The sequence below is a fragment of the Streptomyces cyanogenus genome (assembly GCF_017526105.1).
GTDB lineage: Bacteria > Actinomycetota > Actinomycetes > Streptomycetales > Streptomycetaceae > Streptomyces > Streptomyces cyanogenus.
Genome location: NZ_CP071839.1, coordinates 8,081,290 through 8,196,632, shown reverse-complemented (window position 1 = coordinate 8,196,632; position 115,343 = coordinate 8,081,290). Strand labels below are relative to the sequence as shown.

Below are 115,343 nucleotides of genomic sequence, written 5' to 3'. Positions count from 1 at the left end.
CAGGTCCCCGGTGGCGGCGGTGCCGTCGGCGAAGCGGGCGGTGACGGCGTCCGGTCCGTCCGTCACGGACACCAGGCGGGCGCCGTGGCGCAGCCGGATGCCGCGCCGGGCCGCCTCGCCCTGGAGGGCCGCGTTCAGTTCGCCGCGGCGCAGACAGCGGTAGCGCAGGGCGGGGTGGTCGGCCTCGCCCAGCGGCTGGTGTGCGACCTCGGCGCCCTGACTGTCCAGGAGCCGTAGCGAAGTCAGCGGAAAACCGACGGCCGTGACCGCGTGCGTGGCGCCCAACTCGGCCAGCGCGCGCATGCCGTTGCTCGCCAGGGTGAGGAAGGCGCCGATGTCCTCGGCCGTGTCCGGGTGTGCCTCGAACACGGTGACGTCGACACCGGCCTTGTGCAGGCCCAGGGCGGTCGCGGTCCCCGCTACGCCACCGCCGATCACCAGTACCCTCATCGCATCCGCTCCGGTCACCCGCCAGTCTCCGCACCGAGATTGCTCATGACCATCCAAGAGCAGCGACGGGCCCACCGGGGCGGCGTGGGGTGGGATTCGGACAAGCCGGCGTGGGGGTCGGATTGGGAGAGGGCCGGCATGGGGCAGGCCGGATCTTGCGTGTGCGGCACGGGTGCCGGGGAGCGTGCGTGGGACGCCGTACGGGCCCCGCGGGCCGTAGCCGGACTGCACGCCTGGTGGAGCGCACGGCTGCGGGCCGCCCTCCCGGTACCGGAGGTCGAAGGCGCCTGGTCTGGGCGGTCGTCCGGGTGGTGACGCGGCTGCGTGCGACGGGTCAGGGGCGGACGTGGTGTGCGGGTGGTGCGTACGCATGCTGCCGCGCGGGCCTGCGCTGAGGCACGCGGACGGACGGCGTGCACCGGCACGCCCCTCTGTGTCACGGATCGCCGCCGGTGAAATGGGTACTCCCCGACTCATGCGGGTGAGCGTGGTGGATGCGGGTTCGAACACGGTTCGGTTGGTCATCGCGGACGTGGAGGGGGGTGTTCCGCTGCCGGTGCACACCGTCAAGTGGAAGCTCCGCCTGTCCGAACGGGTCGGTCCGGACGGCACCATCGCCGACGAGGCGGTGGAGCAACTGGTGAAGGCGGTGGCCGCGGCGGGCGCCACGGCCCGGCAGTGGCATGCGGCGGGCCCGCTGGCCTTCGCGACCGCTGTGGTCCGCAGCGCCCCGAACCGTTACGAGGTACTGCAACAGGTTGCGTCCGGCACCGGGATCCGCATGTGCACCCTGCCCGGTGAGACGGAGGCCGAGCTGACCTTCCTGGCGGCCCGCCGCTGGCTCGGCTGGAAGGCGGGCCCGCTCGCCCTGCTCGACATCGGCGGCGGCTCGCTGGAGGTGGCCTTCGGCCGGGGCCGGCTGCCCGACTTCGCCGCGTCCCTGCCGCTGGGGGCGAACCGCCTGACCCGGGAGCACCTGGGCGTCCAGGACCCGCCCGGGCCCGGTGAGTTGAAGGAGCTGCGCCGCCGTATCCGCCACGAACTGCGGGACGTGGCCTCGCGGATCCGCTGGGAGGGTCCGCGCACCGCCGCCGTCACCTCCCGGACGTTCCAGCAGCTGGCCCGGTTGTGCGGAGCCGCGCCGGGGCGGTACGGCCCGTTCGTGGAGCGGGAGCTGGCCTGCCGTGACCTGCGCGATGCGGTGCGCTCCCTCGCCGGGCTGCCCGCCGCCGAACGCGCCCAGTTGCCCGGCATCTCCGCCCCGCGCGCCGCCCAGAGCCTGGCCGGAGCGGTCGTGGGACACACGGCGCTGAAGCTGATGGGCCTGCGCCGGGCCGTCGTCTGCCCCTGGGCGATCCGCGAGGGTGTGCTCCTGCGCTACGCCGAGGACGGCAGCGACTGGTGGACGGAAGCCACGGGCGAGACCGGCACCCCCGCGCCGCCCCCGACGGCCACCCTGCGCATCGCCGGTCCACCCGCGTGACCGGGAGGACAACAGGGTGACGGCAAGGGGGGCGGCCCCGCATTCACCCCGCATTCACCCCGCGTGACCGCGACAGCAAGGGGCTGCCTCGTTTTCCGCCCGCGTGACCGCGAGGACCAGGGGGCGGCCGCACTGTCGGCCCGCCTGACCGGAACGGCCAGGACCAGGCCCCTGTCTCAGCCCGCCTCATCGCGACACCGAAGCCACGGCCGCACGTCCGGCCCGCGTGACGGGACACCCAGCGGACGGCCCCGCTGTCAGTCCGCCGTACCTCCCCGATGGCCGCGCCCCGGCGGAGGCCCTAGCGTCGGACCATGCAGTCACCCCGCGGCGAGCCGGCCGTGGACACGGTGCCCGGACTGTCCGCCGGGCCGGTCGTGCTGGCCTGGCTGACGCAGTTCCTGGTGGGAACCGATCTCTTCGTGGTGGCGCCGCTGCTCCCGCACATCGCGGCGTCGTTCGCCGTCTCCGTGGCCGGTACCGGCCTGCTGGTCACGGCCTTCTCGGTCGCGTACGTGGTGGCGTCGCCGTTCGCCGGCTGGATCTCGGACCGATGGGACCGCGCCTGGGTCCTGGTGGTGGCGCTGGTGCTGTTCTCCGCGGCCAACGTCGGCACCGCCCTCGCGCCGGGTTTCGGTGTGCTGCTGGTGGCCCGCGTGGTGGCCGGTCTCGCGGCCGCCGGAACCGGTCCCACTGTCTACGCCCTGGTCAGCACCCGTGCGCGGCCCCAAGTACGAGCGCAGGTGCTGGCCGTGGTGGGATCGGGCCTGCTGACGGCCCTGTGGGTGGGCGCGCCGGCCGGATCGCTGCTGGGGCGGTACGTGGGGTGGCGGGCCGCCTTCGTCATCCTGGCTGCCGGCACGTTCCTGCTGGCGTTCCCCCACGCGTTCGTCTGGCGGGCCCGTCCGGCCCCGGCGGCCGCCGCGGCGCCGGAGCGGTCCAGGCGTCCCGGCACGGGCGTCGCGGTGTTTGCCGTCGCGGTGACGACGTTGTGGGCCTTCTCCGTGTACAGCCTCTACACGTTCCTGGCCCTCGCGCTGCACTCCGGCGGCAGGGCCACCACCGTGCCGTGGCTGCTGGTCGCCTACGGCATCGGCGCCGTCGTCGGCGGGCAGGTCGGCGGCCGGTGCGCGGACCGGGCCGATCCCGTGCGGGTCACCAGGTCGGCACTGGCGCTGACGGCAGCGCTGGAAGCCGTCGTGGCCCTGGTGTTCCCCCTCACCGGAGCGCTGGCCGCGGCCCTGGCCCTGTTCGCGCTGGCCGCCTACGCCTTCTTCCCCGCCCAGCAGCGCCACCTGGTCGACATGTTCCCCGAGCGGGCGACCGCCCTGCTGTCGTGGAACAACAGCGCCCTGTTCGTGGGCCTGTCCCTGGCCGGGGCCGTCGGCGGGCAGATCGTGCACGTCCTGGGCTATCCAGCGCTGCTCTACATCGGCGCCGCCGTGGCGGTACCGGCCTGCCTGGTCGCCCGTGGCCGCCCGGCCCGGCCCCGGGGGGAGGCGGAAAGGCCATGAGGGAGGCGTCGGTGCGGGCACGGGCGTACAGCTGCGCCTCCAGGGCTTCCGGTTCTGCTCTGCTCCCGGCAGCCGGCACCTCGTCGCGCTCCGCGCCCCGGCGCGAGCGGCGGAAGCGGACGAAATCCGTCACGTCCTCGACCCGGTGGATGATCCAGGCGACGGTCCGTCGGCGGCGACGACCGGCGTGTTGATCGGGGACCACCAGCGCTCCTCGAACTCCCCCGGCGTGCTCCCGACCGGGATGTCGTACTTCTGCAGCGCCATGGTGTCGCGTTCCCGGGTGGCCAGGCCCCGGGAGACGCTCAGGTTTCTCACGCCGTCCGCGTCGGGGTCCACCGGGTTGTCGGGGAAGGCTTCGAAGAGGTACGTCCCGACCACCTCCCGGGTACGCCGGGCCGCCCACAGGTAGGCGTCGTTGACATCGACGATCACCAGGTCCGATCCGCGCTGCGGTTCCCGATGTGTGCATGGCTCGGGTCGGCGCAGGCTGCGCACCCGGGCACAGCCGCCGTGGCAGGGAGACGGCCGGGGCGACCGGGGCCGCCGTGGGCGCGTCCGCCGTGCCGGCGTGTCACCGCGCCCTCACTCCGTTGATCGACTTCGAACACGCTCGGCCGCAGGCCGGCGGCAGTTCGCCGGTCCCGGCCGCGCGGGACGCCGGTGACGAGCCGGCGCGGACGGCCCCCCGCTGTCAGCCGGGCCGCTGTCCCAGCCGGTCCGTCCCCGGCGCCAGTTCCTGGGTGCCGATCACCGACAGCAGTTCCAGCTGGGCGGCTCCTTCGGTGCCCGGCGGGGCGCTGAACCACAGCAGGCGCTGCCGGCCGTCCTCGCTGAACAGGTTGTGGCAGTCCAGTTCGATGACGCCGAGCGAGGGGTGGACGATGCGCTTGTGGTCGGTACGGCGCAGGGCCACGTCCCGCTGCTCCCACAGGGCGGCGAACTCCTCGCTGCGCCGCCGCAGCGTGGTCACCAGCCGGGTGACGTCGGGATCCTTGGCGCGCCGGGCGGCGACGGCCCGGAGGTCGGCGGTGAACACCCGGGAGTGGTGCGGGTGGTCCTCGGCCGGGTGCAGCGCGCGGGTGGCGGGGTCGGTGAACCAGCGGTAGGCGAAGCTCGCTTCGAGTCCGCGACCGATCGGCGCCGGGCCGAGGAGCGCGACGGCGAGGGGGTTCTGCGCGAGGGGTTCGTGCAGGTCGGTGATGATCTGGGCCGGGGTGGTGACGAGCCGGTCCAGCAGGCCGAGCAGGGCGGGCTGGGCGTGCGCGGTGGGGCCGTGCGCGACGGCCGGGAGCGGGCGCTCGGCGAGGTGGAAGAGGTGGTCGCGTTCGTCGCCGCTCAGCCGGAGCGCGCGGGCCAGGGCGGCCAGGACCTGCCCGGAAGGCTGCGCACCCCGGCCGCGTTCGAGTTCCGTGTAGTAGTCGGCGGACAGCCCGGCCAGCTGGGCGACCTCCTCGCGTCTGAGGCCCGGCACACGGCGGCGGGGGCCCACGGTCAGGCCGACGTCGGCGGGGCGGACCCGGTCGCGCCGGGACTTCAGGAATGCGGCCAGCTCCGAGTGGTTCACGCCCTCCATGGTCACGCCTGCGGCCGGGCGGAGCCAGGGGTTGCCGACCCCAGGGTGCGGACAGCCCTGGTAGGGGCCCGGACCGGGGCCGAGGCTGGAGGCACCACTTCCCGCTGCCTCTCGTCACAGGAGCTCCCATGTCCGCTGGAACGAACCCCGTACAGCCCCGCGTCGCCGTCGTCACCGGCGGTTCCCGCGGTATCGGCCGCGAGACGGTGACGCGGCTGGCCGCCGACGGTTACGCCGTGGTCGTCGGCTACGCCGGTAACCGCGACCGGGCCGAGGCCGCCGTCGAGGAGGTCACAGCGGCGGGCGGCAGCGCGCTCGCCGTCCGCGCCGACGTGGCCGAGGAGCAGCAGGTCGCCGCGTTGTTCGAGGCCGCGACGGCCGAGTTCGGCGGTGTCGACGTCGTCGTGCACACGGCGGGCCGGATGTATCTGGCGCCGGTCGCCGAGCTGGACCTGGCGGAACTGGACGCGCTGCACCGCACCAACGTCCGCGGCACCTTCGTGGTGGCCCGGGAGGCCGCCCGGAGGCTGCGCCGGGGCGGAGCGCTCGTCACCTTCTCCACGTCCGTGGTGGGCCTGGCCTTCCCGGGCTACGGCGCCTACAGCGCGAGCAAGGGTGCGGTCGAGGCGCTGACCCTGGTGCTGGCGCGTGAGCTGCGCGGCCGGGACGTCACCGTGAACGCCGTGGCCCCGGGTCCCACGGCCACCGACATGTTCCTGGACGGCAAGGACGAGGAGACCGTCGCCCGCCTGGCCGCCCAGCCGCCGCTGGAGCGCCTCGGCACGCCGGCCGACATCGCCGAGGTGGTGGCCTTCCTCGCCTCCCCGGCCGGTCACTGGGTCAACGGCCAGGTGGTCCGCGCCAACGGCGGCATCGTCTGACCCCCGCCCGCGAGGAATCTTCCGCCCGCTCCCCTTCTGCGACGACGCTCCCCGGACCGTCCTGGTCACCGGCGCCTCCAGCGGTTTCGGCGCGCTGACCGTGCGCGCGCTCGCCGACGCCGGTCACACCGTCTACGCCGGCATCCGGCAGCCGGCCACCCGCAACGCGCCCGCCGTGGCCGGTCTCGACCGGTACGCGGTCGAGACCGGCGTGCCGCTGCACGCGGTGGAGCTGGACGTGCAGAGCCAGGACTGCGCGGACGCGGCCGTCGCACGGGTGCCGGCCGCCGAGGGCCGCCTGGACGTGGTGGTGCTCAACGCCGGCCACATGGTCACCGGCCCCGCCGAGGCGTTCGCCTCCGAGCAGCTGGCCGAGCTGTACGACGTCAACGTGCTCGGCGCCCAGCGGGTCAGCCGGGCCGCACTGCCCCGCCTGCGGGAGCGGGGCGAGGGGCTGCTGGTGTGGATCGGCAGCTCCGGCACCCGGGGCGGCTGCCTACGACGAGCGTTACGGTGCCCTGCTCGCGGGGCTCGAACAGCGGCCGGCGGCGCTGATGCCGCCGGAGGCGGACGTGGCCGAGGTCGCCGAGGCCGTCGTACGCCTGGCCGGCCTGCCCGCCGTTGCCCCGCCCGCTGCTCACGGCGGGCAGTTGGCTGTGAGCCGGGGCCGGTGACGGCGAGCACGGTATTGACATGAACCTGCGTCAACCCCGAGGCTTCGTGCGTGAAGTTGCTCGATCGGCGCTCTTTTCAAGCGTTTCCGAGCAGTACAGCCGTAAGAACAGTCAGTCCGCGAAGGTGCGAGGGGAGCTGTTCCGCCGTGCGAAGACTCCGTCACCGTGTGCCGTGGAAGGCCTGGACGACGCTGGCGCTGGCGAGCGCCCTGGCCGGGACCGCGCTCGCCGCCCCGGCCCGGGCCGCCGACCCGGCGGCCGGCGCCGTGCTGGACCCGGCGCACAGCAGCGTCAGCTGGCACAGCCCGGTCTACGCCAAGGGCACCGGCGGCGGCCCGGAGAAGTGCCCCGACGCCGCCACCGACCCCGGCGGCATGGTCTGCGCCCGCTTCGACCTGACGGTCTCGGTGCCGGACGGTTACTGGGACGACAACCCGGAGGGCGGCATCCCGTTGTCCATCACCTGGGAGCGCCCCTCGGACGACTTCGACCTGTACGTCTACGACGACCACGGCAAGCAGGTGGCCTCCAGCGCGGGCACCGCCGATCCCGAGGCCACGGTGATCCCGCGGGCTTCGGGCACCTACCACGTGCTCGTGGTGCCGTACGACGTGCACGACAACTCCTTCACCGGCACCGCCTATCTGCCCGCGACCACGGACGCCGGGGACCTCACGTCGTTCTCCGGCGGCGACGGCAGCTACACCGTCGCGGCCGGGCGACTGACCGCCCGCGCCGACTTCCTGAAGGGCGGTCGGCTCCGGCTCCAGGCCGACCCCTCCGGTGCGCTGAGCGATCCGGCCGGCACGGCCATCGTGCGCGAGCAGCCCGCGCTCCAGCGCCACACCTCGTCCTTCGACGCCGGGGACTACTACGGCATCCGGTCCCCCGACGCCGTGCTGCGGGTGTACAAGAAGCCGCTGCGGTTCGGCCTGTACCGGCCCGACAACCGCACCCGGATCTGGCAGGAGGACAAGCCGCTGCGCTGGTCGACCGGCGGCATGCGGCAGAGCCTCACGCGGGGCGCGGACGAGCAGTTCTTCGGCGGCGGCGAGCAGAACGGCAGCTTCTCGCACCGCGGCCGGACGATGTACGTGGCCAACAGCTTCGACTGGAACGAGGGCGGCTACAACAACTCGCAGCCGTTCTACCTCTCCAGCGCGGGCTACGGCGTCTTCCGCAACACGTTTGCACCGGGCGTGTACACCTTCGGCTCGCCGGTGACGACCGGGCAGCAGGAACGGCGCCTGGACGCCTACTACTTCCTCGGCGACGCCAAGCAAGTGATCGGCAAGTACACGGCGTTGGTCGGCCGGCCCTTCATGCCGCCGGTGTACGGGCTCGAACCGGGCGACTCCGACTGCTACCTGCACAACGCCAACCGGGGCGAGCGGCACACCCTGGACGCGCTGAAGATCGCCGACGGCTACACCGAGCACCGGATGCCGCTCGGCTGGATGCTGGTCAACGACGGGTACGGCTGCGGGTACGAGGATCTGGAGCGGACCGCCGAGGGCCTGCGGGACCACCACGCCCAGCTCGGCCTGTGGACCCAGGACGGCATCGACAAGCTCGCCGACCAGGTCAAGGCGGGTCAGCGGGTGGCCAAGCTGGACGTGGCCTGGGTCGGCAACGGCTACAAGTTCGCGCTGGACGCCTGTGACGCCGCCAAGAAGGGGATCGAGGACAACAGCGACGCGCGCGGTTTCGTGTGGCTCCCGGTGTCCTGGGCGGGCGCCCAGCGCTGCGGGGTGCTGTGGAGCGGCGACCAGAAGCTGTCCTGGGACTACATCCGCTGGCAGATCCCGACGTACGCCGGGGCGACGATGTCCGGTATCGCCTACAACACCGGTGACATCGGCAGCATCTACCGCCACGACGCCGAGATGTACACCCGCGACCTCCAGTGGAAGGCGTTCCTGCCGGCCGTCATGACGATGGACGGCTGGGCCAGCGACCTCACCACCGGCAAGCCCGCCGACCAGCAGCCCTGGCGGGACGGCGAGCCGTACACCTCGATCAACCGCACGTACCTCCAGCTGAAGGAACGGCTGCTGCCGTACATGTACACGCTGTCCGCCCAGGCGGCGAAGACGGGCGTGGGTGCCGTGCGACCGCTGTGGCTGGAGTATCCCGACGACCCGAACACCCTGGATGCGCAGGCGAAGTACGAGTTCCTCTCCGGTCCGGACTTCCTCGTCGCGCCGGTGTACCAGGACTCCGACACCCGCGACGGCATCTACCTGCCCAAGGGCACCTGGACCGACTACTGGTCGGGCCGCACCTACCACGGCCCGACCACGCTGAACGGTTACCACGCCCCGCTGGACACCCTGCCGCTGTTCGTGCGCGAGGGCGCGATCGTGCCCATGTGGCCGAAGGGAACGACGAGTTGGCAGACCCGCGACCGGCACGAGCTGGACTGGGACCTGTACCCGGCCGCGCACGGCACCGGTCACTACACGCTCTACGAGGACGACGGCGTGACCCGTGACTTCGCCAAGGGCGCCGCGGCCACCCAGCGGGTGTCCATGCGCGCCGACGGGCGCGGTACGACCGTGACGGTCGGCGCGAGCCGGGGCGACTACGCGGGCAGGCCCGACGCCCGGGCGTACCGGTTCACCGTGCACGGCGGCACCGCTCCCGCGCGGGTCCTGCTCGACGGGCACCAACTGCCGGACGACGCATGGTCGTACGACGCCGGCACGCACGTCACCACCGTCAGCACGCCGAGTCTGCCGCTCGACCGCCGGTTCACCGTGCGGCTGGTCGACCCGAGGTAAAGGGATCGCATGGTCTAGTCCAAAGTGCGCTTTGGTCTAGTCCAAGTTATTGACGTGATCGCAACAGCTCCCGGAGGGTGGGGCTCCCCGCACCGGGGTCCCCACCCTCTGGAGGCACACGTGAGACGTCCTCGGGCATGTCTGGGCGCGGCGGCGGCCGTCACCCTCGCCGCGGCCGGCAGCACCGCGCTGGTCGCGGGCAACGCCTCGGGCGCGACCACCGCGCTGAGCAACCGCTGGTATGCCGCCGCCCCCTATCTGATGCCGCTGGACAACGACCCGCCGGACCCGGGCGCCATCATGGACGCCACCGGCCTGAAGGCGTTCCAGCTGGCGTTCGTCCTGGCCCCCGACGGCGGCGGCTGCACGCCGACGTGGGGCGGCACGGCGCCGGTCGCCTCGGACACCGCCGTGCAGTCGGCGATCGCCACCATCCGCGCCAAGGGCGGCGACGTCTCCGTCTCCATCGGCGGCTACGGCGGCACCAAGCTCGGCCAGGCCTGCGCCGACCCGGCCTCCACGGCGGCGGCCTACCAGCAGGTCATCACCAAGTACGGGCTGCACGCCATCGACTTCGACCTGGAGGAACCGGAATACGAGAACAGCGCGGCGATCCGGAACGAGATCGGCGCCGCGAAGATCCTCCAGCAGAACAACCCGGGACTGTACGTCTCCGTGACCACGGCCGGCACGGCGGACGGCACCGGCTGGTTCGGCAAGCAGATGCTGCTGGAGGCAAAGTCGCAGGGCTTCATCCCGAACAACTTCTCCATCATGCCGTTCGACGGCGGCTTCAACGGCGCGGCGAGCCAGACCGGCGCGCTCACCAACTTCAACTCCGTCCTCCAGTCCACGTTCGGCTGGGACCAGGCGACCGCCTACGCCCACGAGGGCTTCTCCGGAATGAACGGCCGCAGTGACACCGGCGAGTACTTCACCCAGGCCGACTTCCGGACCGTGCTCGACTACGCCACGAGCCACCACATGGACCGGTTCACCTTCTGGTCGCTGAACCGCGACCGGCAGTGCACGCCGGCCGACAACGGCGGCCGTACCTCCGGCACCTGTTCGAGCGTGACCCAGAACGCGTGGGACTTCGCCAAGTACTCGGTGGAGTTCGCCGGGGCCACCCCGCCGAGCACGACACCCACCCCCACGCCGACACCGGCCTCCTGCAAGCCGGCCTGGAGTGCGACGGCCGTGTACACCCAGGGCACCGAGGTCTCGTACGGCAAGCACAACTGGAAGGCGAAGTGGTGGACCCAGAACGAGGTGCCCGGCGCCTCGCAGTGGGGCCCCTGGCAGGACGAGGGCGCCTGCTGACGCAGCCGCCACTCTTGACGTGTCTGGTTCATACCTTTAGCTTCTCGGGTCACCGGAGACCAAGGATGCGTTCAGCGTTCACAGGGCTGAACGCATCCTGATCCGACGAAGGGACCCCCACATGACCCGATCACGGCTTCTCGCGGCGACGGCCACGACGGCCCTCGCCCTCGCCCTCACCGCGCTCGGCACCGGCGGCGCGGACGCGGCCGACCCGCGCGTCGCGCCCGGCGGCAACTTCGACCTGTCCGTCTGGCAGCTCCAGGAGCCCGTCGGCTCCCCCGGCAAGCCCACCACCATCCCCTCGTCCCGGCTCCAGGGACCGAACGGCTACCAGGACGCGTACTTCTACACCGACACCCGCGACGGCGCGATGACCTTCTGGGCGCCCGAGAAGGGCGTCACCACGCCGAACTCCAGGTACGCCCGCTCCGAGCTGCGCGAGATGAACCGCGACGGCTCCCCCGCCGACTGGGCGCTCGCCGGCAGCCACCGGATGAGCGCGACCCTGCGGGTCGTGTCCGTGACCAAGAACGTGTGCGTCGGCCAGATCCACCTCGGCTCCGGCGGCTCCTCCACCAAGCCGCTGGTGGAGCTGTACTACCACGCGAACGGGGACATCGTCCTCGGCACCGAGGACTCGCCGTCCGGTGGCCAGACCCAGCACCCCGTCGGGCACGTCTCCGTCGGCAAGACCTGGAACTACACCATCGCCGTCTCCGGCGGGAACACCGTCGAACTGACCGTGAACGGCACCACCAGCCGCTACGCCATCCCGTCCGCCTTCAAGCCGTACAAGCAGTACTTCAAGGCCGGCTCCTACAACCAGTCCTCCTCGGACAGCACCACCGCCGGCGCCCGTGTGGCGTTCTACGGGCTGACCGTCTCCCACGGCTGACACGCGGCCCGACCTGCGCGACTGGTGCAAACGGCGGGACGGTCGTAGCGTCGGGTGCACGCGGTCGGACACAGTACGACGGGTGGGAGCGACCATGCGCGGATCAGTGGTGGGAACGGCGGTCACCCTCGCGGCGGGAGCCCTGCTCACAGCGGCCATGACCACGGCCACGGCCAGTCCCCCGGCCACCGCCACCACGCCCCCCGCCCCCGCCGGTGCGAGGCAGCCCGTGCTGGTCGACTGCCTGTGGCACCGCACGGTGCGTCCCGGCGACTTCATCCTGGCCTGCGGCGACGGCAACAGCCGGCTGACCGGACTCCACTGGTCGCAGTGGGGTCCGCACGGCGCGACCGCGGTAGGCGTGAACATGGTCAACGACTGCAAGCCGTACTGCGCGGCCGGCAGCTTCCACGCGTACCCGGTGACCGTCCGGCTCGACGTCGCCAAGCCCTGGAAGAAGCACCCGGGCGTCCAGCACTACACCCGGATGAGCCTCACCTACCAGAAGGACCGTCCTGAGGGCTTCCAGCAGGTCATGACGTATCCCCTCTGGGACTGACGGCGGGGACGGACGGCTCGTACGGACCAGGGCCGGCGGCTGGACCGACGGCGGGCACTGTCGGCTGGGACCGACGGCGGGGATCGACGGCCGGCATTGACAGCCAGGATCGACGGCGGGGGGCCGACGGCCGGCACCGACGGTTGGGACTCACGGCCGGAACTCACGGCGGGCGCAGGCGGCCCGGGCCGGGGTGTCACCCGGGCGCGGCCAGTGGGCGTGCGGCGGTGGGCCGCGTGGGCGATCTGGCGGCCCGGCTCCCGCCACCGGCGGCCCGTCCCCCGTCATGTTGGTGTGGCCCCGCACGCCGGCGCCGCGCGCGCCGACCGAAAAGAGGTCACATGCCCCGACCATCCCGCCTGACCGGCGCCGCCACCACCGTCGCGCTGGCCTTCGGCCTCGTCGCCGCCGCGCCCGCCACCGGCCGCGAGCCGATCGTCACGGACACGCGCGTACTCGCCCACTTCGACCTGGCCGCCGGGCAGACCCCCGAGAACATCGCGCTCGACCGCGACGGCTCCGCCGACCTCACCTTCGCCCTCGCCCGCCAGGTCGCCCATGTCACCCCCGACGGCTACACGCAGGTCCGCGCGACCCTGCCCGCCGTGGCGCACCCGGCCACCCCACTCCTCCACAGCGCCGCCGTCACCGGCATCGCCCGCGCCCACGACGGCACGCTCTACGTCACCTACGCCACCGGCACCGACGCGACCGGTATCTGGCGCCTCTCCCCCGACGGCGGCGCACCGCAGCAGATCGCCGCGCTGCCGGCCGACGGGCTGCCCAACGGGCTGGCCCTCGACGAGCAGCGAGGCCTGCTCTACGCGGCCGACTCGGTGCGCGGCACGATCTGGCGCGTCCCGCAGGCGGGTGGCACGGCCACGGCGTGGGCGACGGGCCGGGCACTCGCTCCGCTCCCGGCGTCGCCCGCCCACGGCTTCGGCGCCAACGGCATCAAGGTCCGCCGCGACTCCGTGTGGGTGTCGAACAGCGACCGGGGCACCCTGCTGCGCATCCCCGTCGGCGCGGACGGCTCCGCCGGCCCCGTCGAGACCCGGGCCGACGCGCTCACCGGCATCGACGACTTCACCTTCCCCGGGCACGGCAGGAGCGTGCTGGCCGCGCTCAACTCCGGGAGCAGGGTGGTCCTGATCCATACGGACGGCACCGTCACGGACGTGCTCACCGCGCGGGACGGCCTGTCCAACCCGACCTCCGTGGCCGTCCTCGGCAGGAGCGTGTACGTGCCGAGCGCCGCCCTCACCACCCGGCGCGATCCCAACCTCCTCGTCTCCCGCCTGCGGCACCTCATCGGCCGCGGGTAGGCGCCGTACCCCGTCGCCGTCGGCCGGAGGGTCCGGCCGGCGGCGCGTGTCCGGTGCGTCTGTCTGGTGACGCCGACGGGCAGGCAGCTGACCGCATGTACCGGTCCCTGATCGTGTGCGACTCACGGTTCCCGGGAAATCCGGGCGCGAAGGCCGACGGGCGGGTCTCTTTGGCCCGACGACACGCTGTTGTTCCACTACAGCGGGCACGCCCGCAGCCGTAACCGGCAGCTCTTCCTGTGCACGGGCAACACCAGAGTCGACCGGCTGCACTCGACCGCCGTCCCGGCGGCGACGCTGTCGGAGGTCGGACGCGTCCTCGTCCTCACGCGAGTGGAGGGGGAGGCGGCCGAGCCGCGGTACCGCTTCGCGCACGAGGAGTTGCGTGCGACGGCGGTGCAGCAGCTCGGCCGCCTCCTGATGGCGACCTACGAGGAGCGCCTGGCCCGGTCGTCAGACCAGTTCGGCCAGTAGGTCGCCGCCCTCCACCTGCTGGATGCGGGTGATGGCCAGCCGGGAGACACGGCCCGCCTTCGGGGCGGTGATCGTGGCCTCCATCTTCATCGCCTCGATGGTGGCGATCGTGGCGCCGGCCGCCACCTCGTCGCCCTCGGCGACGGCCAGCGTCACCACACCGGCGAAGGGCGCCGCGACATGGCCGGGGTTGGACCGGTCGGCCTTCTCCGTCACCGGAACGTCGGAGGCCGCCGCACGGTCACGGACCTGGATGGGGCGGAGCTGGCCGTTGAGCGTGGACATCACGGTGCGCAGGCCGCGCTCGTCGGCCTCGCCGATCGCCTGCAGCTCGATCAGCAGCCGGACGCCGGGCTCCAGGTCGACGGCGTACTCCTTGCCCGGGCGCAGGCCGTAGAAGAAGGCCTTGCTGTCCAGCACGCTGGTGTCGCCGAAGTTCTGCCGGTGCGTGTCGAACTCGCGGGTCGGGCCGGGGAACAGCAGCCGGTTGAGGGTGGCCCGCCGGTCCTTGGCCAGTCCCTCACGGTCCTCGGCGGACAGCTCGGGCGCGGGCTTGGGCGCGGCGCGGCCCTGGAGCGCCTTGGTGCGGAACGGCTCCGGCCAGCCGCCGGGCGGGGTGCCCAGCTCGCCCCGCAGGAAGCCGATCACCGAGTCCGGGATGTCGAACTTGTCGGGGGTCGACTCGAAGGCCTCCGGGGAGACACCGGCGCCGACGAGGTGCAGGGCCAGGTCGCCGACCACCTTGGAGGACGGGGTGACCTTCACCAGGCGGCCGAGGATGCGGTCGGCGGCGGCGTACATCGCCTCGATGTCCTCGAAGCGGTCGCCGAGACCGAGGGCGACGGCCTGGGTGCGCAGGTTGGAGAGCTGGCCGCCGGGGATCTCGTGGTGGTAGACCCGGCCGGTCGGCGAGGCGAGGCCCGCCTCGAACGGGGCATAGATCTTGCGGACGCCCTCCCAGTACGGCTCCAGGTCACCGACCGCCTGGAGGTCCAGGCCGGTGGGCCGGTCGGAGTGGTCGGTGGCGGCGACGATCGCGGACAGCGACGGCTGGGAGGTCGTACCGGCCATGGAGGCCACCGCGCCGTCGACCGCGTCGGCGCCGGCCTGGATCGCGGCGAGGTAGGTGGCGAGCTGGCCGCCCGCGGTGTCGTGCGTGTGCAGGTGCACGGGCAGGTCGAACTCGCGGCGCAGCGCGGAGACCAGCTTGGCGGCGGCCGGGGCGCGCAGCAGGCCCGCCATGTCCTTGATGGCGAGGACGTGGGCGCCGGCCTCCACGATCTGCTCGGCGAGGCGCAGGTAGTAGTCGAGGGTGTACAGCCGCTCGCCCGGGTCGTTCAGGTCGGCGGTGTAACAGAGGGCGACCTCGGCGACGGCGGTGCCGGTCTCGCGTACGGCCTCGATGGCGGGCCGCATCTGGCCGACGTCGTTGAGGGCGTCGAAGATGCGGAAGATGTCGATGCCGGTGGCGGCGGCCTCCTGCACGAAGGCGTCGGTCACCTCGGTCGGGTACGGGGTGTAGCCGACGGTGTTGCGGCCGCGCAGCAGCATCTGCAGGCAGATGTTGGGGACGGCCTCGCGCAGGGCGGCCAGCCGCTCCCAGGGGTCCTCGGCGAGGAAGCGCAGGGCGACGTCGTAGGTCGCGCCGCCCCAGCACTCCAGGGACAGCAGCTGCGGGAGGGTGCGGGCGACGACGGGGGCGACGGCGAGCAGGTCCTTGGTGCGCACCCGGGTCGCGAGCAGGGACTGGTGGGCGTCGCGGAAGGTGGTGTCGGTGACGCCGATGGTCGGCGATTCGCGCAGGTGCCGGGCGAAGCCCTCCGGGCCGAGGTCCACGAGGAGCTGCCGGGAGCCGGCGGGCGGCTCGCCTGCGGGCAGCGGCGGCAGCTTGGTCAGCGGGTCGAGCAGGTCGGGCCGCTGACCGTGCGGCTTGTTGACGGTGACGTCGGCGAGGTAGGTGAGCAGCTTGGTGCCGCGGTCGGCGGAGGAGCGGGCGGTGAGCAGGTGCGGGCGCTGCTCGATGAAGGAGGTCGTGACGCGCCCGGCCTGGAAGTCGGGGTCGTCCAGGACCGCCTGGAGGAACGGGATGTTCGTGGCGACACCGCGGATGCGGAACTCGGCGACCGCGCGCCGGGCCCGGCCGATGGCGGCGTGGAAGTCGCGTCCCCGGCAGGTGAGCTTGACCAGCATCGAGTCGAAGTGCGCGCTGATCTCCGTCCCGGCGTGGGTGGTACCGCCGTCGAGCCGGATGCCGGAGCCGCCCGGGGAGCGGTAGGCGCTGATCCGGCCGGTGTCGGGGCGGAAGCCGTTGGCGGGGTCCTCGGTGGTGATCCGGCACTGGAGGGCGGCGCCGCGCAGGGTGATCCTGTCCTGGGAGAGGCCGAGGTCGGCGAGGGTCTCGCCGGAGGCGATCCGCATCTGGGCCTGGACCAGGTCGACGTCGGTGACCTCCTCGGTCACCGTGTGCTCGACCTGGATGCGCGGGTTCATCTCGATGAACACGTGGTTGCCGTCGCGGTCGAGCAGGAACTCCACGGTGCCGGCGTTGCGGTAACCGATCTCGCGGGCGAAGCGGACGGCGTCGGCGCAGATCCGGTCGCGCAGCTCCGGGTCCAGGTTGGGCGCGGGGGCCAGCTCGATGACCTTCTGGTGGCGGCGCTGCACCGAGCAGTCGCGTTCGAAGAGGTGGATGACGTTGCCCGCGCCGTCGGCGAGGATCTGCACCTCGATGTGGCGGGGCTCGACGACGGCCTTCTCCAGGAAGACGGTGGGGTCGCCGAACGCGGACGCGGCCTCGCGGGAGGCGGCCTCGATGGACTCGCGCAGCTGGGCCGGGTCCTCGACACGGCGCATGCCGCGCCCGCCGCCGCCGGCGACCGCCTTGACGAAGACGGGAAAGCCGATCTCCTCGGCGGCGCGCACCAGTTCGTCCACGTCGGTGGAGGGCTGGGAGGAGCCGAGCACGGGTACGCCGGCCGCGCGGGCGGCGGCGACCGCGCGGGCCTTGTTGCCGGTCAGCTCCAGCGTCGCCGCGCTGGGACCGACAAAGGTGATGCCCGCCTCCTCGCAGGCGCGGGCCAGCTCCGGGTTCTCCGACAGGAAGCCGTAGCCCGGGTAGACGGCGTCGGCGCCCGCCCGGCGGGCGGCCCCCACGATCTCCTCGACGGAGAGGTAGGCCCGCACCGGGTGTCCCGGCTCCCCGATCTCGTAGGCCTCGTCGGCCTTCAGCCGGTGCAACGAGTTGCGGTCCTCGTGCGGGAACACGGCGACGGTGCGCGCGCCGAGTTCGTAGCCCGCCCGGAACGCGCGGATCGCGATCTCGCCACGGTTGGCGACCAGCACCTTGCGGAACATTTGGATCCCCTTCAGCTGCCTGCCGGCGACGAACACCCTGGTGTCAGCCACGCCCTGCCGTACTCGCGGCCACCTTAGGGGGTGGCCGCACGGGTCGAGATGCGAAAACCATCACATTGACGGGGTGGGCAGCGCCACAGGGCCACGCCGACCCGGGCCGACCGGATCGGACCGGAGGCGGCGGCGCGGGGCGGCAAGGCCGTCCTCGTCCACCACCCGTGGCCGTGGCCCCGGCACGCCTTGACTTGGAGAGCGCTCCAACTCGTAGCGTCACGGACGGTGCGCGCCGCCCTCCCCACGGGATGCCGGGAGCCGGAATCCGTCGCTAGATGGAGAGGGGCCGCGTGACGCGCCGCAACGACGATCGAGTACGCAGGAAGGAATTCTCCATGCAGAAGCGCAGGCTGCGGGACCTCCACGTATCGGCCATCGGGCTGGGATGCATGGGGATGTCCGCCTTCTACGGCACCGCCGACCAGGCAGAGGGCATCGCGACCATCCGGCGCGCCCTGGAGCTCGGCATCGACTTCCTCGACACGGCCCAGATCTACGGGCCGCTCACCAACGAGTCGCTCGTGGGCGAGGCGATCAAGGGGCATCGCGACGAGTACGTGATCGCCACGAAGTTCAACTACCGGATGGACGACGCCGTACCCGGCGACATGAGCACGGTCGGCCGGCAGGACGGCTCGGCCGAGCATGTACGGGCCTCGGTGCACGGTTCGCTCCAGCGGCTCGGCACCGACCACATCGACCTGTACTACCAGCACCGGGTGGACCCGAACGTCCCCATCGAGGAGACGGTCGGCGCGCTGGGCGAGCTGGTCGCCGAGGGCAAGGTGCGGTACATCGGGCTGAGCGAGGCGAGCGCGGAGACCATCCGGCGGGCCCACGCCGTGCACCCGGTGACCGCGGTGCAGAGCGAGTACTCGCTGTGGTCGCGGGACGTGGAGGCCGAGGTGCTGCCCACCTGCCGGGAGCTGGGGATCGGCTTCGTGCCGTACTCGCCGCTCGGCCGCGGCTTCCTGGCCGGCCGCTTCAGCTCCCCGGACGAGCTGGACGCGAACGACTGGCGCCGCGAGAACCCCCGCTTCACGGAGGCCAATCTGCAGGCCAACCAGCGGCTGGCGGAGAAGGTGAAGGAGATCGCGGCCGAGAAGGACGTGACCCCGGCCCAGCTGGCGATCGCCTGGGTGCTGGCGCAGGGCGAGGACCTGGTGCCGATCCCCGGCACCAAGCGCCGCACCTACCTGGAGCAGAACGCCGCCGCGGCCGCCGTCGAGCTGACCGCGGACGACCTGGCCCGCATCGACGCCGAGCTGCCGCAGGCGGCGGGTGAGCGGTACGACGAGGCGGGTATGCGGACGGTGAACCGCTGACCGGTGCGCGCGAGGGGTGCGGGGCCCGCCGTCGGCGTCCCCCGGTGCGGTGGTGGCCGATCGCACCGTCGCACGGGTCGTGAAGGGGCGGTCGGCGCGCCTGTGAGAAACCCCACGCGGAGTGCAAGTCCCCGACGGCCCGGGGTGGTTGGGGAAGTTCGGCCGAGGCCGGCGGACGCGGTGGCGTCGACCGTGGTGTCCCGTCTGCCACCATGGTCGGCGCCCTGACCAGGCGGCCCGGCCGTGCAACGCCGCCGGACCGACGGGATCCGCCGGTCTGTCCCACCGCCTGGTTGTCGAGTACCCCGCCGTGCCCTCTGCGTCTGCCCTGCCCACCTCGCTGTCCGCGTCCACCACCGCCCCGGCCTCCCGTTCGCCGTGGCGTTCCCTGCGGTACCGGAGCATGCGCTGGTGGTCGGCCGCGAACTTCGTCTCCAACGCCGGTACGTGGATGCAGCTCACGGTGCAGAACCTGCTGGTGCTGCACATCACGGGCTCGGCGGCGGCGACCGGTCTGTCCATGTCGGTCCAGGCGGCGCCGGCGCTGTTCGTGAGCCTGCTGGGCGGCGCGGCCGTGGACCGCTGGCCCCGGAAGCTGACGGTCACCGTGAGCCAGGCCCTGCTCGGCGCGGTCGCCTTCACGACGGCGCTGCTGGTGGCGCTGGACCGGATCGACATGCCGGCCCTGCTGGTGCTGGCCGCGGTGACCGGTGTCATCGCCACCGTGGACGGGCCCGCCTGCGCGCTGCTCGGCAACGATCTCGTGCCGGTGGCCGACGTGCCGTCCGCGATCGGCGTGGGCGCGCTGGTGCACAGCGCCGGCCGGCTCGCGGGCACCGCCCTGGCCGGGGTGACCGTCGGCTTCCTGGGCACGGGTGCCGCGTACGCCGCCAACGGGCTGTCGTTCCTGTTCGTGGCCGCGGTGGTGCCGTTCCTGCGGCCGGTTCCCGAAGCCGCCACGCAGTCTCCGGCCGGGCCGCGAGCGGTTCCGTCCCCGGCGCCGATGACCGTACGGGAAGGTCTGTCCTTCTTCGCGCGCCGGCCCCGCCTTGTCGCCCTCGCGGGCGTCACCGGGCTCAGCTCCGTCTTCGGCCGCAACTACGGCCTGACACTCGCGGTCCTCGTCACCGGGCCGCTGGCGGGTGGCGCCAGGGCGTTCGGCACGGTCTCCACGGTGCTGGCCGTCGGCGGCATCGTCGGCGCGGTCCTGGGCGCCCGGCTGCGCAGGCCGTCCGTGCGGACCGTGGGCCTGCTGGCGGCGGCGGGCGCGCTGCTCCAGGTGGTGGCGGGTCTGTCGCCGTCGCTGGCCGTGCTGCTGGTGCTGGTCCTGCCGATGGCGATCGTGGAGTCCGTCTCCGACACCGCCGGTACGGCCGTGCTGCAGACCGACCCGCCGCCGCATCTGCGGGGCCGGGTGCTCGGGGTGTGGACCAGCATCGGCACGGTGTGGAGCCTCGGCGGGCCGCCGCTGCTCGGCCTGCTGATGGAGTGGGCCGGGGCGCGCGGCGCCCTGGTGGCCGGCGGGCTGCTCATCGCCGGGTCGGTCGGTGCGGGCCTGCTGGTGCGCCGCCGCGGCGAGCCGGTGACGGTGACGGTGCGCGCGAAGGACGGCGACGTGACCGGCCGCGCGGCCCTGGAGACGGCGGCCTGACGTCCCCGGCTCGACAGCCGGCCGGCGTTCAGTCGTGCCGGCCGGGCAGGTGGTACACGTGGAAGGCCTGCCCGATCACCGGCTGGGCGACGTTGCGCACGCGGACACCCCCGCTGGTCATCCCGTGCTCGGTGCCGGCGTGGGCGTGGCCGTGCACCGCGAGGTCGGCGCCGCCGGTGTCGATGGCCTCCGCGAGCAGGTAGCTGCCGAGGAACGGATAGATCTCCAGGGGCTCCCCGGCCAGGGTGTCCGGCACCGGTGAGAAGTGGGTCAGCGCGATCCGCACGTCGCAGTCCCGCTCGTCCAGATCCTTCAGGGCACCGTGCAGGCCGTCGGCACACCGGCGGGTGTAGCGGACGAACTCCTTCATGAGCGGTTCGCCGAACTCCCCGGCGCAGCGGCCGACGAAGCCGCCGCCGAAGCCCTTGGTCCCGGCGACCCCGATCCGGGCGCCGTCGGCGCTGACGACGGCGGCCTGTCCTTCGAGGACGTGCGCGCCCGCGTCCCGGAGGATCGCGGCGACCTCCTCGGGCCGCTCGTCGTGGTGGTCATGGTTGCCGAGTACGGCGACGACGGGCACCCCGATGTCCTTGATCTCCCGGGCGACGATCGCGGCCTCCTCCGGTGTGCCGTGCCGGGTGAGGTCGCCGGCGAGCAGCAGGACGTCGGCACACCCGGGCAGGGTCTCGAAGGACGGCCTCAGGGTGCCCTGGCTCTCGGGGCCCATGTGAATGTCCCCGACGGCCGCGACGCGGATCATGTCAGGTCCTCTCCGTGGTCGGGCGAGGAGGTCCCGGCCACGAGCAGGTCGCTGTGGACCGGGTGCCCCGCCAGTTCCTCGCGGGCCATGCGCAGGATGTCGTCCCGGCACTGGGTGGACGGCACGGTGCCGGTGAGCAGGACGGCGTCTCCGCGCAGTTCGAGCCGTACGCCGAGTTCCGCGAGGTCTCCGCCGGCCAGGTGCTCGGCGAGGTGGGCGACGCGGTAGTCCAGACTCCCTTCCGCCGACGGGGGCGGCGGGCTGGTGTCGGTCATGGTGTCCCTTCCTGGGGGTCGATCACGTTCAGCCGTTCGAGGAGGAAGAGGAACGCGGCCGGCATGGGCTGGTCGCCGCAGGACGCGCGGACCGTGTCCCAGTCGACCTTCTCGCGGACCGCGCGGGCGACCGGCAGCACCGACCCGAAGTCGCAGTAGTGCTCGGAGAAGGCGCTGATCAGGCTGCGGATCAGGTCGGTCGGGGAGAGTACGGGCATCAGCACCGAGTCGACCGGCAGGACGTGCGCCCGGTCGAGCATGTCCCGGGTGACGGGCTGGTGTGCCAGCGCGAAGATGATGTCGACGTTCTGCCCGTGGCAGGTGGTCTTCAGCAGCCAGTCCTCCGGCGGGGTCCGTACGCCGAGACCTGCCTCGCGCAGCGTGGCGGCCACCGCTTCGGCGTCGTCGGGCAGGATGGCGAAGTCGGCGTCGTGCTGGAGGTAGCGGCTGCCGCCGTGGGCGTAGACGGCCACGCTGCCGGCCAGCGCGAAGGGGTGGCCGGCGCGTTTGAGGAGCGCGCCGATCGCCTTGGTGGCCTCCAGGATCGCCTGACTGCGGTCCTGCGGCAGTTCCGACGGCTCCGGCATGGGCGTGAGCGGGTCCGGCCCCGAGGCGAGACGGAGTTCGGTGACCTCCGGTCGCGTCAGGGGCGCGGTGTCCTCCCCGTTGTGCGTCATGACCTCTCCATTCGGCACCCTGCACCCCCGGGTGGCGGGTCGGCCCCGGGGGTCGTACGGGTACCCGGCGCGCCGCCCGCGACACGGCGTCGCCGGAAAGGTTCGGCCCACCCACCGCCGGCGGAGGGCCGGGCCGGTGTGCCCGTATCACCGGCCTGGTGTGAGGTGCGCGGCACGCGCCCCGGGCGCAAGCTGAGAGGCATGGCACCCCCGCTCGGGCGCGTGGGCCCGCGGCAGCCGTGGCGGTCGGCGCACGCGCTGCTGGTGCTCCCGGTCGTGCTCATCCTGGTGATCACGGTGGTGGACCTGCGGTCCCCCACCGACGTCCATCTCGGGCCGGCCCTGGTGATCGCGCCCGCGCTCACCCCCTCCTTCGCCGGACCCCGGACCACGGCCGCCATCGGGGCGCTCGCACTGGCCGCCCAGATCCTCATCGGCATCCACCGCGGCGGGGGGATCGGCAGCACCAACCACATCGTGCAGATCATCACCTTGACCGTCCTCGTGGTGCTCACCGTCATCTACAGCGCCCTGCGCCAGCGCCGGCAGGCCCAGCTGGCCCAGGTCCGCACCGTCGCCGAGGCCGCGCAGCACGTCCTGATGTGGCCGCTGCCCGAGCAGATCGGCCCGCTGCGGATCGCCTCGCTGTACCTGGCCGCGGAGGACGAGGCGCAGATCGGCGGCGACCTGTACGCGGCGACCGCGAGCGACGGCGCGATCCGCCTGCTGATCGGTGACGTGCGCGGCAAGGGGCTGCCCGCAATCGGCGAGGCGGCGCTGCTGCTCGGCGCCTTCCGGGAGAGCGCCCACCGGCACATCCCGCTGGCCGAGCTGGCGACCCGGCTGAACCAGAGCGTCACCCGCTACGCGGCCGATCTGGAGACCCCGGAGGAGGAGGGCGAGCGGTTCGCCACCGCCCTCCTCGTGGAGATCCCGGACCGCGACCCGGTCACCCGGATGACCAGCTGCGGCCATCCGCCGCCGCTGCTGCTGAGTCCCGGGCACGTCGTGACGGTCCCGAGCCTGCATCCCTCGCCGCCGCTCGGGGTGCACGAGCACAGCGAGCACACGCTGGACGTGTTCTCCTTCGAGCCGGGTGACACGCTGCTGCTCTACACGGACGGGGTCGTGGAGGCCCGCGACGAGCGCGGCCGGTTCTATCCGCTGCCCGACCGGGTCCTGCGGTGGGCCGAGGACAGCCCCGAGGCGCTGATGCACCACCTGCGGCGCGATCTGCTCGCCCACGTCGGCGGCCGGCTCGGCGACGACGCCGCGCTCATCGCGGTGCACCGCACCCACGTCGAACGCCGCCGGCACCTCGGCCGCGGGGACCCGGGCCGGCACGGGTGAGCACCCCGAGCGGCTGAGCGGGCGGCCGGCGGCGCCCACCCGCCGGCTCCGCCTTCCGCGTTCAACTGCCTTTGCGGCAATGTTCAGTTCAGGGGGTGGCCCCTCCCGCCGGGGCGTTGCGAGAATCTGCGGCGCCTCGACAACAGGGAGCCCCCGTGCGTCAGCCGACCTCCGCGCTCGCCGCCGCCCTCGGCGCGCTCGCCCTCGTCCTCACCGCGCCCGGCACCGCCGACGCGAGCGTTCTGCGGCTGCTGCCACAGAACGCCGACGGCCTGGAGCAGACCTTCTCACCCGCCTACGACTACGACGGCGACGGCTGCTACGCCACGGCCGCCATCGGCAGCGACGGCACGATCAACCCCGGTCTCAGGCCGGGCGGCGACGTCAACGGCCACTGCCACGACTCCGCGCAGCTCGCCAACGCCAACACCTACTCGCGTGAGAAGTGCAACAACGGCTGGTGCGCGGTGATGTACGCCAGCTACTTCGAGAAGGACCAGGCGACCCTCGGGCCCGCGGCGATCGGGCACACCCACGACTGGGAGCACGTCGTCGTGTGGATCACGGACGACACGGTCCGGTACGTCTCGGTGTCCCAGCACTCCGGTTACCAGGTGGCGGCCCGCTCCGCGGTGCGCTTCGACGGCACCCACCCGAAGGTCGTCTATCACAAGGACGGCGTGTCCACCCACTGCTTCCGGTTCGCCGACGCCCACGACGAGCCGCCGGAGAACGCGACCGGCGGCTGGTTCCTTCCGCGCCTGGTCGGCTGGAACGGCTATCCGGCGGGCTACCGCGACAAGCTGCTCGGCGCCGACTTCGGGGCGGCCACCATCAAGATCAGGGACGGCGACTTCGCATACGCCCTGACGCGCTCCATGCCGTCGGGCATCCCCTTCGACCCCGGCGCCTGACGGCACGCGTGCGTCCGCACCGGCCCGAGAGGCTCTACCCGAGAGGTTCCCGATGTCCGTACGCCACCCGAACGCACGACGGCTGCTCGCCGTTCTCGCTCTGCTGCCGGCGCTGTCGTCCCCCGTGGCCGCGCAGGCGGCGCCCGGCGGCCCCGTGCGGGCCCGCTTCGACCTCCAGGCGCACCGCGGCGGCCTCGGCCTGACGACCGAGGAGTCCCTGGAGGGCTTCGGCAAGGCGCTGCGGCTCGGGGTGTCCACGCTGGAGCTGGACACCCAGGTCACCAAGGACCTGCGGGTGGTGGTCAACCACGACCGGCAGGTCAGCGGCGTCAAGTGCCGGGACACCGGCCCGGTCACGCCCGGCGACCCGATGTACCCGTACGTCGGCAAGTACGTCAAGGACCTGACGCTCGACCGGATCAAGACGCTCGACTGTGGCTACCAGCAGCTGCCCGGCTTCCCCGAGCAGGAGGTCGTCAAGGGCTTCCGGATGGTGGAGCTGAAGGACGTCCTGAACCTGGTCAAGAGCTACCGGGCCCGGGGCGTACGGCTGAACATCGAGACCAAGGTGGAGGCGGGCGCGCCCGAACAGACCGCGCCGCGGGAGGTGTTCGTCCGCCGCGTGTACGAGGAGATCCACCACTCGGGCATCGAGCGGCAGGTCACCATCCAGTCCTTCGACTGGGGGGCGCTCGGGGTGATGCACCGGCTGGCGCCGAGGTGGCCGCTGGTGGCGCTGACGAACTACGACTTCCTGCAGGTCGGCAAGCCCGGAGCGTCCCCGTGGCTGGGCGGGATCGACGCCGACGACTACGACGGGGACTTCGTCCGGGCGGCCGCGACCCTGCCCGGGGTCACCACCCTCTCCCCGAACTACGGCTTCCCGCAGAGCGGCAAGGTCGGCGACCCCGGGTTCCGGTTCTACTCCGACGCGGCGATGGTCGCGGAGGCGCACGCCCGGGGTCTGAAGGTGGTGCCGTGGACCTGTGACGACCCGGCGACCGTGGAGGCGCTGATGGACCTGGGTGTCGACGGGATCATCACCGACTATCCCGACCGCGTCCGGAGGATCATGGCCGACCGCGGCATGCCGCTGCCGCGGCCCTACCGCCCGCACGGCCGCGGCTGACCGGTGCGGCGGGCGTGAGCCCCGCTCCGAGTGGGGCGGGGCGGGACCCACGTCCGGGCCCCTCCTCAGCCGGCCGGCTTCAGGCCGGTGATCTTCAGGGTCTTCAGGTCGGACTGGACGTCGATCCGGCTGACCTGCGGGTGCGGGCCGTCGCCCCAGGTGAGCGTCACCCGGCTGGTGGCGTGCCCCATGCCGGAGCCGGTGTAGGTCACCTTCCACTTCACCGGCACGTTCTGCGCGAACAGGATGCCGTCGGCGTGTTCCTTCTTCTCGTAGGCGGCGACCTGCTTCCGGGCGGCGGCCGAGAGGTAGAAGCCGCGCAGCGCCTTGGCGGCGGGCGCGGCCGTGGCGTCGTCGGTGGCCCAGGTGGCGTCGATGTAGGCGCCGTAGAAGTCGGCCACGTGCTGGGTGGCGTTGCGCGGGTCGCCCTGGGCGGACGACACGGCGGCGGCGCGGGTGGTGTGGCTCGCGGAGGCACCCGCCAGGGCGGGTGTCACGGCGGCCAGGGTGAGGCCGGCGGTGAGGGCCGCGGCGGTGAGCAGGGTCTTGCGACTGCGGACGGACATGTGAGCCATTCCCCCGGTTTCTTCGCGACCGGTCCGATCCCGGCCGTCGACGGACCCTAAGACCCCATTCGGTGCGCCCCGGTTCCGCGTGGGGCGGATGTGTTTCGGTCATTCCGGCCGCGACCGCCTCCGGGCCGGTCGGTGCCCGTGGACGGCGTACGGGGGTGCCGCCACGGCCTGGTGCGCGGGTGGTGTGCGGGGGGCTCACGGTGGCGCCCGGGCGCCCGCCCGGCCGTCGTGCGGCCAAGGCGGGGCCGGGGTCCGGGAGGTGGGTCGGACCCCGGCCCCGGGTCTGTCACGGCTTGCGGGCGACCGCGCCGTACATCGCGATGTCCTCGTCCCGGATGCCCTGCTCGCCGCTGCCGTCGGGGCGCCACTTGTGCACCTGGACGATGCCGGGCTCGACCAGGTCCAGGCCCGTGAAGAACGCGCGGGCCTCGTCCAGGGTGCGCAGCCGCATCGGCATGTTGCGGGCCGCGTACTCACGGGCGACCCGGCCGACCTCCTCCGGCGCGAAATCCGCGGTACCGATGGACATCGCCAGGCAGCTGCCGGAGGGCAGCGGCTCCAGCAGCCGCCGTACGACGCCGACCGCGTCGTCCGCGTCCAGCATGAAGTGCACGATCGCGATGACGGTCAGCGCGACGGGCCGGCTCAGGTCCAGGGTGTCGCGCAGCTCGGGCGCGCCCAGGATCGCCGCGGGGTCACGGAAGTCGGCTTCCAGGTAGGCGGTGCGGCCCTCGGGGGCGCTGGCCAGCAGGCCCTGGGAGAGGGTGAGCACGATCGGGTCGTTGTCGACGTAGACGACGCGGGACTCGGGGGCCACGGCCTGGGCGATCTCGTGCAGGTTGGGCGAGGTCGGGATGCCGGTGCCGACGTCCAGGAACTGGCGCATGCCCGCCTCCTCGGCGAGCCAGCGCACGGCACGGTTCATGAAGTCGCGGTTGGCGCGCATGTGGACCGGGAGCGCGGGCCACTCCCGGGCCATCGCGTCGCCCGCCTCCTTGTCGGCGGGGTAGTAGTCCTTGCCGCCGAGTATGTAGTCGTAGATGCGGGCGGAGTGGGCGTTCTCGGTGTCGATCCGGTCGGCCGGCCATCCGTTGTCGGGCACGCCGTGTCTCCCATTCGGTCGAGGGGTCGGGGGCTTCGCGTCAGGGGGAGCGGGTCACAACTCCTTGCGCAGCGCGCCGAGCAGGGTCTCGGTTCTTCCGGGGGAGGCGGCCTGGGCGCTCAGCCGGTCAAGGGCCTCCCGGTAGACCACGACGTCCTCCGTCTTGTCGAGGTAGACGGCGCCGGCGAGGCCGCTGAGGTAGGCGATGTCGGGCAGTTCGCGGGCCCGGAACCGGAAGAGGTGGAAGGCGCCGGCCCGCAGGGCGGGATGCGGACCGTTGGCGAACGGCATGAGCTGCACGGTGACCTGGGGCAGCCGGTTGACCTCGACGAGGTGGTCGATCTGGGCCCGCATCACCTCCGGGCCGCCGACCTGGCGGCGCAGGACGGTCTCGTCCATCACCACCCACAGCCGTGGCGGTGCCGGTCTGGCCAGCAGCTCCTGGCGGCGCATGCGCAGGGCGACGCGGCGTTCGACGGCCTCGGCGGAGGCGTGCGGGTGGTCCGCGGCGAGCACGGCGCGGGCGTAGTCCTCGGTCTGCAGCAGGCCGTGCACGAACTGGTTCTCGTACGCGCGGACCTGGACGGCCGCCTGCTCCAGGCTGAGGTAGGAGGCGAACCAGTCGGGCATGACGTCACGGTAGGTGTGCCACCAGCCGCGTTTGTTGGCCTCGCGGACGGACTGCAGGAAGGTGTCGATCTCCTGCTGGTCGGTGACGCCGTAGACCTGGAGGAGTTTCTCGGCGTCCGCGAGCCGCAGCCGGGCGACCTTGGCGGCCTCCATGCGCCGGATCGTGGAGTGGCTGACGCCGATGGCGGCGCCCGCCTCGGCGTAGCTGAGACCCGCCCGGTTGCGCAGTTCCTCCAGTTGCCGGCCGAGGATCATACGCAGCACGGAAGGGGCGCCGCCCCAGTCGGTTTCCGCGGTCACGCCCACCCCCCTCGTCACGTCCCCCGGTCCTGCCCGTCACCCTCGCACGCGCTCGGGCTCGCCCGCCCATTCGATCACGTTTTGGCGGATGCAGCATGCACTTCTCCACTTGCAAATTTCAACTTGCTGGTTGCGGTGCGTGGTTGGCAGGTGCCAGAGTGGACTCGCTGCTCCGGCCGACCCACGGAGCAGGCGGCGCGGCCGGCTTGGGGGAGACGAACCGCCGGCACGGCCTGCTGTCAGGCGGCGCGACGTCTGCTGCCCGAACGGCCGGCCCGATGCCCGCAGCACCACCCGCGAAGCCGTACGAAAGGCGCACGGCGATGGCTCCGCCCTCACTCCCCCGACCGCCCCACGACCACGGACCCGATCGACCGCGCCTGATACGGGGCGGGTCGTTCCGCGCTGCGGTGCCGGCTCCGGCCGGCTTCTCCGGACCACCCGGAGGCGAGCGTCCCGGTCGACTCCCTGGGCCCCACGGCCCCGACCGGCTCGCCTCCGGGGCCCCACTCCCCGGCTCCACCGACCGCCGCCGCGCAGCCGGACGCCTCCGCCCCGCCGGACGCACGGCCGCCGGACCGCCGGACCGGTCCGCGGACACGGCCGGTACCGCGGCCTGAAGAACTCCGGTACGGGCAGGCCTTCTCCACAGCGGCACGGAAGAGGCCCCGCCCGCCTCGGCTCTCCCCCCTCCCCCCACACACGTCACCACCCCCGGACCACCCCCACTCGTCCGAAGGACAGCCATGCACCACACCACCCCCGCCCCCGCTCCGGCCGCCGACCCGTCCTGGACCCGCACCCGCCCCAGGCCCGGCTCGCAGGAACAGCCCGGCTGAGCCCGGCCGCCCCCGCGCGGCCTCCCTGCGGCAGACCGCGGCGCTACGGCATCCGGCCGCGACCCGCTAGATTCACCGCCGGTGCGGAGCGTCCGCACCCGTCGGCGGCCCGGCTCCCACAGGGACAGCGCGTCCGCCCGCGTCCGCCGTACCGCCGGGGGTGCCATGGTCTGGTCGCTGTTCCGCCGCGGCCGGTCCGCGTCCGGACTCCCCGTGCCGGGGCGGTGCGCGCCCGGCCGGCACGTGCTGGCCACCGAACGGCTGTTGCTGTTCACCCCGCGGACCCGCATGGACGTGGTGGCGGCGCTGGCCGCGAGCGCGGACGCGGAGGCCCAGCGGTGGCTCGGCACCAAGGCGGACGAGGTGCTGCCCCACCCCGGCACCCGCCGGGCCCTGCTGGCCTGGCGGCCCGCCGGCGACGACGGCCGCCGGATCCCGCCCGTCCTGGCCGAGCCGTTCACCCCCGGCCCCGACGACCCGCTCCTGCTGGTCTGCGTGCGCAGGTCCGACCTCAGTTATGCGGGCGCCCTCGAACTGGACCACCGGCTGGGCGAGATGGGCGGCTGGCTGGCGCCGGGGTGCCGGGGCCAGGGCCTGGGCGTGGAGCTGTTCCGCGCGGGGGTGGAGCTGGCCCACACCCATACCGGCCTGGCCACGGTCCGGGCCGGGGCGGAGCCCGGGAACACCGCGAGCCGGCGGGCCCTGGCGGGCGCCGGCTTCGTCCCCGACGAGGGGCCGCACCGGCACACCCTCCCCGACGGCCGCGTGATCGACGCCGTCTGGCACCGCCACGACACGACGGCGACCACCCGCTGCCACTGACCGCGCCCCGGCCTCACCCGCCGCACCAGGACCGGGGGCACCAGATGCGGCACGCGGTTCCGAAGCGGGTGGCCCGACACCCGCGTTGACCCCCGTCCCCCGTATCCGGGCCGACCGTTTCCCCGCCGACACCGCACCCGCACGATGGAGGTGCGGTCTCGTACGCGCGCCCCTGGGGCAAGTCCCGCCGGGGTCAGGTGTCGTTCCGGCGGCGTCCGGTCACCCGGCGCCGGTCCGGCCAGCGCACGTCGTAGGCCCAGCCGAGGTGTTCGAACCAGCGGATCAGCCGGGCACTGGCGTCGAGCTGACCGGTGAGCACGCCGTGCCGGGCGCTGGTGGGGTCGGCGTGGTGGAGGTTGTGCCAGGACTCGCCGAAGGAGAGCGGGGCCAGCCACCACACGTTGCCCGAGCGGTCCCGGCTGCGGAAGGGGCGGGTGCCGGCCGCGTGGCAGATGGAGTTGATGGACCAGGTCACGTGGTGGACCAGACAGATGCGGACCAGGCCGGCCCAGAAGAGCGCGGTGAGCGCGCCCTGCCAGGACCGGGTCAGTGCCGCGCCCAGCAGGGCGGGCAGGGCGAGCGAGGCGAGGACCAGGGCGCCGAAGCGCCGGGAGATCAGCATCAGGGTGCGGTCGCGGACGAGGTCGGGCGCGTAGGTCCGCGGCGAGGCGTGCTCGGTCTCGAACAGCCAGCCCAGGTGGGCGTAGAGCATGCCCTTGGCGAGGGCCCTGGGCGAGTGGCCGTACCGCCAGGGCGAGTGCGGGTCGCCGTCCCGGTCGGAGTACTTGTGGTGCTTGCGGTGGTCGGCCACCCAGGTGATGAGGGGGCCCTGCACGGCGAGGCTGCCGGCCAGCGCGAGGGCGATCCGCAGCGGTCTTGCGGCCTTGAACGAGCCGTGGGTGAAGTGCCGGTGGAAGCCGACCGTGATGCCGAGCCCGCTGACCAGGTAGAAGGCGACGGCCAGCGCGAGGTCCGTGGGGCTGAGCCCGTGCCTCCAGGCCAGCGGCACGGCGGCGAGCACGGCGAGGAACGGTACGGCGACGAAGACCCCGATCATCAGCTGCTCGCCGGTGGGCCAGGACCGCCTGCCGGCCGCCAGCGGGGTGGATCCGGAGAACTCCGAGGACATGGCGACCCTTTCTCGGCCGGGGGCCGGGCTAGTCGACGGCGGTGAAGGCGAGCACGGCGTTCTGACCGCCGAAGCCGAAGGAGTTGCTGACGGCGGCTCCCATCCGGTGCGGGCGGGGCGCCTTGGCGACGACGTCCAGGTCCATCGCCGGATCGAGGGTGTCGAGGTTGGCGGTGGGCGGGATCAGCTGGTGGCGCAGGGTGAGCACGGTGCAGGCCGCCTCGATGGCCCCGGCGCCGCCGATGGCGTGCCCGATGGTGCCCTTGACCGCGGTGACGGGCGGAGGCCGGCGGAAGACCCGGTGCAGGGCGTTGTGCTCGGCGGCGTCGCCCTGCGGGGTGGCGGTGCCGTGCGCGTTGACGTGGTCGATGTCCTCGGGGGCCAGGCCGGCGTCGGCGAGCGCACCGCTCAGCGCGCGGGCGGCACCGTCGCCGTCGGGGTGCGGGGCGGTGAAGTGGTGGGCGTCGCAGGAGGCGCCGAACCCGGCGAGCAGGGCCGCCGGCCGGGCGCCCCGGGCACGGGCGTCCTCGGTGCGTTCCAGGGCGAGGACGGCGGCGCCCTCGCCGAGCACGAAGCCGTCACGGTCCCGGTCGAACGGGCGGGAGGCCGCGGCCGGGGCGTCCGCGCGGCGGGACAGGGCGCGCATCTGGGCGAAGCACGCGGCGGTCATGCGCAGCCGGGCCGACTCGCTGCCGCCGGCCAGGACCAGGTCGCAGCGACCGGACAGCAGCCAGTCCCGGGCCAGGCCGAGCGCGCTGGTGCCGGAGGCGCAGGCGGTGCTGACCACCATGTTGGGGCCGAGCGTGCCGAGGTCCAGGGCGATCTCGGCGGCGGCCATGTTGGGCACGCTGCGTGGCAGCGCGAGCGGGGAGACCCGTTCGGGGACGTGGGCGGCGAGCCGGTCGAACTCGGCCTGCCAGCCCTGCATGGACCCGGTGCCGACGCCCATCACCACGCCGACCCGGGCGCCGTCCCAGCCGCCGGGGGCGAGTCCGGCGTCGGCGACGGCCTCGCGGGCGGCGAGCAGCGCGAAGGTCGTGAACCGGTCGAGCCGGCGGGCCAGCCGGTGCCCGAGCAGGCCGGCCGCGTCCAGAGGGGGCACCTGACAGGAGAAGGCCACGGGCAGCCCGTCCAGGGCGGGGTCGGCGGTGGCGGTGGACCGCCCGGCGCACAGACCCGCCCAGGCCGCGTCCCGGCCGATGCCGGCCGGGGTGACCATGCCCAGTCCGGTGACGGCGACCGGGGCCCGCCGCACGCCTGTTCTCACCTGCTGCATGGGGCGTGATTATCCGGGCCGCCGAGCCCGGCCCCGGGCCGCCACAACTCGTTCGGCCCAGGTCGTCGGGTGCTACCACCCGGATGCGTGAATCGGGACCGAGGAAGTCGGTGCGCTTCGGCGGGACCGTCGTCCAGGCACGGACCGTGCCGGACCAGGCTCCCGCGAGCGCGGCTTCCAGGTCGTCCGGCAGCCGGTCGGAGGCGTCCAGCCGGAGGGCGGGGCCGATGTGCACATCGACGCTGGGGCGGCGCACGGGCGCGGTGGCCCGGGGTAGCTGGTTGGCACCGTGCACATGGACGCGGCGGCGGACGGGCGCGGTGGCCCGGCCCGCGAGCCGCCTGGCACGGCTGCCGGAGGAGACCCGGCGAACTCCCGCGTGGCCGACCGGGATCACCGGTGCTCCGGTGGACAGGGCGAGCCGGACCACGGCGGACTTCGGGCGGCCGGCCGGGCGGGCGTGGGAGGCGGGATACCGGGGGCGGGCCGCCCTCGGGGTGGATGAGCCCACCGTGCCCGGCGGCGAGGGTGTCGGCGCGGGCTTCGGCCCACGCCGGTCGCCGGGCGCAACCGTACGAGGATCACTCCGGTGGCCACGCGACCGGCGACCGGCCCGCTCGGGGGCCGCGCCGCGGGCGTCGGGATCGCTCAGCTGCCGGGCATCAGGCCCGCCGCGACCGTGGCCCCCAGTTCCCAGCAGGCCTCGATGTCGGCCTTGCCCGGCTCGCCGGTGACGGTCACCGGCTCGGCCGCCCGGCGCCAGCCGAGACCGGTGGTGACGGTGTCGAGCGCGCGGACGGCGCCGGTCACGTCGTTGCCGCCGTGCACGTAGTAGCCGAACGGGCGGCCCCGGGTCTCGTCCAGGCAGGGGTAGTAGATCTGGTCGAAGAAGTGCTTGAGGGCGCCGGACATGTAGCCGAGGTTGGCGGGCGTGCCGAGCAGGTAGCCGTCGGCTTCCAGCACGTCCGAGGCGGTGGCCGACAGGGCCGCCCGGCGTACGACACGGACGCCCTCGATCTCCGGTGTGGTGGCGCCCGACACGACGGCCTCGAACAGCGCCTGGCAGTGGGGCGAGGGGGTGTGGTGGACGATCAGGAGGGTAGGCACATGCGGCACCCTGCCGTGCGTCCGCCGTTCCTGGCAAACGGCGGCCGCGGTAGGCGTCGCGAGGGACGCGCCGCCGGGGTGTCGGAGGGAGCCGTGGTGACCGACGAGGACAGCCGGGTACCGGCCGCCGTGGTGTTCGACGCGCTGGGGCTTGAGTACGAGCGGGCGTTCGTCGGCTCCGCACCGCACCGGGCGTCGCTCGGCCGGCTGCTGGAGCTGCTGGCGCCGGGCAGCAGGGTGCTGGACGTGGGCAGCGGGACGGGACGGCCGACCGCGCGGACACTGACCGAGGCCGGACACCGGGTGCTGGGCATCGACGTGTCCCCGGTGATGGTCGAGCTGGCCGCCCGGCAGGTGCCCGAGGCCGAGTTCCGGCTCGCCGACATCCGCCGGACGACGGTGCCGGAGGCCTCCTTCGACGCCGCGTGCGCCTACTTCTCGCTGCTCCAGATGACCCGCGCCGAACAGACCGCGGTGGTGGCGAAGCTGGCCCGGGCGGTGCGGCCCGGCGGATTGGTCGCGCTGGCCACCGTGCCGCTGGACGTGGAGGACGTCGAGGGCGTCTTCATGGGGCAGCCGGTGCGGGTGACGAGCTTCGCCGCCGAGGCGTTCACCGAGCTGGTGTCCGGGGCCGGCCTGACGGTGCTGTCCGAGGAGCACGAGGTGTTCACCCCGGACCGTCCCGACGCCACGCCCGAGCCGCACCTGTTCGTCCTCGCCCGGCGTGCGGCACGGTGACCGGCGACCGGTGGGCCGCACTCCCGTTCGGCGCTGTCGGTGCCCTCGGTTACAGTGACGCCTCTGAACCGTAGGGGAGGCAACAGTGCAGGTCGGGGTGGGGACCGTCGGAGGCCGTGTGGTCGTGGCGGCTGCGCTCGCCGCGCTGCTCGGCGGCTGCGCGGGATCGGCGGACGGCGACGGGAAGAAGTCCGCGAGCACGTCGGCGGACGCCAAGGGCACGGCGGCCGGAAGCACGAAGGGTACGGCTGCGGCGCGCGGCGGCACGATCGGCGCGAGCGGTTCGGCCTGCGAACTCCCCGTCAGCTTCGCCCTGGCCGAGCACTGGAAGGCCAAGTCCGTCGATGCCGAGAAGGAGCTGTCCAAGGCCTCGAAGGGTGAGGACGGCGACCTGAGCGGGGACCTCGCCGAAGCCTTCCTCCGGCAGGGACCGGTGACTGCGGCCTGCGAGATCGACGCCAAGCCGGCCGGCAACATCGGCTTCCTGCGCGTGTGGACCGGCAAGCCCGGCGACGCGGACGCGGCCGGTGTGCTGCGCGCGTTCGTCGCCGCCGAGGACAACGTCAGCAAGGCGAAGTACCACTCCTTCAGGACCGGCGGCGGCGTCGACGCCGTCGAGGTCGAGTACCTCTACACGAACAAGCTCCTGGAGGAGACCAAGAAGGAGAGCGCCTTCGCGGTCAGCACGCCCGACGGCCCGGTCGTGCTGCACCTCGGTGGCATGGACACCCAGGAGCACGAGGAGATGCGGCCCGCGTACGAACTCGCCAAGCAGACCCTCGCCCTGGCCTGAGGCCCTGCTGCCCGCGCGCCTGCCGGGCCGGCAGCAGGTCGGTGTGCGGATGGGCCGGGTAGCCGGCGAGTTCGGGGACCAGCATCCGCTCCGGGTGGTGCAGGAGCCGGATCATCTCCTCGGTGGGCGTCCGGGGCGGCCCGGCGGGCTCCGGACAGCGGTCGGCCGGCCGGGGGATCCAGTCCCGCCGGAAGTCCTCGACGAAGCGCTCGGTGTCGGCGGTGCCGACGATGCACTCCACGGCCCGGCCCGTGCCGTCGTCCGGCACGAAGGCGAGGTCCGGGTCGAAGCGGCAGTACGGCTCGGCGAAGAGCGACGGCATGAGGCGCTGGTCGGGGTGGATCGCCCGGGAGTCGCCTCCTTCGTGCGCGGTGCGGACACAGACCCCGGCCACGGCGTCGCGGTCGGCGGGACGGTAGGGCCGTGTCACTGCGGCCTGGGAGAGGTGCGGCACACCCGCATCCTGCGCGTACTGGGAGCGCTCCCTCAAGGGGTGGGGCCGCCGTAACAGCGTACGGCGGCCCCACCGTGTGCGGTCAGTAGCGCAGGCGCCTGGCCCGCACGAGCATGAACAGGCCGGACAGGGCGAGCAGCGTGCCGATGGCTCCGGGCCACAGGTGGGCTCCCGTCTCCGCCAAGCCACCCTGGGCGGCCTGGGGTTCGGGGCGCGCGGACGACGACGGGGCGAAGGCTGCGGCGGTGACCTGGCCGGAGGCGGAGGAGGCGGGCGTGGACGGGGCAGGCGTCGTCCGGGCCGGTGCCGAACGCGCCGGTGTGGAGCGGGGTTCGGCGGGCTCGGCCGGTGCGGCCTTGTCGTCCGTGTCGTGCTTGGTGGTGCGGGCCGGCGAGGTCGTCACGTCATGGCGCGGGGCTTCGGCCGGCTGGGAAGCGGCGGGCGGCGCGGGCTCAGAGGTGCCGCTCTCACCGGGCTGCTCTGCGGACCCGTCACCGGACTGCTCCGCGGAGCCGTCGCCCTGCTGTTCGGCGGACCCGTCACCGGGCTGCTCGGCCGACCCGTCACCGGGCTGCTCGGCGGAGCCGTCACCGGGCTGCTCAGTGGAGCCCTCGCCAGGCTGCTCGGCGGAGCCGTCACCCGGGGCGGTGGAGGTCGGAGTCGCGGTGGGGCTCGCCGTCGTACCGGAGTCGCCTCCGTCCGAGGAGCCGCAGGTGCGGCCGGAGTTGATGCAGTCGACCATCTCGCGCATCAGGTCCTCGTCGAAGACGTTGATGAAGTCGCCGTGGTCGGTGACGGGCTTGTGCAACTGTTCCGGGAAGGAGTCCACCGCGAACAGCGGGACCGTCCGGCCGCCGTCCGCGAGGCTCGGCGCGTCGACGTCGTAGACGATCCGCTGGACCAGTTGCGGAATGGGCCGGAACCCCGCCGGGCAGGAGCCGTCGACGCCGGCGAAGGCCACGTGGGTACGGTGGTTGGCACTGTCGATGTTGCGGCCGTCCCAGCAGCTCTGGAACCGGAAGGTGCGCACGACGTCGCTGCCCGTCGGGCACAGCGGGTACTTGTCCTTCAGCTGCCGGTCCTCGTAACCGGTGCAGCTCCAGGAGGCGTTGGCGTTGCCGGGGCCGTTGACGAAGGCCTTGGCGTCGCCGGTGATGATGCGCAGCAGCCGCGGCATCGCGGTGACCTCGCCGCGCGGGTTGCCGACGAAGGTCAGCGTGACCTGCTTGGGCGTCACGATCTGACCCGCGTTGCCCTCCGTACCGCCGCCCGGCGCCCCGGCGTCCCGCTCCTGGGTGCCGTTCTGCAGGCGCAGCACCGGCCAGTAGTACGAGGACTTGTCGCCCTGGTCCGCACAGCTGGTGCCGGCCCGCGCCAGGTCCTCGTCGCTCGCGAAGGCGTTGTTGGCCTGGTTGCCGACGTAGTCGTGGAAGTGGTGGGCGCCGTTGGTGACGCCGGGGGCGACGATGACGTTGTCCGAGTTGAACAGGCCGTTCGCGTTGACCCCGCAGTCGGAGGTGAAGGTGCCGCGCGAGGCGCCGTCCTGCGGCGCCGGGGTCTGTGCGTCGGGTTGTACGGCGGTGATGTCCGCGTAGTCGGAGACGACGGGCCCGTTGCCGCCCTGACCCGCGCCGCCCTGACCCGTGCCGTTCCGCCCCTGATCGGTGCCGCCCTGTCGGCCGTCGTCGGCCGGGGTGCCGGTGGCCTGGCCGGTGTCACCGGGGCGCAGGGTGCAGGTGGCCAGGGATTCCAGGCCCTGCGGGCGCTCCCCCGCCCGGTCGATGGCGTCGGCGATCCGCCCGATGGACTCCGACCGCTGTTCCTTCAGCGGGTCCATGATCGTCGTGTCGAGGGAGTCGGCGTCCGGGCTGCCGGGCCCGGCCTGCTGGAGCTGCCGGTAGGCCGCCGCCGTCTGCCGGTCGAGCTGGGCGAGTTCACGGTCGACGTCCGCGCGGGCCGCGTGCGGTACGGAGGTGAGCCGGCTGCCGACGTCGGGGCAGTCGACGGTCGCCATGCCGGCGGACCGGACGTGTCCGGTGGTGTCCGTACCGGAACCGTCACCCCAGCCCTCGCTGGCCGAGGCATAGACGTTCGCCGCGACGAGCCCGCCGCCGCCCAGTATCAGGGCGACCGCTGCGAGGGTCGCGCGTCGTGCGCGGGTCGGGCGTCTGCGGCTGTTGCGTACCAAGGTCGTCCCCTGTGTGTGAGCACCGGTCGGGCATGGAGTTCCCCGGCTTCATACGGAGGCCGCAGTCACTGTGTTCAACAGGATCGCGAATTCACCGGGATCTCACAGGAAACCATGGCGCCCACCCTTTCCCCGTCGAACGTCACGGCGAACATCACGAATATGTATCGGACATTTCACACCTCAACCTTCACACGAGGCACACACGTTGGCTAGGTTGACGCGAGGCCGCCGCCCGGCTCTGCCCCGGCGAGCCGCTCAACTGCCCCGCGGGGCGAGGAAGGAGCACGTCTTCCATGGCGCCGGAGAGCCGCGACGAGGTTCGGCAGCGGATCGCATCCCTCTACGACCAGGCCGAGAACGACACCGGGAACTTCAACGCGACCAGGGCCATGGCCGCGCGCACACGGTCCCGTGGCGTCCCGCTGTCCAAGCGGGCCGGCCGGCGTCCGGATCCGGGACTCGACGAGATCGCCCGGCAGTGGTTCGACACGGCACGCGCCAAGCTCGGCCCGACCGTTCCGGCCGCACTGCCCGCCGACCGGCTCCCCGACGTCTCCCTGACGCCCGGGCGTCCGCGGGACCGCGTGGGCGGTCTGCCCGGGGGCGAGCGGGAGGCCCGAGCACTCACCGCCGGCGGAGAGGCTCTCGCCCTTCCGGGCGGTGAGCGGCAGGCGCTGCCGTCCGCCCAGCAGCCCGAGCCCCTCGATCGGGGCGCCCGCGCGGTGGCCGAGCTGACGGCCGGCTCGCCGTCGGAGCTGGCGAGCCGGCCCGTACCGGCCCTGGAGAGCGGGGAGATGACACTTCCCGGTGGCTCTGACCTTGAACTACCCGGGCACGCGGTGGAGTTGCCCGGTACGGCTACGACCGTCACGGCCGAGCCGGGCGGTTGGGGTGCGCCCGGAGCCGCGAGCCCTGCCGTCCTGCCGGCCACCGCGGGGGCCGCCGCACCGGGGTCCACGGTGCAGGCACCGCAGACAGCACCGGTTCAGATGCCGATGGAGACTCTGGCGCAAGTGCCCGCTGGAACCCCGGCTCAAGTGCCGATGGGAGCTCCGGCCCAGCTGCCGACGGGAACCCCGGTTCAGCTGCCCAGGATGCTGCCCGGCACCGCCGTGCCCGGGCGCCCCTCCCCCACCGCCGCCAAGTCCGGCGCCCGGTGGAAGCTCGGCCGAGCGCGCGATCTGCTTTCCCTGCGTTCCGGTTGGACCAGCCAGCCCGGCACGGCCCTTCAGACCGCCTCGGCTGCCGGGGCCCAAGAGGTGCAGCAATCCGCCATGGCCGAGGCGACGGGACAGTGGGAGCAGCCGCAGTGGGCGGCACCCGGGCTGCCGGCCACGGCGACGCCGGCCGCGGGTACTCAGGCTGCCGCCGTCACCGCGCCCTTGACCGACACCGGTTCCCTCACCTCGCCAACCGACACCGGTTCCCTCACCGCACTCACCAGCACCGGCTCCTTCGCCATCCCCACCACCGCCACCGCTCCTGCTCCGGCTCCGGCTCCTGACACCGGCTCCCTCCCCCTCCCCCTCCCCCTCCCCCTGCCCACACCCGCCCCCGAGTCGCCGCGTTCCCTCCGTGCCGCGAAGGCCATCGCGTTCGCCCGGGCGCAGATCGGGAAGCCGTGCGTCTGGGGTGCGATGGGACCGGGTTCGTACGACTGCTCCAGCCTCACCCAGGCAGCGTGGCGGGCGGCCGGTGTCACGCTGCCGCGCGCGGCGCACGAGCAGGCGCTGGCCGGCACCCCGGTGACGCTCGCCGGTATCGAGCCGGGTGACCTCGTCCTCTTCTTCGACGACGACCGGCACGTGGGCCTGCATGTCGGCGACGGCATGATGGTCCATGCCCCGGGACCGGGGTCGTCCATCCGCGAGGAGTCGATCTACGGGGCCGGCGAGGCGGCCATCCACCGGATCGTCCGGCCGGCCTGACCGCTGTCAGCCCCGGCGTCGCCGGGCCCGCCGGCTCTCGTAGTGGTCGAGGAGGGTCTCCCCCACCGGGCGGTGGGGGAGGCCCAGTTCGCGGACGCTGCGGCTGTTGCCGACGCGGAACCGGATGCCGAGGTGCTTGCGGATGTAGTCCTGGGTGAGGCCGAAGGCGGGGCCCAGGACGCGTACCGGCCAGTGCGGGAGTCCGGTGCGCGGCAGCCGCAGATCGCGGGGGCGGCGGGGCGGAGGATGCGGAGGCTGCGGGACATCTCCAGGAACGACGTCATGGCTTGAGCCGCCACGATGTAACGCCCCTTCGCCTCGGGGTTCCCGGCCGCCGCCGCGATGTGGGCGTCGGCGACGTCCTGCGCGGCCGCCGCCGCCCACGCGGCGCGCTCGGACGTCGGAACCCCCTACCGCCGCCGGGTCCGAAACATCCGCCCACATCACCCGCCCATAAGGCTCCACTGGGCGAGGCATAAGATCACCTTATGAGGTCATAGACCGGAACCGTCTAGCTACTTAGGGCAGCCTTAGTTTAGGCTTCGTGATCACGTCACCCATTCGCCTCGAAGGGAACCTGATCATGTCGCGCCCCCTGCGGGTAGCCATCGTCGGAGCCGGCCCCGCCGGGATCTACGCCGCCGACGCCCTGCTCAAGTCCGAGGTGGCCGCCGATCCCGGTGTGTCCATCGACCTCTTCGAGCGAATGCCCGCCCCGTTCGGCCTGATCCGGTACGGCGTCGCGCCCGACCACCCGCGCATCAAGGGCATCATCACCGCCCTGCACCAGGTGCTCGACAAGCCGCAGATCCGTCTGTTCGGCAACGTCGACTACCCGACCGACATCAACCTGGACGACCTGCGCGCCTTCTACGACGCCGTGATCTTCTCCACCGGCGCGACGGCCGACCGCGAGCTGTCCATACCCGGCATCGACCTGGACGGTTCCTACGGCGCCGCCGACTTCGTCTCCTGGTACGACGGCCACCCCGACGTGCCGCGCACCTGGCCCCTGGAGGCCGAGAAGGTCGCCGTGCTGGGCGTCGGCAACGTTGCCCTGGACGTCGCCCGCATCCTCGCCAAGACCGCCGACGAGCTGCTGCCGACCGAGATCCCGCCGAACGTCTACGACGGTCTGAAGGCGAACAAGGCCGTGGAGATCCACGTCTTCGGCCGCCGGGGCCCGGCCCAGGCGAAGTTCAGCCCGATGGAGCTGCGCGAGCTGGACCACTCCCCCAACATCGAGGTCATCGTCGACCCCGAGGACATCGACTACGACGAGGGCTCGATCGAGACCCGGCGCGGCAACAAGCAGGCCGACATGGTCGCCAAGACCCTGGAGAACTGGGCGATCCGGGACGCCGGCAACCGCCCGCACAAGCTGTTCCTGCACTTCTTCGAGTCGCCGGCCGAGATCCTCGGCGAGGACGGCAAGGTCGTCGGGCTGCGCACCGAGCGCACCGCCCTGGACGGCACCGGCAACGTCAAGGGCACCGGCGAGTTCAAGGACTGGGACGTCACCGCCGTCTACCGCGCGGTCGGCTACCTCTCCGAGAAGCTGCCCAAGCTGCCCTGGGACCTCGACTCCGGCACCGTCCCGGACGAGGGCGGCCGGGTGATCGAGGAGGGCGGCGCCCACCTGCAGTCCACCTATGTCACCGGCTGGATCCGGCGCGGCCCCATCGGCCTGATCGGGCACACCAAGGGCGACGCCAACGAGACCGTGGCCAACCTGCTGGACGACCACGCCAACGGCCGGCTGCACACCCCTTCGGCGCCCGAGCCGGAGGCCGTGGACGCCTTCCTCGCGGAACGGAACGTCCGCTTCACCACCTGGGAGGGCTGGTACAAGCTGGACGCCGCCGAGCGCGCGCTGGGCGAGCCGCAGGGCCGCGAGCGCGTGAAGATCGTCGAGCGTGAGGACATGATGCGGGAGAGCGGGGCGTAACTCCCTCCCACTCGGGGCCCCGGGGGCCGGCGCCGGTGCGTCGGCCCCCACCGTCGTTCAGGCCTGCGCCACCCGGGCGAACAGCTCGTGCAGCGGCACCGGTGACAGCAGCCGGGTGAAGGGGCCGTACACGGCCTTGCCCGCCCGGACCGCGCCGTGCGTGCCCAGCTTGCCGCTCTCGACGGGCAGATGGGGCGCGTCGAGGGTCTCCCAGGTGTCGTGGGCGAAGGCCGTGCGCCCGGCCCGTGCCCGCCGGCCGGTCTGCACCGTTCCGGCCGCCACCAGCTCCGCCTGCGCCGCCTTGTGCCGGGCGGCCGTCCAGCCGTTCCAGCGGCGGACGTTGCGATCGGTGGGCCGGGCCAGGGCATGCAGCTGGAGGTGGAGCGCGGCGGCGTCCGCACCGACACCGAGCCGCTGCGCGACCTCCGCGACCAGGCCCGGGACGCTCAGCGCGGGGTTGGCCTCGTAACCGCCCGCGGGCACCGGCGTCGCGGCAGCACGGGCCACCATCCCGGCCAGTCCGTCGAGCAGCGCCCGTATCCCCGTGACCTCCTTGCGGAGCCCGGGCAGGTCCAGCCGGTCGCACAGCTCCAGGGCCCGGGCCAGCCGCTCCGGTTCGGAGAGAGCGGCCGCCCGCAGGAAGACCTGCCCGCCGGGGACCACGACGACGAACGTGCCGTCCTCCAGCGCCGTGGGAGCTTCCGGAACCGTGTCCAGGAGCGGCTCCGGGCACGGGATCACGGTGCCCGCGTAGGGCCGGAAGGCCGCATCGCCGGCGGCGGCCCGGGCCAGCGCGGGGTACGTCAGCAGCTCGACCAGCGTGTCCGGCGCGGCGAACCACGCCCGCAGGCGCTCGTACAGTCCCGGCGCGCCCTCGGTGGCGGGGTCGCCGGCCGGCCGTTCGGTCAGGGCCCAGGCGATCACGGACAGCGCCTCGGTGTGCGGAGCCCGGTCCCGGCGTATCCACGCGCCGGCCGTGCCGTCCGGCTCGGCCTGGTGCAGCAGGAGCCGGCCGGTGCGGCTGCCGACCAGGAGGTGTCCGCCGGGTTCGGCCGGCGGGCGGGCGGCGGGCAGGGCGCGGGCCCACTCGGCGGACAGGCCCAGGTCCGCCTCCAGGGCGTCCGCCAGCTCCTCGTCGGCGTAGGGCCGCGCGCCGAGCCGCTCGGCCCAGACAGCCGCCATGCGTTCCGCGGCCCGGACGGGTCCGTCCGCTGTCCACAGGTCGGCCGGGTCCTCGGGCAGCCCGGCGGCGAGCAGCGCACGCCGGCCGTCGGGTCCCAGCCGGTGCCAGAAGCCGTCGTACTCCGTGGCCGCGGCCTTGTTCGCCTTGTACGGCCTGGAGCGCAGCATCCGGGCGTGGTCCTCGTGCCCGGCGCGGCGCGGGAGGCCGGCGAGGGCCAGGGTGGCGACGGGGCGTCGTACGCCGGTGCGCCAGGAGAAGACGGCCACGGCCTCCGGGGTCAGCGGGACCGGCCCGTTCTGTTCGGCCAGCGCCGGCAGGCGGGTGAGGCGTGCGCCGTCGTCCCGGGAGACCCTGACGGTCCGCTCCTCCTCGGTGCGGGCGGGGGCGGGTGCCGTGGCCGGCTGGAGGAAGCGGCGCAGTCCGCCGCGTGCGGGCCCCGCCGCCGTCTCCGGGGCGGCGGTCAGCTCCTCCTGCGGTGCCCGGCCGGTGCGCCAGGTGCCGCCCGGTTCGGCGAAGGGCTGCCGGCTCCAGGTCCGCAACAGGGCGTTCAGGGCGGTGCGTTCGGCCTCGGGCGTGGTCTCGACGGCGGCCCGCCAGGCGACGGCGTCGATGCCGCCGAGCAGCACCTGCCATTCCACGGGGCGTGCGGGCGGGGCCAGGCCGCGGGTCTCGTCGTCGATCTCGCCGCGCAGGAAACGGCCGTCGGCGGCGAGGGCGGTGAGGGTGCCGGCGTGCCGCCCGGGCGCGTGGGTCTCGTAGGCGTGCAGATCGGGCAGGAGGCCGGCCAGGGCGGAGACGAGGGCGGTGTCGGGGATGTCGGCGGGGAGGGTCACCACCGGGCCGGAGCGCATGATGCCGACGCGCCGGGACACCTCCGCACGGCGACGCAGCACGTCGGCCGCGAGCCGGGCCGCGCGCACCACTCCGTCCCGCACCCGGGGGTCGCCGACCTCGGGCAGCAGGCCGGTGACCCGGGCGCGCAGCTCGCCCTCGTCCCGGGTGTCGCGGGCGGCGTACAGCAGGGCGCGCACGGTGGCGTCGCAGACGGTGCGCAGCGCCTTGGAGGAGCGTTCGTCGCGTGGGGTGAGGAAGTGCCAGAACGCGGGCGGTGGCACCGGGCCGGCCTGTTCGCCGAGGGTGGGCGGACGGTCGCGGTCGCGGTCGGAGGGCGGGACGAGGCCGTGGACCTGCCAGAGCAGCGAGTTGTCAGCGGCGGCATGGCAGCGGACGGTCCCCTCGCCGACGGTGACGGCGTCCTCGCCCCCCTCGGGGAGGGCCAGGACGCCCCAGGGGTGGCGGCCGAAGCGGCGGCTGCGGTAGCGGGCGGTGCGGCCGTCGACCGACTCCAGCTGGAACTCGGTGGGCGAGGGGCCCTGGTGGGGCGTGCGGTTGAGGACCCGGCAGCCGACGAGCCGTCCGTCCTGGCCGAACGGGGAGGCCGGCGCGTCCTCGGGGAGCATCGCGAGGTACTGGCCTCCCTCGAACTCCTCCATGCCGGACGGGAGTTCCCGGTCGCGGTGGAAGTCCGGCAGCGTGCGGCCGGACTCCGGGGCGCCGGTCGCGGGGTCGTACGGCGTCCAGTTGCCGCGGGTGTGGAACACCTGGGCGCCGTAGAAGCGCCGGCCGTCGCTCATCTGGAAGTCGTGGCCGCCGATGCCCTCGCGCCCGCCGGGCCGCAACACCCGCTCCCCGTCGAACCGGCCGCCACGGTCCGGGGTCTCGAACTGGTACCCGAAGCCGCCCTGGATCAGTCCGCCGTAGGGCCGCAGGCCGAACTGTTCCTCCGGGGTGAACACCTCCTGCGGCCGGTCGGTCCAGTACGCCCGGTCGGCACCGGAGTAACGGTCGCCGGTGCGCCAGCTGACGAGGAACTGGCCGCCGACGTAGTGGACGGCGTGCGAGGTCGCCTCGTCCGGCACCCGGAAGGCGCAGGTCGCGCGAGTGCCCGCGGGGTCGACGGCCACGGCGCGGTCGCCACCGAAGACGGTGAGGACGGGCCAGGTGCAGGTGACCTGGAGGGAGTCGGCGGGGTCGAAGCCGGCGAGGGCCGCGTCCAGGGCGGGCCAGCCCAGTTCCTCGGGCAGCCCGGCGCGCAGGGCCCGGGCCAGCGGGCCGGTGAGGTCCAGCGTGGCCAGCGCCTCCTCGATGCCGTCCAGGGCGACGGCGGTGGGCCGGTCGAGAAGGCCGGCCAGTTCGGCGACCGCCTCGTCGGCCGCGGCGAGCCCCCCGCCGCGCAGCTCGCCGAGCAGGCCCTCGATGCGGGTGTGCACCTCGGCGGCGATGCCGGCGTTCTCCGGAAGCCGGGTGATCGCCGTCCCGGCGCCGCGCAGGCCCTCGTGCACGGTGCCTTCGAGGCGGCGGCCGAACACCGGGTGGGCGGCCAGGGCCTTCAGGTCGCGGCGGGACCGCTCCTCCCAGAACGTCAGCCGTACGGCGTCGCCCGGGTCGGCCACCTCGATGCCCTCGGCGAGACAGGCGTCCAGGAGGTCGGCGTCCAGGGCCGGCCAGCCGTACGTGTCCTCGTGGATCGCCACGGGCGTGCCCGCCGCAAGCAGCCGGGGGGCGAACCGGGTGACGATCTCGAAGAGTTCGGCGGGCACGGGCTGGTTCGCCACGCCTCCGTACGCCACCCTCTGGTGCCGGTACGTGCGCGTGTACCGGCCGAGCCAGCCGGCCAGGCCGCCCTCCGGCCGGAGGTGCCCGGCCGCCGCCGCGTCCACGATGCCGCCGCGCAGCAGCAGCCGCAGCCAGGCGGCCGCGTCCTTGCGGGAGTCCGGGAACAGGTCGAGCAACGCGGCCTGGACCTCGGGGCCCTGCGGATGCTCGCCGAGCGGCCCGGCGGCCGCCTCCAGCAGGGCGTCCGGGACCGCTTTGCCGCGGGCGGCGCCGAGGACGTGTCCCAGTACGCGGGCGTCCTCGTCGGTGCCGAGGCCGGCGGCCCGCGCGGACGCCGCGATCCGGCGGGCGAGGTCGGCGGGGAGATCCCCGGGCGAGGCCGCCCAGGCGGTCAGCACGTGCACGTACTCCTCGTGCGCCTCGGCGGGCGGCAGCTGCCCGGCCAGCCAGCGCTGATGCTCGCTGAGCTCCTTGACCGGCAGGGCCCCGTGCGCCGCGAGCAGTCGCGCGTCGGCCCGCCGCCAGCCCGGGTCGACGGGCAGCGCGTGTTCCTGCTCCGCCTTGCGGGCCAGGGTGTAGGCCTTGGCGGCGGCTCCGCCGGGATACCCCAGCAGGCGGTGCGCCACCGTGTCCCAGAACCAGGGCAGATGGGCGGGCGGCAGCCGGCTCGCCGGGCGCCGCAGCCGCTCCAGGCAGCGCCCCATCCTGGGATACGCGGACGACACGGCCGCCGACACCTCGCCGAGCAGAGCGGCGGCGGCACACTCGGCGCCCGGGTCGTGGGAGGCGACCCAGAGCGCGTACGTCGTGGACCGGTGGGGTTCGGCGGGCAGCAGGTCGTGAGTGAACATGCGGCGATCCTGGCACGCGGATCCGACAGCCGTGCGGGCCTGTGGACAACCGCGCATCCGGCTGTCCGGGCCCTGTGGACGATCAGGGTGGACTCCGGGACCGTACCGCGAAAACCCTCAAGCGGCCCCGGGGACGGCCCTGTTAGGGTCCTGCGGTGTTCTCGCTGTCCGAACCCCCGTTCTTCGCCCGCCTGAGCGAGGCCCGTAGCGTGCTGGTCGCCGGTGCCGGCGGCGGCTTCGACGTCTACGCCGGGCTGCCCCTCGCCCTCGCCCTGCGGGCGGCCGGCAAGGAGGTGCACCTGGCCAACCTGTCCTTCTCCGACCTGTACGGCCTGGACCTGGACACCTGGGTCGAGGCGGACGTCGCCGCCATCCGTCCGGACACCCCGCTGCGCGGCGACTACTTCCCCGAGCGCTCGCTCGCCCGGTGGCTGCGATCCCAGGGCCTGCCCGACACCGTGTACGCCTTTCCCCTCACGGGTGTCGGGCCGCTGCGCGCCGCCTACCGGGCGCTTGTGGCGCACCTCGGCGGGGTGGACGCGATCGTGCTGGTGGACGGCGGCACGGACATCCTGATGCGCGGGGACGAGCACGGGCTCGGTACTCCCGAGGAGGACATGGCGAGCCTGGCCGCGGTCGCCGGGCTCACGGAGGTGCCGCACCGGCTGGTGGCCTGCCTGGGCTTCGGGGTGGACGCCCATCACGGCGTCAACCACTCCCTGGTCCTGGAGAACCTGGCCGCTCTGGACCGCGCGGGCGGCTACCTGGGCGCGTTCTCGATTCCGCGCGAGAGCCCGGAGGGCGTCGCCTACCTCGATGCCGTGGACCATGCCCAGCGCTGCCACGAGAGCCGTCCCAGCATCGTGCACGGGTCCGTCGCCGCGGCGGTGCGGGGCGCCTTCGGCGACGTGCGGTTCACCGAACGTACCCGGGGCAGCGAACTGTTCGTCAACCCGCTGATGGCCCTGTACTTCTGCGTGGACCTGCCCGCGCTGGCGCGCGCCAACCTGTACCTGGACCGGCTGGAGGACACGGTGCTGATCCGTCAGGTCAGCACGGCCGTCAACGGGTTCCGGGAGGAGCTGCCCCGGCAGCGACCGCCCCGGGCGTTCCCGCACTGACCACCCGCCGGCAGGGGTGGCGGCACCGGAGAGGCCGGGACGGGAGCGGGCGCCGGCCGCCCGGACCTCCCGGAACCGGTCAGCGGCGGGCCAGGTCGCGGCCTCCCACCACGGCCAGTGCCACGGTCAGCAGGGCCAGGGCCGCCGCCTGACCGAGGCCGCCGCCGAGGATCGCGCCGGCTCCGGGCACGTGCAACCAGGGATAGAGCGCCGCGACCCTCACCGCGAGGAGGAGCAGGCCGAGCGCGGCCAGGGCGAGGCCGGCGCCGGGGCTCGTACGGTCCGTGCCGCGGGCCCGCCACAGCAGCCAGCCGAGGGCACCCACGACGAACCCGGTGGCGGGCGCCCAGACCAGGTCCGCGACGCCCGGCAGCAGCACCAGGGACCCACCGGTCACCACGCACGCGGCCAGGAACACCAGTCCCGGGGAGCCCCCGGGCAGGCGGGCCTCGGGCGCGTCCCGGTGGTAGGCGGCGCACAGGGCGAGGGCAGGCAGCCAGGCCAGCAGAGCGGCCGATGTGTCGTACCACGGCAGCCCGGGCGGCATTCCGTCCCCGGCCGGCGCGATGACGCGGAACAGGGGCCACAGGGATGGCAGTGCCGCGCCGAGCGCTGCCCACCGGGCCAGGCGGCGGTGGTCGTGCAGCAGGGCGAAGTAGGCCACGGGCCACAGCAGGGGCAGCGTCCGGGTCAGTACGGCGGCGACCGTGTCGGTCGTGCTGCGGCCGGTGAACTCGGTGAGGAACATCTGCCGGCCGCTCGCCCCGTGGGTGAACGCCCAGGTCAGCTGAAGCACCGGCTCGACGACCGCGGTGGCCGCCTGGAGCAGCAGGGCGGACAGGGCGAAGAGGCGGACGACGGAGCCGAGGAGGGCGTACCGCCGGGGTGCGCCGGGCGCGCCGAGCCTGCAGCGCACCGCGAGCGCGGCGATGCTCGCGACCTCGCCGACGGTGGGCCGGCTCTGGTCCTGGAGGTCGCGGTCGACGTCCCACAGGTACGTCTCGACCATCTCCTCCTCCCGTTCCCGCCGGTAGTAGGCGGGGAGCAGGCGAAGGACGGTGCGGTAGCGGGTCTCCAGCAGGGTGGTCACGCGAAGCCTCCCGCGAGTCCGGGTGCGGTCGGGGGTTCGAGGCCCGCGGTACCCCCGGGGGCGGGACGGGCCGGGGCGCCGGCGCGGCGGCCGGCGGCGATGCGCCGCTTGGCGGCCCCGGCACCGGCGGCCATCCGCTCGGCCTCCGCGTCGAGGGCCGCCACGCCCTCGTCGGTGAGCCGGTAGTAGCGCCGCAGCCGCCCCTGCTGCACCTCCTCACGGTCCAGCACGATCAGGCCGTCCGCGGTGAGCCGGTCCAGCACGCCGTACAGCGTGCCCACCCGCAACTGCACCTCACCGTCGGAGAGTTCCTCGACCTCGCGCAGGATGCCGTAGCCGTGCCGCGGCTGGTCGGCGAGCGCCGTGAGGACGAAGAACGCCGCTCGGGTCATGCTCTTCGCTGTCATGCGGCCAGGATATATCGGTTGCCGATATATATCGAGCAGTGGGAGGTGGACCGTGCCGCGTCGCGGCGGGCGCGCAGGTGAACGGGGCCCGCCCCTAAGCGGATGGACGGGCGGACCCCGTTCGCCGGACATTGTGGGCGCGGCGCGGGACGGCCCGGCACGGGTGAACCGAGGTCACCTGACACGCGCCGCGCACACCCCGGGCGTGCGGCACACACCCCGTGCGCCGGTCGCACCCCCGGGCGACGCGCGGGGCCGGGCCCCGGCCGCCGTGTCGCGCCGCCCAACGGTGATACTGGGAGGCACACCCGCCCCCATCAGCAGATTGGCTCATGTCGAACTCCGCCACCGACCGCGCCACCATCCCGCAGACCCTCTGGGCGGCCCGGGGCCGCCACACCGGTCCCGCACCCGAGGAGGTCGTCCGCCGCACACTGCGCCGGCACAGGAACAGCGGTGACATCGACGACTTCGCCGAACCGCCCGCGGCCGGGGACCCTGACCGGCGCATCTTCGAGGCGCGCTGGCGGGCCGGCGGCACGGTGACCGTGCGGGCCCGGCTGACCCTCGTACCGAGTCCGGCACGGCCGCAGGACCACGAGTGGCGGCTGGTCGCGGAGGCGGAACGGCCGTGGGACGACACGTGGCCCTCGCCCGCGACCCTGTTCTGGCCCGAGGACGGCCCGGACGGGAGCGAGGACGGCTCCTGGGACCATCACTCCACGGTCGCCGGTCTGCGCCTGCGCCAGGTCAACGCGCTGCCCGAGGACGACAAGGAGATGCGGCGCCGGCTGCGGGACGCGGCCCGGGAGTCATGGTGCGTGCACGTCGTCGTCCATGAGGCGATGACACCGGACGAGCGGGGCCGGCTGCCGCTGGCGCGGCTGCTGCCGCCCGGTCTGCGGCACCGCGTGGTGGAGCACCGGGCCACCCCGCAGCAGTTGCGCGCGGTCAACTGGGCGCTGAAGGACCTCGGCGTGGAGGTGCCGCGTGGCGGCGCCGTGCTGTTGCCGCCGGATCCCGCGCCGGAGGGCTACGACGGCCGGGAGCACAGCGTACGCAGCGTGTTCCTGGACGGTTCGGAACCGGCCGAACTCATCGCGGCGCTACGGCACTTCGTCGCCCTGCCCCGCCCGCTGCCCCAGGGCGTCGGGGAGGCACTCACGGAACTGCGGGACAATTGGACCCTGCTGACCGTTCAGGAGGAGCTGGAGCGCGAGCGGAGGCTGGTCGCGATGTACGCCGAGGCCCTGGAGGCGATGACGAAGTCCCGGGACCTGTACAAGCAGGCCGCCGAGCAGGCGCTGGAGGCCCTGGCCGCCTACCGTGGCGTGCCCGAGCCCGTACTGCCCCAGCAGCGGCCCGCCGCGCGGACCCCGGGCGCGCTGCAGCAGCTGACGCGGACGTTCGAGAAGCTGAAGCTGACGGCCAAGGGGCGGCAGCAGCCGGAGCCCGCCCCGAGCGCATCGTCGAACGGCACCGCGCGCGCGACGGACGGCAGCAAGGACACCGGGACCGCCGCGGACGACCGGTCGTCGTAGGCGCACGGCCAGGGAGGAGCCGGGATGGACACGACCACGACCCTGCTGGTGATCGCCGCCGTCGTCGCGGCGGTGCTGCTCGCCGTCGCGGTGGGCCTGCTCGTCCGGCTGGTGCGTGCGCGGCGGACACTGCGGCGGGCGGGGCTGCCGACGGGACCGCGGTGGGTGTTCTGGGGCGCGGTCGCGTATCTGCTGCTGCCCACCGACCTGCTGCCCGACCCGGTCTACCTGGACGACATCGGCGTCCTGCTCCTGGCCCTGCGCAGCCTGCGCACCACCCGGCCGCTGCCCCGCGGGACGGCCGACTCCTGACCGTGCCGCCCCGGGCCCGGTCTCCCCGTGCACGGCCAGGGCGGTGACGGGGCCGTCTCCGCGCAGTGCTCGGCAGGCCGGGCTGCCCGCCGAGCACTGCCCCGGCGCTGTCTCCCTCTGCCCGTCCAGGTGCGTTCCGCGCGTCTCGTGGCGCATTCTTGCTGTGTCATCCACCCGGAGGCGCATGGGACGAGGTAGGCCCGATGGCTGGGAGCGACGAGCAGGCCGTCCGTACGCGGGCCCGGCTGACCGCGCTGCTGGCCGACGCCTCGACCGGCGCCCTCACCGCGGCCGGCGGGCGGGCTGCGGGTGTCTACCTGCGGTCCGGTATCCCGGGCCTGCTGCGCCTCGCCGTGCTCGTGGGACTGCCCGGCCCGCTGTTCAAGCCGTGGTGGCGGCTGCACGTCGACCGTCCGTTCCCCGTCGCCGACGCCTACCGGCTCGGCGTCCAGGTGATCCTCCCGAACGCCACCGAGACCATGCGCCGGTACCCGCAGTTCGCGGCCGGTCTGCCCTTCCCGTTCGGGTCCGTGCACGTGGCGGTGCCGGGCCGGGCCGAGCCGCTCGGCGTGCTCACCGTGCTGCACCCGGCGATGGCGGACACCGTGGACGAACTCCTCGACCGGGAAGCCCTCACCCGGCTCGCCGACCGCCTGGGCGCCGAACTCCTCGACCTGACCGGCGGCAACGAGAGAGCGGTGTCCTGGGACGCGGAGCCGCTGTGCCTGCGACCGCCCGCGAGCCCGCCCACGGGAGCCGCCGTAGGCCGGTTCAGCTGGGACCCGGCGACGTCCGTGGTCCGCGCGGACGACCGGCTGCACGCCCTCCTCGGGCTGCGCCCCGGTGAGTTCGCGGGGACGGCGGCGGCCCTCGCGGACGCCGTGGCCCCGGCCGACGCGCACCAGGTCCTGGCCGCGCTGCGCGACGCCGCCGCCGGGAAACCGCCGGACGCACCGCTCAGCCTGCGCGCCCGGGACGGCACACAGCGGCTGCTGGACCTGTGGCCGGCCGAAGCCGACGGGGCCGGACCGCCGGTCGGCGGGGTGGTGTTCGAACCCGGTACGTCCGCCTCCGCGGACGGCGCGGCCGACCTGCTGCCGGAGGGCGTTTTCTGCCTGGACCGGCTGGGGCTGATCGTGTACGTCAACCCGGCCGCGGCCCGGCTCGCGGGCCGGCCGCGGGAGGCGCTGCTCGGCCGGCCGCTGTGGGAGGCCCTGCCCTGGCTGACCGGGCCGCCGTACGACGACCATCTGCGCGGTGCCCTGCTCTCGCCCGAGCCGGTGCGCTTCCACGCCCGGCGGCCGGCCGGGGACCGGGAGGAAGCCGACGAGGGCGACTGGCTGGCCGTGTCGGTGCACCCCGGTACGGACCTGCTGGCCTGCACACTCGTCCCGGCCAGCCGCATGGACGCCACACGGGAAGCGGTCTCCGAGCCGCCCGTGGCGCCGGGCACGGTGGGCCGCGGTCACTCGATGGCGCCGTTGTACCGGCCGATCGCGCTGGCCATCGCGCTGACGGACGCGGTGACGGCCCGGCAGGTGTCGGAGGTGGTGATGCAGGAGCTGCTGCCCGCGTTCGGCGGCCGGCAGCTGGCCATCTACCTGCTCCAGGAACGGCATCTGTACCTGGCCTGGGAGACCGGGTTCCCGCAGGGCTTCCTCGCCCCGTTCGAAGGCGTCGGCCTCGATGCCCACCTGCCCGGGGTGGAGACGCTGACCACCGGCCGGCCGCTGTTCTTCGAGTCCATGGCGCAGATCGCGGCGTCGTATCCGGGGATCGCGCTCGACGCGGACGAGGGGGCGCGTGCCTTCCTGCCGCTGATCGCCTCGGGCCGGCCGGTCGGCTCCTGCATCCTCGGCTTCGACTGCTCGCGCAGCTTCAGCACGGAGGAACGTACCGTGCTCACTGCGCTCGCCGGACTGATCGCGCACGCCCTGGAACGGGCCCGGCGGTACGACGACGAGGCGGCCCTCGCCCGCGGTCTGCAGCAGGCGCTGCTGCCGCGGCGGCTGTCGGCGCACCCGCGGGTGGAGACCGCGGGCCGCTATCTGCCGGGCACGCAGGGCATGGACGTGGGCGGCGACTGGTACGACGTGGTCGAGGCCGGGGACGGGCTCGCGCTGGTCATCGGCGATGTGCAGGGGCACGGGGTGCAGGCGGCGGCCACCATGGGCCAGCTGCGCAGCGCGGTCCGCGCGTTCGCGCTGAGCGACCGGCCGCCGGACGAGGTGCTGAGCGGCTCCAACCGTCTGCTGATCGACCTGGATCCGGGCCAGTTCGCCAGCTGCTGCTATCTGCGGCTGGACCCCCTCACCGGCCGGGCCCGGATCGCCCGCGCCGGCCATCCGCCGCCGCTGCTGCGCGCCCCCGACGGCAGCACCCGGCTGCTGGACATACCCGGCGGTGTCGTCCTCGGGGTGGATCCGCGCGCCCGGTACCCGGTGACCGAGCTGCTGCTGGAGCCGGACGCGATCCTCGCCCTGTACACCGACGGCCTGGTGGAGCGGCCCGGCGCCGACATCGACGAGGGCATCACGGCGCTGCGGCGGGCGCTCGCCGAGGCCGGCGCCACCGCCGGCCGGCCCGGCGGGCGGTCGCTGGCCGGGGTCGCCGACCGGCTCACGGCCACCGCCCGGCACGCCACCGGCCGCCCCGACGACGTGGCCCTCCTCCTCGCCGCCCGACGTGCGGTCCCCGACCTCTGACGGCATCCGAAAACCCTGCGCGCTCCGGTCGGATGCCGGCGGCTCGGGCGACGGTCTCGCCTGATGGCGCCGGGCAGTGTAGACATGGGCACATGGTGCGACTGCCCGGCCGGCCCGCGTCTCGGCCGCCCCGTTCTGTCGGGCACCCGCGCGCACCGCACAACCCGCCGCGGCAGCCGCGCGGCGCGGGCGGCAGCCGGCCGGGGATGCTGCGGTCGGCGGTGACCGGGCGCAGCGTGGCCGGTCAGGTGTTCCTGCTGCAAGTGGTGATCGTGCTGCTGCTGGTCGTCTCGGCGGTGGTGGCCCAGGTGCTCCAGGTGCGGCACGACAGCGACACGGAGGCGACGAACCGTTCCCTCGCCGTGGCCCAGACCTTCGCCAACGCTCCCGGCACGGCAGCCGCCCTGCGCTCCGCGCACCCCACGGCCCTACTGCAGCCGCGCGCGGAAGCCACCCGCAAGGCGACCGGGGTGGACTTCGTCGTCGTGATGAACACCGACGGCGTTCGCTACACGCATCCCAAGCCCGACCGCATCGGCAAGAAGTTCGTCGGCACGACCGCACCGGCGCTGGCCGGCGGCACGGTCGTCGAGCACATCACCGGCACGATCGGCCCGCTGGTGCAGGTCGTGGTGCCGGTGAAGGACTCCGCCGGCACGGTGGTGGGACTGGTGTCGGCGGGCGTCACCACCGCGCACGTCGGCGGGGCCGCCGACCAGCAGCTGCCGTTGCTGCTCGCGGCGGCGGCCGCCGCCCTCGTGCTGGCCACCGCGGGTACCGCGCTGGTCAGCAGACGGCTGCTGCGCCAGACGCACGGCCTCGGGCCGTACGAGATGACCCGGATGTACGAGCACCACGACGCGGTGCTCCACGCGGTCCGGGAGGGTGTGCTGATCGTCGGCGGCGACGGCCGGCTGCTGCTCGCCAACGACGAGGCGCACCGCCTGCTGGACCTGCCGGCGGACGCCGAGCGGCGGCACGTGCTGGAGCTGGGCCTGGACGACGAGACGGCGGGGCTGCTGGCCTCGGGCCGGGTCGCCACGGACGAGGTGCACCTGGTCAAGGACCGCCTCCTGGCGATCAACCAGCGGCCCACCGACCTGCGCGGCGGCCCGCCCGGCAGCGTCACCACGCTGCGCGACTCCACCGAGCTGCGCGCCCTGTCGGGCCGCGCGGAGGTGACCCGGGAGCGGCTGAACATGCTGTACGACGCCGGGGTGGGCATCGGTACCAGCCTGGACGTGACCCGGACCGCGGAGGAGCTGGCCGCACTGGCCGTGCCCCGGTTCGCGGACTTCGCGACGCTCGACCTGTTCGACGCGGTGCTGAACGGCGAGGAGCCGCGGCCGGGGACGGCGCTGCGCCGCACGGCCTGCGCGGGCGTCCGCAAGGGCGCCCCGCTGTACCCGGTCGGCGAGCGGATCCGGTTCGTGGCCACCTCGCCGCAGGCGCGCGCCCTGACGACCGGGCAGTCGGTCGTGGTGGGCCGGCTGCGCGACGCGCCCGGCTGGCGCGCGCAGGACCTGGAGCGCACCGACCAGGTGCTGGGGTACGGAATCCACTCGCTGATCTCCGTGCCGGTGCGGGCGGGCAGTCTGGTGCTGGGCGTGGCGAACTTCTGGCGCGCGGAGAAGCCGCAGCCGTTCGACTCCGAGGAACTGGCGCTCGCGGAGGAGCTGGTGGCACGGGCGGCGGTGTCGATCGACAACGCCCGCCGGTACACCCGCGAGCACAGCATGGCGGTCACGCTGCAGCGCAGCCTGCTGCCGCGCACCCTGCCCGAGCAGGGCGCCCTGGAGCTCGCCTACCGCTATCTGCCCGCGCAGGCCGGCGTGGGCGGTGACTGGTTCGACGTGCTGCCGCTGTCCGGTGCCCGGGTGGCCCTCGTCGTCGGGGACGTCGTCGGGCACGGGTTGCACGCGGCGGCGACCATGGGCCGGCTGCGCACGGCCGTGCACAACTTCTCCTCCCTCGACCTGCCCCCGGACGAACTCCTCGGCCTGCTGGACGAGCTGGTCGGCCGGCTCGACCAGGACGAGAGCCCGGGGACGGGCGGGGCCGTGGTGACGGGTGCGACCTGCCTGTACGCGATCTACGACCCGGTGTCCCGGCGGTGCGCCCTGGCCCGGGCCGGCCATCCACCGCCCGCGCTGGTGCACCCGGACGGCACCGTGGAGTTCCCGGAGGTGCCCGCCGGTCCGCCGTTGGGCCTGGGCGGGCTGCCGTTCGAGACGGCGGAGCTGGAGCTGGCGGAGGGCAGCCGGCTGGTGCTGTACACCGACGGTCTGGTGGAGGACCGGGAACGGGACATCGACGAGGGGCTCGATCTGCTGCGCGACGCGCTGCTCCGGACGCCGGACGCCTCCCCCGAGGACACCTGCCGTACCGTGCTGGACCGGTTGCCGGCCCGGCCGAGCGACGACGTGGCGCTGATCGTCGCCCGCACCCTGGTACTGGGCGACGACCGGGTCGCGCAGTGGGAGGTGCCCTCCGACCCGGCGGCCGTGTCGGAGGTACGGGCCTCGGTGACCCGGCGGCTGGCCGACTGGGACCTGGAGGAGCTGGCGTTCACGACGGAGCTGATCCTGAGCGAGCTGGTCACCAACGCGATCCGCTACGGGCGCGCACCGATCGGGGTCCGGCTGCTGCGTGACCGCACGCTGATCTGCGAGGTCTCCGACAGCAGCACGACCTCGCCGCACCTGCGGTACGCGGCGAGCACGGACGAGGGCGGCCGGGGCCTGTTCCTGGTCGCGCAGCTCGCCGAACGGTGGGGCACCCGGTACACCCCGCACGGCAAGGTGATCTGGGCGGAACAGCCGCTGCCCTGAGGTCCGGGGGCTGGGAAATCCGTTGAGTCCGGCTCGGCCGGCGGGTGATGATCTCCGGCATGTTCTCGCGCAGAAAACGCCGGACCGCCCGGCCCGTCTCCCCCGCTCTCGCCGCCGCCTGGGAGGCCCTGGACGCCGGGGACGTGCCTGGTGCCCTGCGGCAGGTCTGGGCCGCCGGCGAAGAGCAGCCGCTCGCAGAGGTGGCCCTGGTGGTGGGGCGGGCGGCAGGCTCGGCCGGCTTCACCGACCTCGCCGACGCCTCGGCCGCCCTGGCCGCCGCGCCCGGTGACGCGCGGGCGCTCTACGGCTTCGGGTACGCCTGCGTCGAACGCGGGGTGCCGGATCTGGCGATCCCCGCACTACGGGAGGCGTTGCGCCGCAGCGACGGGGCCCTGCCCGTGCTCCGGGAGCTGGTGTCGGCGTACGAGGACGAGGGCCGGCACGCGGAGGCGGTGACCGACCTCCTCCGTCACGAGGACCGCTTCGCGGACTGGCCGGACCGGTACCTGCTGGTCCACAACGCCGTCCTGGCGGGCGACTTGGACCTGGCCCGGCGCCAGCACGCGCTGCTGTCCGATCCGGAGGACCCGCAGTGGCAGCCCGCCCGGGAGCGGCAGAACCGGACCCTCGCCCGGGTCGCCGACGCCGAGCGGGCGGGCCGGCTCGGCCCTGCCGACGTGCGGGGCTGGCAGTACGTGCTGGGCGGCACTGTCCTCGGCACGCTGTCGCCGTACGGCTTCGACGAGGGCATGAACGGCCGCTACGCCTGGCTCCAGGACACCCCGGACCAGTGTCTGCGGGGTCTGCTGCGGCTGCGGGCGCTGCTGGACGGCACCGGGGTCCGGCCGCGGACGGTGTCGCTGCTGCCCGACCGGGACTCGCGGATCCTCGGGCTCGCCGCGGCGGAGGTACTGGGCCTGCCGGCCGAGCCGTTCGCGCCGGGCCGGCCGGACACGGTGGTCGTGGCGTACGACCTGGACGGGCTCGCGGCGCACGACGGTGGGCCGGAGCTGATCGGGGAACTGTTCGAGCGGGTCCCGGGTCAGGTGCTGCACGCGCACGCGTGCTGCTGGACGGACCCTCCCGCCGTCACCCCGGACAGTGCGGCCCTGCTGCACCAGTCGGTGGTCGCGCCGTGGGGCGCGCAGCTGCGTCCGGGATCCGACGGCCGGATCGGACAGGGGCCGGCGGACGACCGTCCGGAGGCGGAGATCGCCGCCGGCATCACCGGTGCCGACCCGTCCGGCGACGCCGACGGTGCCGGGGACGGCGCGGGCCCGGGGGACGCCGACGCGGAGTTCGCCGCGTTCGTCACGGCCGTCGCGGGCACATGGCTGCGCGGCGACCGGGCGCGTGTCCGGTCCGCCGGGCCCGTTCCGAGTTCCCGGTTCGCCTGAGCGAAGCGGCGGTCAGCCGCCGTTCAGCCGCGAGCGCAGCAACTGCTTGCCCATTTCGGCGCCCTTGCGGCTGTCGGACTGGGCCTTGCGGAACAGCTCCGCGACTTCGTTGTCCTTGTCGCGTTCGGCGTCCTGGATGTACTGCTCCAGGCGCAGGGCGTTGCTCAGGCACGCCTCGACGTACCAGATGAGGTTGTAGTCCTTGTCGCGGGTGCCGGTGACGTCGCCGGTCTCGCTGGTGCTGGTCATCCGGGGTCTCCTCCTTCTCTCGCCCCTGTGTCGATTCCGCTTTCGGACACCCCGGGTACCCGTGCGACCTGCGGGCACACAGGCCGATCCGGACCGGCGGTGTTCAGCCCAGAGCGCGGTCGAGGTTGAAGGCGGCGCTGATCAGGGACAGATGGGTGAAGGCCTGTGGGAAGTTGCCCTGTTGTTCACCGGTGCGGCCGATCTCCTCGGCGTACAGGCCGAGGTGGTTGGCGTAGGTGAGCATCTTCTCGAAGGCCAGCCGGGCCTCGTCGAGCCGGCCGGCCCGCACGAGTGCCTCGACGTACCAGAACGAGCAGATGGAGAAGGTGCCCTCGTCGCCGCGGAGGCCGTCGGGGCTGGCCTGCGGGTCGTAGCGGTAGACGAGGGAGTCGGAGACGAGGCCCTCGGTGAGGGCGTCCAGGGTGGACAGCCACTTGGGGTCGGTGGGGGCGATGAACTTGGCGAGCGGCATCATCAGCAGGGAGGCGTCCAGGACGTCGCCGCCCTCGTACTGCACGAAGGCGCCCAGGCGCTCCGACCAGCCGCGGTCCATGATCCGCCGGTAGATGGCGTCGCGGGCCTGGCGCCAGCGCCGGTGGTCGGCCGGGAGTCCCCGGTGGGTGGCGAGGCGGATGGCACGCTCGATCGCGACCCAGCACATCAGCCGCGAGTAGAGGAAGTTCTTCCGCCCGCCGCGGGTCTCCCACACGCCCTCGTCGGGCTGGTCCCAGTGGTCGCAGACCCAGTCGACCAGGTGGCACACGTCGTCCCACTGGCCGCTGGGGATGGGCTGGGCCCACTTGTCGTACAGGTAGATGGAGTCGATCAGGGCGCCGTAGATGTCGAGCTGGAGCTGGCCGGCGGCGGCGTTGCCGACGCGGACCGGGGCCGAGCCCTGGTGTCCGGCCAGGTGCAGCAGCTCCCGTTCGGGCAGGTCGGCGCGGCCGTCGATGCCGTACATGATCTGCAGCGGGCCGGAGCCGTCGCCGCAGCCGGGGCTGATGTGCGTGGTCAGGAACCGCATGAACGCCTCGGCCTCGCCACTGAAGCCGAGCCGCAGCAGCGCGTAGACGGCGAAAGCGGCATCCCGCACCCACACGTACCGGTAGTCCCAGTTGCGCTCGCCGCCGAGCTGTTCGGGCAGGCTGGTGGTGGGGGCGGCGACGATGGCGCCGGTGGGGGCGTAGGTGAGGAGCTTGAGGGTGAGCGCCGAGCGGTGCACCATCTCGCGCCACCGGCCCCGGTAGCGGGACTGGTGCAGCCAGCGCCGCCAGTAGGTGACCGTGGCGTTGAACTCGTGCTCCGCCTCGGCGTGGGCGCAGGCGCGGGGGGCCACCGCGCCGTCGACCTGGTCGAGGGCGAACACGGCGGACTCTCCCTCGCTCAGCTTGAAGTCGGCGCGGGCGTCGCGGGCGTCGCACTCCAGGAGGACGGTCGAGGTGAGCGCCAGTGACTGGGCGGGCGACTCGAACAGGACCAGGCCGCCGGGGGTGCGCACGGTGTGCGGGGCGGCGCCGTAGTCGAAGCGGGGAGCGACCAGCACCCGGAAGGGGACGGTGCCGCGGACGCACACCACACGCCGGATCAGCCGGTGCCGGCCGGTCTCGCCGGGGGACTCCGCGACGACCGGCATGAAGTCCTGCACCTCACCGACGCCGTCCTCGGTGAAGAACCGGGTGATCAGCACGTTGGTGTCGGGGAAGTAGAACTGCTTGGTGCGGGCCGGTACGGTGGCCGCCAGTTCGAAGGAGCCGCCGCGCTCGGCGTCCAGGATGGCCGCGAAGACGCTGGGGGCGTCGAAGGCCGGGCAGCAGTACCAGTCGATCGTGCCGTTGCTGCCGACCAGCGCCACCGTGCGCAGGTCGCCGATGAGCCCGTGCTCGGCGATGGGCAGGTAGCGGGGGCGGCGCGGGGCGTCCTCGGGGTACGGCGTCTCGGCCATCGGCGGCCTCCCGGTGAGGGGTGTGGTCCCGTGTGCGGGCGGTTTTCCCGCTTACGGGTGTTTTCCAGCTTAGGAGGAGTGGTTCCGTGTGGCGTGGGAAGGCGCTCCTCACCTTTCCCGGGGCGCTTCCGGATGCAGGGTGCGCCGGGTAGGGGAATGGTGAGAGTGTGCTCCGTTCGGAGGCACCGGCACGGATGCGGTCATCCGGACCGAGGAGGAGGCATCATGTCGACATCCACACCCGAAGAGTCCCGTTCGTCGGACGACGTCTGCACCCCGGACGCCCTGCTCCACTCCGCGCCCCCCAGGGACGTCACCCCTGAGGACCTGGTGATGGCGGCGGGCAGGGACGTCACACCCAAGACCCTCGACTGGGCGCGTCGCAAGCTGGAGTCGGAGGGCACGGCGGCCATCGAGAAGCTGCTGCCCTAGGGGCGGTCCGGGGATCCCGCGGACACGAACGGGGAAACCGGCCGGGCGTACCCACGCCCGGCCGGTTCCGTGTGCGCGCCGGCCTTCTCCGGCCGCCCGCCTGTGCCGGACGTCGCCGGATTGCGCGGGGGCCGGTCTACTCCGGCAGTTCCGTCTCGTCCGGTACCACGTGCATCGCCGCCTCCTCCGCCCCGGCCGCTCCCCCGTCGATGCCCACGTCCCGGGCGACCTCCTCCTTGGTGGTGTCGGTGTGGGCGCCCTCGTCCGGGGCGACGAGTCGGCCGGCGCGGGACTCGCCGGCCTCGGGGTCGACCGGCTCGCCCTCGCCGCCGGGGAGGTCGCCGACGCCGTCGCCGGGCGGTGCGGTCACGTCCGGGACCTCCTGGCCGAGCCGTTCGTCCAGGGTCTCCCCGGCCTGCTGCTCGGCGGCGGTGGTGCCGTGCCGGGTGACGCCCAGCGGGCGTTCCGGTGGGGAGTAGCCCTCGTCGAGCATGTCGTCGTAGGTGCGTTCACCGACCGCGTCCTGCAGGTCCAGGGGCCCGGCGTCCTCCTGTTCCTCGTTGGTGCCGGTGGGCTGGTAGGCGTCGTCGGCCATCGGGGTCTGCTCGGACTGCTGGTCGCTCATGGTCGCCTCCTCCGGGGGTTCTCGACGGTCCTGGTCCGCGTTTCCCGTGACCGGATCATTAACCCCGTCGACTCCCGGGAGGGGTGCCGAAGCCGAGTCCGAACAGCAAGCCCGGCAGGGACCGGGGCGAGGCCCGCCCGCCGCCCCTGATCCGCTCCTGCCGCGTCGGAGCCGCGGACGCGGTGCCGGGCCGAGGCGGTGCCCCGGTCCAGGCGGGGAGGGACGGAGTGGAACCAGGGACGGCCGTCAGGGGGGCGTTGCCTTCGGTGGTGCCGGTGCGGCTGCGCCTCTCCTTGTGCCATCCTTCCGTACCTGCAACAGATGTGCAGTAAAAGGCACGGCAGGCCTTCCCCACGATCACGGCAGGCCTACCCCATGGGCAGGGAAAGCCGAGTCAGGCCGTGGCGTGCGGTCCGTCCGGGCGGCCGGCGCGCTGCCGGACCGTCTCGCGGCTGAGTTCCCCGGTCTCCGGCTCCGGCAGCCGCTCGAAGCCGTCCTCGGTGATGACGGAGACGACCGGGAAGATACGGCGGTTCAGGTCGGGACCACCGGTGGCCGAGTCGTCGTCGGCCGCGTCGTACAGCGCCTGGAGCGCGGCGAGGGCCGCCTCCCGGCGGGTCAGGTCCGGCCGGTACAGCTTCTTCAGGGCGCCCCGGGCGTACGGGGAGCCGCTGCCCTCGGCATGGAAGTGCTGCTTCTCGTACAGCCCGCCGGCCGCGTCGAAGCCGAAGATCCGGCCGCGTCCGCCGTCGGGCGCGGTGAGGTCGTAGCCCACGAGCAGCGGGACGACGACGAGACCCTGCATGGCCTGGGCGAGGTTCTGCCGGATCATGGCCGCGAGCCGGGTCGCCTTGGCCCCGAGGGTCATCGGGACGCCCTCCACCTTCTCGAAATGGGTCAGCTCCACCTGGTAGAGCCGCACCATGTCGAGGGCGAGGCCGACGGTGCCGGCGAAGGCGACGGCGGTGTGGTCGTCGGCGGGGTGCACCTTCTCCAGGTCGCGCTGGGCGATGAGGTTGCCCATCGTGGCCCGGCGGTCCCCGGCGATCAGCACACCGTCGCGGTAGGTCAGGGCGAGCACGGTGGTGCCGTGCGGGAACCGGTCGGGCGCGATCCGGGCGCCGGCCGGGAGCGGAGGTGCGGTGGGCAGCAGCCGGGGGCGGTGCGTGGCCAGGAACTCGGTGAAGGACGACGATCCCGGTGTGAAGAAGGCCGCGCTCGGCAGTCCCGCGCTGTCGTTCCCCTGCATGACTCCCCCTCCTGTGTCACCAGCAGTACCCGTCTCCTACCTGGCCCGGACGCGCGGGAAACTCCCCGGTCTTCACAGGGCTTTGCTGCGCACCAGCACCCCGAGCACCAGCAGGCCGGGGAGCAGCGGCAGCCACACGGTCAGCAGCCGGTAGCCGAGCACCGCGGACGCGGCGGTGGCGCCGGGGGTGCCGGCGGTGGTGAAGGCGAGGGCCAGCGCGGCGTCCAGCGAGCCGAGGCCGCCCGGTGTGGGCAGCAGGGCGGCGGCGCTGCTGGCCGCGAGGTACAGCACGGCGACCTGGAGCGGGGCGAGGGGCAGGCCGACGGCCCGGGTGACGGCGATCAGGACCAGGGCGTGCAGCAGGGCGAAGGCCACGGAGCCGCCCCACAGGGCCGCCGCGCGGGCCGGGCAGGCGTGCAGCGCGCGGATGTCGGCCAGCACGGCGGCCAGCGGCCGCCGGCAGCGCGGCCACAGCGGCCCGGCGAGCAGGACCGCCACCAGGACGGCGACGCCCAGGGCGACGGCGACCGCCGCCGGTGAGATGCGCGGGAGGCGCAGCAGGCCCGGGCAGGCCGGGGCGAGCAGCGCGAGCAGCGTCAGGCGGGCGGTGGCACCGGCGGCGGCCTTGACGGCGAGCGCACCGGCCGAGCGCCCCGCCGGCAGCCCGCAGCGCATCAGGAACCGGAGGTTCACCGCGCCCGCGCCGAGCCCCGCGGGCAGCAGGTGGTTGGCTGCGGAGGCGGCGAACTGGGCCGCGGCCAGCCGGCGTCCGGGCAGCCTCGGGACGACGGCACCCTGCTGGGCGAGCGCGGAGGCCGCCCAGGTGCCCATGGCCGCCACCGCGCCGACCAGCAGCCAGCCCTGGTCGGCGACCGCCAGCCGCCCGGCTCCGCTCTCGACGGCGGGCCAGTGCCGGCGGGCCAGGTACACCGCGCCGAGCAGGACGGCGAGGCAGACGCCGGCCTGCCAGCGGGCGTGCCGGCGGCCGAGGGAGGCGGAGAGTTCCGCGGGCGCCGTCATGAGCCGGCGCCCGGTACGGCGTAGTAGATCCGGACCGTGCCGGCGGGGACGGACCGCCAGTCGCGGGCGTAGCCGGGTGGAGCGGAACCCGCCGGCACCAGCACGGCGACCGGTGTCCGCCGCGCGGCCCCGGCGATGCCGTCCTCGGTGGTGTTGGCGTTGGGCCCGGCCGTCGCGGCCGAGGCGCAGCCGGCGGCGAACGCGACCGGGATGGCCTCGTGGCCGGCGACCAGGCAGGGCGGCCGCACCCCGTTCCGGTGCAGCTCGTCCGCGGTGCGCGCCCACTCCCGGTGGGCGGCGGTGGTGTTGCCCACCGTGTGCAGGAGCACGGCGAGCTGCACCGCGAGGTGCACAGCGAGCCCGGCGCAGACCAGCACCACGACGGCCGGCCGGGCGGCCCGGGGCGGGGCCGGGGGCAGGGCCGAGCGCCGGGGCAGGTGCGGAGCCAGGAGCGGGGCGGTGCGCGGGGTGGAGCGCCGGGGCCGGCGGGACGACCGGGGCGAGGCCGTCGTCAGGTGGAGGAGGGCGTCCGCGACCGGGAGGGCGAGCAGGGCGTAGGCGGGGAGGAGGAAGCGGGGCGCCGCGTAGCCGATCAGGAAGAGGTACGGGAAGGCGGCGGTCGCCGCGCAGGCGAGCGGCAGTGCCGTGGCCGTCGTGCGCCGGGTGCGGACGGCGACGGCCAGGGCGAGCGCGGCGAGCAGGGGCAGGGTGAACCACCAGAGGGTGAGCAGCGGGTGCGGCAGGGCGCCGGTGCAGGGCCGGCACAGCGTGCGTCCGCCCAGGCTGCGCAGCTGGTCCACGACGGCGAAGTGCCAGCCGAGGCCGCCCTGGATCGCCGAGCCGTCGGACAGCCGGCGCGCCAGGCCGCCGTAGCCGGCGTACGCCTCGATCACCCACTCGGCGGCGCCGGCGGCGAGCCCGGTGAGCAGGACGAGCAGGGCGCGCCGGCGGTGGCGCGCCAGGCCGAGGACGAGCAGGGGCAGCGTCGCCCAGACCGCGTCCACCGGCCGCATCCACGCCATGAGTGCCGCGCTGCCCGCCAGGCCCCACAGTGCGCCGGGCCGGGTGCCGCGCAGGAAGCAGCCGGTGGCGGCCAGGGCACCGACGGCGACCCAGTAGTTGGGCATGGCCTGCGGGCCGTAGAACAGGGTGACCCACAGGGAGGCGAACAGGGCACCGCCGAGGGTGAGGACGCGGACGGGGAACAGGCCGCGCCAGGCGCGCAGGGCCAGGAACAGGGCGAGCCCGGAGAGCAGGGCGAGGTAGACCCGCAGCAGGGGGGTGGACGACGACCAGGCCGCGACGGGTGCGACCAGCAGGGAGATGCCCCGCGCGCGGGGGGCGCTGAAGAAGGACGCGGGGGCGTGTCCGCTGACCTGGCTGACGTACACCGTCTCGTCCCAGCCGAGGCCCATGCCCGGCCCGACCAGGAGCAGTTGGGCCAGGGTGAAGGCCGCGGCGACGGCCGCCGGCGGCCAGCCGGTGCGTGCGGAACCGGCGGCGGCGCGCCGCACTCGCTCGCGGCTCGCCGTGACGACTGTCGCGTGCGCGCTGCCGGCCATGACCACCCCTCTGTCCCCTCCAGGTCGTAGGGCCCGCCGTCACCCTACGACCTGTAGGGCCGAGGGAGGGGACCGGGGAACACGGCCCAACCTAACCCGGGCCGCCCGGGCGTGCCGGGCGGACAGGGCCATCCGGCCGACGGCCCTACGCGCTGTAAGGTTGGGGCATGGCTGGCACAGGGCCCCGTGGCAGGGCGGAGCGGCGCAGCGCCGGGGCGCTGGAGAGCGAGGTGCTGGCCGCCCTCTGGGCCACCGAGCGGCCGCTGACGCCGGCGGAGATCCAGTTCGAGATCGGGGGCGGACTCGCCTACAACACGGTCCACACGATCCTCAAACGCCTGTACGACAAGGGGCTGGTGCTGCGGGACGCCGACGGGCGGCGCGGCGCGTACCGGCCGGCCAAGAACGCGGCCGAGTTGACCGCGCAGGCGATGCACGAGGCCCTGGACCGGGGGCCGGACCCGATCGCCGCGCTCCAGCAGTTCGTGACCGGCCTGAGCGCCGAGGAGGAGCGGGCGCTGCGCGAGCTGCTCGCGGCAGGCGGCCCGTGAGGCCGGGCTCGTGAGCGGACAGGACGCGTGAGGTCCGGCGCACGGGGTTCGCCGTGTACGCCCGCCGGTGCCGCCCCTGCCGGTACTCGCTCCGTCCCCGCCCTCGGCGCCCTTCCGGCGCTGCCCGCCGCCGACTCGACCGGCGACCCGGCGGGACCGCTGTCCGGCATGCGCCGCCGAGACGCCGTACGGCCGCGCTCAGCCGCTGTTGGGGGCGCGGTGCGGCGGCTGCTCGGGGGCGGGGCGGCGCACCACCGGCGGCACGGCCCGCACGGCCGGCTCGTCGGTGCCGACCGTGAGCGGCTCGCCGTGGTGGCCGAGCCGGAGCGGCGGGCCGTCCAGCAGCGTGTACGTCACCTTGTCGGCGCCGATGTCCACGCGCAGCCGGCGCCCGCGGAACTGCATGGTGAAGGCGAGCCGGCGCAGCCGCTCGGGCAGGCGGGGCGCGAACCGCAGCCGCTCGCCGTCGTGGCGCATCCCGCCGAAGCCCGCGACCAGCGCCATCCAGGTGCCCGCGAGCGAGGCGATGTGCAGCCCGTCCCGGGTGTTGTGCTCCAGGTCCTGGAGGTCCATCAGCGCGGCCTCGGACGTGTAGGCGTAGGCGAGCTCCAGATGGCCCGTCCGGGCGGCCATGACCGCCTGGCAGCAGGCGGACAGGGAGGAGTCGCGGACGGTCAGCGGCTCGTAGTAGGCGAAGTTCCGGGCGATCTGCTCCTCGTCGTGGTGCTGCTCGAACCACTCGCCGCAGGTGTACATGGCCAGCACCAGGTCGGCCTGCTTGACGACCTGCTTGCGGTAGAGGTCGAAGTAGGGGAAGTGGAGCAGCAGCGGGTACTGGTCGGGGCGGGTCCCTGCGAAGTCCCAGCGCTGGTAGCGGGTGAAGCCGGCGTGCTGTTCGTGGACGCCCAGCTCCTCGTTGTAGGGGACGTGCATCGCGTCGGCGGCGTCCCGCCAGGCCGCGCTCTCCTCCTCGTCCACGCCCAGCCGCCGCGCCACGCGCGGGTGGCGTTCCACGGCGTCGGCCGCCGCCAGCAGGTTCTGCCGGGCCATCAGGTTGGTGTACGTGTTGTCGTCGGCGACCGCGCTGTACTCGTCGGGGCCGGTGACGCCGTCGAGGTGGAAGACGCCGTGCGTGTCGTGGTGGCCCAGCGACCGCCACAGCCGGGCGGTCTCCACCAGCAGCTCCACGCCGGTCTCCCGTTCGAAGTCGGTGTCCCCGGTGGCCTCCACGTACCGGACGACGGCGTCGGCTATGCCGGCGTTCACGTGGAAGGCGGCGGTGCCGGCCGGCCAGTACGCGGAGCCCTCCGGGCCGGCGATGGTCCGCCAGGGGAACGCGGCCCCGGCCAGCCCCAGCTGGGCCGCGCGTTCGCGGGCCTCGTCCAGGGTGTTGTGCCGCCAGCGCAGCGCCTCGGCGACGGCCTGGGGCGCGGTGTGGGTGAGCACGGGCAGCACGAACATCTCGGTGTCCCAGAAGGCGTGCCCGTCGTAGCCGGAGCCGGTCAGTCCCTTCGCCGGGATGGCGCGCTGCTCGGCGCGGGCACCGGCCTGCAGGACGTGGAACAGCGCGAACCGGACGGCCTGTTGGATCTCCTCGTCGCCCTCCACCTCGACATCGGCGCGGGCCCAGAAGTCGTCCAGGCAGGCCCGCTGGTCGTCGAGCAGGCCCTGCCAGCCGTCGTGGCCGGCGGCGGCGAGCGCGGCGTCGACCTGGTCGGCCATCGCGGGCAGCGACCGGGTGCCGGACCAGCCGTGCGCGACCAGTTTCTCCACGCGCAGCGTCTGTCCGGGCTCCAGTACGGAGGTGACGGTCAGCCGGGCGACGTCGATGCCGCTCTCGCTGCGGGTGGTGGTGCGTTCCGGGCCGGTGACGGTGTGGTCGGCGGCCACGGCGACCCTCAGGCCGCTGCGCCGGGTGCGGTGGACCAGCCGCAGCCGGTTGCCGGAGGCGAAGTGGTCCTCCTGCTCCAGCGGGGACTTCAGTGCCCGCGCCGCGCGCGGGTCGCCGTCGGGCTCGGGCAGGCTCTCGTTGGCGACCAGCTCCGACTGGATCACCACCCGGCTGCGGCTGTCGACGGCCTCCACCTCGTAGGCGACGGCGGCCACCGCCCGCTGGGTCAGCGACACCAGCCGGGTGGAGCGCACCCGGACCGTCGAGCCGGCCGGCGAGGTCCACTCGCAGGTCCGCTCCAGCACTCCCCGGCGCAGGTCCAGGACGCGTTCGTGGGCGACGAGCCGGCCGTAGCGCAGGTCGAACGGCTCGTCGTCCACCAGCAGGCGCAGGATCTTGCCGTTGGTGATGTCGATGACGGTCTGCCCGGACTCCGGGTAGCCGTACCCGGCCTCGGCGTACGGCAGCGGGTGCACCTCGTGGACGCCGTTGAGGTAGCTGCCGGGCAGGCCGTGCGGTTCGCCCTCGTCGAGGTTGCCGCGCCAGCCGACGTGCCCGTTGGACAGGGCGAACACCGACTCGCTCTGGGCCAGGACATCGAGGTCGAGGGCGGTCTCGCGGACGGTCCACGGCTCGACGGCGTACGAGCGGTCGGTGATCACTGCTTGCCTCCCAGTTCGGCGAGGTCCTTCACGACGGTGTCGGCTCCGTGCGCGTACAGCGCGTCGGTCTGTCCCACCCGGTCCACGCCGACGACGTACCCGAAGCCGCCCGCGCGGCCGGCGTCCATGCCGGCCAGCGCGTCCTCGAAGACGGCCGCGCGGGACGCCTCGACGCCCAGGTCGCGGGCGGCGGCGAGGAAGGTGTCGGGGTGCGGCTTGCCCGGCAGGCTCCGCTCGGCGGCCACGACGCCGTCGATGCGTACGTCGAAGAAGTGCTCGGCGCCGACCGAGCGCAGCACGTCCCGGCAGTTGGCGCTGGAGGAGACGATCGCGGTGCGCAGCCCCGCGGCGCGGACCGCCTCCAGATAGCGCAGGGTGCCCTCGTACGCCTCCACTCCCCCGGTGCGGATCTTCTCCAGCAGCAGCTCGTTCTTGCGGTTGCCGAGGCCGTGGACGGTCCGGGCGTCCGGCGGGTCGCCGGGGTCGCCCTCGGGCAGCCGGATGCCGCGCGAGGCCAGGAAGGAACGGACGCCGTCGGCGCGGGGGCGGCCGTCGACGTACTCGTCGTAGTCGGCGGAGGCGTCGAACGGCCGTCCCTGCTCGCCTTCGTAGTCGCGCAGGAACGCGTCGAACGTCTCCTTCCAGGCCGCCGCGTGCACGACGGCCGTCCTGGTGACGACCCCGTCGAGGTCGAAGAGACAGGCCTGGATGGTGTCGGGCAGACCGAGCTGAGTCATACCCAGGACTGTTCCCCGTCCGGAGCGCTCCAGTGGGTGGCGCACGCCACATGCCGCGCGGACGGTCGGTGACACACTCTGCTGTGTGCCGTTGACCTTTGACGACCTCGTCCTCCGTGCCCGCGCCCTGCCCCGGGGCGGCCGGCGTGCCCTGCTCGGCATCGCGGGCAGCCCCGGCTCGGGCAAGACGACACTCGCCGAGCGCCTGGTGGCCGCGCTGAACGGCGACGGACCGCCCTGGGCGGCGCATGTGCCCATGGACGGCTTCCATCTCGCCGACGCCGAACTGGACCGGCTGGGCCGCCGTGACCGCAAGGGCGCACCGGACACCTTCGACGCGGGCGGGTACGCGGCACTGCTGCGGCGGTTGCGCGAGGAGACCGGCGAGGTGGTGTACGCGCCGGGGTTCGAGCGGGTGCTGGAGCAGCCGCTCGCCGGGGCGATCCCGGTGCCGCCGGAGGCCCGGCTGGTGGTGACCGAGGGCAACTACCTGCTGCTGCGGGAGGGTTCGTGGGCACGGGTGCGGCCGTGCCTGGACGAGGTGTGGTTCTGCGAGACGGACGAGGAGGAGCGGATCCGCCGGCTGGTCGCGCGGCACGAGGAGTTCGGCAAGGAGCACGCGGCGGCCGTGTCCTGGGTGCTGGGCACCGACCAGCGCAATGCCGACCTGGTCGCGTCGACACGGGAGCGCGCGGACCTGGTCGTGCCGGCCGGCGCGCTGGGCTGACGCGCAGGGGTGCGGCGGTCGGCGTTCGGTGCGGTGCGTCACGGGCCGCGCGCCGCAACCCGCCGGTCGCCGGGTGCTCCCCGACCGGACACGAACCGGCCCCGGACATGCACCCGTTCGCCTTCCCGCTCCGGCGTTGCTCCGGGCATGGCACATCTCCGCGCAGCGGCACGGGCGTTCCTGGGGGCAATTCCGGGGCACACCGGCATGCCGTGAACCGCCGGGCACGGCGGCCATGCTCCGCGCCGGCCCGACGGGCGGCTCCGAGGACGCGCTCGGTCACGGGGACGTACGGGCGACGAGCGGCACGCTGCTGGTGGCCCCGTGGCTGCGGGGGCGGGGACGCCGGAGGTCGGCGTGCGGGCCGGCGGCCGGGCAGCGGGCCGTGCCCGGTGGCTCGGCGGTGCCGGCGCTGCGGCTGGACACGCACCGTGGTCGAGACGGTCCTCAAGAAGAACCCGCACGGGCTGGGCGGCGTCATCGATGCGGCCGCCGGCGGTGGGCAGCACCCCGCCGTGCCGGAGCGCGCCCCGGCCGGCCGGGCGGTTCCACCGGATCGAGGTGAACTCCGGCGTGCTGCGGGCCGTACCCGTGTACACGGCAGAAGGTCTGTCGGTACGACTCGTGCGGCGGTGACGTCCGCGGGGGCGGGAGCGGTGCGACAGTGGGGGCCATGATCCGGCCCCCGAGCCCTCCCGTCACCGCACGGCCGGTGCCGCCGCGGGGCGGATGATGGCGCGCGCACAACACCCGGTCCTCACACCCGAGGCCCCCACGGGGCCGGTACGGCAGGCCCCGGCCGGCCGGTACGCCCGGCTGCGCCGGCACCGGCGGTGGCTGCCGCCGCTCCTGGTCGTCCTGCTGCTCGCGCAGATGGCCGCGGCGATGGTCACCACGGCGGTCCAGCAGACGCCGACGATCGACGAGCCGGTGTACGTCGCCACGGCCACCGACTACCTGCGCGAGCACCGGCTGCGCTACAACCCCGAGCATCCGCCGCTCGGGAAGCTGCTGATCGCGGCCGGGGTGGCGGTGGCGGACCCGCACTACGACCCGTCGTACACCGGCGATCAGGGCGAGGTGGGCCGGCATCTGCTGTACGCCTCGGGCAACGACCCCTGGCGGCTGATGCTGTGGGCGCGGCTGCCGGTGATCGCGCTGACGCTGCTGTGCGGGCTGGTCGTGTTCGCGTTCGCCCGGGACCTGGTGGGCACGGTGGGCGGCCTGATCGCGCTCGCCCTGTACGCGTTCTGCCCCGACGTGATCGCCCACGGTTCCCTGGCCACTCTGGACATGCCGGCCGTCGCCCTCGTCCTGACGGCGTGCTGGCTGGCCTGGCGGGCCCGCCGCCGCCCCGCCCTGTACCTGCCCCTGACGGGCGCGGCACTGGGCGCGGCCGCGGCGACCAAGATGAGCGCCCTGCCGGCGGTGCCGGTGCTGATGGCGCTGGCGGCGCTGTCCGCCGTGACGGCCCACCGGTCCGGCGCGGTCTCATGGCGGCCGCTTCCCTGGCCGGGGGCGCGACGGCCGGTGGTGCCGGCGCTGGTGGGCGCCGTCGTCGTCGCGGTCGTGGCCGTCGCCGTCGTGTGGGCCGCGTACCTCGCCGTCGATCCGCGGCTGCGGTTCGTGCCCGCCGAGCCGGTGCCGGGGGTGCACGGGCTGCGCGGGCGGCTGGTGGAGCTGCTGCCCGTGCCCGGGGCGTACCGGGCCGGGATGCGGGTGCAGTTCGGACTGGAGGACTATCCCTGGCAGGGCTATCTGTTCGGGCACCTGTACACCGGTTCGCTGTGGTACTACCTGCCGGCCGCCCTGCTGGTGAAGACGCCGCTGGGGCTGCTCGCGCTGGGCGCGGCCGGAGCCGTGGCCGTCGTCGCGCGGCGCCGGCTGCGGCCCGCGGCGCCGTACCTGCTGGCGGCGCCGGTCGTGCTGCTGGCGGCGGCGATGACGGGGTCACGGGACTTCGGCACCCGGTACGCGCTGTTCGTGCCGGTGTTCCTGGCGGTGGCGGCGGCCGGGGTGCGCGCGCTGCGGTGGCGGTGGGCGGGGCTCCTGACCGGCGCGCTGGTGCTGTGGGTGGCGGTGGGTTCGGTGTGGACGTTCCCGTACTACCTGCCGTACTCCAACGAGGCCTTCGGCGGCCCGGCGCGCACCCACCGGCTGCTGCACGACTCGAACGTGGACTGGGGTCAGGACCTGGGCCGGCTCGCCGACCGGCTCCGGGAGCGGTACCCCGGGGAGCGGGTGTGGCTGGTGTACAAGGGCAGCGGGGTGCCGTCGTACTACGGCATCCACGCCGCCGATCCGCGGACCGTGCCGCCCGACCGGGTGCACGGGCTGCTGGCCGTGTCGGACTCCGCCGTCGCCAAGGCGCGCGGGCGGCTCGCCGAGCTGATCGCGGGCAGCCGGCCGGTCGGCGAAGTGGGCCATTCCATCAGCTTGTACCGTCGGTGAGCCTCTGCTCCAACCCCCTGGTCACGGCGGTCGGTGAGCTATGTTGAGTGCTCGTGGCAGACAAAGGAGGCCGAGCGGTGCCCTCGCCGCAGCAGGCACGCGCACAGGCATCAGCGATCACGTCGGGAAAAGCGGTGCCCGAGGCCGAGGCCGCCCCGACCTCCCGGCTCAGGGAACTGTTCGACGGTCCGCGTCTGTCGCCGGGGCAGCGGCGCATCGCCCAGTACCTGATCGAGCACATCACCGAGGCCGCGTTCCTGTCGATCACCGAGCTGGCCGACCGGGTCGGGGTCAGCCAGCCCTCCGTCACCCGCTTCGCCGCCGCGGTCGGCTTCAGCGGCTACCCCGCGCTGCGCGAGAGGCTCCAGTCGATCGCGCTCAGCAGCCTGGCCGGCGGGCCCGGCGAGGAGGACCGGGCCAACGAGCTGCAGGCGGCCGTCGACGCCGAGATCGAGAACCTGGAGAACCTGCGGCGCGACTTCGCCGACCCCAACCGGGTCATCCAGGTCGGCCGCGAGCTGTCCCGCTCCACCCCGCTGACCGTGCTGGGCCTGCGCATCTCGGTGTCGCTCGCCGAGTACTTCGGCTACGCCGCCCGCCGTATCCACCCGGACGTGCGGCTGGTGACCCGCGGCGGCAGCGTGGCCTACGACGCGCTGCTGCAGTCCCGCGAGGCGGGCGGCAGCTGGGTGCTGGCCTTCGCCATGCCCCGGCACTCCCAGGAGACGCTCCAGGCCGTCCGGGTGGCGCGCGGCGCGGGCCTGAAGGTCGCCCTGGTGACCGATCTGGCGCTGGGGCCGCTGGCCGACGAGGCCGACGTCACCTTCGCCACCGGCACCGGTTCCCGGCTGGTGTTCGACTCCTACGCCGCCCCCGGTGTGCTGGCCGCTGCGCTGCTCCAGGCCATGACCGACGCCGATCCGGAGCGCACCCAGGCCCGGCTGGAGAAGTACGAACAGCTCTCCGAGCAGCACCAGTTCTTCCTCCGGGACTGACCGGCCGATCCTTCCGCCCGCGCCGGGCGAACCGTGAAGATCTTGCGGTCCCCCACCCCCTGGACGGGGATGATTCACCACATATCGCGCATGAATGTTTTCATACGTCTTGCAAACCGGTCGGCATATATAAATACTGCTCGGCGCACCCTCCGCAACACCGCCCCGAGAAAGCCGACGGACCGCCCATGCGCACGCACCACCGCACGCAGCGCCGGTTCCCCGCGCCCGGGGCTCCCGCACGGACACCCCGTGCCGCCGTCCCCTACCCACGTCGGCGCCCGGGGTGCACCGGGGCGTGTCGTCTGCGCGACGCGCCCGTGGCGGCCCCGGCCATCCCCTAGGCCGGGGCCGCCCCGAATCCGTCGACACCCTCCGACGCCGCACACCGGAAGCGATGATCATGCCCCTGACCAGCACGCGCATCAGCCCTGACTGGCCCTGTCAGGTCAAGACCCCGGGCTCGTACGACTGGGAACGCTCGGCGGCCAAGTGGCTGCGCGAACTGATCCCCGCGCGCTACGCCAGCTATCCGGCGCTCATCCGGCACCCGGTCCTGCTCGCCCGGCACGCGCAGATCCAGGTGCAGCAGGAGATCCGCGTCGCGCGGACCGCGCTGCAGACGGCTCGGGCCGAGCTGCCGATGCTGGGACTGCCCGAGTCGGTGATCGAACACACGATCAAGATGTACGCGGCGGAGGTACTCCAGCTGCAGCACATCGCGCGCAGCGTCCGGGCGGTCAGCGAGGCCCTGGCCGGCCGCGGCACGAGCCGCTGATCTCCTTCCTGACCTGCACTTTCACCCGCGCTGGCAGCTTGCCTGAAGGTCGTACGAATCCCGACCCGGCAGACGAGTGATCGAGCGGCCCCAGGTGTGCGATGCTCGTCGCGTGACGAGCGAGCCTCTGCCTCCGGTGGACCGCGACCCCAGCGCCGATCTGGCGGCGCTGGCCAGGGTCGTGGCCCGGCAGCGCGCGGAGGTGGAGCGGCTGCGGGACCTGGCCGCGACCTCGGCGGTCCTGGAGCGGGCCAAGGGCGTGCTGATGGCCCTCACCGGGTGTACGCCGGACACGGCCCACGAGGAGCTGGCCCAGCGCGCCAAGGAAGGCAACCGCACCCTCCTCGAACAGTGCTGGCTCACCCTGGGCGCCTTGCCGCCCATGGAACGGCCCGCCACCACCCCGACGGCACCCGCCGGCACCGCCTCCTGCGGGAGCGCGCCCGCCGGCACCACCGACCTCGCGGACGTGCTCGGGCACATCGCCCGCGACCTGGTCCGGGTCGGCTCGCCGCACGAACTGGCCGGATGCCTGCTGGAGCACCTGGTGCAGGAGGTGGGCGGCGACGCGGTGATGCTGTACGAGCGGCTGCCCGAGGGCGGCCTGGGGCTGATGGGACACGCCGGCATCGACCCCACTCTCGCCGCCCAGTGGCGTCAGCTGCCCCCGATGCCCGGCGTGGCCGCGATGGACGCCCTGCGGTCCGGGGAGCCCCGCTGGCTGGAGGACCTCGCCGTCGACCGCACGCGGTACCTGCTCATCGGGGATCCCCCGGAGCGGTGGCTCACCCGGGCCTGGCTGCCGCTGCCGGCCGGGGACACCGCCCACGCCGCCCTCGGGGTGCTGCGCCGGCGGGGCGGGCCGTTCACCCCGCGCGAGCGGGAGCTGCTGCGGGCCGTGGCCCGGCTCTGCGCGGGCCGGCTGCGGGCCTTCGACAGCCCGCAGAACGGTACACCCGGGGACTTCTCCCCGACCGTACAGGCCGTGTTCGACGCGCTGCCGGGCGCCGCGATCCTGCTGACCCCGCTGCGCGCCCCCTCTGGCGAGGTGGAGGACTACCGCATCGACGCCGCCACCCCGGAGGCGGTCGACGTGTTCGGCCGGACCGGCCGGGCCATGGTCGGCAGACACATCCTGGAGAGCTACCCGTCGGTCGCGGGCGAACCGCTGTGGCAGGGCTATCTGCAGGCCCTGGAGACCGGAGCGCCCTTCGAGGGCGAGCCGTTCGTCTACCAGGACGTGGTCGGCGAGGTACCCGTGACCGCCACCTACACGGTGCGGGCCGCCCCGCTGGGCGAGGGTCTGGTGGTGACCTGGCTGCGGCACGACCCGGTGGACCGGCAGGAACAGCGCCTCGCCGACGTGCAGCGGCTCGGCAACCTGGGCTGGGCCAACTGGAACCTGGTCACCCAGGAGATCTCCTGGGCCGCGCAGACGTACGCCGTGCTCGGTCTGGTCCCCGGCCAGGACCCGGTCCGGCTGGAGCAGCTGCCCGACCTGGCCCTGCCGGAGGACACCGGCCCGCTGGCCCACGCGATCGCCGAACTCGTCTCCCGGGGACGGCCGTTCAACGTGCCGTTCCGCATCGACACGCCCGCGGGGGTCCGGCATCTGCGGATGGTCGCGGAGGCCGTCACGGCGCCCGACGGCACCCCGGTGGAGGTGCACGGCTTCGTCCAGGACCTCACCGCGCAGCGCAGCGCGGAACTCGCGCTGGTGGAGAGCGAACGGGCGATGCTCCTCCAGCGCGGCATCCTCCAGGCCGAACGGGCCCTGGCGACCCGGCTGCAGCACGCCCTGCTGCCGCTGCCCAGCAAGCCGGTGCGGCTGGCCGGGCTGCGCGTCGAGGTGGCCTACCTGCCCGCGCAGGCCGGCATCCACGTCGGCGGTGACTGGTTCAGCGCCGTCGAACTGCCGGACTGCGACGCGCTGTTCGTGGTCGGTGACGTGGCGGGCCACGGTATCGACGCCGTGGCCACCATGGCCCAGCTCCGGTTCACCGCGAAGGGCATGGTCAGCACCGGCTCCTCGCTCACCGGGGCTCTGGCGCGGCTGAACCAGCTCCTGCTGCACTCCCGGGACGGCCAGATCACCGCCACCATGGTGCTGGCCCACTACGACCCCGACCGGCACGTCCTGTCCTGGGCGCAGGCCGGGCACCCGCCGCCGCTGCTGGTGCGCCGGGGCGAGGTGCGCTTCCTGGACCGGCCCGGCGGCATGCTGCTCGGCGCGACGTCGACCCCCGTCTACGAGTCGCGGGAACTGCGGCTGGAACCCGGGGACCGGCTGCTGCTGTACACCGACGGCCTGGTCGAGCGCCCCGGCGAGGGCCTCGACGCGGGTTTCGCCCGGCTGGCCGAGGCGGTGCGCCGCCACAGCCGCGGCGAGGCGGGCTCCCTGGACGCGCTCCTCGCGTCGATGCTCGCGGACGAGCGGCGGGACGACGTGTGTGTGCTGGACATCCGGATGCCTCTGGAGGATGAGCGGGACGCGGACGGCTAGTGCCGCGACCGGTCCCGGGGCGCGCTCAGTCCACGGGGTGGCCGGCGTCGATGCCCACGGCGTCGGAGAGGCGCAGCAGCGGCCCACCCGCCCCCTCGCCCCACTGGACCGGATCGAGCACGAACCCGACGTGGTCACCACCGTCGGTGCGGTGCAGGATGGTGCCGACGAACCAGGCCGCCGCGTCCGTCAGGACGGCGGCGCCGCCGTGCCCCTCCCGCCAGTCGAGCCGGGCGAACTTGTCGGTCTCGTCGCCCGTCTCGCCGCCGAAGAGTTCCGCCAGCTCCCGCTGGTCCCGGGTGAGCAGATGGACGGCGAGGAACTGGGCGGCCCGGGCGACCCGGTAGGTGCGGTTGGCCTTGGACAGCCACACGGCGAACCGGAGCGGTTCGATGGAGCACTGCGAGGCGAAGCCGACCAGGCAGCCGGCCCGCTCGCCGCTCGCCGCGACGGTGACCACGCACATGTCCGGGTCCAGCCGGTCGAAGAAGCCGCTCGGATCCGTCGCCTCGCCCCGCGTGCCGCTCTCGTCCGCCATGCCGTCCGCTCCCGTCCGCCGCCGCTCGGTCCCGTTCGCTCACGCGTTCTGCGCTCATGCATCGTCTCCGAAGCCGGTGCGGGACTCCAGCGCACGGCGCGTGTCGTTCCCGTAGACACCCGTCTCGTCGCCGCTGATGCCGTACCAGAGCTGGAAGCGGGCCACGGCCTCGGTGAGCGTGGCGTCGTAGGTGCCGCTGGTGGAGCCGTCGCGGTAGACGTCCGGGATGCGCAGCAGGCGCTGCTGAAGGTCGGTGACCTCGGGGCCGGTGTCGCCCTGGCGGAGGGTGCCGGGGCCGTCGGGGTCGGTCGCGGCGGTGGGTGCGGCCGATGTTGTGGGGGCCGACGGCGGGGCCGAGGCGGTGGGCGACGGGGCCGACGCGGGGGCCGACGCGGCGGCCGTGGCCGGTGGGGACGGGTCGGCGGTGGCGGCGGCCTGCTGGCGGCCGGGGAGCAGCAGGGCGCAGCCGAAGCCGACGAGTGCCGCGGCGGCCACGGCCACGGCGACGGCGGCCCGGCGCAGTCCGGGACCCGGACCGGGGGCGGCCGCGGCAGGGGCGGCAGCGGTGCGGGGGGACGCGGGACGGCGGGCGGTCGCCGGCAGGGGCGTGGGGACGGGCGGGAGTTCCTGGGTGTCGGCCTCGACGGGGTGGGCCGTCCGCGCCGGCGAGCCGTGCGGACCGGGTGCCGTGCCGAGGGGCTCGTACGTCACCGGGTCGGGCCGGAACTCCCGCATCAGCTCCGCCAGGGCGTCGAAGCGGCGGGGCCGCAGGACCCGGACGGGCTCCAGCACCTGCCCGGGCGGCGGCTGTTCGGGGTCGGGCGGTGTCGGCACCTGGCTCTCCTTCCGTCCCGCGGATACGGGGCTTCCACGCCCCTGCGCTCAGATACGGCGCCCACCGCGGGCCCGTTCAGGCCGCCCCCCGCGCGGGGCCTGCCGGGCGCGTCGGTCGGCAGCCGGGCGGGGGCGGTCACCCGTGGTCGCCGTGGTCCTGGCCGCTCGCGGGTGAGCCGCCCATCATGCGCAGCATGGGCAGCCCGCCGGTCCGCAGGAACCGCACCAGGAGCACGCCGGCGAGGACGAGGAAGACGATGTTGAGCCAGGTGGTGTAGTTCCAGCCGATGCCCTCCATGGGGACCTGCGCGGCGGCCTGGTCGGGGATCAGGCCGAGGCCGCCGAAGGCGAACTCCACGACGTATCCGGCCGTGACCATGGCGAGGTAGAAGGTGCCGAGGAGGAACGCGGCCATCTTCGCGCCGTAGTACTTCCGGTAGATGTTGAGGATCGGCAGGATCAGCAGGTCGGCGAAGATGAACGCCACCACGCCGCCGAAGCTGATGCCTCCCTTCCACAGCACCACGGCCAGCGGAACGTTGCCGATGGAGCACACGAACGAGGCGATCGCCACCAGTGGGCCGACGAGGGGACCCCACAGCTTGGCGGCGAGCGGGTGGCCGTCGAAGAAGAAGGCGTGCCAGAAGGAGTCCGGGACCCAGGCGGCGATCGCGCCGGCGACGAGCAGTCCGACGACGAGGTCGCGCAGAATCGCCGCCCACTCCATGACGAAGACGTGACTGGTGGCGGTGAAGCCCTCGCGGGAGAGCAGCCGGCTGCCGAAAGAGCCTGCGGCCGGCACGGACATGTCCATCCCCGCGTGACCCTCCATCGACCCGGCCAGCCCTTTCTCCGCCTGTTCTCGGGCCTGGCCCAGCAGACCCCGGCGCAGGAACAGGCGGAACAGGACGGCCAGCACAACGATCATGACGGGGCCGCCGACGAACTCCGCGGCGGTGAACTGCCAGCCCATCAGCAGCGCCAGGATGACGCCGAGCTCGACGACGAGGTTGGTGGAGGCGATCTCGAAGGCCATCGCGGCGGTGAAGTTCGCGCCCTTGCGGAACAGCGAGCGGGCCAGCGCCACCGCGGCGTAGGAGCAGGAGGAGGACGCCGCGCCCAGGCCCGCGGAGACGGCGAGGGTGCGCGGCCGGTCGTCGCCGAGCAGGGAGACGACGGTGGATTTCCGGATCACGGCCTGGACGACGGCGGACAGGGCGAAGCCCAGGATCAGGGCCCAGGTGATCTCCCAGGTCATGGATCCGGTGATCGAGAGCGCGTGCAGTACGGCGTGCATCTGTGAAGCCTTCCCTGCGCAGCGTGGTGTACGGCCACCCATGCGGGGACCGCTGCCGCCGGCCGGGGTGCGGGGCGCCGCCGTACGGGCGACGGCGCCCCGCCGTGGGTCAGCCGACGTGCAGGGTCACGGCGGCGGTGTGGAGCGTGCCGCCGGTCTGGAACTGCAGGAACAGCCGCCAGTTGCCGGAAGCGGGCAGTTCGGCATGGAAGGTCAGGTCCGGGCCGCCGTGGCCGCCGGTCGCCTCGGTGGTCGGGTGGAGGTGGGCGAACGCGGCGTCGCCCTCGTGGAAGGCGGTCAGGTGCGCGTAGGTGTCCAGATAGGGCTGGAGGCCGGTGACGGGCCTGCCGTCCTCGGCGATGGAGACGGTCAGCGGGTGCGCCATCCCCGCCATGGGCTCGCCCTTGACGGTGACGGTGTACCCGTCGACCCGCGTGCCGGCGGCGGGGGCGGGCAGCGGGCTGTCCGTGGCCTTGCCGGGCACGGTGACGGGGCGCGAGAGCACGAAGTCCTTGCCCTTGCCGGCCCCGGCGGCGGGCGTGAAGGAGGCGAACACGCGCCAGCGGCCCGCGGTGAGGGGGGCCAGGTCCGCGGTCCAGGTGCCGTCGGCGGCCATGGTGGGGTGCAGGTGCTGGAAGCCGGTCAGGTCGGAGCGGACGGCGTAGAAGTGCATCCGCTTGGTCTGGTCGAGGGTGAAGCCGGTGACCGCCTTGCCGTCCGGGCCCGTGACCGTGAACCGGTAGGCGGTCTGCCGGCCGGCCGGCAGGGTCGTGTCCGCGGAGGTGAGGCGGTAGCCGTCCCGGGAGTCGGACAGGCCGTTGCCGGTGGCCATGTGGTCCATGCCCGGCATGTCACCCGGCGTCTGCGCGGCGCTGGGCGAGGAGGACGTGGCGGACGTGGCGCCGTGGTCCATGCCCGGCATGGACGAGGAGGAGCCGCCGGAGGAGCCGCAGGCGGCGAGCGTCACCGCGAGGAAGGCCGCGGCGCCGACCGCGGCGAGGCCACGGCGGCGCGGGGTGGGACGGGAAGCACGCAGCCGGGAACGGGAAGCAGAAGACATCGATGGGTCTTTCCGGGTGGGCGCACCACACCGGGGGGTGCGCGGAAACGAACAGGGCACGGTGCCGGTCGCAGGCCTGGGGCCCGGTTCCGGCGCGTGCCTGTCACGTCCGCGCGATGCACACCTGGAGCAGGAGGTCTCGTCCCCCGGCCGGTGGACCGCGCCGCCCCGTCCCGCCGGCCGCCGTACGCAGCCGGGCCCGCGTCCACAGGGCGAGCGCCGCTCCGCCTGCCACGGCGAGCAGGCCGGGGGCGGGCAGCGGGGTGCGCTCGGGGGCCGGCGTGGAGACGCACAACGTCCCGGGCGTCCGGGACGTGTCGGCAGCCCGCACCGTGGGTCCCGGACCGTGTGCGGCCGGCGCCGCCGGGGTCGTCACGGCGGCCGCGTGGCCGGCGGGCATCGGCGAGACCGCCGCCATGGTCATGGCGGTGTGGCAGCCTTCCGCCGCGGTGGCCGGGGCGCCGTGCATGAGGAACAGGCCGCACAGCACCGCGCACAGGGCACAGAGCCGGGCGACACCCCGCCTGCCTGCCCACGCGCCCTCCACGGTCGTGTTCCTCCTGCTCGTCGGCGTCCGCTCGGTACGGTACCCAGGCAGGGTATCGCGCGCTCGCCGCGGCGGCGACCCACCCCTGCGAGGGCGGCTTGCGCGGTGACCTGCCGGGGGCGAGCGCCCGCCGCCTACGCGGCCGTGGCCGACGCCGGCAGGCCGACCAGGAGCAGCGTCACGTCGTCGTCGTGCAGGGTCGTGTCCGGGATGAGGGTGCCGATCAGCAGGGAGGCGGCCTCGTCCAGGGCGCCGGGCTCCCCGGGGTCGTCCTTGAGCGCGCCGTCGAGGGTGTGGGCGAGGATGTCGATCCGGGCGTCGATGTCGGCGCCGGGCCGCTCGACCAGTCCGTCGGTGTAGAGCGCGAGTGTGCTGCCCGAGGGCAGCGACCGGGTCGTCTCCTGGAACGGCACGGCGGTGCCGGACAGGCCGTTGACGCCCAGCGGCACACCGACGGGTGCCCGCAGCCGGTGGGCGGGTCCGTCCGGGGTCAGGGCGATGACCGGCATGTGTCCGGCCGAGCACAGGGTGACCTCGCGGGCGTCCTGGTCCACGACCAGGTAGGTGCAGGTGACGAGCTGGTCCGCGAGGTCGCCGACGAACGCGTCCAGACCGGTCATGAGCCGGCTGGGCGTGATGCCCGTACGGGCCAGCGCGTGGGAGGCGGCGCGCAGCTGGCCCATGACGGCCGCCGCCTCCAGGCCCCGGCCCATCACGTCACCGATGACGATGCCGGTGCGGCCCGCGTCCAGCGGGATGATGTCGAACCAGTCGCCGCCGACCCCGGGGTCCTGGACGGACGCCAGGTACCGGTGGGCGCTGGGCAGGTGCGGCAGGTGGGGCGGCTCGCCCATGAGGCTGTGCTGCAGGGTGTAGGCGATGCGCCGCTGGTGCTCGTAGCGCTGGGCGCGGTCGGCCTCGGCCTGCCTGCGTTCGGTGATGTCCCTGACGGTCAGGAACACCAGCGTCTCCTGTTCGGCCTGGAGGGTGCTGATGCTGACCTCGACGGGGAACTCGCCGCCGTCGCCGTGCAGCCCGTACAGGCCCCGGTCCAGGACGATCGGCCTGCCGTCGCGCCGCCGCAAGTAGGTGTTCAGCAGCGCGCTGTGCCACCGGTGCCGCGGGCCGGGCACCAGGTCGACGACACTGGTGCCGACGAGGTCGTCCGGCTTGCGGCCGAAGAGCCCTTTCACCTGCGCGTTCGCCATGACGATGATCCCGTCGCCGTCGGTGATCAAGGTGGCGTCGGGCGCGGATTCCAGCAGCGCGTGGAAGCGCCGGTGTGCCCGCTGGACCTCACGCTGGGCGGCGACGCGTTCGGTGATGTCGATGACCACACCGCAGGCGGCGTAGGGCCGGTCGGCCGGATCGGTCAACGGGAACAGCGTGGTCAGCACGTCCCGGCACCCGCCCGGCAGCAGGAGGCGCCCCTCCCGCTGCACGGCGCTGCCGCGGGCCAGCGTGGCGAGGTCGTCGGCCCCCAGGTGACGTGCCAGCGCGGGCGGCAGGAGGTCCGGGGCCCGCTGCTCCACGATCCGTTCGTACGGCAGGCCGGTGCTCTCCTCGAACCGGGCGTTGACGGCCAGGAACCGGCCGTCCAGATCCGTGATGAACACCATCGCGGGGGTGTGGTCCATGAACGCCAGCAGCAGTTCGTTCTGCCGTACCTGCCACTCGGCCCGGGCGTGCGCCAGCTCGACCCGGCGGCCCACGGGCAGGGTGACGAAGACCAGCCCGGTGAACACGGTCGCGTGGCCCCACACCAGCAGCGCCGTCCCCAGCCGGCCGCCGTACAGCCCAGCGTCCTGACCGGCCAGGACGGCCCAGCCCAGCAGCAGGGGAACGACCAGGTTGGCGACGACCAGCCGGCGCCCGAGCGGTCCCATGGTGCCCGCGTTCATCAGCAGGCCGGCAGGGCCCTCGTCCGGGCGGCCGAGGAAGGCGGCGGCGCCGAGCAGCACCAGGGCCAGCGCGGTGGGCAGGGCCATGTAGGCGCCGAACCGTTCCAGCTCCGGCGCATCGTAGGCCAGGCCGTACAGGCGCAGCAGGCCCAGGCAGAGGACCGCCAGGCCCGGGACCTGGCTCGTCCAGGCGGGCAGACGGCGCATGCTCATGCACAGGGCGGCCACACCCGCGATCGTCAGCGCGGCGGCCGCACTCGGCGCCGTCCGGCCGGGCGCTCCGGTTGCGGCCAGGACGGTGTCGTCCCTGAACACAAGCTGATCGATGCCCAGGCCGGCACCGGTGACGTGCTCCGCCAGGGTCAGCCCGCCGATCGACGTGGCCAGGACCGCGGCCGCGCGGGCGCCGGCCATCACCTTCGGGGCCGCGGACCCGCGCACCACCACGAACAGCGAGAGGCCCAGCGAGAGCAGGGCCACGGCGGTGTTCGGCTTCATGGCCGGAACACCGCCCGGCAGTGCGCTCTTGAGGACGTCGACACCCAGGATCCATCCGGACAGGCCCACCGCACCGATCAGGGCGGCCAGCAGGGACGCGCCCTGGGCCACGGTGCGCGCAGCGGCCAGGGTGGGCTCGTGGAACGGCAGGCCCTCAACCGGTTGCCTCCGTGTCACAAATCATTACCTTTGCGGATGGATGACCTAAGTGATACGAAACTAATTCAACCTTCACGTATACGTCGAGTCTTGCCATTCGGCGGCTGGGATGCTAGGGAGGCCAGTCGGTCCGGGATGGCGCGGCCGTCCGTCTCAGATGGGGAGTGTCCCGGGGAACGGGCCGTGGCCCACGCCTGGTGCGGTGACCGCCAGCCAGCCGTGGCCGCGCACGGCGGTGCCCGGACCGACCTCACCGGGGTCGACCGAGAGGTACGCGCAGGCGGACCGCGCGCCCGCGGTGCCCGTGTTGGGCGGGGTTTCGTCGTACTCGGGGTCGAAGTCGGGGTCGTCGACCGCGAGGGTCTCCCACGGCAGCGGGTCGCCCTCCCATTCGGGGTCGCTCTCGGCGGCGTACCGACGGATCACCCGGCCGTTCTCGGCGACGATCCACACGTCGGAGCCGCCGGCGTCGTCCAGGAAGAAGAACTGGGCCTGGCCGCAACGCTCGCTGACCCGCTCGATCGTCTCGATCATGCCGTCCCAGGGGTCGCCGACGAGCAGGTCAAACGGGCCGAAGACCAGCCGCCAGCCGTCCAGCTCCGGGGTGACGAAGGCCCGGCCCACGCTGCGGTCGGCGCCGTCCGGTCCGGGGACCCGGATCTCCCGGCTCTCCGCCGCGCGGACGCCGGCGGAGACCGTGACGGGCCGCCGGTCGTGCAGGTCCAAGGCCTCGAAAACGCCTTCGTACGACGCCCCGGGGACGGCCATCCACCAACCGCTCAGGGTCGACGACGGGAGCCTCGGTGTCTCGTGCGGGATCTTCACCCGTATCAGCCGCTCGATCGCCGCGCGGTCGCGGTCGTCGAGCGCGTCGGGGCCGCCGCCCGCCAGCAGTGCCGCCATCGCGCCGCGCCGGATCCTCGGAGAGACGGACGGGTCACGGCGCAGGGCACGCAGCCGCGGCCGGAACGAGGCGTGCAGCAGGCGGGCGTAGTCGGCAGCCTTGTAGGGGACGAGCCTGCCGTGGGCATGGCTTTCCACCAGGGCCCGCAGTCCGGCCTCGGACTCCGTCCGCAGCCTGACGAGCCCCTGGAAGCCGTTGGTCGACCTGCCGTAGTCCGGATCGGCCGCCAGGGCCGCGTACCGGTCGGCGCAGCGCTCGTCGAACGCCCCGAGCAGGCGGCCCGCCTGCCAGTCCGTCACCTCCTTGCGGTCCCACGCCGCGAGGACGGCGTCGAAGGCCGGCGGCCCGACGCGGGTCAACACCCGCATGACCGGCTGCAGATCGGCGGTCCGCTGCACACCGGCCAGCCCCCGCAGCAGCGTCGGCACCACACGGTCGGCTTCCTCCGCCAGCCGTGCGGCCGCGGCCTCCACGCGCGCGGGGTCGTCGCTGCCCAGGTCATCGAGAAGGGATTCGATCTTCATACGGATGCACGGTACAGGCGACCACCGACAGCGCCCTGCCCTCCGGGATCGTGGTGGTCGAGGACGGGGCTGCGGCCGGCGTCCGGGCCGGCGACGGGTGCCGTGCTCGATGCCGCGTGCGGTACTCGACGCGCAGGAGGGCGCCTGTCCGAGCCCTCGGCGCGGTGGCCTTTCCCGCGCTGAACGCCGCCGCCCCGGTCCGTCTCGCCCGCGCCGCACTCCCCCGACATGCCCGGGCTGAACGGCCGGTCGCGGTCAGGCCGGGCTGAGCGCCCCCTGCACGAACCGGCTCAGCGACGCCGTGAACGCGGCCACGAAGGCGTCCCTGGCCTCCTCCTGCAGCGCGTCCAGGGACAGGTAGGGGTTGAGGTCCTCCAGTTCGACCAGGAGCAGCTCGCCGTCGGGGGTACGGCAGGCGTCGACGCGCTGGATGCCGTGGCCGAGATCGTTCCAGTCGATGAACCGGCGGGCGAACTCCAGGTCGCCGGCGGTGGCCGCGTAGGGCCTCAGCTGCCAGCGGCGCTCGGGGTCGGGGGCGTACAGGGCGTACTGGAAGTCGTCGTCGACGAAGTAGAAGGACACCTCGTGGACGAACTCGACGCGGGGCTGGATCAGGATGTCGCCGGCGGTGAGTGCGGCGAGCCGGCTCCCGGGGACGACGCGCAGGCCGAGGGAGTCCGCGCCCAGCTTCGGCTTGACCACGTACTGCTCGGCGGCCGGCAGCCGGTCCAGGTCCTCCGCGCGGTCGATGGTCGGTATCACCGGGTATCCGGCGTCCGTCAGGTCGAGCAGGTACTGCTTCCCGGCCATGTCCGCCTTTCCCGTGAGCGGGTTGTACACCCGGGTGCCGGCGGCGAGCGCGCGGGCGCGGAAGGCGTCGTACTCCCGCTGGTAGCCGAGGACCGGCCCGCTGTTGCGGACGACGACGGCGTCGAAGCCGTCCATCAGGGCCACCGCGTCCAACGGATGGCACAGGGCCAGGTCGAAGCGGTCACGCAGCCGCGAGGTGAGGTGGATGTCCTCGTCGCAATAGCGGCGCCCGCGGGCCTGGTACGCCAGGTCCGTGACGTACAGCAGGCGGGGGCGGGCGGCGGACATGAGGGCTCCTCGGGGCGGCGCGGGGGCAAGCAAGTGCGGTGCGGGTCGTCGTGGTTGCGGCCACGGCGGAGAAAGGTTACGCCGCAGAGTGCGGCGCTTTTCGGCCACCCCCGGTGACCGCCCGCACCCCCAGACGCCGAAACCCGCCGAGAAGCGTTCGTTTGGGTGACCCCAGAAGCACTCAGTTCCCTCAAAGAGGCGCTCAGGCTGCACTGAGTGTCACGAAACCGGGTCCGGGTGCTACGTTCCCGTCCATGAGCTCCAGCAGCGCGGTGCCGGCCGCGAAGCCGCCGATCCGGGACGCCCTGGTGGCGGCGGCCTTCCGGCTCTTCCTGGAACGCGGGTTCGAGCAGACCACCGTGGACGACATCGTGGCCCTGGCGGGGGTGGGCCGGCGTTCGTTCTTCCGCTACTTCCCCTCGAAAGAGGACGTGGTCTTCCCCGACCACGAGCGCTGCCTGGCCGACATGACCGCGTTCCTCGCGGCGGGCGGCCCGGAGCACGATCCCGTGCGGCGGGTCTGCGACGCGGCCCGGCTGGTGCTCCGGATGTACGCCGAGAACCCGACCTTCTCCGTGCAGCGCTACCGCCTCACCCGGCAGGTGCCGGGCCTGCGCGCCTACGAGCTGTCGGTCGTGTGGCGCTACGAGCGGGCGCTCGCCGAGTACCTGCGCGCGCGGTTCGCGGGGCGGCCCGACGGGACCCTGCACGCCGATGTGATCGCGGCCGCGGTCGTCGCCGCGCACAACAACGCGCTGCGTTCCTGGCTGCGGTCGGACGGCAGGACCGACCCGGGCGCGGCGGTGGACAGCGCGCTGGGATACGTCCAGCGGACGTTCGGCCGGGCGGCTGCCCCCCAGGCGGCGGTCGCCCGGGCAGCCGCCCCGCCGGCCACCGCCCCGGTGGCCGCCGCCTGGCTCGGCGCGGCTGGCACCGAGGCGGGGCCGGGGCAGCCCGACGACGTGGTGGTGCTGGTCTCCCGCCGGGACGTCCCGCTGTGGCGGATGGTGCAGGAACTGGAGACGGCGCTGGACCGCGACTGACCCGCGGGCTGACCCGACGCAAAATTGGGGTACGGAGTGCCTTTACGAGTGACACTCAGTGCCATACCCTGACGGCGTGCACGGTGGCACGGCAACCGCGCACACGCGTGCCCGGTCTGCGCCGGCACGCGGGATTCCGGCCGAGCGCAGGGAGTTGACCAGCGTGTACCACCACTCAGCAAGCACCTCGCATCCGGCGGCCGGTTCCGCTGCGGGTGTTCTCGATCCCGCCGCGGACTCCAAGGACGCCATCCTCTTCCAGCGCTGCACCTGGTGCGGCACCGCGATGTACCACCGGCTGCTCTGTCCGGTCTGTCAGGGCAGCGAGCTGCGCACGGAGCGCAGTGAGGGCGTCGGCACGGTCCGCCACTCCACCGTGGTGCACCGCAACACGCCCGCGGCGCGCAATGTGTCGCTGGTCGAGATGGCCGAGGGGTTCGTCGTCCGGGGCCGGGTGATGGGCCCACCGGTCGGGATCCACAGCGGCGACCGGGTCCGGCTGTCCACCGCCAAGGACCCGGTGCGCGGTGAGCCGGTCTTCCAGCTGGTGGACGAGCCGTACCGGGCCTGGACCTGACCGCCGTACCCCGCACGGGGAGTAAGCAGTCAGGCAGTACGTCATCGTCGCGCCGCGCGCCCATCGGACGGCAACGGCCATGTCGTCCTCGCTGGTGACGGCGCCGTCGGCGCGGCCCGTGGCGTTCGCCCGTACGGCCGTGGCAGCCGAGCCCGCCGTAGCCGAAGACCTCGGCGGGCTCGTCGTCCAGCCACCAGGTGACCAGGTCGACGACGGCCTCACCGATGTCCTCGCGGACCAGGCGGTCTCGGCGAAACGGGCGGGGTCCCTCCGCGCGGCGGGTGGTGCGCAGGTCCACCGCCTGCCCGACTCGCCATGAGCTTACGGGGCCGTGATCACTCGCCCCGGAGCAGCTCCAGCGCAAAGCCGCGGCCGGGCTCGGCCACCCGGCCGGCCCGGCTCACGGGGGGTGGCCCTTCTCCCACAACCGCCCGTGACGTCGCGGCGGATGACGGGGGCACGCTCGGGAACGCTGACCAACTCGGCTGGTTCCAAGCCGGGTTGAGGAGCCTCGCGTGCGGCGCCCCGCTCCTCGGTGTGATCGATCACCTCTCCTGCACAGGCAACCCACAGCCTCCCCTTTTCATCCTCCCGGGGCGAGGGACGCCCGGGACGCCCGGGAGGTCCGGGACGTCCGTGGTCGGGGTTCGAGGAGGAACTGTGGTCCGTGCGCGGCACATAGGGGTGGCCGCCGCCGCGTTGCTCGCGGTGGCGGGAGCATCCCCGGGAGTGGCAGTCGCCCGCTCCCAACCCCCCGCAATATCAGGCGCGTTGTCAAGTGACGCGCCGCTGCCGCCGGGGTGGCGGCTGGCCGGCGGCGGCTCGGCGCCGCAGCTGGTGTGGCGGTCGCAGAAGCCGGTGCCGATGGGGGACGCCCGGGTCGAGTTCCGCTCCGGGGACCAGCTGTTGGGTGTGCCACAGCCTGCCGCGGACGGGCACACCTTCCGGCTGTCGCTGGACGGACGGCGGACGACCGAGCTGCAGGGACTGCAGGTCTGGTCCGGCGGGCGGCGGTTGGACGCGCGGGAGACGGCCGGTGCCGCGTCGGCGCCCCGGCTGCCGGCCCCGCAGCCGGCGAACGCCGTGGACCCGGGCAAGCCCGGCGCGTACCGCACCAAGACCGGCGAGTACGGACTGAAGTCGGTACGGCTGCCGGGCTTTTCGAAGCCGGTGGAGATGCGCGCGGTGGTCGTCTCCCCGGTCGGCGCCACCGGCAAGCGGCCCCTGGCCCTTTTCCTGCACGGCCGCCACTACACGTGCTACAAGGGCCGCGACATCAGCGGCGCCTGGCCCTGCCCCGCCGGCACCAAGCAGGTGCCGAGCCACCGCGGCTACCTGCGGGACCAGAAGCTGCTCGCGTCCCAGGGCTATGTGACCGTGTCGATCTCGGCCAACGGGATCAACGGGCAGGACTTCGCGGCGGAGGACGGCGGCGCCCAGGCCCGTTCGTCGCTGGTGCGGCTGCACCTGGCCCGCTGGGCCGGCTGGGCCGAACACCCCGAGAGTGCCCCGAAGGTGGTCCGTGAGGCACCCCGCGCCGACCTGTCGCGGGTGCTGCTGGTCGGGCACTCGCGCGGCGGCGAGGGCGTCAACCGGGCCGCCCTGGACAGCCTCGCCGCGGCACCCGCCGAGCAGGACGGCTACCACGGGCCGGTGCGCTGGACCATCCGGGGCACCGTCCTGATCGGCCCCACCGTCTTCGGCCAGAACCCGGTGCCCGACGTGCCGTCGGTGACGATCCTGCCGGGCTGCGACGGTGACGTCTCCGACCTCCAGGGCGAGGTGTACGTCGACGGCACGCGCCGGGTGGGCAACGGGACCGCGCTGCACAGCGCGGTGTACGTGATCGGCGCGAACCACAACTTCTTCAACTCGGAGTGGACGCCGGGCCAGGCCGCGGCACCCGCCGAGGACGACTTCTACGACGAGCCGCAGCACCCGGACAAGGTGTGCGGCAAGCGGGCGGCGACCCGGCTGACCGCCGACCGGCAGCACCGGGCCGGTTCGACGTACATCGCCGCCGCGGCGCGGCTGTTCCTCGCCGGGGACGACCGGGTGCGGCCGCTGCTGGACGGCTCCGGGAAGCGGGCGCCGTCGGCGGACCCGGCGCGGGTCCTCAGCCACGCGGTCGGTGCCCGCCGGGGCGGCGGGTTCCTGCCGGACGGCGGGGTGTCGGTGACCGGCGGGAAGCTGTGCGCCGCGGTGGACCCGAGCCCGGCCAAGGCTTGCCTGGGGCAGGGCGCCAAGGGGTCCTCGCCGCACTTCGCGCAGTGGGAGGTCGGCCCGGAGGCGGACCGGCACGCGATCGCGCTGCACTGGACGCGCGCCGGCAGCCCGGCCCGGGTGACCGTGCAGCAGCCGGTGTCGCTGTCCGGTGCCAAGGCGCTCGCGCTGCGGCTGTTCGTGCCGCCGAACTCCAAGGGCACACAGTTGGACGTGGCCCTGACCGACACCGCCGGCAAGAAGGCGAAGCTCGGCCGGGTCACGCTGGACGGCCTGCCCGGCAGTGAGCGGACCGCCTCCTACTGGGCGCGGGAGATCCGGGTGCCGTTGCCGGCTGCCGGGCTCGACCTGGGTTCGGTCAAGTCGATGGAGCTGACCCCGCGTTCGGCGTCGGGACGGGTCTGGCTCATGGACGCGTGGGGCTGGCGGCCGGGAACGCCGGCGGTGCGGACGGACGCGCTGCCGCGGGTCGACCTCGGCCGGACGACCGTGGACGAGGGTGACTCCGGTGTACGCACCTACCGGATCCCGGCGCGGGTGACGGGCCGGGGCGGCAGCGGTCAGGTCCGGGTGTACGTCGTCGACCCGGTCTCCGGCAAGACCACCAACCGGCTGGTGACGGTGCGTCCGGGCGGTCAGGACATCGACGTGTCGGTCCAGGTCAAGGGCAACACCCGGTACGGCGCCGACGTGTCGTACGACGTGCTGGTCAAGGCGGTCCGCGGTGCGGTCGTCGGTTCCTACCGGGGCGGGATCACCGTCCACGAGGACGATCCGGCGCCCAGGATGACCGTCACGCCCGTCGCCGGCAAGGTGACCGAGGGCAAGTCGCTGAAGTGGCGGCTGTCGCTGTCCGAGGCGGTCGACGTGGACATGGGCGGGCTGTTCGCGGTCGCGCCGGCCACCGCGCCGGAGCTGTCCACGAAGGACGTCCCGGCGAGCTGGCTGAAGGAGACGAGCGGCGAGAAGCCCGATCCCGAGCGTCCGCTGTCCAAGGTCGGCGGGCTCTACCTCTGGGCGGACATCCCCGCTGGGCGTACCAGCGTGGACATCACGCTGCCCACGCTGAAGGACCGGGTGCGGGAGTCCACGGAGTCGGTGCGGTTCCGGCAGGTCGACCCGCAGACCGGTGAGCCGCGGACCGACGGCCTGGAGCTGACGGGCGCGGTGCTGAACGCGTCGTAGGACGCATGTCCCGGGTGGCCCTCACTCCCCGAGGGTCACCCGGATCCCCACCGTGCCGTGGGGACGTATGGCCGGGTGCCCCCGCCGGGGACCTTTCGGCCGCTGGGAGCGGCTCCCGGTCCAGGGCGAGCTGTAGCTCCGGCAGTTTCCGCCGTGACCGGCGTCTCCGCTCAGTCGGGATGATGCCCGGGTCCGCGGAGGTCGCCGGTCTCCAGGTACACCTCCCGCTGTGCCACCAGCTGCACACGGAACCCGTGGACGCCGCTCGGGGGCGGGATGGAGAACGCTCCGGCAACGGTTTCCGGGGGAACCATCCGCTGGTCCGGTCCGTCGGTCCGGCCGAGGATGCCGACCCGTTCGGCCACGGCGAAGCGCTCCGCGAAGAACTTCTCCAGGGTGGCCTCGTCGTCGGGCAGCGGTTCGCCGAGCGGGTCGGTCGCGGTGCCGGGGACGGTACGGACCGTGAGCAGTTGGTCGAAGTCGGGCGCCGCGGTGATCGCATGGGCGAGGTACAGCTGCCCGCCGCGGCCGAAGCAGAGGTAGGCGAGCTCGCCGTCCTCCCGGTGCTCCGCCCGCACATCGAGTTCGGCGAAGTACACGACGTTGCGCACGGTCGCGACGGTTTCCTCGGCGAGCGGCGGGTGGTTCCCGCCCTCCCGCTCGAAGTGCCCGCAGAAGAGCCGGCCGGTCATCGACGTGCGTCGTGGACCGGTGCCCCGTGGATCCAGCTCACGCATCGCGAAGTCCTTTGGAACGAACGTGTCGTACGGTTCCTCGGGCACGACATGCCGATGGGAGCGGACCACCGAGCCGACGGTGTCGTCCAGGCCGACCTCCAGGATCACCTGGAAGTGGTGCGGGTACCGGAACATCGGCAGATGCGACATGTGGAAGACCTCTCCGCCGAGAAGCAGCATGCCGTGAGAGCCGAAGGTCGTATCGCCGTGGTGATGGTCGTGTAGCCCCTGGTGCGCGTCCATGGCTGCCCCTTGGTTGGCGGTGGTGCTCTGGGAAGGCCTGGCCGGGGCGTCCTTGGCCGGCCTGGTGTGAGCACGGCGTCCTGGCCGGCCCACGACGGCGCGCCCGACGTCCCGCCGGGCATGCGGCCGAACCCGCACCCGCTCAGGCGCTGCAGCGGCCCGCCGCCCCCACGTCTGGCGCCCGCCGACCGGTGCCGGCTCGTCGCCTCGGCCCTGGACGCGTGTCCTGGCCGTTCTGCGTGGAGTCCCTCTTCCAGGCTGTGACCGGGGAGCGGGGGACGCAACTCCGGCCTCATTGATCGTCCCTGGTCAGGTGTGAACCCTCACTCCCCGAGGGTCACCCGGATCCCGACCGTGCCGTCCGCGCCCCGGCGGAGCCGGCTGCCGAGCAGGGTGAGGCGGCCGAGGATGCCGTACTTGCGCGCGATCAGTCTGCGGTAGCGGGCGGTGGTGGCCGCGTCGGTGATCTCGGCGGTGGCCGGCACCTGGTCGCCGGTGGGGTTGCCGCGCACGTCACAGGGGCCTACGAGGACGTCGGGGCGGCGCCGGATCCGCTTGACCTTCCAGCTGTCGGCGACCGTCCACACCCCGAGGGCGCCGCCGTCCCGGACCACCCACACCGGGGTGGCGACGGGCGTGCCGTTCTTGCGGTAGCTGGTCACCAGCAGGTACTTGCCGGAACCGAGCCGGTCGAGCCGCGTGTCGTCCATACCCGCAGTCTAGGAGGCGGCGCGCCGCGTGAGGAGGACCGCACGACGACGACCCGGACACCGGCACGCCGGTGCGAGTTGACACCCCGTGGCGGGGGTGCGAGCAGGTCACCGTCCGGCCGGGGGCAAGGTTGCCCCTCTGCGTCGCGGCGGAGAGGATCGTGGAGTACGGCACGAGGCGCTGCTTGCGTCTCCGGATGCACGGACCGCGCTGCCGTTGCCTCGGGCATTGCGCTCGACGGGCGCTTTCCGGCTCCGTTTCACCAGGGTTCACGCGCTCAAGGTGAGTGCCGGCCCTCATGTCTCTTTCCCGGGCCCACGCAGCCTTCGGGCGGTGCCCGGCACGGTCCGGGACGCTGTCGGGCGTCGGAGGTCCTCGCTGATCCGGCTTACCTCTGCCGAGAGTTCGCCGATCTGTTTCGAGAGGGCATCAAGGCCTCCGCCCCCATCGGCCCCCTCCTCGGGACCGGCCTGCGCCGCACCCCCGGGGGGCGCGTCGGGAGACGCCGGTGGCCCGGGCGGGCCCGGTGGCCCTGGTGGGCCCTGGGGACCCGGGGGCGACGGGCTTTCGATGGCTTCTTTGGCCGTGTTGGCAACAGCCTTGATCCCGAAGTAAGCCGTCGTGATGGCGGTGATCGCGGTGAACGCGCTGGTGAGCAGCGGCACCACCTGTTGTGCCTGGGCCCCCGCCTTCGTGATGCCCCAGATTCCCGCCACCGCGATGGCGAGGTCGCTCGCTATGACGGCCAGGAGACCGGTCCACGACCGCGTCGTGTCGGCTTGGCCCTGGTCCCCGCCCTGACCGCTTCCTTGACGCCACTTCGTCTCGACCAGGAGCCAGGTGACGAGACCGGCCACGACGAGGAAGGCAACGAGGATCAGGACGGCCGACACACTCATGGGTCCCCCTCATCGGCTCGGGGCCGAGCGCTCGCGGGAGCAGCGTGGATCAGGACCACTGGTTCCAGTGTCCCTCGGTAGCGTCAGAACCGCATGTCAGGCAGTCTGTTCAGCGCGGGATCACCCAGCCCGGTGTCCAGGTCCCGGTGGCGTCGTGGCCGGCGGAGGTGGTGGCGAGGTACGCGCGGAGGGATGACAGCGCCGGGTGGGGGTTGTCGCGGTGCCAGAGGAGGGAGTGCGGGTAGACGGGCGTCGGGTCGGTCACCGGGATGCGGCGCAGGCCGTGGCCGGCGGTCCGGACGGCGGGGGCGGTTCCCAGCGGTAGCCGGGGGAGGGTCTGCTCTCCCATGAAGGTGGCCAGGGCCGGCGTGTCGGCGATGGTGTCGAGGAGCGCGTCCGAGCCGAAGTTGGGGCCGGTCGCCTCGATGGTGAGGCCGAACTCGGCGACGAGGTCGTCGTAGTAGGCGGCCCACTCGGTACCGGGGACGAGGCCGGGCATCCAGATCCGGTGCCCGGCCAGCTCGGCGAGGGACACCGACCGGGCGCCCGCCAGCGCGTGGGCGGGGCCGGTGAGCAGCTGGAGCGGTTCGTCGAGTACCCGGACGGCCTCGATGTCCTCGGGGAGGGGGCGGCCCGGCGCGGCGACGGCACGGAAGGACGCGTCGATCTCGCCGGAGCGGATCGCGGCGACGGCCGTGTCGATGCCGAGCAGCCACACCACGTCGAGGTCGATCTCGGGGTGCGCGCGGTGGAAGCCGCGCATCAGGCCCGACCCCGCGCCCCGCGAGGCGATCACGTCGACGCGCAGCGGACGGCTGCCGGTGCGCAAGGAGGCGCCCGCGCGCTCGGCGACGCGCAGCAGTTCGCGCGCGTGGGGCAGGAACGCCTGCCCGTCGATGGTCGGCCGGACACCGCGGGGCGTGCGGGTGAACAGGCGCACCCCGAGGTGCCGCTCCAGCGCGGCGATGCGCTTGGAGACGGCCTGCTGGGTGATCGCCAGCTCGGCGGCGGCGTCCTGGAACCGACCCGCGTCCGCGGCGGCGACGAAGGTGCGGACGGCATCGAGGTCCATGCCGACAGCGTAGGACCACAACCGTTGGTTGTACTGCACGGCTCCGCGGTTGTTTGATCGCCGGGTACGGCCCTCGCTTGGATGGTTCCTGAACGGCTGTACGGGGTGAGTGGGGCGAGGGGCGGAGTCGGACATGAAGAGCGGGCACCGGCTGGGGCGGCGGTTCGGGTGGCTCTGGGCAGCCTATGGGACCAGCGCGCTCGGCACGTGGCTCGCCTTCGGCGCCTTCCCCCTCATCGCCGTCCGGGTGCTGCACGCCGGGCCGGCGGAGGTCGCCGCACTCTCCGCCGTGGGGTCCGCGGTGGGCGCGGCCGTGGCGGTGCCGCTCGGCCCGTGGGTGGAGTTCCGCCGCAAGCGGCCCGTGCTGATCGCGATGGACCTGGTGCGGTGCGCGGCGCTGCTGACGATCCCCACCGCCTTCGCGCTCGGTGCGCTCACCTTCCTTCAGCTCCTGTTGGTCTCGGTCGTCGTCGCCGCGGCCGACATCACCTTCCGCGCCGCCTCCGGCGCGTACCTGAAGACGCTGCTGCCGGCCGAGGAACTCCTCGTCGCCAACGCCCGGTTCGAGTCCACGGCCTGGTCGACCACGATCGTCGGACCCGCGCTGGGCGGTGCCGCGATCGGGCTGCTCGGCCCGGTGGTGACGGTGCTGGCCGACGCGGTCAGCTATCTGCTCTCGGCCCTGGGCATTCGGGCGACGGGCGGGCACGAGCCCCGGCCCGGGCGCCGGGAGGCGGCGCGCATGCGGGCCGGGGACCTGCTCGACGGCTGGCGGTACATCCTTGCCGACGCGACGCTGCGCCCGCTGTTCCTCAACACCGCCCTGTTCAACGGCCTGGTGATGGCCGCCGAACCGCTGCTGGCCGTCCTGATGCTCGGGCGGCTCGGCTTCGCACCGTGGCAGTACGGCCTCGCCTTCGCCGCGCCGTCGATCGGCGGGCTGCTCGGTTCGCGGCTGGCCCGTCCCCTGGTCACCCGGTTCGGGCAGCACCGGGTCCTGGTGGCGGCCGGGGCGCTGCGCGCGCTCTGGCCCGTCGGGCTGGCCTTCGCGGGGCCGGGGACCGGAGGGCTGCTGGTGGTGATGGGCGTCGAGCTCGGTCTGATCTTCTGCTGCGGAGTCTTCAATCCCGTCTACGCCACCTACCGCCTCGAACGCACCGCGGCCGACCGGATCACCCGTACGCTCTCCGCCTGGCAGGTCACGAGCAAGGCCGCGACCGCGCTCCTGACGGCCGTCTGGGGCGTCCTGGGCAGCCTGCTCGGGCCGCGCACGGCCATCGGCCTGGCCGGTCTGCTGTTGCTGGCCACCCCGCTCCTGCTCCCCCGCCGCACCCCCGCTCCACAACCCCACCCGGAACCGGCCGCGGGCCACATCTGACACACGACGCACCCGAGGCCCCTGACGCACCTGACGCCCGACACGCCTTGCGTAACTGACGCACCGGTACGTGCGCACCCCCCGGTCGGGCCGCGAGCCCATGGCCACCGGCCGCCGCAGGTCTTCGTCGACGCCGTCCCCGACGCGCTCCCTTCCGCCGGGGCCCGGTGCCGCAGGACCGCCGAGCCGCCCGGCGGCCTGGCCCCGCGGACGGCGTGACTCCCGCAGCGGTACCGGGACTCCGGCTGGGCCGCCCGCCCCGGGCCGCTCGTCCACCGCCGCCGGCCCCTCGGCTGCCCGGCGGCGGATACCCGCTTCACAGCCGGCTGCCGCGCGAAGGACCGCCGTCCAGGTACCGCCCCTGCGGCGAACCGCTCCGTCGGGCAGCGCCGTGCGGCATGCTGGTCGTGAGGCTCGGGACGAAGGGCTGTGGTGTGGGCGGAGACGGGGCCGGCGCGGTGCACGAGGCGCGGGAGGCGGTGGCGGAGGGCCGCCCGCGGGAGGTGGCCTGTGACGAGTCGGGGTCGGACGGGGAGAACCTGGCCGGCGGGAACACCGAGGTGTTCGCCCACGCGAGCGTGGCCCTGCCGGTGGACACGGCCGCGGAGTGCGTCGCGGAGATCCGGCGCCGGATCCGTTCGCCCGCCGAGGAGTACAAGGCGGGCCATCTGCTGCGCGAGAAGCACCGGGCGGTGCTGGTGTGGCTGCTGGCCGAGGGCGGGCCGATCCACGGGCGGGCCCATGTGCATCTGACCGAGAAGGCGTTCCTCCTCGTGGACCGGGTCGTCGCGCTGCTGTCCGTCGACCCGGCGGACGCCGTCGCGCTGTACCGGCAGGGGCCGGGGGTCTTCGGTGCCGGGGCCTGGCGGGAGTTCCTGGTGGCCGCGAACGGTCTGCTGCGGGTGCGCGGTGCGGGGGGCGCGGCCGGAACGGGGGGCGCCGCAGGGACGGGGGACGCGGCCGGGGCGGCGTTCTTCGCGGCCGTCGACACGCTCGTGCGGGCGGCTCCCGGTTCGGAGGCCGCGGGGATCCTGCGCCGGCTGGCCGCGCACCGGGCGCGGGCGGAGGCCTACCGGACCCGGATGCGGGCGGCGCCCGCGCTCTTCCCGGTGCTCAATCCGCTGTTTCCGGCGATCCGGTACACGGCCGCGCACTGGAGTGCGGACGGACGGCCGGTGCTGCTCGTGCACGACCAGCAGAACACGCTGACGCCGGGGCGGATCGCCCGGATCGTACAGTCCGCCCGGCGGGACGGGATCGCCCTCGGCGGGCTGCGGCTGGTCGACTCCCGGGACGACGCCCGGGTGCAGATCGCCGACTTCCTGGCCGGGGTCGCCCGCAGGATCGCCTCCGACGAGCTGGCCGGCAGCGGTGACCCGGAGCTGACGGCGTGCCTGCGGCCGTACGTGGGGGCGGGGTCGGTGTGGGGGGACGCGCGCAGCCGGGCCAGGCTGTTCGCTCCGGCGGCGGAAAACCCGGGACGGTCGGCGGAGATCAACTCGGGCGTCTAGATTGCGTCTTGCACGGTGTATCTCTCGAGTGTCTCTCGTCAGGCGTCCCGCCCGGCGTCCGTCAGGCATCTCGGCAAGGCATCTCATCAGGCATCCAGGAGCTGACCACGTGACCGACAACCCGGCAGCCACCAACGACGTGGCCGCGTCGCTGCGCGCCCGCATCAACACCGGCCAGCCGCACACCGCCCGGATCTGGAACTACTGGCTCGGCGGCAAGGACAACTACGAGGTCGACCGCGCGGCCGGCGACCAGATCCGCCAACTGCACCCGGGCATCGGGGAGTACGCCCGCGCCGACCGGCTCTTCCTCGGCCGCGCCGTGCGTCACCTGGTCCGCGAGGTGGGCATCCGGCAGTTCCTGGACATCGGTACCGGACTGCCCACCGCCGACAACACGCACGAGGTGGCGCAGCGGATCGCGCCGGAGTCCCGGATCGTGTACGTCGACAACGACCCGCTGGTCCTGGCGCACGCGCGGGCCCTGCTGACCAGCACGCCGGAGGGCCGTACCGACTACCTGGACGAGGACCTGCGCAATGTCGACGCGATCCTCGAACACGCGGCGAAGACGCTGGACTTCAGCGAGCCGGTGGCGCTGATGCTGCTCGGCGTGGTCATCTTCATCGGGGACGAGGAGGATCCGTACGGTCTGGTGCGGCGGTTGACCGACCGGCTCCCGGCGGGCAGCCACCTGGTGCTGTCGCACACCGTCACCAGCCCGTCGATGCCGGACGTGGACGAGGCGGTGAAGTTCTGGAACGAGCACGGCACTCCGAAGCTCACGCAGCGCACGCCCGAGGACGTGGCCCGGTTCTTCGACGGTCTGGAGCTGCTGGAGCCGGGTGTGGTGTCCTGCTCGCGGTGGCGCCCGGAGGACGAGGCCGGTGCCGAGCCGGAGGAGGTCGCCATGTACGGCGGGGTGGCCCGCAAGAGCTGAACCCGCACGCGAGTTCGCCGCTGCCGGTGAACGCCGTGGTCCCGGGCGCCGTATGGAAGTGCGGGCCCTCGACGATCCGAGGGCTCCGCGGTGCCGGTACGGGCAGCGCGCGTTCGGTTCGGCTTCGGGAGCCATGCATGCGGCACGCACGACGACGGGTCGTCCGGCGAGTGACACGGCTGGCGGCGGTCGGCGGACTCCTCCTGGGGGGCGCGATGGTCGCCCAGGCGGCCATGGCGAGCGAGCCACCGCCCGCCTCCGCCCGACCGCTCGCCGCCACGGACGATCCTGGTGCCGCGCTGGTGGCGCGGCTCGGCACGGCCCGTACGGCGGGCAACTGGATCGGGGCGGACGGGCGTCCGGTCGTCGCGGTGACGGACGAGGCGGCGGCGCGGGCGGTGCGGCGGGCCGGGGCCGAGCCGAAGATGGTGTCGCACAGCATGAACGAGCTGAAGTCGGCGACGGCCACGCTGCGTTCGGCCCCGCGGGTGCCGGGCACGGCGTGGGCGGTGGACTACCGGACGAACCGGGTCGTGGTGCGGGCGGACCGCACGGTGTCCGCCGGCGACTGGTCCCGGCTGACCGGGGTCGCCGCGAGGATCGGCAGCTTCGTGCACATGGAGCGGACGAAGGGCACGTTCACCACGCGGCTGAACGGCGCCCAGCCGATCCTGTCGACGGGCGGTCGCTGCTCGGCGGGGTTCAACGTCACCAACGGCCAGTCGGACTTCATCCTCACGGCCGGGCACTGCGGGCCGGCCGGGTCCACCTGGTTCGCCGACAACCGGGGCGACCAGCAGCTCGGCACGACGGTGAACACCTCCTTCCCGGGCAGTGACTTCTCGCTCGTGCAGTACGCCGCGGGCAAGGCCGGCGCGGGCGCCGACGTCGTCGCGATCGGTGGCGGCAAGGGAGTGCGGATCACGGGGGCCGCCGATCCGGCGGTCGGGCAGCGGGTGTTCCGCAGCGGCAGCACCAGCGGCCTGCACGACGGCCAGGTCACCGCGCTGAACGCGACCGTCAACTACCCGGAGGGGACGGTCACCGGGCTGATCGAGACCACCGTGTGCGCCGAACCCGGCGACAGCGGCGGCCCGCTGTTCTCCGAGGGCATCGCGCTCGGCGTCACCTCGGGCGGCAACGGCGACTGCACGACGGGCGGTACGACGTTCTTCCAGCCGGTGACCAAGGCGCTGACGACGCTCGGGGTCCGGCTGATCGTGTCGGCCCAGAACGCGGGCGGCGCCCCCTCCCCCGCGCCGTCGTCCGCCGCGAACCAGGGTGCGGCGGCTCCCAGCGCGGCCTCTCCGGGCTCCTCGGCTCCGGTGACGGGCACCTCGGAGGGCAGCACCCTGCTGGCGCGGCTGACGGACACCCGGAACGTCGGGCCCGGGCTGCTGGTCATCGCGGGCAGCCTGGTCGCACTGGTCGCGACCCGGTTCATCCGGGCCGAGCAGGACCGCAAGGCGTATCAGCGGTACTACTCGGCGACGTGGGGCTGACGGACCGGCCGGGGGTACGACGAGAAGGGCACCCGTGTGCTCACGGGTGCCCTGGACGGTGCGTGCGTGGTGTGCGCGGGGTCGGTCAGGCCGCCCGGCGCCCCCGCGGGGTCGCGGCGGCCCATTCCATCACGAGGCGCTGGTACTCCGCGCGCTGCTCGGTGGTCAGTGTCCCGCCCGACCGGCGCCACAGGGCCCGGATCTCCTCGTTGACCTCCGCGGCCGATCGCTCGGAGGCGGCTGCAACAGTGGTGGACATGCTGTGAAGCATATGCCGACCGACGTGAAGACGTTGTGAGTAAGTATCCGCGATACGGACATTTCGGACCGTGTTACTCATCACGTCAATATGTCGACCGGAGGCGGGAGTTCCGTCCACGCGCGTTCACTTCGTACTCGTACGCAGCCCGCCCCGCCATGCCGGGCGTCCTCGCGCGGGAGTCCGCACGGCAGGGCAGGGGGGCGACCGGGCACCGCCGCGGGCTCAGGTGCCCGGCTTGCGGCCGTAGACGAAGACGTCGTCCCCGGTCCTCAGCAGCGACCAGTACTTCTTGGCGTCCTTGGTGGTCATGTTGACGCAGCCGTGCGAACCCGGCGGGTTCCACATGCTCAGGCCCACCGAGTGGAAGGCCTGGCCGCCGTCGAAGAACTGGCTGTAGGGCATCGGCACGTCGTAGATGGTCGAGCGGTGGTCGATGTCCCGCCAGTAGATCTTCTTCAGGCCGGTGCGGGTCTCGTAGCCGTCGCGTCCGGTGCGCACCGGCACGGGACCGTAGACGAGCCGGTTGCCGTCCTGGACCCAGCTGAGCTGGAGCGTGAGGTTCACGCAGGCGATCCGGCCCTTGTTCACCGGGCACTTGCCGTCCTTGTTCGGCTTGTTCCCGACGGCCCTCTGCTTGTTCATGAGGTCCATCACACCCCACGTCACAGGGCCGGCGTAGCCGATGTTCGGCATGATGCCGTGCTTGGTCTGGAAGGCCTGGATCGCCTTGCAGTCCGCGGCGGACTGCCTGCCGTCGACCGGCCGGCCCAGGAACTTCTCCACCTGCTTCTGGTACGGCCCCGTCCGCGTGGTGCAGCTCGCGGCCTGGGCCGGCGTCGCGGTCAGCGCGAGCGCGAGCGGCGCCACCAGCCCCGTGACGCCCAGCGCGACCACACCTCGTCTGCGTATGACCCCCATGCGGCCTCGTCCCCTTCCCCTTGTGTCCCGTTCGTTCGCCCGGGCCTCCCCCGGTCCTCCCCGGCGCGGTTCCCGTGGTCTCGGACTACTAGACCCGGCGGGGCAGGCCAGGGTTGTGGTTCCGGTCACGCTGTGACGAAACGGTGAAACTTCGGCCCGTACGGCACTCAGGGCGTCCAGCACTGCCGCAGCAGCCCGACCGCCCGGGTCAGGGTCTCGGGCGTCGCCGTGAACGGCAGGCGGAGGTGGCGGGTCAGGGTGGTGCGGTCGGCGGTGAAGCGGGGTCCCGGGGTGATCGCGAGGCCGCGTGCGGCGGCCCTGGCCGCGAGGTCGGTGGCGTGCGGGCCGGCGTCGCCCAGGTGCAGCCAGAAGGTCAGCCCGCCCGCCGGGACGGTGTACGTCCATCCCGTGCTGGCGAGCAGCGCGGCGAGGTGGTCGCGCTGGGCGCGCAGCCGGGCGCGCCGGTCGGCGAGCAGGGCCGGCAGCGGCGCGCCGAGGAGTTCGGCGGCGATGAGCTGTTCCAGGGGCGGCGGCGACAGCTGGGCCTGCAGCGGGGTGTGCCGCAGCTGCCGTACGAGGTCCGCGGTGGCCCGGATCCAGCCGACCCTGAGGCCGCTCCACAGGGTCTTGCTCGCGGAGCCGATCTGGATCACCCGCGCCCCGGCGAGGTGGGGTTCGGTGCCGGGCGGTGTTCTCAGGTCCAGGTCGCGCATGGTCTCGTCGGCGAGGACGGTGAGCCGGTGGCGGTCGGCGAGCGCGGCGAGCTCCCGGCGGGCGGCGGGGTCCATGTGGGCGCCGGTCGGGTTGTGGAAGTCGGGGACCAGGTAGGCGAGCCGGGGGCGGTGCCGGCGTACGGCGGCGGTGAGGTGCTCCAGGTCCCAGCCGGCCCGGGCCGACACGGGGACCGGCAGCAGGCGGGCCCGGCGGGCGCGCAGCACGGCGAGGGCGCCCGGGTAGGCGGGGTTCTCCACCACCACGGGTGCCCTGCGGTCGGTGTGCAGGTGGTCCAGGAGCAGGGTGAGGGCGGCCTGGGCGCCTGCGGTGACCAGGATCTGCTCGGGGCGGGTGGCGAGGCCGGCGCGGGTGTAGCGGTCCGCGATCAGCTCGCGGAGCCGGGGCAGGCCGACCGTGGCGACGCCGGAGTCGACGAGCAGCGGGGCGCTGCGTTCGACGGCGCGGGCGAGGGCGGCGCGGTAGGCGTCGTGGGGCGCGGCGGTCACCGCGAGGGTGAGGTCGAGGGCCGCGTCGGGGGCGCCGCCCCGGTCCAGGGACCAGGGGGTGGTGCGCTCGGTGAGGCGGGCGGGCAGGCGTACGGCGCTGCCGCTGCCGTGCCGGGTGTGCAGCCAGCCGTCGGCGCGCAGCAGGCCGAGGGCGGCGACCACGGTGCCGCGGCTGAGGCACAGCGTGCGGGCCAGTTCCCGTTCCGAGGGCAGCCGGGTGCCGGCCGGCAGCCGGCCGTCGACCACGGCGTCGCGCACCGCCGCGGCGAGGGTGCGCGCGAGGGGTCCGGGGCGGCCGCGCCAGTCGCCGAGCGCGGCGACGAATCCTGTGTCCACCGGTCCAGTTTCGCTGGTCCAGTTGCCGCGAAGTGGACCAGGTGCCCGGCGGCCGCCGCGGTCTACGCTGCGGCGCATGCACCGTACCCTCGCCGGTGATCTCTCCCGGCTCCCCGAACTGCTGCAGGCCGCCCGCGATCTCGCCGTCCGGGAGGTGGAGGGGCTGGCCGAGCGGCCGGTCGCCGCACCCGGGCCCCCGTCCGGGCGGGCTCCGCTCCCGGACGCGGGCGCGGGCGGCGACGGCGCCCTCGCCCGGTTCGCCGAGCGGTGGGCGCCCGGCTTCTCCGGCTCCGCCGGCCCGCGTTACCTCGGCTTCGTCACGGGCGGCGCGACGCCGGCGGCCGTCGCCGGGGACTGGCTGACGTCCGCGTTCGACCAGAACCTGTCCGGGGCGGGCGGGTCCTGGGCGCAGGAGCTGGAGCGGGAGACGGTGGTGTGGCTGCGCGAGCTGTTCGGGCTGGGCGAGGCGCACAGCGGGGCGTTCGTGACGGGCGCGACCATGTCGAACACGGTCGGTCTGGCGATCGGCCGGGAGTGGGCCGGCGAACGGCTGGTCGTGGACGTCTCCCGGGAGGGCGCCGCCGCGCTGGGCCCGCTGGAGGTGCTCTCCGGCAGCCCGCACTCCAGCATCACGAAGGCGATGTCGGTGCTGGGCCTGGGCCGGGACCGGCTGCGGCGGGTGCCGCTGCTGCCCGGCAACCGGGAGGCCGTCGACGTGGCCGCGCTGGAGGCGGCGCTGGCCGAGCGGGCCGGCCGGCCGGTGATCGTGGTGGCGAACGCGGGCACCGTGAACACCGTCGACTTCGACGATCTGCGGGCGATCGCGGCACTGAAGGAGCGGTACGACTTCTGGCTGCACGTGGACGCGGCGTTCGGTGCCTTCGCCGCGCTCTCCCCGGAGCACGCCGCGCTGGTCGACGGTCTGGACGCGGCCGACTCGGTCTGCGTGGACCTGCACAAGTGGCTCAACGTCCCCTATGACGCGGCCGTCCAGTTCACCCGGCGCCGCGATCTGCAGGTGGCGGTGTTCCACAACGCCTCGCCGTATCTCGGCGGGCCCGAGGGCGAGCCGGACTTCCTGCATCTGACCCCGGAGAACTCGCGCCGGCTGCGGGCCCTGCCGGCCTGGTTCTCGCTGGTGGCCTACGGGCGGGCCGGGCACCGGGAGATCGTCGAGCGCAGTGTCGACCTGGCGCGCAGGCTCGGCGCGGGCGTCGACGCGCTGCCGGGCCTGCGTCTGCTGGCCCCGGTGCGGCTCAACGTGGTCTGCTTCACGCTCGCCGCGGACCCGTCGCCGCAGCGGGTGGCCGCGCTGGCCCGGGCGGTCGCCGAGTCCGGGGAGGCGTTCGTGACGCCGACGGTGTACGGCGGGGTGCCCGGGCTGCGCGCGGCGTTCAGCAACTGGCGGACCACCGCGGCCGACACCGACCGGGTGCTCCGGGTGCTGGCGGCGGCCTCCGTCTGACGGCCGGCCGGAGCGTCGTACCGCCGTGTGGAAGCCTCCGCGGGCGCCGGTTCACCGGTATCCGGTGACGTCCGCCGGCTTGCCCGCGTCCTGTACCTCGACCAGGTACCGCCAGGCGTCCGGCCGGCTGCCGTCGAGGTCGGTGAAGCCGTACTCGCGGGCGAGGCCGCCGCTGGAGAGGGACCGGCCGTTGAACCGGGCCACGTCGGGGTCGGCGGCCAGGGCGGCGACGGCCCGGCCGGTGAAGCGCGGGGTCTCGGAGATGGCGAAGTGGGGTTCGCGTCGCAGCGCGTCCCGCCAGTTCTCCTCGCGGACGCCGTACGCGTCGAGCATGAGCTCGGAGCGCATCCACCCGGGGGTGAGGGCGACGGCGGTGGCGCCGCGCGGGCCGAGTTCGTGGCCGAGGGCGAAGGCCATGCGCAGTACGGACGTCTTGGCGAGGTCGTAGAAGAAGTTCACGCGGTAGGTGTCGCGGTTGTACTCGGCGGTGCCGTCGGTGACCTCCACGACCAGGCCGCCGGGGTGGCGCAGCAGCAGCGGCAGTGCGTGGTGGCTGGTGACGGCGTGGGTCTCGACGCCGAGGCGGAGCAGCCGGAGCCCCTTGTCGAGGTCGTGCTCCCACACGGGGGTGTCCCACGCGAAGAGGTGCTCGCCGCCCCAGATGTCGTTGACGAGGACGTCGAGGCGGCCCTGCTCGTCCGCGATGCGGTCCACCAGGCGCCGTACGGCGGACGGGTCCAGGTGGTCGGCCGGTACGGCGATGCCCTGTCCGCCGGCCTCGGTGACGAGGTCGGCGGTGTCCTCGATGGTCTCGGGCCGGTCGTACTCGGAGCGCTGGGCGCGGGTGCTGCGGCCGGTGACGTAGACGGTGGCGCCGGCCGCACCGAGTTCCACGGCGATGCCGCGTCCGGCGCCCCGGGTCGCCCCGGCGACCAGCGCCACCCTGCCTTCGAGCGGTCCCGACATGTACGGCCTCCTGTGCGTGACGACTGCGGTGCGACTGCTGTCGTCGACCACTGTCGCCGGGAAGCCGGACATCTTCTGTCGGCTTTTACGCGGGCCCCCGCGGTGTGCCGCCGCCGTCGCTCAGTGGCCGCGGGCGATCCACTCCTCCAGATGGGGTGCCTCGGCGCCGATGGTGGTGCTGTCGCCGTGGCCGGTGAGGACCTTCGTCTCCGGCGGCAGGGTGAGCAGGCGGTGGCGGATGGAGTCGATGATGGTCGGGAAGTGCGAGTAGGAGCGTCCGGTGGCTCCGGGGCCGCCCTTGAAGAGGGTGTCGCCCGTGAACACGGTACCGAGGCCGGGGTCGTACAGGCAGACGGCGCCCGGGGCGTGGCCGGGGGTGTGCAGGACGGTGAGGTCCGCGCCCGCGGCCTCGATGACCTGGCCGTCGAGGAGATGCCGGTCGGGGTCGCGGTGCGGGTGGGTCTGCTTCCACAGCGGCAGGTCGTCGGGGTGCAGCCAGATGGTGGCGCCGGTGAGGTCGGCGAGGGCCGGGGCGGCGTCGATGTGGTCGTTGTGGGCGTGCGTGCACACGATGGCGGTCAGGCGCCGGTCGTCGACCGCGCGGGCGATGGCCTCGGCGTCGTGGGCGGCGTCGATGACGATCACCTCCCGCTCGTCGCCGACGATCCACACGTTGTTCTCCACGTCCCAGGTGCCGCCGTCGAGGCTGAACTGTCCGGCGGTGACGAGGCGTTCGATGCGTACGGTCATCACAGCACCACCACCGAACGCAGCACGTCGCCGTGGTGCATCCGCTCGAAGGCCTGCTCCACCTGGTCCAGTTGGACGGTCTCGGTGACGAACGCGTCGAGCGGCAGGCGGCCCTGCAGATGGAGGTCGATCAGCATGGGGAAGTCCCGGGTGGGCAGGCAGTCGCCGTACCAGCTCGACTTCAGGGCGCCGCCGCGGCCGAAGACGTCCAGCAGGGGCAGTTCGAGCTTCATCTCGGGGGTGGGCACGCCGACGAGGACGACGGTGCCGGCGAGATCGCGGGCGTAGAAGGCCTGCCGGTAGGTCTCCGGGCGGCCGACGGCCTCGATGACGACGTCGGCGCCGAAGCCGCCGGTCAGCTCGCGGATCGCCTCGACCGGGTCGGTCTCCTTGGAGTTGACCGTGTGGGTGGCGCCCAGCGTGCGGGCCTTCTCCAGCTTGCGGTCGTCGATGTCCACCGCGATGATCTTCGCCGCGCCGGCCAGGTTCGACCCGGCGATCGCCGCGCCGCCGACACCGCCGCAGCCGATGACGGCGACCGCGTCACCGCGGCCGACGTTCCCGGTGTTGATCGCCGCGCCGATGCCGGCCATCACCCCGCAGCCGAGGAGGCCCGCGACCGCCGGGGAGACCGCCGGGTCGACCTTGGTGCACTGGCCGGCCGCGACGAGCGTCTTCTCCGCGAACGCGCCGATCCCGAGGGCCGGGGACAGCTCCTGGCCGGTGCCGGCGAGGGTCATCTTCTGCCGCGCGTTGTGGGTGTTGAAGCAGTACCAGGGCCGGCCGCGCAGACAGGCACGGCACTGGCCGCACACCGCACGCCAGTTGAGGATGACGAAGTCGCCGGGGGCGACGTCGGTGACGCCGTCGCCGACCGACTCCACCACGCCGGCGGCCTCGTGGCCGAGCAGGAAGGGGAAGTCGTCCGAGATGCCGCCCTGTTTGTAGTGCAGATCGGTGTGACAGACTCCGCAGGCCTGGACGCGTACGACGGCTTCGCCGGGCCCCGGGTCCGGCACCACGATCGTCTCGACCCGTACGGGCTCGTTCCTGCCCGGTGCGATCACGCCGCGTACTTCCTGCGCCATGGTCTGGTCCCTTCCGTCGAATGCCTTCGCCGCCGACCCTACGCGCGACCGATGGGTAGCGGGACGGTCCACGAGGGTGATCGTGGATCTTTGCGCCACCGGTGGCGGACAGTGCCCTCCCAGCTCCTGCAGCTGCTCGCCGACCCGCGGGAAGCGGTCCGGGGCGGCGGGCCGCGGCCCCCCGTGGGGCGGAGGCGGCGGCCGGGCTTGCCGTGGCCGCCGGGGCGGAGGACGCTCGGAGGTGGGGCCCGTGCGGTCCGATCCTGGCCGGGCCGCGGGCGCCTGAAGGAGGTCACCATGGGTACCGCGACGGCTTTCGACACCGAGACACTGCGCCGGGCCATCGAGGGCAACACCGGCAACAACCTGCTGTCGCTCTACGCGGACGACGCGGAGATCCGTATCGTCGACCGCAACAACCAGCCCAGTCATCCCACGGTCCTGCACGGCCGGAGCCAGATCGCCGAACTGCTGGACGACATCTACAGCCGCGACATGACGCACAAGCTGGACCGGTGCGTCGTGCAGGGCGACCAGGCCGCGTACAGCGAGTCGTGTGAGTACGCGGACGGCACCCGGGTGCTCGCCGAGTCGATGGTCACCCTGCGGGACGGCAAGATCGCCGATCAGCTCATCGTCCAGGCCTGGGACGAGTAGGGCCGGTCGGGCACGGCAGGCGCCGGAAGGAGTATCGGACCGGTCCAGGTCGCCGCACGTCCGGCCTGGACCCGGGGGAACGCGCTCCCGGCCGGGGGTCGGAAGGCCGTAGACGCTCTCGGTTACGCTGTACGCGGGCCGTGACTGGCGCTGAGGTGGAGTACCACCGGGGAGCGGTCCGTGGTGGTTGCCGCGCGCCTGGGCGAGGAGAGTCGATCCAGCTCAGGAGTGTGCAGCATGACCCAGGCCCGGTTGATGGACGGCACCGCGCTCGCCCGCCGCATCGTCGAGGACACCGCGGAGAAGGCCGCCCGCGTCACCGAGCGCACCGGTACCGCACCGTGTCTCGCGACCGTGCTCGTCGGGGAGGACCCGGCGTCGGTGACGTACGTCCGGATGAAGCAGAACCGCTGCCGCGAGGCCGGGATCGAGTCCCGGCACGTGGCGCTGCCCGCGAGCACCACGACCGGCGAACTGGTCGGTACGCTGCGGGAGTTGTCGGCAGACCCGGAGGTGCACGGGATTCTGCTCCAGCACCCGGTGGGCGACCACGTCGACGAGCGGGCCGCGTTCGAGGCGATCGCGCCGGAGAAGGACGTGGACGGCGTCACCTTCGCCTCGTTCGCCACGATGAGCTTCGGGCTGCCGGGCTTCGTCTCCTGCACGCCGGGCGGCATCGTGCGGCTGCTGGACGAGTACGGTGTCGACCCGGCCGGGAAGCGGGCCGTGGTGGTGGGCCGCAGCGCGATCCTCGGCAAGCCGGTGGGCATGCTGCTGCTGGCCCGGGACGCGACCGTGACGTACTGCCACTCGCGCACCCGGGACCTTTCCGCGGCGGTGCGCGAGGCCGACATCGTCGTGGCCGCGGTGGGCCGGCCGCGGCTGATCCGCGGGCAGGACGTCAAGCCGGGCGCGGTCGTCGTCGACGCGGGCTACAACCCGGGGAACGTCGGCGACGTCGACTTCGACTCGGCCGTGGAGCGGGCCTCGCTGATCACCCCGGTGCCGGGCGGAGTCGGTCCGATGACGATCGCCACGCTGCTGGAGCAGACCGTGACGGCCGCCGCCCGGCAGCTCGGGGTGTGACGGGCGGCGCGGGTCAGCGCATCCAGGCGCTGTACTCCATGACGTCCCCGGCCTTCACTCCGTAGGCGGGCGCGTCGCGGGTGAAGGTGGTCTCCAGGCCGAGGACGGCACCGGTGCGCGCGTCGAGGATCAGCATCCGCCGGCCGCCTCCGCCCTCTCCCCCGTACACGTACGCCTGCCCGGGGCGGCCGAGGCGGTCCGTCACCTGTCCCGCGGGCCGCAGCCCCTTCGCGTCCGCGAGGATCCGGACCAGGGCTGCGGACTCGCGGGCGCCGAGGGTCCAGTGGTCCAGCAACTCCGCTGTTGCGTCGAGGAGTTCGGGGGTCTTCAGGGAGTCGGTGCGGACGGTTTCGGCGAGGTAGGCGCGCAGGGCGGCCGGCGTGTGCGGCGGGGATGCCTCCGGCGGGGCGTCGCTCCAGCTGGGCGGGTACGTGGTCCGGCTCAGGACATGGCCGTCGGCCACCAGGCCGGGGTCGCCGTCCTCGTCGGTGAGGACCGGGCGGCCGGGACGGCGCGGGTCGGTGGCCACGACCAGCTCGGTGTGGCTGTCGTCCGCCCGCCAGCGCACGACACGCTCCTCGGGCAGGGTGACGGGTGGCTTCCCGTCCGTCATGCCGAGGCTCCACGTCTGCACGTGGGTGCCCTTGCGCAGCCGTGGCGATCCGGTTGTCGCGGCGGTATCGGCCAGTTCGGCCAGCTGGGTCAGCGGTACGGGGGTGGAGTGGGCGCGGACGGCCAGCGGCCGGGGTGCGGCGAGAGCGGGCTGTGTGCTCGGCCCACCGAGCAGCGCGGCCACCGCGGTCGCCACGACGACCCCGGTGGCGGCCAACCCCCACAGCAGCCGGGACCGGGGGGTACGGCGCGCCGGCCGCGCCTCCTGCAACAGCCGCTCCAGCCGCATCTCGGCCCGGTGGTCCAGCGGTCCGTCCCCGAAGTGGGGGCCGTCCACGGGAACCGGATCGGCACGTCGGAGAAGGTCGAGTTCGTCAGGCATGTCGGTGGTCCTTGCGCAGGCATGCGTGGGCGGTGGGCACGGGGGGAGAGGCCGGCCGCCGGGGGCCGTCGGAGGACGGCCCGGCCTCGGAGCGGTCGGCTTCGGCGGACCGCCGTACGCGATCGGCTCCACCGTCGGCGGCCGGGGCACCGGTGCGGGCAGGGCCGGCCGGCCGGGGGCCCGCGCCGGACGCCCGCACGGTCAGGGATGCGGCCGTGGGCGCCGAGGGCCCGGGACCGGCCTTCGGGGACGTACGGCTCGATGGCTCCTGCGACCCCCACCCGGGCTCGGCCGACTCACCGGCCGACGGTGCCGCGGACCTCGGACCCGGCTCGGTCGGTGCATCGGGCGAAGGCGCCACAGCACCCCCCACGGGCCCGCCGGGCGCGCCGGCCGGCGGCGGCGTAGGGCGCAGGCGGGCTATTTCCGTGCGCAGGCGGTGGCGGGCGCGGTGGAGGCGCATCGTCGCCGCGCGGCGGCCGCAGCCGAGGGCGACCGCGATCTCCTCGGCGCCGAGTTCCTCCCAGGCGGCGAGGCGCAGGATCTCCTGGTCGCCCGGGGAGAGCCGGTCCAGTGCCTCGTGCACCCAGGCGCCCGGCGCCTCCGTGCCGGGGCCGGCCGCGATGTGCCGGCCGTGCGCGGCCTCGTCGTTGCCGAGCCGGTCCACCAGCCGGCGCCGCCGCCCGTAGCCGCGTACCGCGTTGGCCAGGCAGTTGCGGGCCACCCCGTACAGCCAGGGCAGCGGCGCGGCCGGCAGGTCCGCCCGGCGCCGCCAGGCGACCGTGAACACCTCCGCCACCACTTCCTCCACCTCGTCGGCCCGCCCCTGAAGTCGCCTCGCGACATAGCGGCTGACCGCCCAGTAGTGCTCGCGATAGGCAGCGGCGAAGATCTCGTCGTTGCTCATGCTCGGTTCGTGTCCGGCACCCCCCGGATCGTCACACCCTTCTCCCGTGATGCTCCTCGCGTCGTCCGAGTGTGACCCGCGGGCCGGGTGCGGACACAGGCGGGGTGTGAAGAGGATCAGAGACAGCAGGGCCGTGCAGTGGCTCACCAGCACCGACCACAAGACGATCGGAACGCTCTACTTGGTCACCGCGTTCGCGTTCTTCCTGATCGGCGGCGTGATGGCGCTGCTGATGCGCGCCGAGCTGGCCCGCCCGGGCCTGCAGTTCATGACGAACGAGCAGTTCAACCAGGCGTTCACGATGCACGGCACGATCATGCTGCTGATGTTCGCGACGCCGCTGTTCGCCGGTTTCACGAACTGGATCATGCCGCTGCAGATCGGCGCGCCCGACGTGGCGTTCCCGCGGCTGAACATGTTCGCCTACTGGCTGTACCTGTTCGGCTCGACCATCGCCGTCGGCGGCTTCCTCACCCCGGAGGGTGCGGCGGACTTCGGCTGGTTCGCCTACTCCCCGCTGTCGGACGCGGTCCGCAGCCCGGGCCTGGGCGCCGACATGTGGATCATGGGTCTGGCCTTCTCCGGCTTCGGCACCATCCTCGGCGCGGTCAACTTCATCACCACGATCATCTGCATGCGTGCCCCGGGCATGACCATGTTCCGCATGCCGATCTTCGTGTGGAACGTGCTGCTGACCGCCGTGCTGGTCCTGCTCGCCTTCCCGGTCCTGGCGGCCGCGCTGTTCGCCCTGGAGGCGGACCGCAAGTTCGGCTCCCACGTCTTCGACGCGGCGAACGGCGGAGCCCTGCTGTGGCAACACCTCTTCTGGTTCTTCGGCCACCCCGAGGTGTACATCATCGCCCTGCCGTTCTTCGGCATCATCAGCGAAGTCATCCCGGTGTTCTCCCGTAAGCCGATGTTCGGCTACATGGGCCTGATCGCCGCGACCATCGCGATCGCGGGGCTGTCCGTGACGGTGTGGGCCCACCACATGTACGTCACCGGCGGGGTGCTGCTGCCGTTCTTCTCCTTCATGACGTTCCTGATCGCGGTGCCGACCGGTGTGAAGTTCTTCAACTGGATCGGCACGATGTGGAGGGGAAGTCTCTCTTTCGAGACGCCGATGCTCTGGGTCATGGGGTTCCTCGTCACCTTCGTCTTCGGCGGGCTCACCGGCGTCATGCTCGCCTCCCCGCCGCTCGACTTCCACGTCTCCGACTCGTACTTCGTGGTGGCGCACTTCCACTACGTGGTCTTCGGCACGGTCGTGTTCGCGATGTTCGCCGGCTTCCACTTCTGGTGGCCGAAGATGACCGGCAAGATGCTGGACGAGCGCCTCGGCAAGATCACCTTCTGGACGCTGTTCACCGGTTTCCACGGCACCTTCCTGGTCCAGCACTGGCTGGGCGCCGAGGGCATGCAGCGCCGGATTCCCGACTACCTCGCGGCGGAGGGGTTCGCCACGCTCAACACGGTCTCCTCGGTGTTCTCGTTCCTGCTCGGCGCGTCCCTGCTCCCCTTCCTCTACAACGTGTGGAAGACGGCCAGGTACGGCAAGCCGGTCGGCGTGGACGACCCGTGGGGCTACGGCCGCTCGCTGGAGTGGGCGACCTCCTGCCCGCCGCCGCGGCACAACTTCCTCACCCTGCCGCGGATCCGCAGCGAGTCCCCGGCGTTCGACCTGCACCACCCGGACGTACGGGAACGGGAGCTGACCGCACCGTGACGGACCGCGACGAACGGGATCTCGTCCGGCAGATCGAGGGACACCTGCTGCTGGCCGCCGCGCGGGAGGAGGGCCGTACCGCCGCGGCGCGCCTCAGCTCCCGGCTGGGCTGGCTCACCGACAGCCAACGGCAGGACGTGGAGCGGCAGTTCGAGGCGGAGTACCTGGCGCTGGCCCGCCTGTCGTGGCACCGCACGGCCGAGCGGGCGGAGGAGCTGCGGCAGGTGTACGAGGCGCGGTACCGGGCGCTGCGCGGAAGGCTGCTGGCCTGCTGCGTGCTGGGGTGCGCACTGCTGGCGGCGGCGGTCCTGGTGGTGTCCGCCGCCTAGCGCGGGTCCGTCAGGTCCGGGACCACTTGCGGTCGGCGCCGCCGTTGCTCGCTCGGCAGGCGGGCGCGGGCCGTGGGGCGGCCCCGGGTGTCAGCCCATGGTGAGCACCATCCGGAAGCGGGCGGCGCCGGAGAGCATCTTGTCGTACGCCTCTCCGGCCTGCTCCAGCGGGACCGTCTCGGTCATCGGGCGGATGCCGTGCAGGACGCTGAACGCCATGGTGTCCTCCACGTCCTGCGAGGTGCCGGACGGGTGCCCGCGCACCACCCGGCCGGTCATGAGCAGTTGGGCCGGGCTGATGCCGAGCGGCGTGGTGTCCGCGCCGATGGCCACCAGTTCGCCGCGGTGGGCCAGGCCGTCCGCGGTGGCGGTGATGGCCTCGGAGTTCCCGGCGGTGGCCAGTACGACCCTGGCGCCGCCGAGGGACTGCAGCGCCTCGGCGACCGGGGTGCCGGAGCTGCTGTCGACGTAGTGGTGGGCGCCGAGCTGCTGGGCGAAGTACGCCTTCTCCGGGCCCCGGGCGATGCCGACCGTCTCGAAGCCCATCGCGACCGCGTACTGGACACCGAGGTGCCCCAGACCGCCGAGCCCGAGCACCGCGACCAGGTCCCCGGGCCGGGCGGAACTGCGCCGCAGACCGTTGAACGTGGTGACGCCCGCGCAGGCCATCGGTCCGGCGTCGTTCGCGGCCAGTCCTTCGGGGATGCGGGCGAGCGCGTCGGCGGGTGCGATCACCTTCTCGCCGAAGCCGCCGTCGTAGGCCCAGCCCGGCACCTTGAGGGTCCGGCACACGATGAAGTCGCCCTCGCGGCAGGGCGTGCAGTGGCCGCAGCTGCCGCCGAACCAGCCCACGGCCACCCGGTCGCCGACCTGCCAGCCGCGCTCCCCCACTCCCTCGCCCAGTTCCTCCAGGCGCCCGGCGATCTCGTGCCCGGGGACCTCCGGGAAGGACACGCCGGGTAGCGCGCCGCTCACGAAGAGGGCGTCGCTGTGGCAGACCCCGCACGCCTCGACGGCGATCCGCACGTGGCCGGGTCCCGGTCGCGGCACCTCGCGCTCGACCAGCTCGAAGGTGCCGCCTGGCTCGATCACCTGCGCGACTCGATAGGTACTCATGGGTCTCTCCGGAGTACGGGTACGACGGTCCCCCGCACCAGCAGACCAGCTCCGGCCCGATCCCGCGCGCCGAACCCGGACGCCCCCGCGCCGACCTGGGCGGTCCCGGTCAGGGGTGCCCGGGTCGCCAGCCCTCCGGCCGGAGCATCCCCAGCAGCAGCCGGACCAGCTCGTCCACCACCTCGTCGAGCGTGGCGTCCACCCAGCCGGCGGTCCAGTCGTGCAGCAGGCCGTTGACGCTGCCGATGAAGGCCGTCGCCGCGAGGCGGTAGTCGCGCGGCGCCGCCTCGCCGCGGGCCACGGCCGCGTCCGCCTCGGCGCGGATGAGGTCGACCCAGCGGGCGCGGCGGGCCAGCCGCTGCTCCTCCAGGCGCGGACTGACCCCGATGATCTCCACGAACGCGATGCGGATGCGGCGCGGGTCGCAGGTGACGTCGCGGGCGTAGGCACGGAAGAGCACGGTGGCGCGCTCGGCCAGCGGCAGGCCGTCCGCGGTGGCGAGGGCGGCCAGGACGGCCTGTTCGGCCCAGCCGTTGACCTCCAGGTGCAGCGCGGCGAGGACGTCCTCCAGGGTGCGGAACTCCTCGTAGAACTGGCGGGTGGACAGGCCCGCGGCCTGGCTGAGCGCGGCGACCGTGGTGCCCCGGTAGCCGGGGGTGTCGCCGAACAGGCGCAGGGCCGCGTCGAGGAAGCGGCGGCGCCGCTCGGCCTGCCGTTCCTCGGCGGACCGGCCGCCGTACCGTCCCGTCGGCGCTCTGAGCCTGCCCCCCACGCGTCCCCCTCCGTCGTCCACCGAACCCCAATCTTGTCGTGCACACATCTTGTCGAGAAGGCCGCCCCCTCCTTACTTTTCAGTAAGTTCACTGTGAATGCGCTTGTGTTCAGATTCCCCCGAGGAAAGAGAGCCGTCATGCCTGCCTCCAGAACCAGGCACCTGTGCTCCGTGGCCGCAGCCCTCGCCCTGACCGCCGCCGGCCCGGCGACCGCCGCCTCCGCAGCCTCCGCCGCCCCCGACGGGCTGCGCGAGGTGCTGTTCGTCGGCAACAACTGGGACGGCACCGCCGATGTCATCCGCTCCTCCGGCGACTTCGCGAAGATCGGCCGGATCGACGTGATCCCCGACAAGGACGCGCGGATGGCGGAGATCAACGCGGATCCGATCAAGTGGATCTACTTCCAGGCGATCCGCAACAGCGTCGGCGAGGGTCACGACCAGTTCGCCGACGACATGTACTCCACCCCGGACGGCCGCTCGGTGGTGGTGTCCCGGCCGAGTTTCGCGGACGTCGTCTCCATCGACCTGGCCGACGGAAAGGTCAACTGGCGCTTTCCGGTGGCCGGTTACCGGGCCGACCACATGGCGGTCTCCCCGGACGGGACCCGGGTGGCGGTCTCCGCCTCGACCGCGAACACCGTGCACGTGCTCGACATCGTCACCGGCAGGCAACTGGGGTCGTTCGCGACCGGCGACAAGCCGCACGAGAACATCTTCACCAAGGACGGCAAGTACATCTGGAACATGTCCATCGGTGACGTCAACACCGCCCTGGACGCCCCGGGCTGGGACTGGACCAAGGGCGACCGGCACATCACGGTCGTGGACGCGACGACGTACAAGCAGGTCAAGGTCGTCGACATGCGGCAGCGGCTGGACGCGTTCGGGCTGAAGGACTTCTCCGACGCGGTCCGCCCCGCCGTGTTCTCCCCCGACGAGTCCAAGCTGTACTTCCAGGTGTCGTTCTTCAACGGCTTCCTGGAGTACGACGTCGCCACCGACAGGATCACCCGGATGAAGACCCTGCCGAAGAACCCGGCGACCAGCGAGGACCGCACCACCTGGGTCAACGACTCGCGTCACCACGGCTTGTCGATGAACCCCGGGGGCACCAAGCTGTGCGTCGCGGGCACCATGGACGACTACGCGACCGTGGTCGACCGCGCCTCGCTCCAGGAGGGGCCGCTGGTGACGACGTCCAAGCCGTACTGGGCGACGGTCAGCGGGGACGGCAAGGACTGCGTCGTCTCCGAGAGCGGTGCCGACCAGGTGACGGCGATCGACTTCGCCACCGGCCGGAAGGTGACGTCGGTCCCGGTCGGCGACCATCCGCAGCGGGTCCGGCTCGGCCATGTGCAGGCCGACTGGACCGGCCCCGGCGGCAGCTGACGCTCCACCGGACCGTGGCCTCCGGGATGCCCCACTCACCCCGGAGGCCACACCGCTGCCGTCAGAAGCGTGCCGCCGCCCATGCGGCCAGCTCCGCCTTCGCCGCGGCCAGCAGGTCCGCCGAGGGGGCCGGGGCGCCGTTGGTGACGAGGGCGTAGTGGAGGATGCCGGAGTCCGCGTCGGTGAGCAGCAGCCGGCGGCTGCCCGTGCCGCCCGGCTCCGGGGCCACGGCGACGGGGGTGGCGGAGGTGTACGCGGGCGGAGCGTACACCGTGCCGAGGTCGGAGAC

94 protein-coding genes, 4 pseudogenes and 1 riboswitch (2 of these 99 only partly in view) are annotated in these 115,343 nt (G+C 73.8%); of the genes and pseudogenes, 47 read left to right on the top strand and 51 right to left on the bottom strand.

What is annotated here, in order from left to right; translation table 11 throughout:
- Positions 1-450, bottom strand: partial view of an FAD-dependent oxidoreductase gene (locus tag S1361_RS36155; protein ID WP_208036042.1) — the beginning only. 717 nt of this gene lie to the left of the window's left edge; only the first 450 of its 1,167 coding nucleotides appear in the window; the start codon lies at positions 448-450; its stop codon lies off the left edge, out of view.
- A 475-nt stretch (positions 451-925) separates the two neighbouring features.
- Here S1361_RS36155 and S1361_RS36150 point away from each other — a divergent pair, with 475 nt between their 5' ends.
- Together S1361_RS36150 and S1361_RS36145 are read left to right on the top strand one after the other, a co-directional pair.
- Complete coding sequence (locus S1361_RS36150) at positions 926-1,933, top strand: Ppx/GppA family phosphatase (RefSeq protein WP_208036041.1); 1,008 nt, start codon at positions 926-928, stop codon at positions 1,931-1,933.
- Between the two features lie 314 nt (positions 1,934-2,247).
- On the top strand, positions 2,248-3,447 hold the full coding sequence (locus S1361_RS36145) for an MFS transporter (protein WP_208036040.1): 1,200 nt from the start codon (positions 2,248-2,250) through the stop codon (positions 3,445-3,447).
- Positions 3,448-3,460: 13 nt separating this feature from the next.
- On the opposite strand, the pseudogene S1361_RS39600 reads toward S1361_RS36145, so the two are convergent.
- Together S1361_RS39600 and S1361_RS36135 are read right to left on the bottom strand one after the other, a co-directional pair.
- Positions 3,461-3,945, bottom strand: a pseudogene (locus S1361_RS39600) (PAS domain-containing protein); the annotation flags it as partial.
- A 196-nt stretch (positions 3,946-4,141) separates the two neighbouring features.
- Positions 4,142-5,014, bottom strand: a complete 873-nt coding sequence (locus S1361_RS36135; RefSeq protein ID WP_208036038.1) for a helix-turn-helix transcriptional regulator — start codon at positions 5,012-5,014, stop codon at positions 4,142-4,144.
- 137 nt (positions 5,015-5,151) lie between these two features.
- Here S1361_RS36135 and S1361_RS36130 point away from each other — a divergent pair, with 137 nt between their 5' ends.
- From S1361_RS36130 to S1361_RS36095, 8 genes are all read left to right on the top strand, one after another.
- On the top strand, positions 5,152-5,904 hold the full coding sequence (locus S1361_RS36130) for an SDR family oxidoreductase (protein ID WP_208036037.1): 753 nt from the start codon (positions 5,152-5,154) through the stop codon (positions 5,902-5,904).
- 100 nt (positions 5,905-6,004) lie between these two features.
- On the top strand, positions 6,005-6,601 hold the full coding sequence (locus S1361_RS36125; protein WP_243769420.1) for an SDR family NAD(P)-dependent oxidoreductase: 597 nt from the start codon (positions 6,005-6,007) through the stop codon (positions 6,599-6,601).
- Between the two features lie 123 nt (positions 6,602-6,724).
- Positions 6,725-9,361, top strand: a complete 2,637-nt coding sequence (locus S1361_RS36120; protein WP_425087849.1) for a glycoside hydrolase family 31 protein — start codon at positions 6,725-6,727, stop codon at positions 9,359-9,361.
- Between the two features lie 120 nt (positions 9,362-9,481).
- Complete coding sequence (locus S1361_RS36115; protein ID WP_208036036.1) at positions 9,482-10,684, top strand: carbohydrate-binding protein; 1,203 nt, start codon at positions 9,482-9,484, stop codon at positions 10,682-10,684.
- A gap of 121 nt (positions 10,685-10,805) precedes the next feature.
- Positions 10,806-11,582: a polysaccharide lyase family 7 protein gene (locus tag S1361_RS36110; RefSeq protein ID WP_208036035.1), complete on the top strand. Its 777-nt coding sequence runs from the start codon at positions 10,806-10,808 to the stop codon at positions 11,580-11,582.
- 94 nt (positions 11,583-11,676) lie between these two features.
- On the top strand, positions 11,677-12,141 hold the full coding sequence (locus S1361_RS36105) for a hypothetical protein (RefSeq protein ID WP_208036034.1): 465 nt from the start codon (positions 11,677-11,679) through the stop codon (positions 12,139-12,141).
- A gap of 341 nt (positions 12,142-12,482) precedes the next feature.
- A complete protein-coding gene (locus S1361_RS36100) occupies positions 12,483-13,466 on the top strand; it encodes an SMP-30/gluconolactonase/LRE family protein (protein ID WP_208036033.1) in 984 nt (327 codons plus the stop codon).
- Between the two features lie 189 nt (positions 13,467-13,655).
- Entirely contained in the window at positions 13,656-13,940 is a 285-nt protein-coding gene (locus S1361_RS36095; RefSeq protein ID WP_208036032.1) for a hypothetical protein, read from the top strand.
- On the opposite strand, the gene S1361_RS36090 is transcribed toward S1361_RS36095, so the two are convergent.
- Positions 13,920-17,294, bottom strand: coding sequence for a pyruvate carboxylase (locus tag S1361_RS36090; protein ID WP_208036927.1), 3,375 nt, complete (start codon positions 17,292-17,294; stop codon positions 13,920-13,922). The two genes, S1361_RS36095 and S1361_RS36090, sit on opposite strands and share 21 nt — an antisense overlap.
- Before the next feature lie 389 nt (positions 17,295-17,683).
- Between S1361_RS36090 and S1361_RS36085 the strand changes: the two genes are divergently transcribed.
- Both S1361_RS36085 and S1361_RS36080 read left to right on the top strand, forming a co-directional pair.
- Positions 17,684-18,673, top strand: coding sequence for an aldo/keto reductase (locus S1361_RS36085; protein ID WP_208036031.1), 990 nt, complete (start codon positions 17,684-17,686; stop codon positions 18,671-18,673).
- Positions 18,674-18,983: 310 nt separating this feature from the next.
- Positions 18,984-20,324, top strand: coding sequence for an MFS transporter (locus S1361_RS36080; RefSeq protein WP_208036030.1), 1,341 nt, complete (start codon positions 18,984-18,986; stop codon positions 20,322-20,324).
- A gap of 28 nt (positions 20,325-20,352) precedes the next feature.
- On the opposite strand, the gene S1361_RS36075 is transcribed toward S1361_RS36080, so the two are convergent.
- The 3 genes from S1361_RS36075 to S1361_RS36065 are packed head-to-tail and all read right to left on the bottom strand — an operon-like array spanning position 20,353 to position 22,036.
- Complete coding sequence (locus S1361_RS36075; RefSeq protein ID WP_208036029.1) at positions 20,353-21,084, bottom strand: metallophosphoesterase family protein; 732 nt, start codon at positions 21,082-21,084, stop codon at positions 20,353-20,355.
- Positions 21,081-21,359: a BON domain-containing protein gene (locus S1361_RS36070; protein WP_208036028.1), complete on the bottom strand. Its 279-nt coding sequence runs from the start codon at positions 21,357-21,359 to the stop codon at positions 21,081-21,083. Before S1361_RS36070 ends, S1361_RS36075 begins: the two co-directional genes overlap by 4 nt.
- Positions 21,356-22,036, bottom strand: a complete 681-nt coding sequence (locus S1361_RS36065; protein ID WP_208036027.1) for a nucleotidyltransferase family protein — start codon at positions 22,034-22,036, stop codon at positions 21,356-21,358. The genes S1361_RS36070 and S1361_RS36065 overlap by 4 nt, the downstream gene beginning before the upstream one ends.
- A 201-nt stretch (positions 22,037-22,237) precedes the next feature.
- On the opposite strand from S1361_RS36065, the gene S1361_RS36060 reads away from it, so the two are divergent.
- The 3 genes from S1361_RS36060 to S1361_RS36050 all read left to right on the top strand — a co-directional run bounded on the left by S1361_RS36060 (position 22,238) and on the right by S1361_RS36050 (position 25,429).
- Positions 22,238-23,386, top strand: coding sequence for a PP2C family protein-serine/threonine phosphatase (locus S1361_RS36060; RefSeq protein ID WP_208036026.1), 1,149 nt, complete (start codon positions 22,238-22,240; stop codon positions 23,384-23,386).
- Between the two features lie 155 nt (positions 23,387-23,541).
- Positions 23,542-24,300 carry an NPP1 family protein gene (locus S1361_RS36055; protein ID WP_208036025.1) on the top strand — a complete coding sequence of 253 codons (759 nt, stop codon included), beginning with the start codon at positions 23,542-23,544 and terminating at the stop codon, positions 24,298-24,300.
- 52 nt (positions 24,301-24,352) lie between these two features.
- On the top strand, positions 24,353-25,429 hold the full coding sequence (locus tag S1361_RS36050; protein ID WP_208036024.1) for a glycerophosphodiester phosphodiesterase family protein: 1,077 nt from the start codon (positions 24,353-24,355) through the stop codon (positions 25,427-25,429).
- Between the two features lie 65 nt (positions 25,430-25,494).
- Here the strand turns inward: S1361_RS36050 and S1361_RS36045 are convergent, their stop codons facing one another.
- From S1361_RS36045 to S1361_RS36035, 3 genes are all read right to left on the bottom strand, one after another.
- A complete protein-coding gene (locus tag S1361_RS36045; RefSeq protein ID WP_208036023.1) occupies positions 25,495-25,995 on the bottom strand; it encodes a hypothetical protein in 501 nt (166 codons plus the stop codon).
- A 295-nt stretch (positions 25,996-26,290) separates the two neighbouring features.
- On the bottom strand, positions 26,291-27,106 hold the full coding sequence (locus S1361_RS36040) for an SAM-dependent methyltransferase (RefSeq protein ID WP_208036022.1): 816 nt from the start codon (positions 27,104-27,106) through the stop codon (positions 26,291-26,293).
- A 54-nt stretch (positions 27,107-27,160) separates the two neighbouring features.
- Positions 27,161-28,036: a helix-turn-helix domain-containing protein gene (locus tag S1361_RS36035; protein WP_208036021.1), complete on the bottom strand. Its 876-nt coding sequence runs from the start codon at positions 28,034-28,036 to the stop codon at positions 27,161-27,163.
- Between the two features lie 920 nt (positions 28,037-28,956).
- Here S1361_RS36035 and S1361_RS36030 point away from each other — a divergent pair.
- Positions 28,957-29,697, top strand: coding sequence for a GNAT family N-acetyltransferase (locus S1361_RS36030; RefSeq protein WP_243769419.1), 741 nt, complete (start codon positions 28,957-28,959; stop codon positions 29,695-29,697).
- Between the two features lie 193 nt (positions 29,698-29,890).
- On the opposite strand, the gene S1361_RS36025 is transcribed toward S1361_RS36030, so the two are convergent.
- The 3 genes from S1361_RS36025 to S1361_RS36015 form a co-directional block, all read right to left on the bottom strand.
- Positions 29,891-30,826: an acyl-CoA desaturase gene (locus S1361_RS36025; protein WP_208036020.1), complete on the bottom strand. Its 936-nt coding sequence runs from the start codon at positions 30,824-30,826 to the stop codon at positions 29,891-29,893.
- Positions 30,827-30,854: 28 nt separating this feature from the next.
- A complete protein-coding gene (locus S1361_RS36020) occupies positions 30,855-32,102 on the bottom strand; it encodes a beta-ketoacyl-[acyl-carrier-protein] synthase family protein (RefSeq protein WP_208036019.1) in 1,248 nt (415 codons plus the stop codon).
- 648 nt (positions 32,103-32,750) lie between these two features.
- Complete coding sequence (locus S1361_RS36015) at positions 32,751-33,398, bottom strand: flavodoxin family protein (protein WP_243769418.1); 648 nt, start codon at positions 33,396-33,398, stop codon at positions 32,751-32,753.
- Here S1361_RS36015 and S1361_RS36010 point away from each other — a divergent pair.
- Both S1361_RS36010 and S1361_RS36005 read left to right on the top strand, forming a co-directional pair.
- Positions 33,306-33,947 carry a class I SAM-dependent methyltransferase gene (locus S1361_RS36010; protein ID WP_243769417.1) on the top strand — a complete coding sequence of 214 codons (642 nt, stop codon included), beginning with the start codon at positions 33,306-33,308 and terminating at the stop codon, positions 33,945-33,947. The genes S1361_RS36015 and S1361_RS36010 overlap by 93 nt on opposite strands.
- Before the next feature lie 85 nt (positions 33,948-34,032).
- Positions 34,033-34,740: a lipoprotein gene (locus S1361_RS36005; protein WP_208036016.1), complete on the top strand. Its 708-nt coding sequence runs from the start codon at positions 34,033-34,035 to the stop codon at positions 34,738-34,740.
- A 10-nt stretch (positions 34,741-34,750) separates the two neighbouring features.
- On the opposite strand, the pseudogene S1361_RS39595 reads toward S1361_RS36005, so the two are convergent.
- Both S1361_RS39595 and S1361_RS36000 read right to left on the bottom strand, forming a co-directional pair.
- Positions 34,751-35,194: pseudogene (locus tag S1361_RS39595) on the bottom strand (GNAT family N-acetyltransferase); the annotation flags it as partial.
- A gap of 82 nt (positions 35,195-35,276) precedes the next feature.
- Positions 35,277-37,382, bottom strand: coding sequence for a DUF1996 domain-containing protein (locus tag S1361_RS36000; RefSeq protein ID WP_208036015.1), 2,106 nt, complete (start codon positions 37,380-37,382; stop codon positions 35,277-35,279).
- Between the two features lie 296 nt (positions 37,383-37,678).
- On the opposite strand from S1361_RS36000, the gene S1361_RS35995 reads away from it, so the two are divergent.
- The gene (locus S1361_RS35995; protein WP_243769416.1) at positions 37,679-39,313 is read left to right on the top strand and encodes a C40 family peptidase; all 1,635 of its coding nucleotides are present in this window, start codon (positions 37,679-37,681) and stop codon (positions 39,311-39,313) included.
- 6 nt (positions 39,314-39,319) lie between these two features.
- On the opposite strand, the pseudogene S1361_RS39590 reads toward S1361_RS35995, so the two are convergent.
- Positions 39,320-39,678, bottom strand: a pseudogene (locus S1361_RS39590) (NAD-dependent epimerase/dehydratase family protein); the annotation flags it as partial.
- 218 nt (positions 39,679-39,896) lie between these two features.
- On the opposite strand from S1361_RS39590, the gene S1361_RS35990 reads away from it, so the two are divergent.
- Positions 39,897-41,261 (top strand): FAD-dependent oxidoreductase, encoded by a 1,365-nt coding sequence (locus S1361_RS35990; protein WP_208036014.1) that lies wholly within the window; start codon positions 39,897-39,899, stop codon positions 41,259-41,261.
- A 57-nt stretch (positions 41,262-41,318) separates the two neighbouring features.
- Here the strand turns inward: S1361_RS35990 and S1361_RS35985 are convergent, their stop codons facing one another.
- On the bottom strand, positions 41,319-45,911 hold the full coding sequence (locus tag S1361_RS35985; protein WP_208036013.1) for a hypothetical protein: 4,593 nt from the start codon (positions 45,909-45,911) through the stop codon (positions 41,319-41,321).
- Between the two features lie 155 nt (positions 45,912-46,066).
- Here S1361_RS35985 and S1361_RS35980 point away from each other — a divergent pair, with 155 nt between their 5' ends.
- Positions 46,067-47,032 (top strand): DUF1152 domain-containing protein, encoded by a 966-nt coding sequence (locus tag S1361_RS35980; protein WP_208036012.1) that lies wholly within the window; start codon positions 46,067-46,069, stop codon positions 47,030-47,032.
- Positions 47,033-47,111: 79 nt separating this feature from the next.
- Here S1361_RS35980 and S1361_RS35975 read toward each other — a convergent pair whose 3' ends face one another.
- Positions 47,112-48,122, bottom strand: a complete 1,011-nt coding sequence (locus tag S1361_RS35975; RefSeq protein ID WP_208036011.1) for a hypothetical protein — start codon at positions 48,120-48,122, stop codon at positions 47,112-47,114.
- On the bottom strand, positions 48,119-48,514 hold the full coding sequence (locus S1361_RS35970; RefSeq protein WP_208036924.1) for a PadR family transcriptional regulator: 396 nt from the start codon (positions 48,512-48,514) through the stop codon (positions 48,119-48,121). The genes S1361_RS35975 and S1361_RS35970 overlap by 4 nt, the downstream gene beginning before the upstream one ends.
- A gap of 347 nt (positions 48,515-48,861) precedes the next feature.
- On the opposite strand from S1361_RS35970, the gene S1361_RS35965 reads away from it, so the two are divergent.
- The 5 genes from S1361_RS35965 (at position 48,862) to S1361_RS35945 (ending at position 57,315) form a co-directional block, all read left to right on the top strand.
- On the top strand, positions 48,862-50,070 hold the full coding sequence (locus S1361_RS35965) for a hypothetical protein (protein WP_208036010.1): 1,209 nt from the start codon (positions 48,862-48,864) through the stop codon (positions 50,068-50,070).
- 24 nt (positions 50,071-50,094) lie between these two features.
- Positions 50,095-50,382, top strand: coding sequence for a DUF1232 domain-containing protein (locus S1361_RS35960; protein WP_208036009.1), 288 nt, complete (start codon positions 50,095-50,097; stop codon positions 50,380-50,382).
- A 203-nt stretch (positions 50,383-50,585) separates the two neighbouring features.
- Positions 50,586-53,087 (top strand): SpoIIE family protein phosphatase, encoded by a 2,502-nt coding sequence (locus S1361_RS35955; RefSeq protein ID WP_208036008.1) that lies wholly within the window; start codon positions 50,586-50,588, stop codon positions 53,085-53,087.
- A 206-nt stretch (positions 53,088-53,293) separates the two neighbouring features.
- Positions 53,294-55,918 (top strand): SpoIIE family protein phosphatase, encoded by a 2,625-nt coding sequence (locus tag S1361_RS35950; RefSeq protein WP_208036007.1) that lies wholly within the window; start codon positions 53,294-53,296, stop codon positions 55,916-55,918.
- Between the two features lie 59 nt (positions 55,919-55,977).
- Positions 55,978-57,315 carry a hypothetical protein gene (locus tag S1361_RS35945; protein ID WP_208036006.1) on the top strand — a complete coding sequence of 446 codons (1,338 nt, stop codon included), beginning with the start codon at positions 55,978-55,980 and terminating at the stop codon, positions 57,313-57,315.
- A 12-nt stretch (positions 57,316-57,327) separates the two neighbouring features.
- Here the strand turns inward: S1361_RS35945 and S1361_RS35940 are convergent, their stop codons facing one another.
- Entirely contained in the window at positions 57,328-57,564 is a 237-nt protein-coding gene (locus tag S1361_RS35940) for a hypothetical protein (protein ID WP_208036005.1), read from the bottom strand.
- Positions 57,565-57,667: 103 nt separating this feature from the next.
- A complete protein-coding gene (locus tag S1361_RS35935) occupies positions 57,668-59,506 on the bottom strand; it encodes a glycoside hydrolase family 15 protein (RefSeq protein WP_208036004.1) in 1,839 nt (612 codons plus the stop codon).
- 225 nt (positions 59,507-59,731) lie between these two features.
- Here S1361_RS35935 and S1361_RS35930 point away from each other — a divergent pair, with 225 nt between their 5' ends.
- A complete protein-coding gene (locus S1361_RS35930; protein WP_208036003.1) occupies positions 59,732-59,938 on the top strand; it encodes a hypothetical protein in 207 nt (68 codons plus the stop codon).
- Between the two features lie 136 nt (positions 59,939-60,074).
- Here the strand turns inward: S1361_RS35930 and S1361_RS35925 are convergent, their stop codons facing one another.
- The 4 genes from S1361_RS35925 to S1361_RS35910 form a co-directional block, all read right to left on the bottom strand.
- Positions 60,075-60,563 (bottom strand): DUF5709 domain-containing protein, encoded by a 489-nt coding sequence (locus S1361_RS35925; RefSeq protein ID WP_208036002.1) that lies wholly within the window; start codon positions 60,561-60,563, stop codon positions 60,075-60,077.
- Positions 60,564-60,957: 394 nt separating this feature from the next.
- Positions 60,958-61,812, bottom strand: a complete 855-nt coding sequence (prcB, locus tag S1361_RS35920) for a proteasome subunit beta (RefSeq protein WP_208036001.1) — start codon at positions 61,810-61,812, stop codon at positions 60,958-60,960.
- 72 nt (positions 61,813-61,884) lie between these two features.
- The gene (locus S1361_RS35915; RefSeq protein ID WP_208036000.1) at positions 61,885-62,832 is read right to left on the bottom strand and encodes a lysylphosphatidylglycerol synthase domain-containing protein; all 948 of its coding nucleotides are present in this window, start codon (positions 62,830-62,832) and stop codon (positions 61,885-61,887) included.
- A complete protein-coding gene (locus tag S1361_RS35910; protein WP_208035999.1) occupies positions 62,829-64,394 on the bottom strand; it encodes a hypothetical protein in 1,566 nt (521 codons plus the stop codon). The genes S1361_RS35915 and S1361_RS35910 overlap by 4 nt, the downstream gene beginning before the upstream one ends.
- 167 nt (positions 64,395-64,561) lie before the next feature.
- Between S1361_RS35910 and S1361_RS35905 the strand changes: the two genes are divergently transcribed.
- The gene (locus S1361_RS35905; protein ID WP_208035998.1) at positions 64,562-64,945 is read left to right on the top strand and encodes a BlaI/MecI/CopY family transcriptional regulator; all 384 of its coding nucleotides are present in this window, start codon (positions 64,562-64,564) and stop codon (positions 64,943-64,945) included.
- Positions 64,946-65,143: 198 nt separating this feature from the next.
- On the opposite strand, the gene S1361_RS35900 is transcribed toward S1361_RS35905, so the two are convergent.
- On the bottom strand, positions 65,144-67,498 hold the full coding sequence (locus tag S1361_RS35900; protein ID WP_208035997.1) for a glycoside hydrolase family 65 protein: 2,355 nt from the start codon (positions 67,496-67,498) through the stop codon (positions 65,144-65,146).
- Positions 67,495-68,235: an HAD family hydrolase gene (locus tag S1361_RS35895; RefSeq protein ID WP_208035996.1), complete on the bottom strand. Its 741-nt coding sequence runs from the start codon at positions 68,233-68,235 to the stop codon at positions 67,495-67,497. The genes S1361_RS35900 and S1361_RS35895 overlap by 4 nt, the downstream gene beginning before the upstream one ends.
- 85 nt (positions 68,236-68,320) lie before the next feature.
- On the opposite strand from S1361_RS35895, the gene S1361_RS35890 reads away from it, so the two are divergent.
- Positions 68,321-68,962 (top strand): nucleoside/nucleotide kinase family protein, encoded by a 642-nt coding sequence (locus S1361_RS35890; protein WP_208035995.1) that lies wholly within the window; start codon positions 68,321-68,323, stop codon positions 68,960-68,962.
- Positions 68,963-69,241: 279 nt separating this feature from the next.
- On the opposite strand, the gene S1361_RS35885 is transcribed toward S1361_RS35890, so the two are convergent.
- Positions 69,242-69,388 carry a hypothetical protein gene (locus tag S1361_RS35885; RefSeq protein ID WP_208035994.1) on the bottom strand — a complete coding sequence of 49 codons (147 nt, stop codon included), beginning with the start codon at positions 69,386-69,388 and terminating at the stop codon, positions 69,242-69,244.
- A 303-nt stretch (positions 69,389-69,691) separates the two neighbouring features.
- Between S1361_RS35885 and S1361_RS35880 the strand changes: the two genes are divergently transcribed.
- The 4 genes from S1361_RS35880 to S1361_RS35865 all read left to right on the top strand — a co-directional run bounded on the left by S1361_RS35880 (position 69,692) and on the right by S1361_RS35865 (position 75,689).
- Entirely contained in the window at positions 69,692-71,413 is a 1,722-nt protein-coding gene (locus S1361_RS35880; protein WP_208035993.1) for an ArnT family glycosyltransferase, read from the top strand.
- A gap of 77 nt (positions 71,414-71,490) precedes the next feature.
- Positions 71,491-72,408 (top strand): MurR/RpiR family transcriptional regulator, encoded by a 918-nt coding sequence (locus S1361_RS35875; RefSeq protein WP_208035992.1) that lies wholly within the window; start codon positions 71,491-71,493, stop codon positions 72,406-72,408.
- A gap of 397 nt (positions 72,409-72,805) precedes the next feature.
- Positions 72,806-73,186, top strand: coding sequence for a hypothetical protein (locus S1361_RS35870; RefSeq protein ID WP_208035991.1), 381 nt, complete (start codon positions 72,806-72,808; stop codon positions 73,184-73,186).
- Positions 73,187-73,298: 112 nt separating this feature from the next.
- A complete protein-coding gene (locus S1361_RS35865) occupies positions 73,299-75,689 on the top strand; it encodes a SpoIIE family protein phosphatase (RefSeq protein WP_208035990.1) in 2,391 nt (796 codons plus the stop codon).
- Between the two features lie 25 nt (positions 75,690-75,714).
- Here S1361_RS35865 and S1361_RS35860 read toward each other — a convergent pair whose 3' ends face one another.
- The 8 genes from S1361_RS35860 to S1361_RS35825 form a co-directional block, all read right to left on the bottom strand.
- Positions 75,715-76,227, bottom strand: coding sequence for a flavin reductase family protein (locus tag S1361_RS35860; protein ID WP_208035989.1), 513 nt, complete (start codon positions 76,225-76,227; stop codon positions 75,715-75,717).
- A gap of 54 nt (positions 76,228-76,281) precedes the next feature.
- Positions 76,282-77,061, bottom strand: a complete 780-nt coding sequence (locus S1361_RS35855; RefSeq protein WP_208035988.1) for a peptidoglycan-binding protein — start codon at positions 77,059-77,061, stop codon at positions 76,282-76,284.
- A gap of 136 nt (positions 77,062-77,197) precedes the next feature.
- On the bottom strand, positions 77,198-78,358 hold the full coding sequence (locus S1361_RS35850; RefSeq protein ID WP_208035987.1) for a permease: 1,161 nt from the start codon (positions 78,356-78,358) through the stop codon (positions 77,198-77,200).
- A gap of 109 nt (positions 78,359-78,467) precedes the next feature.
- The gene (locus S1361_RS35845; protein WP_208035986.1) at positions 78,468-79,418 is read right to left on the bottom strand and encodes a hypothetical protein; all 951 of its coding nucleotides are present in this window, start codon (positions 79,416-79,418) and stop codon (positions 78,468-78,470) included.
- 103 nt (positions 79,419-79,521) lie between these two features.
- Positions 79,522-79,965 carry a hypothetical protein gene (locus S1361_RS35840; protein ID WP_208035985.1) on the bottom strand — a complete coding sequence of 148 codons (444 nt, stop codon included), beginning with the start codon at positions 79,963-79,965 and terminating at the stop codon, positions 79,522-79,524.
- A gap of 134 nt (positions 79,966-80,099) precedes the next feature.
- Positions 80,100-82,541, bottom strand: coding sequence for a SpoIIE family protein phosphatase (locus tag S1361_RS35835; protein WP_208035984.1), 2,442 nt, complete (start codon positions 82,539-82,541; stop codon positions 80,100-80,102).
- A 135-nt stretch (positions 82,542-82,676) separates the two neighbouring features.
- On the bottom strand, positions 82,677-83,951 hold the full coding sequence (locus tag S1361_RS35830; RefSeq protein ID WP_208035983.1) for a hypothetical protein: 1,275 nt from the start codon (positions 83,949-83,951) through the stop codon (positions 82,677-82,679).
- Between the two features lie 255 nt (positions 83,952-84,206).
- The gene (locus S1361_RS35825; RefSeq protein ID WP_208035982.1) at positions 84,207-85,049 is read right to left on the bottom strand and encodes an ATP-grasp domain-containing protein; all 843 of its coding nucleotides are present in this window, start codon (positions 85,047-85,049) and stop codon (positions 84,207-84,209) included.
- Positions 85,050-85,303: 254 nt separating this feature from the next.
- Between S1361_RS35825 and S1361_RS35820 the strand changes: the two genes are divergently transcribed.
- From S1361_RS35820 to S1361_RS35805, 4 genes are all read left to right on the top strand, one after another.
- Complete coding sequence (locus S1361_RS35820) at positions 85,304-86,092, top strand: TetR family transcriptional regulator (RefSeq protein WP_208035981.1); 789 nt, start codon at positions 85,304-85,306, stop codon at positions 86,090-86,092.
- A gap of 163 nt (positions 86,093-86,255) precedes the next feature.
- Entirely contained in the window at positions 86,256-86,669 is a 414-nt protein-coding gene (locus tag S1361_RS35815; RefSeq protein WP_208035980.1) for a Zn-ribbon domain-containing OB-fold protein, read from the top strand.
- Positions 86,670-86,748: 79 nt separating this feature from the next.
- Positions 86,749-86,988 carry a hypothetical protein gene (locus tag S1361_RS35810; protein ID WP_208035979.1) on the top strand — a complete coding sequence of 80 codons (240 nt, stop codon included), beginning with the start codon at positions 86,749-86,751 and terminating at the stop codon, positions 86,986-86,988.
- A 341-nt stretch (positions 86,989-87,329) separates the two neighbouring features.
- Positions 87,330-90,077, top strand: a complete 2,748-nt coding sequence (locus S1361_RS35805) for an alpha/beta hydrolase (protein WP_208035978.1) — start codon at positions 87,330-87,332, stop codon at positions 90,075-90,077.
- 170 nt (positions 90,078-90,247) lie between these two features.
- On the opposite strand, the gene S1361_RS35800 is transcribed toward S1361_RS35805, so the two are convergent.
- The 4 genes from S1361_RS35800 to S1361_RS35785 all read right to left on the bottom strand — a co-directional run bounded on the left by S1361_RS35800 (position 90,248) and on the right by S1361_RS35785 (position 93,739).
- Entirely contained in the window at positions 90,248-91,057 is an 810-nt protein-coding gene (locus S1361_RS35800; RefSeq protein WP_208035977.1) for a hypothetical protein, read from the bottom strand.
- A gap of 323 nt (positions 91,058-91,380) precedes the next feature.
- On the bottom strand, positions 91,381-91,767 hold the full coding sequence (locus S1361_RS35795) for a PPOX class F420-dependent oxidoreductase (RefSeq protein ID WP_208035976.1): 387 nt from the start codon (positions 91,765-91,767) through the stop codon (positions 91,381-91,383).
- A gap of 297 nt (positions 91,768-92,064) precedes the next feature.
- Positions 92,065-92,667, bottom strand: coding sequence for a hypothetical protein (locus tag S1361_RS35790; RefSeq protein ID WP_208035975.1), 603 nt, complete (start codon positions 92,665-92,667; stop codon positions 92,065-92,067).
- Positions 92,668-92,776: 109 nt separating this feature from the next.
- On the bottom strand, positions 92,777-93,739 hold the full coding sequence (locus tag S1361_RS35785; protein WP_208035974.1) for a LysR family transcriptional regulator: 963 nt from the start codon (positions 93,737-93,739) through the stop codon (positions 92,777-92,779).
- 133 nt (positions 93,740-93,872) lie between these two features.
- On the opposite strand from S1361_RS35785, the gene S1361_RS35780 reads away from it, so the two are divergent.
- The 4 genes from S1361_RS35780 (at position 93,873) to S1361_RS35765 (ending at position 99,070) form a co-directional block, all read left to right on the top strand.
- Complete coding sequence (locus S1361_RS35780; protein ID WP_208035973.1) at positions 93,873-95,117, top strand: MFS transporter; 1,245 nt, start codon at positions 93,873-93,875, stop codon at positions 95,115-95,117.
- A 503-nt stretch (positions 95,118-95,620) separates the two neighbouring features.
- Positions 95,621-96,628: a hypothetical protein gene (locus S1361_RS35775; protein ID WP_208036923.1), complete on the top strand. Its 1,008-nt coding sequence runs from the start codon at positions 95,621-95,623 to the stop codon at positions 96,626-96,628.
- A gap of 109 nt (positions 96,629-96,737) precedes the next feature.
- A complete protein-coding gene (locus S1361_RS35770; RefSeq protein ID WP_208035972.1) occupies positions 96,738-97,568 on the top strand; it encodes an SAM-dependent methyltransferase in 831 nt (276 codons plus the stop codon).
- 137 nt (positions 97,569-97,705) lie between these two features.
- The gene (locus S1361_RS35765) at positions 97,706-99,070 is read left to right on the top strand and encodes a S1 family peptidase (RefSeq protein WP_208035971.1); all 1,365 of its coding nucleotides are present in this window, start codon (positions 97,706-97,708) and stop codon (positions 99,068-99,070) included.
- A gap of 85 nt (positions 99,071-99,155) precedes the next feature.
- Here the strand turns inward: S1361_RS35765 and S1361_RS35760 are convergent, their stop codons facing one another.
- The 3 genes from S1361_RS35760 to S1361_RS35750 all read right to left on the bottom strand — a co-directional run bounded on the left by S1361_RS35760 (position 99,156) and on the right by S1361_RS35750 (position 101,806).
- Complete coding sequence (locus S1361_RS35760; RefSeq protein WP_208035970.1) at positions 99,156-99,341, bottom strand: hypothetical protein; 186 nt, start codon at positions 99,339-99,341, stop codon at positions 99,156-99,158.
- 213 nt (positions 99,342-99,554) lie between these two features.
- The gene (locus tag S1361_RS35755; RefSeq protein ID WP_208035969.1) at positions 99,555-100,250 is read right to left on the bottom strand and encodes a L,D-transpeptidase family protein; all 696 of its coding nucleotides are present in this window, start codon (positions 100,248-100,250) and stop codon (positions 99,555-99,557) included.
- A gap of 167 nt (positions 100,251-100,417) precedes the next feature.
- The gene (locus S1361_RS35750; protein WP_208035968.1) at positions 100,418-101,806 is read right to left on the bottom strand and encodes an aminotransferase-like domain-containing protein; all 1,389 of its coding nucleotides are present in this window, start codon (positions 101,804-101,806) and stop codon (positions 100,418-100,420) included.
- A 76-nt stretch (positions 101,807-101,882) separates the two neighbouring features.
- Between S1361_RS35750 and S1361_RS35745 the strand changes: the two genes are divergently transcribed.
- Positions 101,883-103,271 carry a pyridoxal phosphate-dependent decarboxylase family protein gene (locus S1361_RS35745; protein WP_208035967.1) on the top strand — a complete coding sequence of 463 codons (1,389 nt, stop codon included), beginning with the start codon at positions 101,883-101,885 and terminating at the stop codon, positions 103,269-103,271.
- Positions 103,272-103,322: 51 nt separating this feature from the next.
- Here S1361_RS35745 and S1361_RS35740 read toward each other — a convergent pair whose 3' ends face one another.
- The 3 genes from S1361_RS35740 to S1361_RS35730 all read right to left on the bottom strand — a co-directional run bounded on the left by S1361_RS35740 (position 103,323) and on the right by S1361_RS35730 (position 106,075).
- Positions 103,323-104,237 carry an SDR family oxidoreductase gene (locus S1361_RS35740; protein WP_208035966.1) on the bottom strand — a complete coding sequence of 305 codons (915 nt, stop codon included), beginning with the start codon at positions 104,235-104,237 and terminating at the stop codon, positions 103,323-103,325.
- Positions 104,238-104,357: 120 nt separating this feature from the next.
- Positions 104,358-104,987 (bottom strand): MBL fold metallo-hydrolase, encoded by a 630-nt coding sequence (locus tag S1361_RS35735; protein ID WP_208035965.1) that lies wholly within the window; start codon positions 104,985-104,987, stop codon positions 104,358-104,360.
- A complete protein-coding gene (locus S1361_RS35730; RefSeq protein WP_208035964.1) occupies positions 104,987-106,075 on the bottom strand; it encodes an S-(hydroxymethyl)mycothiol dehydrogenase in 1,089 nt (362 codons plus the stop codon). Before S1361_RS35730 ends, S1361_RS35735 begins: the two co-directional genes overlap by 1 nt.
- Before the next feature lie 297 nt (positions 106,076-106,372).
- Here S1361_RS35730 and S1361_RS35725 point away from each other — a divergent pair, with 297 nt between their 5' ends.
- Positions 106,373-106,732 (top strand): nuclear transport factor 2 family protein, encoded by a 360-nt coding sequence (locus S1361_RS35725; protein WP_208035963.1) that lies wholly within the window; start codon positions 106,373-106,375, stop codon positions 106,730-106,732.
- 130 nt (positions 106,733-106,862) lie between these two features.
- Positions 106,863-106,943, top strand: a riboswitch (ZMP/ZTP riboswitch).
- Positions 106,944-106,969: 26 nt separating this feature from the next.
- Positions 106,970-107,818: a bifunctional 5,10-methylenetetrahydrofolate dehydrogenase/5,10-methenyltetrahydrofolate cyclohydrolase gene (locus S1361_RS35720; RefSeq protein WP_208035962.1), complete on the top strand. Its 849-nt coding sequence runs from the start codon at positions 106,970-106,972 to the stop codon at positions 107,816-107,818.
- A 13-nt stretch (positions 107,819-107,831) separates the two neighbouring features.
- Here S1361_RS35720 and S1361_RS35715 read toward each other — a convergent pair whose 3' ends face one another.
- Both S1361_RS35715 and S1361_RS35710 read right to left on the bottom strand, forming a co-directional pair.
- Complete coding sequence (locus S1361_RS35715; protein ID WP_208035961.1) at positions 107,832-108,812, bottom strand: CU044_5270 family protein; 981 nt, start codon at positions 108,810-108,812, stop codon at positions 107,832-107,834.
- A 406-nt stretch (positions 108,813-109,218) separates the two neighbouring features.
- Positions 109,219-109,719, bottom strand: a pseudogene (locus S1361_RS35710) (RNA polymerase sigma factor); the annotation flags it as partial.
- A gap of 106 nt (positions 109,720-109,825) precedes the next feature.
- Here S1361_RS35710 and ctaD point away from each other — a divergent pair.
- Both ctaD and S1361_RS35700 read left to right on the top strand, forming a co-directional pair.
- Positions 109,826-111,445, top strand: coding sequence for an aa3-type cytochrome oxidase subunit I (gene ctaD / locus S1361_RS35705; RefSeq protein WP_208035960.1), 1,620 nt, complete (start codon positions 109,826-109,828; stop codon positions 111,443-111,445).
- Positions 111,442-111,774, top strand: a complete 333-nt coding sequence (locus S1361_RS35700) for a hypothetical protein (protein ID WP_208035959.1) — start codon at positions 111,442-111,444, stop codon at positions 111,772-111,774. Before ctaD ends, S1361_RS35700 begins: the two co-directional genes overlap by 4 nt.
- Before the next feature lie 90 nt (positions 111,775-111,864).
- On the opposite strand, the gene S1361_RS35695 is transcribed toward S1361_RS35700, so the two are convergent.
- Both S1361_RS35695 and S1361_RS35690 read right to left on the bottom strand, forming a co-directional pair.
- Entirely contained in the window at positions 111,865-112,890 is a 1,026-nt protein-coding gene (locus tag S1361_RS35695) for an alcohol dehydrogenase (RefSeq protein ID WP_208035958.1), read from the bottom strand.
- Positions 112,891-112,999: 109 nt separating this feature from the next.
- Positions 113,000-113,662 (bottom strand): TetR/AcrR family transcriptional regulator, encoded by a 663-nt coding sequence (locus S1361_RS35690; RefSeq protein WP_208035957.1) that lies wholly within the window; start codon positions 113,660-113,662, stop codon positions 113,000-113,002.
- A gap of 138 nt (positions 113,663-113,800) precedes the next feature.
- On the opposite strand from S1361_RS35690, the gene S1361_RS35685 reads away from it, so the two are divergent.
- Positions 113,801-115,054, top strand: coding sequence for a YncE family protein (locus S1361_RS35685; protein ID WP_208035956.1), 1,254 nt, complete (start codon positions 113,801-113,803; stop codon positions 115,052-115,054).
- Positions 115,055-115,115: 61 nt separating this feature from the next.
- Here the strand turns inward: S1361_RS35685 and S1361_RS35680 are convergent, their stop codons facing one another.
- Positions 115,116-115,343, bottom strand: the 3' end of a protein-coding gene (locus S1361_RS35680) for a cellulase family glycosylhydrolase (RefSeq protein ID WP_208035955.1). It continues 1,629 nt past the right edge of the window; 228 of the gene's 1,857 nt are visible here — the last part of the coding sequence; its start codon lies beyond the right edge, outside the window; its stop codon occupies positions 115,116-115,118.

Bases quoted from the DNA above. Each gene is read 5' to 3' on its own strand.
- S1361_RS36105 (WP_208036034.1), top strand. From the start codon at position 11,677: ATGCGCGGATCAGTGGTGGGAACGGCGGTCACCCTCGCGGCGGGAGCC.
- S1361_RS35930 (WP_208036003.1), top strand. From the start codon at position 59,732: ATGTCGACATCCACACCCGAAGAGTCCCGTTCGTCGGACGACGTCTGC.
- S1361_RS35970 (WP_208036924.1), bottom strand. From the start codon at position 48,514: ATGACCCGAGCGGCGTTCTTCGTCCTCACGGCGCTCGCCGACCAGCCG.
- S1361_RS35760 (WP_208035970.1), bottom strand. From the start codon at position 99,341: ATGCTTCACAGCATGTCCACCACTGTTGCAGCCGCCTCCGAGCGATCG.
- S1361_RS36130 (WP_208036037.1), top strand. From the start codon at position 5,152: ATGTCCGCTGGAACGAACCCCGTACAGCCCCGCGTCGCCGTCGTCACC.
- S1361_RS35685 (WP_208035956.1), top strand. From the start codon at position 113,801: ATGCCTGCCTCCAGAACCAGGCACCTGTGCTCCGTGGCCGCAGCCCTC.
- S1361_RS35965 (WP_208036010.1), top strand. From the start codon at position 48,862: ATGTCGAACTCCGCCACCGACCGCGCCACCATCCCGCAGACCCTCTGG.
- S1361_RS35735 (WP_208035965.1), bottom strand. From the start codon at position 104,987: ATGACCGTACGCATCGAACGCCTCGTCACCGCCGGACAGTTCAGCCTC.
- S1361_RS36100 (WP_208036033.1), top strand. From the start codon at position 12,483: ATGCCCCGACCATCCCGCCTGACCGGCGCCGCCACCACCGTCGCGCTG.
- S1361_RS35960 (WP_208036009.1), top strand. From the start codon at position 50,095: ATGGACACGACCACGACCCTGCTGGTGATCGCCGCCGTCGTCGCGGCG.
- S1361_RS35755 (WP_208035969.1), bottom strand. From the start codon at position 100,250: ATGGGGGTCATACGCAGACGAGGTGTGGTCGCGCTGGGCGTCACGGGG.
- S1361_RS35990 (WP_208036014.1), top strand. From the start codon at position 39,897: ATGTCGCGCCCCCTGCGGGTAGCCATCGTCGGAGCCGGCCCCGCCGGG.
- S1361_RS35740 (WP_208035966.1), bottom strand. From the start codon at position 104,237: ATGTCGGGACCGCTCGAAGGCAGGGTGGCGCTGGTCGCCGGGGCGACC.
- S1361_RS35945 (WP_208036006.1), top strand. From the start codon at position 55,978: ATGTTCTCGCGCAGAAAACGCCGGACCGCCCGGCCCGTCTCCCCCGCT.
- S1361_RS35725 (WP_208035963.1), top strand. From the start codon at position 106,373: ATGGGTACCGCGACGGCTTTCGACACCGAGACACTGCGCCGGGCCATC.
- S1361_RS35845 (WP_208035986.1), bottom strand. From the start codon at position 79,418: ATGTCTTCTGCTTCCCGTTCCCGGCTGCGTGCTTCCCGTCCCACCCCG.
- S1361_RS36090 (WP_208036927.1), bottom strand. From the start codon at position 17,294: ATGTTCCGCAAGGTGCTGGTCGCCAACCGTGGCGAGATCGCGATCCGC.
- S1361_RS35720 (WP_208035962.1), top strand. From the start codon at position 106,970: ATGACCCAGGCCCGGTTGATGGACGGCACCGCGCTCGCCCGCCGCATC.
- S1361_RS36075 (WP_208036029.1), bottom strand. From the start codon at position 21,084: ATGATCCGCGTCGCGGCCGTCGGGGACATTCACATGGGCCCCGAGAGC.
- prcB (WP_208036001.1), bottom strand. From the start codon at position 61,812: ATGCAGGGGAACGACAGCGCGGGACTGCCGAGCGCGGCCTTCTTCACA.
- S1361_RS35895 (WP_208035996.1), bottom strand. From the start codon at position 68,235: ATGACTCAGCTCGGTCTGCCCGACACCATCCAGGCCTGTCTCTTCGAC.
- S1361_RS35925 (WP_208036002.1), bottom strand. From the start codon at position 60,563: ATGAGCGACCAGCAGTCCGAGCAGACCCCGATGGCCGACGACGCCTAC.
- S1361_RS35985 (WP_208036013.1), bottom strand. From the start codon at position 45,911: ATGTTCACTCACGACCTGCTGCCCGCCGAACCCCACCGGTCCACGACG.
- S1361_RS36045 (WP_208036023.1), bottom strand. From the start codon at position 25,995: ATGTCCGTCCGCAGTCGCAAGACCCTGCTCACCGCCGCGGCCCTCACC.
- S1361_RS36060 (WP_208036026.1), top strand. From the start codon at position 22,238: ATGGCACCCCCGCTCGGGCGCGTGGGCCCGCGGCAGCCGTGGCGGTCG.
- S1361_RS35860 (WP_208035989.1), bottom strand. From the start codon at position 76,227: ATGGCGGACGAGAGCGGCACGCGGGGCGAGGCGACGGATCCGAGCGGC.
- S1361_RS35870 (WP_208035991.1), top strand. From the start codon at position 72,806: ATGATCATGCCCCTGACCAGCACGCGCATCAGCCCTGACTGGCCCTGT.
- S1361_RS35790 (WP_208035975.1), bottom strand. From the start codon at position 92,667: ATGAGTGTGTCGGCCGTCCTGATCCTCGTTGCCTTCCTCGTCGTGGCC.
- S1361_RS35765 (WP_208035971.1), top strand. From the start codon at position 97,706: ATGCGGCACGCACGACGACGGGTCGTCCGGCGAGTGACACGGCTGGCG.
- S1361_RS35955 (WP_208036008.1), top strand. From the start codon at position 50,586: ATGGCTGGGAGCGACGAGCAGGCCGTCCGTACGCGGGCCCGGCTGACC.
- S1361_RS36085 (WP_208036031.1), top strand. From the start codon at position 17,684: ATGCAGAAGCGCAGGCTGCGGGACCTCCACGTATCGGCCATCGGGCTG.
- S1361_RS36020 (WP_208036019.1), bottom strand. From the start codon at position 32,102: ATGCAGCAGGTGAGAACAGGCGTGCGGCGGGCCCCGGTCGCCGTCACC.
- S1361_RS35910 (WP_208035999.1), bottom strand. From the start codon at position 64,394: ATGGCCGGCAGCGCGCACGCGACAGTCGTCACGGCGAGCCGCGAGCGA.
- S1361_RS35695 (WP_208035958.1), bottom strand. From the start codon at position 112,890: ATGAGTACCTATCGAGTCGCGCAGGTGATCGAGCCAGGCGGCACCTTC.
- S1361_RS35715 (WP_208035961.1), bottom strand. From the start codon at position 108,812: ATGCCTGACGAACTCGACCTTCTCCGACGTGCCGATCCGGTTCCCGTG.
- S1361_RS35780 (WP_208035973.1), top strand. From the start codon at position 93,873: ATGAAGAGCGGGCACCGGCTGGGGCGGCGGTTCGGGTGGCTCTGGGCA.
- S1361_RS35905 (WP_208035998.1), top strand. From the start codon at position 64,562: ATGGCTGGCACAGGGCCCCGTGGCAGGGCGGAGCGGCGCAGCGCCGGG.
- S1361_RS35810 (WP_208035979.1), top strand. From the start codon at position 86,749: ATGTCGTCCTCGCTGGTGACGGCGCCGTCGGCGCGGCCCGTGGCGTTC.
- S1361_RS36065 (WP_208036027.1), bottom strand. From the start codon at position 22,036: ATGACGCACAACGGGGAGGACACCGCGCCCCTGACGCGACCGGAGGTC.
- S1361_RS35850 (WP_208035987.1), bottom strand. From the start codon at position 78,358: ATGCACGCCGTACTGCACGCGCTCTCGATCACCGGATCCATGACCTGG.
- S1361_RS36070 (WP_208036028.1), bottom strand. From the start codon at position 21,359: ATGACCGACACCAGCCCGCCGCCCCCGTCGGCGGAAGGGAGTCTGGAC.
- S1361_RS36145 (WP_208036040.1), top strand. From the start codon at position 2,248: ATGCAGTCACCCCGCGGCGAGCCGGCCGTGGACACGGTGCCCGGACTG.
- S1361_RS35800 (WP_208035977.1), bottom strand. From the start codon at position 91,057: ATGGACGCGCACCAGGGGCTACACGACCATCACCACGGCGATACGACC.
- S1361_RS35995 (WP_243769416.1), top strand. From the start codon at position 37,679: ATGGCGCCGGAGAGCCGCGACGAGGTTCGGCAGCGGATCGCATCCCTC.
- S1361_RS36050 (WP_208036024.1), top strand. From the start codon at position 24,353: ATGTCCGTACGCCACCCGAACGCACGACGGCTGCTCGCCGTTCTCGCT.
- S1361_RS35795 (WP_208035976.1), bottom strand. From the start codon at position 91,767: ATGGACGACACGCGGCTCGACCGGCTCGGTTCCGGCAAGTACCTGCTG.
- S1361_RS35830 (WP_208035983.1), bottom strand. From the start codon at position 83,951: ATGAAGATCGAATCCCTTCTCGATGACCTGGGCAGCGACGACCCCGCG.
- S1361_RS36150 (WP_208036041.1), top strand. From the start codon at position 926: ATGCGGGTGAGCGTGGTGGATGCGGGTTCGAACACGGTTCGGTTGGTC.
- S1361_RS35745 (WP_208035967.1), top strand. From the start codon at position 101,883: ATGCACCGTACCCTCGCCGGTGATCTCTCCCGGCTCCCCGAACTGCTG.
- S1361_RS35820 (WP_208035981.1), top strand. From the start codon at position 85,304: ATGAGCTCCAGCAGCGCGGTGCCGGCCGCGAAGCCGCCGATCCGGGAC.
- S1361_RS35940 (WP_208036005.1), bottom strand. From the start codon at position 57,564: ATGACCAGCACCAGCGAGACCGGCGACGTCACCGGCACCCGCGACAAG.
- S1361_RS35825 (WP_208035982.1), bottom strand. From the start codon at position 85,049: ATGTCCGCCGCCCGCCCCCGCCTGCTGTACGTCACGGACCTGGCGTAC.
- S1361_RS35730 (WP_208035964.1), bottom strand. From the start codon at position 106,075: ATGGCGCAGGAAGTACGCGGCGTGATCGCACCGGGCAGGAACGAGCCC.
- S1361_RS36110 (WP_208036035.1), top strand. From the start codon at position 10,806: ATGACCCGATCACGGCTTCTCGCGGCGACGGCCACGACGGCCCTCGCC.
- S1361_RS35950 (WP_208036007.1), top strand. From the start codon at position 53,294: ATGCTGCGGTCGGCGGTGACCGGGCGCAGCGTGGCCGGTCAGGTGTTC.
- S1361_RS35915 (WP_208036000.1), bottom strand. From the start codon at position 62,832: ATGACGGCGCCCGCGGAACTCTCCGCCTCCCTCGGCCGCCGGCACGCC.
- S1361_RS35785 (WP_208035974.1), bottom strand. From the start codon at position 93,739: ATGGACCTCGATGCCGTCCGCACCTTCGTCGCCGCCGCGGACGCGGGT.
- S1361_RS35880 (WP_208035993.1), top strand. From the start codon at position 69,692: ATGATGGCGCGCGCACAACACCCGGTCCTCACACCCGAGGCCCCCACG.
- S1361_RS35935 (WP_208036004.1), bottom strand. From the start codon at position 59,506: ATGGCCGAGACGCCGTACCCCGAGGACGCCCCGCGCCGCCCCCGCTAC.
- S1361_RS36025 (WP_208036020.1), bottom strand. From the start codon at position 30,826: ATGTCCTCGGAGTTCTCCGGATCCACCCCGCTGGCGGCCGGCAGGCGG.